The following is a 115343-nucleotide window of genomic DNA, read 5'->3' on the forward strand; positions in this document are numbered from 1 at the left end:
TCCGAGATGTGTGAATTGGTGTCGTAGAGCTGCGCGCCGTTGACGGCGTCGGTGCTGGCAGCCGAAACGTCGCCGTTGGCCACGTTATGCAGTGCGACCGGATTGGCGCCCGAGCCACCGAGCGTCACCGCATCGTGCGCCGACGAGTCGTAGATCACGGCATCGGCAAGCTTGCCGTTGATGTTGGTGATGTCACCCTGGATGGTGGTGACGTCGCCGGCGAGGTCCGAGATGTGCGAGTTCGTGTCGAAGAGCTGAGCGCCGTTGACCGCGTCGGTGCTGGCAACCGAAATGTCGCCGTTGGCCACGTTATGCAGTGCGACCGGCTTGCTGGCGTTCACGCCGCCGAGCGTCAGCGCATCGTGCGCCGACGTATCGTAGACCACCGCATCGGCGAGCTTGCCGTTGATGTTGGTAATGTCACCCTGGATGTTGGTGACGTCGCCAGCGAGGTTCGAGATGTGCGAATTCGTGTCGTAGAGCTGTGCGCCGTTGACGGCGTCGGCGCTGGCAGGCGACAGCGCGCCATTGGCCACGTTATGCAGCGCGACCGGTGCGCTGGCATTCGTGCCGCCCAGGGTGACCGAGCTCTGTGCCGGCGAGTCGTATTGCACCGCGTTGCCGATGCCAGAAGCGATGGCATAGAGCTGCGAGCCGTTGACGGCTTCCGTGCTGTCCGCCGAAATCTTGCCCGGCGCGAGTTGCACGATCTTCTGGTTGCTCATCGTGACGACGCTGTCGAACGTCGTCGGGCCATAGACCATGACGCTCGCGCCACGGATATTGAGCGTGCCGTTCGTGTAGCCGGCCACCTGCGCCGTCGACGCGCCGAACCCATAGCCGCCCTTCGTATCCGCAGCGTTGTTCAGCGAGAAGGCGAGGCCGTCGCTTGTGCCCTTGCCGTCGGTCGAGCAGTCGAGCGACTCGCTGCCGCCGCTGTAGCCCCACGCATACCCCTTTGCGCCCGAGCAAATCTCGAGACCGCCCTGGCCCAGCGTTCCCGCTGTCGCGGCAAAGGTAGCACCCGATGTGAGGCTTGTTGCGAGTCCAACAGCCCCGGTGGCGAGGACGGCGAGCCGGCGCGAAGATTTGCGGTGTGCCGTGGCGGTTTCGGGCGCAGCTACCCAAGTTTGGTCTGTTTCGCTCCAGACTGAGCGATAGGTCTTATTCATTCAGGCAACCATATTAGAGTTGATTTTTAGTCCGCGCATGCGCCTCTGACATCCTCGCGAATGTCTGGATCTCGAAAAAAAAGCCACGTTTTGGCGATGCGTGGCGCAACTCTATGGGTGGAGCATGGGTGTCAGGAATACGAATATTCTTAATTCGGGTTGGAAACTGTTATCAGCTTCGGATGACGAATTTTTTTGTGCGTAGCCCATACAGATTATTTTTACGGCTTGACGTCAGCGATAAATCAATATTCTTATTGATTGGATAGAAAAACTAATAAAATTGAGAGTATTGTGGATTTTTGTAAATTAATATGAAAATATGTCAACAATGGATTGGATTTAATTCCGCCTGTTAAGATAGCCGCGCCACCAAAACGGGGTGGTTTTCACCTACACACTGGAGAACCAGAAATGGAAAAAATCGATCGCGGCCAACTCGCCAACGCCAAACTCGCAGGCGGTTGCTGCAAGTGCAAGAATCAGCCGCAGCCGGATCCGACGCCGGTTCCGCGCTAATCGTCTGAGCTGAACGAAAGGGGGGACGCCCCCTTTCTTCTTTTCGGGCTTGGGTTCGTTCCGCTTCGTTGGGCCATGGACATGACCGCCGGCGCACTTTCGCAATCACTCAAACGTCTTTACGCACGACTCGCGAGTCGGCGGCTGGCGCTGCGCCGAAGGTTGCTCGCATGCCTGCCTTTCGTGGCGGTCGAGCGAATCGCACTCGCCAGCTGGATGATCCGGGCGGCCTATGACGGCCGGCTTCGTGCGACTGGCGTGTCGCGCTACGAGACCGGGCGCATCGACATCGGCCTCGCGCGCGCGCAGGCGTTGCGCACGATGAGCGCGAACGTGCGCGAAGCGTGGCTCGATGAACGTATTTACGCCGGGCGCGCGCTGCGCCGGGACGCGTGGCCCGATCTGCGAGCTGCCGCGCATCAACTGGCCTCGCGGATCAAGCAGATCAAGGCCAGCGAACCCGGTCGAGTCGTGGTGCTCTCGCCATTTCACTACGTATCGCAATACGCGAACATCTATGTAGTCGACGAAGTGCGCCGCGTGTTGGGTCTCGAGTCGATGGCGGTTGTGTCCGGTGTGCCGCGCGACATTTACGGCAACGACGCTGCGATGATTCCTTCGCTTCGCGTCCTCTATACCTACGATGAAAAAGGTCGCGAGAGCCGCAACAGTTTGGGCTTGAGGGTCTTACGCGCACTGCGTCGCGACGGCGTAGCGGTGGTGTTTTCCGACGTTCCGCCGTATACGCTGGCCAAATATCCGATGGAGACGGTAGGCGTGACGATCGGCGGCAGGTCGGCGCGCGTGCACAACGGCGTCTTCCGGATCGGCACGCCCGTGGATGCGCTCCTGCTGCCGTTTTATCTGAGCTTTGAGACAGGGCGCTTCGGGGTTAGGATGTTCGAGCCCATCGCGCTTGCCGATGCCGCCGCGCCGCAACGTCTCGCCGACAATATCGAGATTGCGCGCCGGGAAAATTATCCGCATTGGCTCTACGCCGGGCATCCATCGGTCTATCACTTCGCCACTAGTCGTTAGGAATCTTTAACAAATTTTAACAAATAGCCGCACGAGCAGACCAATCGGCGCGTAGCGCCGGAGAATACACGATCGGCCGGCATGACCGGCCGCGGGGACTTATAACAACGTGGAACCGATTTATCTTCCCGAGTTTCGGGATATCCGCTGGCGCTGGATTGCCTATGCGGCATCGACAATCGTCGTGTTGGGCGTTGCATTCGCCTTTACGCATGAAGTCGAACTCAAGCAGGATGTGCGCTGCGAGATCGTGTCGCCTGCGGAAATCAAGATACAAGGCGCGAGCGGGCTGATTTCGTCGATCTACGTTCGGCCACCCGAGCAGGTGAGCGCCGGTCAGCCGCTTTTTCGCGTCGAGCGCGATTTGTCGCTCGCGGGCGATGGTGTGCGCCGATCCGTATTCGATGTCCAGGTGCGCGACGAAGAGCGACGCGCCGCCGACGCGCGCTATACGCAGCGGCATATCGATCTCACGAGCCAGCTCGCCACGGCACGCACGAACGAAGCGAGCCGTCGCGCGGAGCTTGCCGAGCTGGACGTGCAGGGCGCGCAGAACAGCCTGCTCGTGAGCGAGGCGCAAAAGAAGCTCGCGCGGCTCGAATCCGTTTCGGACTATGTCGCTGCCGACCGTGTCGAGCAGGCGCGCGCGGATCTGCATCAGAGCCGTATCGCGCGCGCGGAGGCGTCCTCGCGTCGGCAGCAGACTATGGCGGCACTCGCCGACCTGCAGAACAGCCAGACCTCGCTCACCGCGCAGCTCAACGAACTCGAAGCGAGCCATGCGCGCGATCTTCAGGAAGCGGATGCCCGTTTCGAGCAGAACCGCCGCGACGCGACGATTTCCGCGCCGAAAGCCGGCACGGTGACGTTCTCGCGTCTCGTGCAGGGGAGCACGCTCCAGCCCGGCGATGTCGCCATGGTAATCGTCACGGACCCGACGCAGCCCCTGCGCGCCGAATTGCGCATTCCGTCGCGCCGTCGCGGTTTCGTGCACGAGGGGCAGACGGTGCGCCTGAAGTTCGACGCGTTTCCCTACGCGCGCTTCGGCTCGTACGAAGCGCGTATCGACTCGATTTCGCGCACGACGGTCGCTGCAGCGTCGGCGCCCACCGGGCCGGAAGCCGCTGCGGCCGCCGGCAACGGCGGCATGCCGCCAGACCAGGGCGACGAGTACGTCGCGTGGGTCACGCTGCCCGGCCACACGTTCCACTACGGCTCGCAGCGCTTTGACATTCTGCCAGGCATGCAGGCGACCGCGAGTGTCGTCGTCGAGCGGCGCACCATCGCCGAATGGGTGCTCGAGCCGCTGTTCAAGATCGTACGAGGCTGAAATGCAGGTGATCTACCAGAACGAAGTCGCCGAGTGCGGCTACGCGTGTCTTGCCATGGTGCTCACGCATTTCGGGCGCGCCACGGAGGTGCGCGAGCTATCGGCGTACCGGCCGATCTCCGCGAACGGTCTTTCGCTGATGGACCTGTACGATACGGCAACCGATTTCGGCCTCGAAGTCCAGGCGTTCCGCTTCGATGGGTCGCAGGTCGGCGAAATCAAGCGCGGCTCGATCATCCATTTCGGCGGTGCGCATTTCGTGGTGTTCGAGCGCGCGACACGTAACTACGTCACCTTGCTCGATCCAGCGGTCGGACGCCGGCGCATCGCGATGGACACCTTCCTCGCTTGCGTTTCCGGCTACCTGATCGAATGCGCGCCAACCCCGGCGCTCACGCGCATCAAGCGGCGCTCGCGAGTGCCCGCAGCGCTCGCGCGCCTGCGCGCGCTCAATCCGCAACTGCGGGGCCAGTTCGGGAAGATTCTGTTCGTTGCGCTCGGGGCGCAGTTTGCGATCCTCGCGCAGCCGTATTTCGGCTCGTTCGCGCTCGATCATGTCGTGGCCGCGGACAACCTCGAGTTGCTCAACGTGCTCGCGCTCACCTTCGGGACGATCTTCCTGGTCGGCGCGCTCAGCCAGTACGTGCAGGGCGTGCTCGTCGAGTTGCTGTACGCGCGCATCAGCGTGAATTCCACCGAGGGGCTCTTTGCGCACCTGCTGCGCGTGCCGATCGCGTACTTCGAGAAGCGCAACGTCGGTGACATCTTCACGCGCTTCAAGTCCCAGGAAGAGATCAACGTCTTCGGCTCACGTCAGGCCGTGTCGTTCTGCATCGATGTGACGGTCGGTCTGCTCGCGATGCTGTTGATGTTTGTTCAGAATGCCAAACTATCTGTCGTCGTGCTGGTGATCTTTGCGGTCTACATCATCGTTTCAGGGGCGATCTTCGCGTCGATGCGCGATGCGCACGCACGCGTTCTGCAGGAAGGGGCCCGTTGCGACGACGCGCTCTTCGAGACCGTGCGCGGCGCGTCGCTCATCAAGCTCTCGCAAGGCGAGACGCGCCGCGTGGCGCGTTATATGGAGCTCTTTCGCACCTATGCCTCGGCGCTGTTCCAGAGCAGCCGGCTTTCGGCCACGCGTGACGCGGTCCTCAAGCTGCTCATGCACGTGGAGACGCTCGCCGTCACCTGGTTCGCCGCAAAGCTGATGCTGGGCGGCGTGCTCTCCGTCGGCGCCTTCTACTCGTTCATGATCTACAAGGCGCTCTTTTCCGAGCGGATCGCCGCCACCATCAATACGGGCTTTGCGTACTACATGCTGAGCGTGCCCGTCGCACGGGTCGACGATATCGTCGCCTGCGAGCCGGAGCGCTATACGGCGCTCGCCGATATGCACAAGACCGTCGAGGTGCGTGAATTCGAGCGCATCGGCGTGCGCAACGTGACCTTCGCCTACGGCGTTTCCGACCAGCCCGTGCTCGCGGGGGCGAGCATCGATATCGCGCGCGGCGACAAAATCGTCATCACGGGGCCGTCGGGCGCGGGCAAGTCCACGCTCTTCAAATTGCTGGCCGCTTCGGAAGTGCCGCAGCAAGGCGAGATCACGCTCAACGGGATTGCATGGCCCAATCTGAGCGTCGACGAGATCCGCCGTCACGCCGTCCACATGCGGCAGGGCGACATCATCCTGCGCGGCTCGATCGCCGACAACATTTCGCTGTTCGAAGGCAATCCCGACGAAGCACGCATTCTCGCGCTGCTCGACGAGGTCGGCCTGCTCGAGGACGTGATGCGCTTGCCAATGCGCACACGCACGATCATCAGCGATTCGCTGGCGAATGTCTCCGCAGGGCAGCGGCAGCGCTTGCTGCTGGCCCGCGCGCTGTATCAGCGGCGCGAGCTGTTGCTGCTCGACGAGCCGACCTCGAATCTCGACCCCGTTGCCGTGCGGCGCATTTCGGCGTTGCTCCAGCGACTCGATCGTACGGTCGTGGTCATCACGCATGACGTTGCCATGGCCGAGGGCTTCGAGAAGCACTACCGGCTCGTCGACGGTGCGTTCGTGCGCGTCGAGCGCGAGCACGCCGGCGCCGCGATGGAGGGCATCGCATGAACGGCGCTCGTCCCCGGCGCGCCGTGCGCGCGATCGCACTTGCCTGCCTGCTGCTCGTGAGCGGGGCGCGCGCCGCGGACCTGCTTTCCGTGGTCGACGATGCGCTCGATCACGACCCGGCGCTCGCCGCCTCGCGCGCGGCTTCACGCGCCGCCGCGCAGGCCATCCCCAAAGCGCGTGCGGGACTCCTGCCTCATGTCACCGGCGGATGGGGCCGCGCCTATAACGGCATCGTGACCGAGGATTTCCCGACCCAGCACTACTGGCAGAGCGGCTGGACGATCGGGCTGACGCAGCCGCTCTTCAACTGGGCGAGCTGGACCGCGTACCGGCAGGCCGACTACGAGGTGGCGCGCGGCCGCCTGGAGGTGGCCAGCGCCACCCAGGACACCATCCTCGCGGCGGCGCAGGCGTATTTCGACGCGCTCGCCGCCGGCGACGAAGTGGCGCGGGCCACCGACTATTTGCGCGCGCTCGATGCGCATCTCGCGCTGGTCATGCGCGCGAAGGCGGCCGGAGAGGCGACGCTGATCGACGTGCAGGACGGCGAGGCGAGCCGTGCGCAGGCGCAACTGCAGTTGCTCGATGCGCAGAGCCAGGCGCGTCTTGCGCGCGCGGCGCTCGAACGCATCGCCGGCAAGAGCGTGGAGACGCTTGCGCCGCTGCCGCCCGGCGGCGCACCGAAGTTGCAGCCCCCCGACGTCGAACCGTGGGTCACCCAGGCGCAGTCGCGCGGCTATACGGTGCAGATCGGCGAGGTGGCGCTGCAGATCGCGAAATTCGAGACCGAAAAGGCGCGCGCGGGACGTTATCCGACGGTCGACTTGCAGGTTACCCACACGCCGGCCGGTGCGGCGGGCGGCTATTCGAGACCCACGACGACGACGACCGGCATGGTCTCCGTCACGATTCCCATTTTCTCGGGCGGGGAGATCACGGCGAAAGTGGCCGAGGCGACGGCGCTGGAAGACAAGGCGCGCGATGAGCTCGACGCGGCGGTGCGCGACTCGGGCGCCGGCGCGCGCGACGCGTGGCTGCGCGTGAGCTCGGGCGAGGCGCGCGTGAATGCGCTGGAGCAGGTCGTGGGGCGCGCGCAGACGGCGCTCGACGCGACCCGCATTGGCTTCGGCGTGGGGAGCCGTACGAGCCTCGATGTGCTGCGCGCGACCGATACGCTCTATGCGAGCCGGCGCGACCTGATACGCGCGCGCTACGACGCCGTGCTCGCTTTGCTCAAGCTGCTCTCGCAAACCGCTACGCTCGATCTCGACGAAGTCGGGCGCATCAATGCGCAGCTCTTTACGGAGGGCGGGGGACAAGAACGCGAGCAGGTGAGCAGGGCGGCAATGCCGGCGCTGCCAGCACAGCCGCTGCCAGCCGCAGGCGGCCAGGCTGATGCAGGCAAGGCGTCGGCGCGCCGCGACGTGAATGCCGTAGAGAAAATCGTCAGTGGTCCGCGCGCAGCCGTAACAGCGACGCCGCGCACTGACGGGCCGTTGGTGCGGGAAACCGGTCCTGTTTTGCCTGTTGTCGCGCGAGCGTCGGCGCAAAGCGAGGCTTCCGCGGAGCCGAAACGCGAGGTGACACTGCCGCCGCGTGGCGCCGTCATGGCCGCGCCAGCACCAGTACCGGCATCAGCACCGGCATCAGCACCGGCATCAGCGACTGCGCCAGTGCCACCAACATCGACTGCACCAGCACCAGCACCAGCGACATCAACAACGGCCACGCCAGCACCGCGTGCACCACGGGCGCTATCTGCATCGGACATGGCACCGGCGGCGCCAGCCCTGCGTAACGGCTACGTACCACTCGCTCCCTAAGCGTCGCACCCGTTTATTGCCTGGCCGCCCAAAGAAAAAAGCCCGAAGCGCTGAGCTTCGGGCTTTTTTCGTCCTGCCTGACTGCTTGAACCGTGACTAGACGGCGATTACTGCTTCGCGCCGCCTTCGAACCACGCGGCAATCTTTTGACGCTCGTCGTCGGTCATGTGCGTGACGTTGCCGAGCGGCATGGCCTTGAGCGTGACGGCCTGCTGATACAGCCGCTGGGCGTTCTGCGAGATTTCATCGGGCGTATCGAACATCACGCCGGCAGGTGCCGAGCCCATCATCGTCGGGTGTGCCGAGTGGCAGGTCGCGCAGCGCTGCGTCAGGATCGGCTGGATGTCCGAGATCTTGAGCGTCGGGGCGTTCGCGGCTTCGGCTTGCGGCACGACCGGGCGCGGCAGCGTCCAGACCAGTGCGACGAACATCAGCACCACGCCGCCGATCGGCAGATACCACAGCTGCTGACCACGGTGACGCATCACGAAGAACTGGCGAATCAGCGCGCCGGCCAGCATGATCACGACGAGCACGGCCCAGTTGTAGGCGTGCGAGTAGGTCATCGCGTAGTGGTTCGACAGCATCGCGAACACGACGGGCAGCGTGAAGTAGGTGTTGTGCACCGAGCGCTGCTTGCCGCGCTTGCCGTAGATCGGGTTCGGCGTTTCACCCTTGAGCATCGCTGCGACCATCTTGCGCTGACCGGGGATGATCACGAAGAACACGTTCGCCGACATGATCGTCGCCAGCATCGCGCCCATGATCAGGTACGCTGCGCGGCCCGAGAAGATGTGGCAAGCGAGGTAGGCTGCGACCACGACGTAGATGCCGACGCACACGCCGAGCAGCTTGTCGTTGGTGCCGAGCAGGCGGCACAGCGAGTCGTAGACGATCCAGCCGGCGGCGAGGAAGCCGAGCGCCGAGAAGATCGCGACCACGGGACCCATGTCGAGCACGTTCTTGTCGATCAGGTACGTGTTCGGCGCCATCAGGTACAGCACCGTGAACAGCGACGCGCCCGAGAGCCACGTCGTGTACGAGGGCCACTTCGACCAGTGCAGGTCGTCCGGCATTTCGGGCGGCGCGACGGTGTACTTCTGCATGTTGTAGAAGCCGCCGCCGTGCACGTGCCACAGCTCGCCGAACACGCCGCGACGCTTCTGGTTCGGGTCCGTAGGCGGTTTGAGGCTGTTGTCGAGCGCGACGAAGTAGAACGATTCGCCAATCCAGGCGATGGCCGCGATGACGTGGAACCAGCGCAACGCGAGGTTCAGCCAGTCGGTAATAAAGCCTTCCATGAAACTCCTCCACTCCTGATTCGTTGCGCGCGGACGGCGATGCGTCTCGCGCTGACTGGGGGGCGGCGCGCAGGACCCGGGGGAACCGGCCTCGCGCCAAACGCCATGAGAAAGTGTGGCGCCGCAAAAGCGGGGCGTCGCTCGCGCGCGCTTGCCGCCAGTCTCGTTGCTATGCTGTTATGCGTTCTTGGATCTCGCAGGGCCGCTCAGCTACCGCGATAGGTGCTGTACGCCCACGGCGAAACGAGCAGCGGCACGTGGTAGTGCGCGCCGGTGTCGGCGATGCCGAAACGCAGCACGACGCGGTCCACGAAGCGCGGTTCCGGCACTTTGGCGCCGAGCGCGGCGAAGTAGTCGCCGGCATGGAACACCAGTTCGTATTCGCCCGTGGCGAGTGCCGTGCCTTCGAGCAGCGGTTCGTCGCAGCGGCCGTCGTGGTTGGTCGTAACGGTCTTCAGCGCACGGCGTGCCTCGCCGTCGAGCGCAAAGAGTTCGACCTTGATGCCCGCGCCGGGACGGCCGTTCGCGGTGTCGAGCACGTGGGTAGTCAGCTTGCCCATTCGCAGTTTTCCTTGTCTTTTCCTGGTGTCATTGCGAGGTTTCGGCGGAAGCCCGATCCGATGAATCCGAAGATTCTTGCGGCGGATCGAGGCTCCACATCAGCTGTGGCTACATACCCGTCGGCGGATCGAAGCGAGCGCCGTGCACGCATTTTAAGAACGATTGCGGCATAAGCGCGCGAGCGATAGGAAAGATAATGCCGGCAGCATGTGCCTCGCGCTCGGAGCCTTGCTCCATGGGGCTTTCGGCCCGTTCGAAGTTCGGGTTTTCACCCATGGCAGCATCGTAAACCTGCCAAAAATCGACCTTTATATGAATCGCGTGAATTCGGGTATCTCGTCTGGGCGAATTGTCAGCGTTTTTTTGGCCGTGGAAGGTAACGCTCATGCGCGGCTCGCCGGAAGGTGGGCCGCGCGTCCCGAAGACGGCGCCAGGCGCTGGGTAACCGGGCCAGCGGCGTCTTCAGTCGGGACGCGTCGGCACCGGGTTCCCCGATGACCGGCGCGTGCGGCGAGGGCGTCTGATTCACATTCACGGTATCTCAAACGCGGCGTACGGCGTGCTAAGCAGCGCGAGGCGTGCACCGCGGCAAGACAACGGAGCGAACAGACACGATGGAACCCACCAACCGCACATCGAACGCCCAGGGCGCAGGGCAAGGTCGCGGCAAGACCCTGCTGGTGAAGAACGCCGACATGCTGGTGACGATGGACGACACGCGGCGCGAGATCCGCGGCGGCGGCATCTACGTCGAAGACAACCGCATCGTCGCGGTCGGCCCGACGGAAAGTCTGCCGGCCACGGCCGACGAGGTAATCGACGCGAGCGGCCATATCATCACGCCGGGGCTCGTCAACACGCACCATCACATGTACCAGAGCCTCACGCGCGCCGTGCCCGCCGCGCAGGACGCCGAGCTGTTCGGCTGGCTCACGAATCTCTACAAGGTCTGGGCGAACCTCACGCCCGAGATGATCGAGGTCTCGACGCTCACGGCCATGGCTGAGCTGTTGCTCTCCGGCTGCACGACCTCGAGCGACCATCTTTACATCTACCCGAACGGCAGCCGTCTCGACGACAGCATCCGCGCCGCCCAGCAGATCGGCATGCGCTTTCACGCGAGCCGCGGCAGCATGAGCGTCGGCCAGAAGGACGGCGGCCTGCCGCCCGACTCCGTGGTCGAAAACGAAGACGCGATTCTCGCCGATACCCAGCGTCTCATCGAGACGTATCACGACGAGGGCCGGTACGCGATGCTGCGCGTCGTGGTGGCGCCGTGCTCGCCGTTCTCCGTGAGCCGCGACCTCATGCGCGAGTCGGCGACGCTCGCGCGCCACTATGGCGTCTCCATGCACACGCACCTCGCGGAGAACGTCAACGACATCGCCTATAGCCGCGAAAAGTTCGGCATGACGCCGGCCGAGTACGCCGAGGATCTGGGCTGGGTGGGCCGCGACGTCTGGCACGCCCACTGCGTGCAGCTCGACGAGCACGGCATCGGCCTGTTCGGGCGCACCGGCACCGGCGTCGCGCATTGCCCGTGCTCGAACATGCGGCTGGCCTCGGGCATCGCGCCTGTCAAGAAAATGCGTCTCGCGGGCGTCCCGGTCGGCCTCGGCGTGGACGGCTCCGCCTCGAACGACGGCGCGCAGATGGTGGCCGAAGCGCGTCAGGCGATGCTGCTCGCGCGCGTGGGCTTCGGCCCCGACGCGATGACCGCGCGCGAGGCGCTCGAGATCGCCACGCTGGGCGGCGCGCAGGTGCTGGGCCGCGACGACATCGGCGCGCTCGCCCCGGGCATGGCCGCCGATTTCGTCGCTTTCGACCTGCGCCAGCCGCTCTTTGCCGGTGCGTTGCACGATCCGGTGGCGGCGCTCGTGTTCTGCGCGCCGTCGCAGGTCGCGCTCTCGGTGATCGGCGGGCGGATCGTCGTGAAGGAAGGTGTGCTGCAAACGGTCGAGCTCGGACCCGTGATCGAGCGGCATAACCGGCTCGCAGGGCAGCTCGTGCAGTCGGCGAGATAAAAGAGCGGGTAGGAATGAAGCGGGCGGCGCGCATGTGCGGGCCGCCCGTGGTGGAACTACGTTGAAAGTGCCGTGACGCAAAGGCGGGCGGTCATCTCGCCGCGGCCGCGTCACGCACCGTTCAGGGCTTGTCGATCAGCGTTTTCGTTGCTTCGGTGACGAGGCTGCGTAACCAGCGTACTTCGTCCGAGTAATGACAGCGCTCATGCCACAACTGGTAGTACTGCATCGGCGGGAAATCGAGCGGCGCGGGCACGACCGTGAGCGGCAGGAAGCGCGCGTAATGGTCGGCGAACAGGCGCGTCGTGGTGAAGACGAGATCCGACTTGATGAGCACGTAGGGCGCGAGGTTGAAGTACGGCAGCGTGACGACCACGTGGCGCTTGAGGCGCTCGCGCGCGAGGTGCACGTCAATGGCGCCGCGCTGGCCCACGGAGTAGGGCGTGGGCGCGAGGTGCGGCGCGTTCAGGTACTGGTCGAGCGTGAGCCCGCCGCGCTTGGCGAACGGGTGCGTATTGCTCATCAGGCAGACGATCTGGTCGACGAACAGGTTCGAGAGGTGCAATTGCTCGGGCGGCTCGGGCCAGTTGCCGATCACGATATCGAGCTTGCCCTCCTCGAGCGCGAGCTCGTAGTCGAACGAGGGCCCAAGCGAATGAAACTCGAGCGTGGCGTTGGGCGCGGCCTGGCGAAAACGCTCGACCACGGTGGGCACGAACAGCACGTTCAGGTAGTCCGGGCAACCGATGCGATAGCAGCGGATGGACGTGGCCGGATCGAAATTGTGTTGCTGGAAGCGAATGCGCTCGATCTCACGCAGGGCATTCTGCACGGGTTCGAGCAGGCGCAGGCCGTATTCGGTGGGCACCATGCCGGATTTGCCGCGCACGAGGAGCGGGTCGCCGGTGATGTCGCGCAGGCGCCGCAGCGCCGCGCTGATCGCAGGTTGCGATTGATTGAGCTTGACGGCGGCGCGCGTGACGCTGCGCTCCATCAAAAGGGTGTGCAAGACGCGCAAGAGGTACGTGTCGATCGCCTCGCGTTGCTGGCTCATGAACTCTCCGGATTATATGTTTAGGCTGATCGAGGGGCTTTGTGAGTATACGTTTTTTAATATGAACAGCAAAGGCAGTCAAGGGAGGCTTTCCACTAAGCCCCGCTGCCGAGCCCATTCCGCGCGGGGTACGCGGATTTTTGGCGGCTCGACGCTGGCACGGCTAACAGGGTATTGTCATTTCACACGGCGAGGCTTTACGGGGGCTCGCCGCAATATCGAGCGACATCGCACCACGTCAAAACACAGATAGCCATAACGTACTACGGCGGAACCTCCATGGGCGATTCTTCTTCACGTCTGGCCGGCAGTCCACACGCGGGGGGCGCAGACGCGCGCGTCCCACGGCTCGCGCTTGCGGGCATCACGAAGCAATATCCCGCCGTGCGCGCGAACGACAACGTCACGCTGACGGTCGCGCCCGGCGAGATTCATGCGCTGCTCGGCGAGAACGGCGCGGGCAAGAGCACGCTCATGAAGATCGTCTACGGCGCCGTGCGCCCGGACGCGGGCGAGATCCGCTGGGAAGGCGAGACGGTCGACATCCCGAACCCGGCTGCGGCGCGCAAGCTCGGCATTGGCATGGTGTTCCAGCACTTCTCGCTGTTCGAAACGCTCACCGTGGGCGAGAACATCGCGCTCTCGCTCGACGAGGCGTTCGACCTCAAGGCGCTCGGTCAGCGCATCCGCGAGGTGTCGGCGCAATACGGGCTCGACGTCGATCCGCAGCGCCACGTGCACAGCCTCACCGTGGGCGAGCGGCAGCGCGTGGAGATCGTGCGCTGCCTGCTGCAGAACCCGCGCCTGCTGATCATGGACGAGCCGACCTCGGTGCTCACGCCGCAGGCCGTGCGCAAGCTATTCGGAACCTTGCGCCGGCTTGCATCGGAAGGCTGCAGCATTCTCTACATCAGCCATAAGCTCGATGAAATCCAGGAGCTTTGCGACACGGCCACGGTGCTGCGCGGGGGCAAGGTGACCGGCAACGTGATTCCGCGTGAGGAAACGCATGCCTCGCTCGCGCGGCTGATGGTGGGGCACGAGCTGCCCGACTATACGCGCCGCGCGCATACGCCGGGTGACGTGCTGCTCGACGTGAAGCATCTGTCGATGCCCAGCGAGGACCCGTTCGGCACTTCGCTCGACGACGTCACGTTCGCCGTGCACGCGGGCGAGATCCTCGGGATTGCCGGCGTGTCCGGCAACGGCCAGGCGGAATTGCTCGCCGCGCTCTCGGGCGAGGCGCGCGACGCCTTCCAGTCCCGGGCGGGCCGCCACGGCGCGGCCGCCGATACCGTGACGATCTGCGGCAAGCCCGCCGCGCGTCTTTCCGCCGGTGCGCGGCGCAGGCTGGGCTTCGCCTTCGTGCCCGAGGAGCGGCTCGGGCGCGGCGCCGTGCCGGCGATGTCGCTCTCGGAAAACGCGCTGCTCACGGGGCATCGCCAGGGGATGGTGCGCTCGGGCTGGCTCAGGACCGGCGCGATGCGCGCGTTCGCCGAGCGCTGCATCGAGGCCTTCGACGTACGCTGCGGCGGGCCCGACGCGCTGGCCCAGAGCCTCTCGGGCGGCAATCTGCAGAAGTACATCGTCGGGCGCGAGATCCTGCAGGCGCCGAAGGTGCTGGTGGTCGCGCAGCCCACCTGGGGCGTGGACGTTGGCGCGGCGGCGTTCATCCGGCAGCAGTTGCTCGACCTCTCGGCGCGCGGCGTGGCGATCCTCGTGATTTCGGAAGAGCTCGAAGAGCTCTTCGACATCTGCGACCGCATCGCGGTGCTTGCGGGCGGGCGGCTGTCGCCCGCGCGTCTCACGGGCGAGACCAACGCCGAGGAGATCGGCCGCTGGATGGCGGGCCTGTTCGGCGATCGCGGTGGACACGCCGGGCGCCCGGACGGCGGACCGCCGCCCGCGGAGCCGGCCGCGCCTACCGCACATGCGTGACGCTACCGGTCTGCGATGCAGGCGCACTGTGCACGCGACATGAACCTCGCGAGCACGTAGCAAGCCCGTGACGCAGACCTGAGCCAAGCGCGACCCAAGGTTCTCCACCCGAGCCGAAACCACAACAACCGGACCGATTGCCGATATCGTCATCATGATCTTTCCGTACCGCCTCGAAGCCCGCACAACGCCTTCCCGCACGGTTCGCATCGCCGTGCCGCTGGTTGCCGCACTCCTCACGCTCGCGATCGGCTTTGTGATTTTCGGCCTCGTCGGGCGCGATCCCGTGCAGGCGATGCATGCGTTTTTCATCGACCCGCTTTCGAGCGTCAACGGCTGGTCCGAACTGCTGCTCAAGGCCTCGCCGCTCTGCCTGATCGCACTGGGTCTCGCCGCGGGTTACCGCGCCAACGTCTGGAACATCGGCGCGGAAGGGCAGATGGTGCTGGGCGGCATCGCGGCGAGCGGCGTGGCCATCTACTTCGATCAATCGACCGGCTGGTGGATCCTGTTCCTCATGATGCTCGCGGGCGTGCTGGGCGGCATGGCATGGGCGGCGATCCCCGCCTGGCTCAAGAGCCGCTTCAACACGAGCGAGATCCTGACGAGCCTGATGCTGACCTACGTCGCCACGCAATTGCTGATCTGGCTCGTGAGCGGTCCGTGGCGCGACCCCAACGGCATGAATTTCCCGCTTTCGGAGATGTTCAGCGGCGACGCGCTCTATCCGACCTTCGGCGGCGACTGGCGCATCCACTGGCTGCGCGGCACGCGACTGAACGCGTCGATCTTCCTCACGCTCGCGGCCATTCCGCTCGTCTGGCTCTTCATGCGCCGCAGCTTCGCGGGCTATCGCATGAGCGTGGGCGGCCTCGCGCCGCTCGCCGCGCGCTACGCGGGTTTCTCGGAGAAGAAGACGATCTGGACCTCGCTGCTGCTCTCCGGCGGCCTCGCCGGTCTTGCGGGCATGGGCGAGATCGCGGGCCCGATCGGCCAGTTGCAGGCGACCTGGTCGCCCGGGTACGGCTTCACGGCCATCATCGTCGCGTTCGTGGGACGGCTGCATCCGGTCGGGATCGTGCTCGCGAGCCTGCTGATGGCGCTGCTCTATCTGGGCGGCGAAGCGGTGCAGACCTCGCTGCAACTGCCTCAGGCGCTCTCGGGCGTGTTCCAGGGCCTGTTGCTGTTCTGCCTGCTCGGCGCGGACCTCTTCGTGAACTACCGCGTGCGCCGCCGTCATCCCGTCGCGGCTGCACATTGACTGGCTGATCCGTCGATCGCGCCATCCACAAAAAAGCAACCACGAAAAAGCATTCGAAAGAGGCTCCACCACATGGATATCCAGCAAGCCAGCTCGCTCGCCTCGAGCGCCGTCACCGCGGCCATCCCGCTGATGTTCGCGGGCGTGGGCGAACTCGTCACGGAAAAATCGGGCGTGCTCAACCTCGGCGTGGAAGGCATGATGCTGATGGGCGCCGTGACCGGCTACGCGCTTACGACGATCACCGGCAACCCCTGGCTCGGGCTGCTGGCCGGCATGGGCGCGGGCATCGTCATGGCGCTGCTGTTCGGCTTCCTCACGCTCACGATGCAGGCCAACCAGGTCGCTACGGGCCTGTCGCTCACGATCTTCGGCGTCGGTCTTTCGGCGTATGTGGGCAAGCCCTACACCTCGGCAGCCACCTCGGCGACGATCGACGCCTGGCCGATTCCGGGTCTCTCGCATCTGCCCGTGGTCGGGCCGGCGTTTTTCAGCCTCACCCCCGTCGATTACCTCGCATTCCTGATGTTCGCGGTGGTCGGCTGGTTCCTCTATCGCACGCGTGCGGGGCTCGTGCTGCGCTCGGTGGGCGAGTCGCCGCAGGTCGCGCATTCGGTGGGTTTTCCGGTGATTGGCGTACGGTATTGCGCGACGGCGTTCGGCGGCGCGATGGCGGGGCTCGCGGGCAGCTATTACTCGGTCGTCCAGCTGCATCTGTGGCAGGAGCAGATCACGGCGGGGCGCGGCTGGATCGCGCTCGCGCTCGTCGTGTTCGCGACCTGGCGGCCGGGGCGCCTCCTGATTGGCGCGCTGCTGTTCGGCGCGGTCACGGGCGCGCAGTTCTATGCACAGGCCGTCGGCGTGCCGGTGCCCACGCAGTTCCTCGCGATGCTCCCCTATGTGGCGACGATCGTCGTGCTCGTGCTCATTTCCCGTAACCCGAACACGATCCGCCTGAACGCGCCGGCCTCGCTCGGCAAGCCGTTTTATGGGGCCGCCTAGGTGGGGCCGCCCAGGTGGGGCCACGCAGGTCGGTCTGCCCAGGCAAGGCTAACTCGCGGCCGCCTGGGTTGCCCAGGCGCCCCGCAGAAGATTCGAAAGCTCGCAGTATCCCTATCCACGACAGGAGATCCACGATGAGAAAAACCATCCTGACCGCTTTCGCCGTTGCCGCAACCTGCGGTGCGGCGGCGCTCGCGCCGCAGGCTCAGGCCGCCGACGTGCCGGGCGTTGCGTTCGTCTATCTCGGCAATCCGGGCGACGCCGGCTGGACCTACGCGCACGATCAGGGCTCGAAAATGGTCGAGCAGAAGTTCGGCAACAAGATCAAGATCACGCGCGTGGAGAACGTGCCCGAATCCGCCGACTCGGAGCGCGTGTTCCGCGATCTCGCGAGCAAGGGCAACAAGATCATCTTTGGCTCGAGCTTCGGTTATCAGGACTTCGAACTGAAGGTCGCGAAGGATTTCCCCGATACCGTGTTCCTGCACGCGACCGGCTACAAGAAGGCCGCGAACTTCGGCACCTATGACGTGCGCATGTATCAGGGCGCGTATCTCGCGGGCGTCGCGGCGGGCTATGCCACCAAGACCAATACGCTCGGCTTCGTCGCCTCGGTGCCGATTCCCGAAGTGGTGCGCAACATCAACGCCTACACGCTCGGCGCGCGCTCGGTGAATCCGAAGGTGCATACCAAGGTCATCTGGATCAATAGCTGGTTCGATCCGGGCAAGGAGAAGCAGGCGGCCGAGACGCTGATCGGCCAGGGCGCCGATGTGCTGCTGCAAAACACCGACTCGAGCGCGACGCTCGCCACCGCCGAAGAGAAGCACGTGCACGCGTTCGGCTGGGATTCGAACATGAAGAAGTTCGGCCCGAACGCGCACCTGGGCTCGGTGGAGGCGAACTGGGGCGTCTACTACGTTGCCGCGATCCAGCAGGTGCTGGACGGCAAGTGGAAGAACGATCCGGTCTGGTGGGGCATCCCGCAGAAGGCCGTCGATCTCGGCGACGTGAACACGGCCGAGCTGTCGGCCGACGCGCAGAAGGCCGTCGCCGCGAAGCGCGAGGCAATCGCAAGCGGCAAGTGGGACGTCTTCACGGGCCCGATCAAGGATCAGACGGGTGCAGTCAAGATTCCGGCCGGCAAGACGCTGACCGATCCGGAATTGCAGCGCCTGAACTGGTACGTCGAGGGCGTGGACGGCTCGCTGCCGAAGTAAGCGCGCGGCGCGGGGGCGCGCTTGCGGCGTGAGGCGTGCCGCAAGCGTTCCAGGGCGATTTCAATCGTAGCGCCCGGGCCGTGCTTGTCGACGGCGCTTTGCAGCACCATGCGGCTGCGCGTAGCCTTCACGGCTCGCGCAGCCGTTCGCTTTTTGGGGCATGAATCCGGACCGCGCGGCCCGTACTTCATTCGTCGATGCGCAGCCCCACCTTGATCGTCACCTGCCAGCGTGTGATCTGGTCGTTCTCGATCATCCCGCGCGTTTCGGTGACTTCGAACCAGTGCAGATGGCGCAGCGTTTTCGAGGCGCGCGCGATGGCGCAGCGTATCGCGTCATCGCTCGAGACGGTGGAGGAGCCGGTGAGTTCGATCTGCTTGTAGACGTGGTCGTTCATGACAATGTCTCCTTTTTGCGGGCTTCGGGCGGCGCGTTCGGCTCACGCGTCAATCGAGTATAGGCAACGGTCCGGCGAGTGCCAGGCCGCCGATGCGCACGCCGGGCCGGTATCATGGCGCCTCGCCATTGCGCCGCATCGGGCGTGCCGGCCATGAACGGACGGCGCGGTGCGAACTTTTAAGTGCAATGAGCCGGAACGTAGCGAGACACGAAGCAGGAGACGAAGAAGATGCAGAAGCAGGAACTGGGATTTTGCGGACCGGGCTTGATGGGCGCGCCGATGATCCGCCACCTGTTGCGCGCGGGTAACGCGGTGCGCGTGTGGAACCGTACGCCCGAGAAGGCCGAGGCGCTGGTTCCCGACGGTGCGCAGGTTGCCGCCACACCGGCGGAGCTGGCCCAGCATGCGGACGTGGTGCTGCTGTGCGTCGCGGACGGCGCCGCGGTCGAGCAGGTGGTGTTCGGCGAACACGGCTTGCTGGCCGGCGCAGAGGGCGAGGGCGGGCGAAGCGTGCGCGTGCGCTGTATCGTCGATCACTCGAGCATTCCGCCCGAGCTGACGCGCGAGCTGGCCGCGCGCGCAGCGGCGCTTGGCGTGGGCTGGGTGGATGCGCCGGTCTCGGGCGGCGTGGCGGGCGCTCAGGCGGGCTCGCTCGCGGTCATGGCGGGTGGGGCGGCGCAAGACGTTGACGCCGTTGCGCCGATCCTTGCCGCCTATGCGGCGCGGGTGACGCACATGGGCGGCCCCGGCGCGGGCCAGACCACGAAGCTGTGCAACCAGGCGATCGTCACGGCGACGGTTGCGGCGATCGCCGAGGCGGTGGGCCTCGCGCGCCGCAGCGGCATCGACGCCGCCAAGCTGCCCGAGGCGCTCGCGGGCGGCTGGGCCGACTCCACGCTGCTGCGCACGTTCGTGCCGCGCATGACCCAGGAGGGCCTCGCGCCGATCGGCGCGCTGAAAACGTTCCAGAAGGACGTGGACACGGTCGCGGACGCCGCGCGCCAGACTGGCACGCCGATGCCGGTCGCGGGCGCCGTGCAGCAAATCCTGCGCCTTGGCGCGGCGATGGGGCTGGCCGAGGCGGACCTCTCGGGCTTCGTCGACGTCCTGCAGATCCCGCGGCGCGGCTGAGGGTCCCGGCCCGGGGAGCCAGGCGGCAGGCGGCTCCGCTGGTTTCCAGGCTCCCCGGCCCCCCACAGGGCCCCCAGGCCTGGATCAGGGAGCCTGCGCATCGCACGAATCTGCCACGAATTTCCGGTAATTTTCCCGGGCGCGCTCGCGAGGCCAGAGCGCTGGCAGCCGCGCGCGAACTGGCATAACCTGCTAAAATTACAGGTTTTTCGTCGATCTACTTTCCGGGACGCGCTGTGCTCTCTACCGCCAACATCACCATGCAATTCGGGCCGAAGCCCTTGTTCGAGAACATCTCGGTCAAATTCGGCGAAGGCAACCGCTATGGCCTGATCGGCGCGAACGGTTGCGGCAAGTCCACGTTCATGAAGATCCTCGGTGGCGACCTCGAGCAGAGCTCGGGCACCGTGATCCTCGAGCCGAACGTGCGTCTGGGCAAGCTGCGCCAGGACCAGTTCGCGTACGAAGACGTGCGCGTGCTCGACGTCGTCATGATGGGCCACACGGAAATGTGGGCCGCGATGACCGAGCGCGACGCGATCTACGCGAACCCCGAGGCGACCGACGACGACTACATGCACGCCGCCGAACTCGAAGCGAAGTTCGCCGAGTACGACGGCTACACGGCCGAAGCGCGCGCGGGCGAGCTGCTGCTCGGCATCGGTATCGGCACGGAGTTCCACAACGGCCCGATGAGCGGCGTGGCGCCGGGCTGGAAGCTGCGCGTGCTGCTCGCGCAGGCGCTGTTCTCGAAGCCGGACGTGTTGCTGCTCGACGAACCGACCAACAACCTCGACATCAACTCGATCCGCTGGCTGGAAGATGTTCTGAACGAGTACAACTCGACGATGATCATCATCTCCCACGATCGACACTTCCTGAACCAGGTCTGCACGCACATGGCGGACATGGACTACGGCACGCTGAAGGTCTGGCCGGGCAACTACGACGACTACATGCTCGCTTCCGCGCAGGCGCGCGAGCGTCAGCAGGCCGCGAACCAGAAGGCGAAGGAGCGCGTGGCCGACCTGCAGGACTTCGTGCGCCGCTTCTCGGCCAACAAGTCCAAGGCGCGTCAGGCTACCAGCCGCCTGAAGATGATCGACAAGATCAAGATCGAGGAATTCAAGCCGTCTTCGCGTCAGAACCCGTTTATCCGCTTCGAATTCGAGAAGAAGCTGCACAACATCGTCGTGGTCGCGGAAGAGATCACGAAGACGTACGAACGTCGCATCTTCAACAAGTTCAGCATCAGCGTGCAGCCGGGCGAGCGCATCGCGATCATCGGCGAGAACGGCGCGGGCAAGACCACGCTGCTGCGCTCGCTGCTCGGCAATCTGGCCGTCGATAACGGCTCGGTGAAGTGGGCCGAGAACGCGAACATCGGCTACATGCCGCAGGACACGTACGAAGAGTTTCCGGCCGATGTCACGCTGATGGACTGGATCGACCAGTACCGTCAGGAAGGCGACGACGAGCAATCCGTGCGCGGCACGCTGGGCCGTCTGCTTTTCAACGCCGACGACATCCGGAAGTCGGTCAAGGTGCTCTCGGGCGGGGAGAAGGGCCGCATGATCTGGGGCAAGCTGATGCTCGGCCGCCACAACGTGCTGCTCATGGACGAGCCCACCAACCACATGGACATGGAATCGATCGAGTCGCTGCAGATCGCGCTCGAAAAGTTCGAAGGCACGCTGATCTTCGTCTCGCACGACCGCGAGTTCGTGAACGGTCTCGCCAACCGCATCATCGAAGTGAAGACCGACGGCAAGATCAACGACTACAGCGGCAACTACGAGGACTTCCTCGCGAGCCAGGGGCTGCATTGAGGCTTGGGTGTCAGGCTGAGCAATGACTGAAAACGGGCGGCGCGAATGCGTCGCCCGTTTTGCTTTTGCGGTCTGCACGCGCGCGCTCCGTTATTGGCTACCGGTTCGTCGCGCGTAACGAATGGGCTGTCACTGGAGCGGCGTGAGTTCTCGAACGACATCGTCCAGCATCCTCGTGGGACGCGCTTGCCCTCGAGCCGCAGGGTGCCGGGCACGCCAGAGCTGCTCGCGTACGGGCGCTGGCAGGTGATCTTCCAAAGCGCGTTCGGCTTTTCTCCCTAACGCGACGAAGTGCACGGGTTGGGAGAACAGGCTGATGAAGTCGGCCAGGATGTGCTTCGTCGCCAGCAATTCCTGACTCGAGGGACTTCTGTTGCTCTGGGTGTTCCCCGCGATAAACGGGTGGAACGGGAGCGCATTCCACAGCGCGAAGTCCATCGGCGCGAACCCGTTGTCAAGCATCGTTCGCCAGACGATCGAGGCCGTTCGTTCATAGACACCGTCCTTGCGGTCGGTGTCTCTGGCAAGCGTACCGGGGTTGCTGGTGCGCATGGCCAGGCCGGGACGCAAGTCGCATAAGGGATTGAGATTCAAGCGCGTGGCGCGCTCATTGAGCACGGGGTCTTTGCCCAGCAGAATCCGCTCGGAAGTCATGGCGATGCCCGTAAAGCGACCGCCGCGGTAGCTCAGCGCCTCCGCGATCAGTATGATCTTGGCGCTTGCCCGGCGGCATTCGAGATACACGGCCAGTTGTTGCTGGCGAATCGCTGGCGCGTCCACTGCCGGCGCGTCGCGCTCATCCGCTTCGGACCAGGGGTTGAATACATTGGCCATACGAGGCCACTGTGCGAGGCGCTGAACGAAGTCTTGAGCGGCGGTCATGGAAGCGACGTCCGGCGAGGCGTTTTCACGACTCTATCAGCTCGTCAATTTACGTATCGCATGGCGCCCGGCATTCGATGCGCGCCACGCGCGCGCAACACCTTACGTAACCGTCAAGCACGCTAGAATAGAAAGTTGCCGCCGCGCAGACTGGAGATTGCGCGGCAAATGCGAACGAACACGGAGACACCATGAACCACTACGAGCAGCTCTACATCAACGGCCAATGGGTCGCCCCGCACGGCAAGGGCACGATCGACGTGATCGATTCGGGCACCGAAGCCGTCATGGGCCGCATCCCCGAAGGCAACGAAGCCGATGCCGAAGCGGCCATCGCCGCCGCGCGCGCCGCTTTCGACACATGGGCGGCAACGAGTCCGCAGCAACGCGGCGCGTATCTCCAGAAAATCGCCGATAACCTCAAGGCCCGCACCGACGAGCTCGCCCAGTTGATCGCGGGCGAAGTGGGCATGCCGCTCAAGCTCGCTCGCGCGATCCAGGTGGGCGGTCCCGTCTACAACTGGGGCGCCTATGCGAAGCTCGCGAACGAGTTCCAATACGAGGAACGCGTGGGTAACTCGCTGGTCGTGCGCGAGCCGGTGGGCGTGGTCGCGGCCATCACGCCGTGGAACTATCCGCTCAATCAGATCACGCTCAAGGTGGCCGCCGCGCTCGCCGCGGGCTGCACCGTCGTGCTCAAGCCGTCCGAGGTGGCGCCGCTCAACGCGTTCGTGCTCGCCGAGGCCATTCACGAGGCGGGCCTGCCCGCGGGCGTCTTCAATCTCGTGACCGGCTACGGGCCGGTGGTCGGCGAATTGCTCGCGCGTCATCGCGACGTCGACATGGTCTCGTTCACGGGCTCGACGCGCGCGGGCAAGCGCGTCTCGGAGGTGGCCTCGGCCACCGTCAAGCGCGTGGCGCTCGAGTTGGGCGGCAAGTCGGCCTCGGTCGTGCTCGACGACGCGGATTTCGCGGCGGCCGTGAAGGGCACTGTGGGCGCCTGCTTCCTGAACTCCGGGCAGACCTGCTCGGCGCACACCCGCATGATCGTGCCGGAAGCGCGCTACGAAGAAGCGCGCGCACTCGCGAAGGAGGCCGTGGAAGCCTACACGGTCGGCGATCCGCGCGACGAGAAGGCGAAGCTCGGGCCGCTCGCCTCGAAGGTGCAGCAAGAGCGCGTGCAGCAGTACATCGAGCGCGGTATTGCCGATGGCGCCGAACTGGTGACGGGTGGCACGGGCTTGCCAGCGGGCGTGACGAAGGGCTTCTTCGTGAAGCCGACCGTGTTCGGTCGCGTGCCGCGCGACGCCGCCATTGCGCAGGAAGAGATCTTCGGACCGGTGCTGACGATCCTCACGGCCAAAGACGAGGACGACGCCGTGGCGATCGCCAACGACTCGCTCTACGGCTTGGGCGGCGCCGTCTGGGCCGGCAGCGACGAGCGCGCGGCACGCGTGGCGCGCCGCATCCGCACGGGCCAGATCGACATTAACGGCGGCACCTGGAACATGGCCGCGCCGTTCGGCGGCTTCAAGCAGTCGGGCCATGGCCGCGAGAACGGCGTATACGGTCTCGAAGAGTACCTGGAGTACAAGTCGATGCAGTTCAAGGCGCCGAAACCTTGATCTGACGCCGATTCGCGCCTTGCAAATGTTTCGGTGCGACGTTTTGATATGTGTCATTAATGCGGAGATCTTTGCGGTTCTCCGCATTTTTTATTGATATTTATCAATATCATTCGTGGGCGGCGCGCGACCATTGACGCTTTGTCATCGACAACGCAAAGCGGGTCTCCATGTTTCCTACACATTCTTTCGCGCCGCTCGACATCCGCGGCCGCCAACTGCTGCCCATCGTGCAAGGCGGCATGGGCGTCGGCATTTCGGCGCACCGGCTCGCGGGCAGCGTCGCGCGCGAAGGCGCGCTTGGCACCATCGCGAGCATCGACCTGCGTCATCATCACCCCGACCTCATCGCGCTGTGCCGCGCCGACCCGCGGCATGAGACGCTCGCGCGCGCGAATCTCGTCGCGCTCGGCCGCGAGATCGAGGCCGCGCGCAAGCTCGCGCAGGGCAACGGCATGATTGCCGTGAACGTCATGAAGGCGGTCAATGCCCATGCCGACTACGTGCGCGCGGCCTGCGAGCATGGCGCCGATGCGATCGTCATGGGCGCGGGCCTGCCGCTCGATCTGCCCGATCTCACCCAGGGCGTGGACATCGCGCTCGTGCCGATCCTTTCCGATGCGCGCGGCGTTTCGCTCGTGCTCAAGAAGTGGATGAAGAAAGGGCGTCTGCCCGACGCCGTCGTGCTCGAGCATCCCGCGCACGCGGGCGGGCATCTCGGCGTGACCGATATCGCCGACATGGGCAACGAGCGCTTCGCATTCGATCGCATCTTCGAGGAGCTCGACGGCGTTTATGCGTCGCTCGGCATCACGCGCCGCGAGGTGCCGCTCATCGTGGCGGGCGGCATCAACAGCCACGAGGCCGTGCGCAAGTGGCTCGACGCGGGCGCCAACGGCGTGCAGGTGGGCACGCCGTTCGCCGTGACGGAGGAGGGCGATGCGCATCCGAACTTCAAGCGCGTGCTCGTCGACGCCAAACCGGAGGATATCGTCGAGTTCGTGAGCGTGACCGGGCTGCCCGCGCGTGCGGTGAAGACGCCTTGGCTCGACCGTTATCTGCGCAACGAATCGCGCATCCGCAACAAGATCGGCCTCGTCAAGAACGCGTGCCCGACCGGGCTCGAATGTCTGTCGATCTGCGGTCTGCGCGACGGCATCGAAAAATTCGGCCATTTCTGCATCGATACCCGTCTTGCGGCGGCGTTGCGCGGCGACGTGGCGAATGGCCTGTTCTTCCGTGGCCGCGAAGCGTTGCCATTTGGCAACGCCATCCGCAGCGTAAGGGACCTTCTGGAGCTGCTTTTGACCGGAGTTTCGCGGCCTGCTGTCGCACATCGGGCGGCATTTGCGCTGACCTGACGGACATCAAATTCGCGATGGAGCCCCCCGTTGAAAATTCCTACGGACTTGCGAATCAGCGCAGGGATAACGGGGATAACCATCATGAAGAGGCAATTCAAAACCATCGCGGCGGCCGCCGCACTCGCGTTCGGTGCGGCTTTCGCCGCATCGGCCGCTCACGCTGCCAGCACACCCGACACGGGCATTTACGCGGGCGACTGGCTCGTGCGCCTGCGTGCGATCGCCATCACGCCGCAGGTGGGCTCGAACGGCACCCTCAATGCGATCAAGGCGGACGTCAACAACGCGATCGTTCCCGAGCTCGACTTCACCTACATGGTGACGAACAACATCGGCGCCGAGCTCATTCTCGGCACCTCGCGCAACCAGATCACGTCGAGTCTCGGCGCGCTGGGCGGCGTTGGCGTGCTGCCGCCCACGCTGCTGCTGCAGTATCACTTCAACAACGCGGGTGTGTTCCGGCCGTACGTCGGCGCCGGCATCAACTACACGCTGTTCTACAACAACGGTCTGCACGTCGGCGATCAGTCCGTGTCGATCGACAACCATAGCTTCGGCCCGGCGCTGCAGTTCGGCGTCGATTATCAGGTCGCGAAGAACGTTTTCGTGAACGCGGACATCAAGAAGATCTGGATGCGCACGGGCGCGTCGCTCAATGGCTCGTCGCTCGGCACGCTCTATATCGATCCGCTCGTGGTGGGCGTGGGTGTCGGCATGAAGTTCTGATGGCCGGCGCGCGAGGTGAGCCCTGCGCAACGTCGACACGAAAGCAACGCCGGCTCGTCCGGCGTTTTTTTTTCACCTGGTTCGACTGGCCTGCCACGGCCGGCCAGGCGCGGCCGGCTAGGCGCGGTTCTTCTGAAAGCGCATGGCGGTGCCCTCGCGCTCGATGCGCATCCAGACGGCGCGCTTTTCCTCGTCGGTCAGGAAGACCCAGTTCGAGACTTCCGTCGCGGTGCGGCCGCAGCCTTTGCAGATTTCGTCGAAGAGTGTCGAGCACACGCCGATGCACGGGCTGTCGGGGAGGTCGTGGAGATTGGAGGCCATCGATATGTCTTGGGGCGGGATGGCCGGCGCGCAAGCATGCGCACCGGCCGTGCGGAAAACCCCGCTATGTTAACCGATTCGCCGGCGCCGTCTTCTTTGTCCGGTTGGCTGAGGGGGCAACGGCAGGGCCGAATGCGTAGTGCATGCCTTACGAATTCATTCAGCCGGACGGGCGCACGGCCGGGCGGGCAACGGCGTTGCACGACAGTTGTGCAGGCCGTTTTTTTGGTGGACAGGACCGGATAAACGGCTAAAATTGCGCGCGATTTACCGTCCCCTATAGCCATCTACGGTGACCGTCCTCACTGCGCGGCAGATCCTGTTCCGTTTGCGCGACACGCCGGCGCGCTTTTTTTGTCGCATGGCATGTTTGATGGTAGGTTCGGTAAGTGCAGGGGAGCCGCGCCGGACGCGGCAGACAGGCAAGGTGGACGGCCAGCGCGAGGGGGCTCGCGGCCAGGCCGGATCCAGGCTAAAGGCAGGCTAACAAGCGGAGAACGGGATGAAAAAACGGGTTTTGGCGAAGCTGGCTGTGCTCGCGCTGTGCGCGGCGCCGTGGCTGACGTCGGTGGCGAAGGATACGCAACTGAATGTGTACAACTGGTCCGACTACATCGCCAAGGACACGATTCCGAACTTCACGAAGCAGACCGGCATCCAGGTCAAGTACGACAACTACGACAGCGACGACACGCTCCAGGCCAAGCTGCTCGCGGGCAATTCGGGCTACGACATCGTCGTGCCGACCAGCAACTACGCGGGCAAGCAGATCGCCGCCGGCATCTTCGCGCCGCTCGACAAGTCGAAGATCCCCAACCTCAAGTATCTCGATCCGCAATTGATGGCGCTGGTTGCCGGCGCGGATCCGGGCAACAAGTTCGCCGTGCCCTGGGCCTACGGCACGACCGGTCTCGCCTATAACGTCACGAAGGCGCAGCAGATCCTCGGCAAGAATGTGCCGCTCGACAACTGGGACATCCTCTTCAAGCCCGAGTACATCTCGAAGCTGAAGGCCTGCGGCGTGTCCGTGCTCGACGCGCCGGACCAGATGTTTGCAGCCGCGCTGCACTACATCGGCAAGGACCCGCTCTCGACGAACCCGGACGACTATCGCGCGGCGCTCGCGATGATGAAGAAGATCCGTCCGTACATCACGCAGTTCAACTCGTCGGGCTACATCAACGACCTCGTCGGCGGCGACATCTGCTTCGCCTACGGCTGGTCGGGCGACGTCGTGATCGCCAAGCATCGCGCCATCGACGCGAAGAAGCCGTACAAGATCGAGTACTACATTCCGAAGGGCGGCGCGCCGATCTGGTTTGACGTGATGACCATCCCGAAGGATGCGCAGCACAAGGAAGCCGCGACCGAGTGGATCAACTACATCGAGACGCCGCAGGTTCACGCGGCCATCACGAATGCGGTCTACTACCCGAGTGCGAACATGGAAGCGCGCAAGTACGTGGACAAGGACATCGCCAACGACCCGGCCGTGTACCCGCCGCCGGCAGTCCTGAAGACGCTGTTCCTGCTCAAGCCGCTGCCGCCTGAGATCCAGCGCCTGCAGACGCGTCTGTGGACCGAATTCAAGTCGGGCCGCTGACGCGCCGGCGCGTGAGTTCCCGGCCGCCTTCAGCGCGCGCTTGGCGCCCGGTTAGCGCACAGTGACCGTTTTACCCGAGCCCTCGGCACGATGCCGGGGGCTTTGTTCGTCAACCCCGTCCAGCATCAAGGCAGAACCAGGCAGGGCAGAGAGAATCATGAGTGACCAGACGAGCGTGCCGGTAGCCTCCGGCGCGCTGCCTTCGGGCTTCACCGCGGCAGATTCGGCCGCGGACAACTTCGTGCAGGTCGTCGACGTCGTCAAGAAGTTCGGCGAAACGACGGCCGTCAAGGGCGTCAACCTGTCCGTCAAGAAGGGCGAACTGTTCGCGCTGCTCGGCAGCTCGGGCTGCGGCAAATCCACCTTGCTGCGCATGCTCGCGGGTCTGGAGACGATCACCTCGGGCAAGATCCTGATCGACGGCGAAGATCTCGCGGTGCTGCCGCCGTACCGCCGCCCGGTCAACATGATGTTCCAGTCGTATGCGCTCTTTCCGCATATGACGGTGGAGTCCAATGTCGGCTTCGGGCTGCGCCAGGAAGGCGTGAAGAAGGGCGAGCTCAAGGATCGCGTGGCCGCCGCGCTCGAGCTCGTGCAGATGTCGCGCTTCGCGAAGCGCAAGCCGCATCAGCTCTCGGGCGGCCAGCAGCAACGCGTGGCGCTCGCGCGCTCGCTCGTGAAGCGCCCCAAATTGCTGCTGCTCGACGAGCCAATGTCGGCGCTCGACAAGCAGATTCGCCAGCGCACGCAGATCGAGCTCGTCAATATTCTCGAGAAGGTGGGCGTCACCTGCATCATGGTCACGCACGACCAGGAAGAGGCGATGACGATGGCCAACCGCCTCGCCGTCATGAGCGAAGGCCAAATCGTGCAGCTCGGCGCGCCCAACGAAGTCTATGAATTTCCGAATAGCCGCTTCTCGGCGGAGTTCATCGGCTCGACGAACCTGTTCGAGGGCAACGTGGTGGAAGACGAGCCCGATCACGTGTTCATCGAATCGCCGGACCTGCCCGTGCGCCTCTACGTGAGCCACGGCATTACCGGCCCGCTCGGCATGCCCGTGACGATCTCGGTGCGCCCCGAGCGCATCGCGCTCACGCGCAAGCCGCCCGAGGGAACCTTCAACTGGGGCAAGGGCGTCGTCAAGAACATCGCGTACATGGGCGGCTACTCGCTCTATCACGTCAAGCTCGATTCGGGCAAGACGGTGATCGCGAACATGTCGAGCCTCGCGCTCTCCGAGATCGATTCGCCCACCTGGGAAGACGAGGTCTACGTGCGCTGGAGCGCATCGGCTGGCGTGGTGCTGACCTCATGACCACGCTGACCTTCAAGCGCATCCTGAACTGGCCGGCGCAGCGCTTCAACCTGACCGGCCGCACGGCCGTGGTGGCCGGCCCGTTCTTCTGGCTGCTGCTGTTCTTCCTCGTGCCGTTCATCCTGGTCGTGAAGATCAGCTTCGCCGACCAGCAGCTCGGGATTCCGCCGTACACGGAGCTCACGACGTACACGGACGGCGTCTGGCACATCGCGCTCGATCTCTCGCACTACGCGTTCCTGTTCCAGGACAGCCTGTATTTCGCGACCTACGTGAATTCGGTGGTGGTGGCGGCCATTTCGACGCTGCTGTGTCTCTTGATCGGCTATCCGATGGCGTACTACATTGCGCGATCGAACCCGGCCACGCGCAACATCCTCATGATGGCGGTGATGCTGCCGTTCTGGACGTCGTTCCTGATCCGCGTCTACGCGTGGATCGGCATCCTGAAGAACAACGGACTGCTGAATAACTTCCTGATGTCGACGGGCCTCATCCATACGCCGATCGAGCTCTATCACACGAACACCGCGGTCTATATCGGCATGGTGTATTCGTATCTGCCGTTTCTTGTGATGCCGCTCTACGCGCACCTCGTGAAAATGGACCTCACGCTGCTCGAAGCCGCCTACGACCTGGGCGCGAAGCCGTGGCGCGCGTTCCTGGAGATCACGCTGCCGCTCTCGAAGAACGGCATCATCGCGGGTTGCCTGCTGGTGTTCATTCCGGCGGTGGGCGAGTACGTGATCCCCGAGTTGCTCGGCGGCGCGAACACGCTGATGATCGGCCGCGTCATGTGGAACGAGTTCTTCGACAACGCCGACTGGCCGATGGCCTCCGCCGTCACCTGCGCGATGGTGCTGCTGCTGCTCGTGCCGATGGCGCTGTTCCAGCACTTCCAGGCCAAAGAGCTGGAGGGCCGCGGCAAATGAAGCCGAATCGCGTCTTGATGTTCATCGCGCTCGGCCTCGGCTTCGCGTTCCTCTATATTCCGATCCTCAGCCTGATCGTCTACTCGTTCAACGATTCGCAGCTCGTGACCGTGTGGACGCGTTTCTCGACGCGCTGGTACCAGGCGCTCGCGACCGACGACGAGCTCATCACGGCCGCGTGGCTTTCGCTGCGCGTCGCGCTGATGACGGCGTTCGCCTCGGTGATCATCGGCACCTGGGCGGGCTTCGTGCTCGCCCGCATGGGGCGCTTTCGCGGCTTCACGCTCTATACCGGCATGATCAATGCGCCGCTCGTGATTCCCGAAGTGATCCAGGGCATCTCGCTCCTGCTGCTGTTCGTGGAAATGGGCAAGCTGTTCGGCTGGCCGGCGGGGCGCGGGGTGTTCACGATCTGGATCGGCCACGTGATGCTGTGCATCTCCTATGTGGCCATCATCGTGCAGTCGCGCGTGCGCGAGCTCAATCCCTCGCTGGAGGAGGCCGCGCTCGACCTGGGGGCCACGCCGTTCAAGGTGTTCTTCCAGATCACGCTGCCGCTGATCTCGCAGGCGCTCGCGGCGGGCTGGCTGCTCTCGTTCACGCTCTCGATCGACGACCTCGTGCTCTCGGCCTTCCTCTCGGGCCCCGGCTCGACGACGCTGCCGCTCGTGGTGTTCTCGCGCGTGCGCCTTGGCCTGAATCCGGAGATGAATGCGCTCGCAACGCTCTTCATCCTCGTGGTGACGGCGGGTGTGATCGTCGGCAACTACTTCATGCAGCGCGCCGAGCGCAAGCGCATGGCGATGGCGGTCTGACGCGCTCGCAAGCGGGCGATTCCGTGGAAAGCGGCGCGTGGGCTTCGGCTCACGCGCCGTTTTGCGTTATCGGCCAGATTTCACGCAAAGCTCAGAGCCGGTATCCCATGCGCAAGCCGCCCCAATGCCGCCCGTTCACGACGATGGGCGCGGAGGCGTCCTTCATCATCGCGAACTGGCCGCCGCCCATGTCGCGCCGGTAAGTCTGCAGCAGGAACGGTTTCGTATGCGAGCCCGCCGCCACGCCGGTGCGGTCGTTGAAGATGCGCCGATTGCGGCAGTGCGCGGCGTTCCAGACCGGATCGCTGCCCTGCGGATGCGAGAACTTGCGGTTGTGCGTGGGAATGTAGCCGCGCGGATCGATCGCCACGCAGAACGCCACGCGCTCGTCGAGGGCCAGCAGCGGCTCGATGATGGCGGGCAGCACGCGGTCGGTGAACGCGGCGAAGCGCGTGACGTGCTGCTGCGGATTCGTGTCGGGCACCGGCACGTAGGTCTGGTCGAACAAGTCCGTCGTGGCGATCTCGCCGCGCGCGAGCGCCGCCTCGAACAGCTTGCCGACCTGCGCCGCCGCGCGCTGCACGGCCTCGATGAAGCGTGTGTCGTCGGTCTGAACGCCGGTGGCGGCCGAGAGCTCGATCAGCGTTTCGGAGACCGAGAGCAGCTTGCCGAGCTGGTCCTTGGCCTGCGCGAAATTGCGGCTCGAATCTTCCACGCCGTTCGCCATCTGGCTCACCTGCGTTTCCAGGCCGTCGCATTTCGCCTCGATCTCGCCCGTGAGCTGCGCGATCTGTCCGGCGTGCGCATCGAGCTGCGTGATGGCGTCGCCGGTGCTGTGCACCGCTTCGCCGATGGTGTGCGTGCCCTCGCGCACGCGATGCGCGCGCTCGGTGTTGGCGGCGCCTTCCGCGCAGAGCCGTTCGGTCTGCTGCGTGAGCTGGGCGAGGGTCTGCTCGATCTGCCCGGTCGCCTGCGCAGTCTTGGCCGAGAGGTTCTTGACCTCGGCCGCGACGACGGCAAAGCTCTTGCCCATCTCGCCCGCGCGCGCCGCTTCGATGGCGGCGTTCAGTGCCAGCAGCTGGGTCTGCCGGGCGATCAGCGATATTTCTTCGGAGACCTTCGAGACGTGCGCGAGCGCGCTCTTCAGCGCGCCAATCTGGCTCTCGATGACGGTCACGCCTTCGACGAGGCCATGGATATCGTCGAGCGACGCCTCGATGGTTTGCTGCGAGGCTTGCACGGTGGCGGCGGTGCCCGCGCTCAGTTCGCGCATGGCGCGCGCCGCGGTGGCGATTTGATGATTGCCCGCGAGGGTGTGCGCGGCCGACTCGCGCAGCGCGTGGCACACGCCGGCCTGGTGCTGGACGCGCTCGGCAACGGCGTCGACATGGCCGGACACGTCGCAGATTTCGATGCTTAGCCGGCCCGCGTGCGCGGCGATATCGCCGACGATCGAAGCCGATTTCCCGGTGCGGCGGTGGCCGCGCCAGCCCATGCGCAAAACTGTCATCAGGTGTCTCCTTATCCGGACCCCATGCATAGCTGTCCGTGTGTTTTTCTTGTGTGACGTGTCGCGCCCGGTCGTCGCGCAGCAAGCGCGCGAGCGTCGGGATTTCAACGCGTTTACGGCAGGCCGCGCGGGGACTTTAGCGCGCGAGCGGTGCAAGGGGCTATGATCGGGGAATACGGGCCGGCAGCGGGCCCCCTGTGGCATGCCGTCGGGCGTGCAGCGCGGCCCGCGGCGGGAACACGATGATCGAAGCATTAATGAAGGAGGGCGCGATCGCAGCGCTCTGGCAACAGCTGATTCAGCTCTGGGAGCTGATTGTGATGGTCTGCCGCTTCCTCTGGGCGTTGCTCAAGCTCTTGAGCGGCGCCTGAGTGGGGGGCCGCGCGGTGCGCAGCCGGGCAGCGGCGGACGGGCGCGGCGCGCTCAACGGAGCGCGTTGCATAGGGTTTGACGTGCTGCGCAGGGGCACGCGGTCCATGCGCAGGCAACGACACAAGGGCAGACGATGATCGACGATTCCACCCGGCGCTTCACTGACCGGGTCGCAGACTACGTGAAGTACCGGCCGACCTATCCGCGCGAAGTGGCAACCTTCGCGCACGTCGAATGCGGCGTCGCGCCGGGTGCCACCGTGGCCGACATTGGCGCGGGCACCGGCATCTCCAGCAAGTTGTTTCTCGATGCGGGGCACCCGGTCGTAGCTGTCGAGCCGAACGCCGCGATGCGCGAGGCCGCAGACCGTTACCTCGCGGACTATGCCGGCTATCGCAGCGTGGCCGGCACTGCGGAGGCCACGACGCTCGAAGCCGCGAGCGTCGACCTCGTGACGGCGGCGCAGGCGTTCCACTGGTTCGAGAAGGCAGGTGCGCGGCGCGAATTCGCGCGCATCCTCAAACCGCGCGGCAAGATCGTGTTGTTCTGGAACAGCCGGCTCGTGAAGGGCTCGGCGTTTCTCGAGGGCTATGAAGCCCTGTTGCGCGAATTCAGCACCGACTATGCGAGCGTGGCCGAGACTTATCCCGACGACGACGCCATGGCCGACTGGTTCGGCGACGGCTTCGAACAGAAGACCGTGTTTCCGAACGCACAGCTGCTCGACTACGACGGGCTGCGCGGGCGCCTCGCTTCGTCGTCGTACGCCCCGAAGCCCGGCGACGCGCGTCATGAGCCGATGCTCGCGGCGCTGCGCAAGCTCTTCGACGCCTCACAGCGGGACGGACGCGTGAACTTTGCCTACGAGACGCGCGTGTATGCCGGCAAGCCGGAGCATCGCTAAGGTCCGGGCGGGTGCAAGCGATTAGCGCCCGAACTCGTAGTCGCGCTCGCGCACGCGGCGCGTGCGTCGCCGAAACGCGAACGTGAAACCCGGCCACAGCGACGTGACCTTGCCGCTGCGGGTCTGGTAATAGCTGTGGCAGCCCGAGGTCCATACGGTGCGCGCGAGCTGCGCCTGCAGCTTCGTGTTGAAGGCCTGCTGCGCCTCGGGCCGCACGCTCATCGTGCGCGCGCGCCGGCGCTGCAGCGCACGGATGCAGTCGGCGATATAGCGGATGTGCGACTCGATCATGTAGATCATCGAGTTGTGCCCGAGGCCCGTGTTCGGCCCGATGATGATGAAGAAGTTCGGAAAGCCCGCCACGCTTGCGCCGAGATAGGCCTCGGGGCCGTCGCGCCGCCATGCCTCGCCGAGATCGGCGCCGTTGATGCCCGTCACGCGAAACGGCGCATCCACGTCGTTCACCTGGAAGCCGGTGCCGCAAACGATCGCATCGAACGGGCGATGCACGCCGTCCGCGGTGACGATGCCGTCGGCGACCACCTCGCGGATCGGCTCGGTCACCAGAGCCACATTCGGCTGCGCCAGCGCCGGAAAATAGTCGCTCGACAGCAGCACGCGTTTGCAGCCCAGCACGTAGTCGGGCGCGAGCTTCGCGCGCAGCGCGGAATCCTTCACCTTGTGCGCGAGATAGTTGCGCGCGAACTTCATCGGCGCATTGAGCAGGCGCCGGTCGACGATGAATCCCAACACCTGCGATTCGAGCTTCCAGTAAATCGCCGCGCGTGCGAGGCGCTGCGCGAGCGGCACATGGCGATACACCCAGCGCCGGCGCGCGCCGATGGCGCGGTCGCGGCGCGGCATGATCCACGGCGCCGTGCGCTGGAACACCGTGAGTTGCGCGACACGTGGCTGGATTTGCGGCACGAACTGGATGGCGCTTGCGCCGGTTCCGATCACGGCGACGCGCTTGCCGTCGAGCGCATAGTCGTGGTCCCAGCGCGCCGAATGAAAGAGCTTGCCCTCGAAGCGCTCGAGCCCGGCGACCGCGGGCAGAGCAGGGCGCGAGAGCGGGCCGTTCGCGGCGATCAGCAAATCGGCCTCGACCGTGTGCATGACGCCGTCGCGCTCGATCTCGATGAGCCAGACGCTGCGCGCCGCGTCGAAGCGCGCGGCGCTCACGCGCGAGCGATAGCGGATGTAGCGCTCGACATCGTACTTGTGCGCACAGTGGCGCAGGTAGTCGAGAATCTCGCGCTGCGGCGCATAGGTGCGCGTCCAGCCGGGATTCAGCTCGAACGAAAATGAATAGAGGTGCGAAGGAATATCGCAGGCGGCGCCGGGGTAGGCATTGTCGCGCCAGGTGCCGCCGAGGCCTTCGGCCGCTTCGTAGATCGTGAACGTCTCGATGCCCATGCGCCGCAGACGGATCGCCATGCCGATGCCGGCAAACCCGCTGCCGACGATGGCGATACGCGGCGTGGCGTGCGCTGCGTTAGGCATCTCTTGCTGCGAGGGGGGCGCGTGTGAGGTCATGTCTGAATGGATGCAATCGCAGCGTGACAGATGATGCGAAAGATGCAAAACGGGCTCCGCGAGGGAGCCCGTCGTTGCCTGGCTGTGGCTAGTGACTGGCCTCGGCGGACGCGCTCAGGTATTCCAGTCGTCCGAGCTGTCGTTGCTGCCCAGATCGACGCCGCCGCCCGAGCCATCGTCCCAGTCGTTCGAGCCCTGGCCAAAGTCTACGCCGCCGCCGTTGCCGCCGTCAGGTGGATTGCGCCGGCCTTCGTCGTCGATGATCACGTCGCGCTCGCGGCCACGGTTGAGCGCTTCGCCGAGCAACACGCCGGTGAGCAGCCCACCCATGCCGCCCATGCCACCGCCGCCTTGCTGCACGATGACCTGCGGCTGCTGTTGCGGCGGGTACTGCGGCGGATATTGCGGGTTATGCCCGAACGCGGCATCCGCCTCGCGCGCGTACGCCGAGCCGCTGCCGTCATACGACGGCGCGGCGGCAGCCTGCGCGTTCGGATCGGGCCGGCCCTCGGCGCGCGCCTTGAGGCTCGCGAACTGGCGCTCGAGATCCTCGATCTGGTATGGGGCCACCGGGTTCGTGCTGCCCGAGAGCGCTTCGACCACGCCGCGCAATTGCGTCTCGAAGCCTTCCACTTCCTTTTCGAGCGCTTCGTGGCCGGGCGCCGTCGAGAGCCTCAGGTCGAGCTTGAGCGAGCGCACCCCGTTGAGCAGGTCGGTGGCGCGCTTGAGCTGGTCGCGGCGGTCGTCTCCCGCCTTCGCGTCTTCCGTGGACTTCGCACGGCGCAGCGTCCAGCGCAGCACGAGCGCGACGCCCACCAGCACGACGGCGATGCCGATCCACATGCCGATGCCGGGACCGTGCTTTTGCGGCACCGTGGCAGCGGCGAGCGCTGCCGGCGCCACGGATTGCGACTGCTGTGCGAACGGGTTGTTCGTGCGGTTCGTCGTGACGGCGCCTGCGCGCGTCGCGTCGGAGCGGATCTTCGCTTCGACTTGCGCAAAGCGCTGCGGCTGCGTGAAGCGGATTTGCGGATCGAGCGACTTCGCCTGCTCGACCTGCGTGAGCGCGTCGGCGTAGCGGCCTTCGCGATTGAGCACCTGCGCATAGAGGTAATGCGCGCGGGCATTGTCCGGGTGGGCCTGCAGAACCTGGGTGAGTCCCGCGTCCGCGCGCTGCCAGTCGCCTTGCGACATCGCGGATTCGATTTGCTGGACGCTCGGCACGGCAAACGCCAGGCCGCTCACGAGCGTGAGCGCTGCGAACAGTGCGACTAGAAACTTTTTCATGTTGCCGGCCGGGCGGCTTGTCGCCCGTCTCCATGACATACGAAACGTGGATGCGGCGCGGTGCGTGCCAGAAGCCCGCTGGCCGCGCCGCATCCGTTACGCCCTGAGCACTTACTGTGCCGGCGTATTGAGCTGCTTTTTCAGGGCTTCGAGGCGGTCGTCCACCGACGGGCCCTTGTTCAGTGCGGCGAGCTTGTCGTCGAGCGCCTTGCCGCTTGAAGTATCCGCCGAATTCAGGCGGGCGTCCGAGCGCGCGTTCGACAGGTTCACCTTGTCTTCGAGCTTCTGGAAGTCCTCGGAAAGATTCTTGCCGCCGATGCCGCCGAGCGCCGTGGCCGCCACGTCCTTCGCCTGGGCGATCTGCTGCTTCGCCTGCAGGATGTTCGAGCGCGCGTTGAGGTCGTTGCGGCGTGAGCGCATGTCGTCGATCTGCTGCTTCAGTTGATCGACCGACGGTTCGAGCTTGCCGAGCTCGGCCGCGAGCGCGTCGCGTTCGGCTTCGGCCGTGGCCTGGGCGCCGAGCGCTTCGCGTGCGAGCGCTTCGTCGCCCGATTGCAGCGCGCGCTTCGCGCCGTCTTCATACTTCTTCGCCTTGTCCGCGGCCACGTCGCGCTTGCTTTGCTGCATCGCGACCTGCGCCTGGATCTCGACGAGCGAATTCTCGGCACGCCCGATGCTGTCGTCGAGTTCGCGCACGATCTGGCGCGCGTCGCGCGACGGGTCTTGCACGGAGTCGGCGGCGTCGTTCAAGAGACCCTTGACCGTGCGAGAGATGGAGTCGAAAAGCGACATGAATTCCTCCGGTGAAATAAGATCGGCCCCGCCGTTGTGCAGCGGGCCGCGATGCGCGTGTGCGGCGTTCGCGTGGCGTCGCAAAGCGTTGCGGCGGACACGATCGGCAATCTCGCGTTTAGCTTACGCCGCTTTGTGCGAGCCGCGCATGCAGCGCGCAATTCGGGGCGCTTTTGCCAATTGCAACAGGCCTACGCCGCTAAATTAACCGTTGCGCCACACATTGGGCCGATTCGCTGGCCCTGGCGCATCGCTCGCGGATATTACACCACGGGGTCTCTTAAAAGGGACTTAAAGGGCATGCGGCCGGGGCACGGCTGGCGCGGGTCCGGGCATCAGGCGAATTTGCCTGCATCGGGCGCCGGATCGTTGCGGGGCGCGTCTTCTTCCTCGTCACGTGCGGCGTGCGCGAACGGTGTGCCGCCACGCGGCTGCAGCGGTTCCGCGTCCTCGCGATGCACGTCCTCGGGGAGCACGGCGTCTTCTTGCGCTTCGGTATCCTCGGCCGCTTGGGCGGCTTCGCCGGACAGGCGGGCTACGGCTTGGGCCAATTCGTGTACGGGGCTGCGTGTGTCCGGCCCGGTGCCGCTCGCGGGCAGCGCGGCCGCGTTTTCGCCGCTTTCGGCAGGCACCGGCGAGATGGTCCCGGAGGCAAGCGGCACAGCCGCCTCACCATCCACTTGCACGTCTGCCGCCGCAGGCTGCGCAACCGCTGGTCGCAGCCCCGCCGCGCGCCCGGCCCGCAGCGGCTTTGCCGCCTTGCGCAGCACTTGCGCGAGCACGTCGGGCTCGCGTGGCGCATTGAGCCGGTCGACGATGCTCGCCGCCTTCACCTGGTCGCTCGTCGCGCTAAAGGCGAGCACGGCGCGGCGCATCAGCTCGCTGATGCTGATGCCGAGTTCATCGGCCGAGGCGGAGATCGCACGCTTTTGGGCGGGCGTGACGAAGACGACGATGCGTTCGCTGGGCTTGTTCATGGTCGGCTGGCCGTTGGATCGGCTTCGAGTGAACTCGGATCCCGCATGCGTGCGGCGGCAAATGGAGTCGTTCGTATTGGCCGGCGAGCAAGGCGAGCAGGGCGTGCAGTAACTTTTCCATCATATGACGAGACGCGCGATGCGCAACGCAAAGATGCGTGCGTAACGTTCGCCCGTGGCGCAACAATGTTTCACACGCAATCCCGAACGCCGTCCATTGCAGATCCGCGTGCCGATTTGCTTCGCAACTTTCTCCAGGGAACGCGCAGGTTGGCGCAAGGTGCCGTCACCCAGGGAGAAAAAAGAGGGTCGCAGACGCGTTCTCAAGAAACTCTTACAAAAAAAGCCCGACCGCCCGCGCACGAATTATTTAGAATGCGCTGTTACATTTCGCACGGGTGCTTCCCGCAGAGGCGCCCATGCGAAAGGGTATTGAAAGAGTAACCTTGCGACGGCGCGCCGAACATGCGCGCCGCGTGGCCGGACGGGGGCGTTGCCGGTCACGCCAGGGCGCCGCGTTCAAGAATGCGGCGCCGTCACACGCCGCATTGGCGCCATGACGCCAGGATCGAGATCTATGCGCGCGAGCCGCGCGCAGCCGGGGGCGCAGCACGCACGCGCCAATCATTCCAGTCATGCCTATCATCAAACGACCGCCTTCCTCGCCGCACTACCCGAACGACGATCGGGAACCCTCCTTCAACAATGGACGCCAGCCGCAGCGCCGCCCGGACTCGCGCGACGAGCAGCCGCGCCGCCGCTCGTTTTTCGCGTCGCTCATGCTCTGGTTCGCTGGCCTGATTGCCACGCTCTGCGTGGTGGGCGCGCTGATCGTCGGCTACGCGCTCGTCGTGATGGGGCCGCAGTTGCCCTCGCTCGATGCGCTCACCAACTATCAGCCCAAGGTGCCGCTGCGCATCTATACCGCCGATCACGTGCTGATCGGCGAGTTCGGCGAAGAGCGGCGCCAGCTCGTGCGCTTCCAGGATATCCCCGACGTGCAGAAGAAAGCGGTGCTCGCCATCGAGGACTACCGCTTCTACGAGCACGGCGGCGTGGACTTCGTCGGCATCCTGCGCGCGGGCGTCGCCGACCTGATGCACGGCGGCGCGTCGCAGGGCGCGAGCACGATCACGATGCAGGTCGCGCGCAACTTCTTTCTCTCGAGCGAGAAGACCTATACGCGCAAGATCTACGAGATGCTGCTCGCCTACAAGATCGAGCGCGCGCTGACGAAGGACCAGATCCTCGAGCTGTACATGAACCAGATCTATCTGGGGCAGCGTGCCTATGGCTTCTCGGCGGCGGCGCGCGTGTACTTCGGCAAGGACCTGAAGGACATCACGCTCGCCGAGGCGGCGATGCTCGCGGGCCTGCCGAAGGCGCCATCCGCCTATAACCCGATCGTCAATCCGAAGCGCGCGAAGATCCGTCAGGAGTACATCCTCAAGCGCATGCTGGATCTGAACTACATCACCCAGGCGCAGTACGACGAGGCAATCAAGGAGCCGCTGCATACGCGTACCGCGGGCACCGAGTACAGCGTGCACGCGGAGTACATCGCGGAAATGGTCCGCCAGATGATGTATTCGCAGTACAAGGACGAGACCTACACGCGCGGCCTCACGGTCACGACGACGATCGATTCCGCCGATCAGAACGCGGCCTACGCGGCGGTGCGCAAGGGCGTGATGGACTACGAGCGCCGCCACGGCTACCGCGGCCCCGAAGGCTTCGTGCAGTTGCCCCCCGCGGGCGACGACCGCGACCAGGCCATCGACGACGCGCTCACCGATCACCCCGACAACGGCGACATCGTCTCGGCCGTGGTCATCGACGCAAGTCCGAAATCGGTCACCGCGCAGTTGCTCGACGGCACCCAGATCACCGTCACAGGCGATGGCCTGCGTTTCGTCGCAGGCGGTCTTTCGGCGCGCGCGTCGAACGCGTTGCGCATCCGTCAGGGCTCGATCGTGCGCCTGATGACGGACGCGAAGGGTGACTGGCAGATCACGCAGTTGCCGCAGGTCGAAGGCGCGCTCGTCTCGCTCACGCCGCAGGACGGCGCGATCCGCGCGCTCATCGGCGGCTTCGACTTCAACAAGAACAAGTTCAACCACGTCACGCAGGCGTGGCGCCAGCCGGGCTCGAGCTTCAAGCCGTTCATCTATTCGGCCTCGCTCGAGAAGGGTCTCGGGCCGGCCACCATGATCAACGACGCGCCGCTGTATTTCCCCCCCAGCACGCCGGGCGGCGACGCGTGGGAGCCGAAGGACGACGATTTCCCCGAAGGCCCGATGACGATGCGCCTCGCGCTGGAGAAGTCGAAGAACCTCGTGTCGATCCGCATCCTCTCGTATATCGGCACGAAGTACGCGCAGGACTATGTCACGCAACGTTTCGGCTTCGACGCGGACAAGACGCCGCCGTATCTGCCGATGGCGCTGGGCGCGGGCCTCGTCACGCCGCTGCAGTCGGCGGGCGCGTACTCGGTGTTCGCGAACGGCGGCTATCGGATCAACCCGTACCTGATCGCCGAAGTCGACGACGCGCACGGCCAGCCGATCCTGCGCGCCCAGCCGCTCGTAGCGGGCCAGAATGCGCCGCAGACGCTCTCGCCGCGAAACGCGTACGTGATGAACAGCCTGTTGCATTCGGTGGCGACGGCCGGCACGGGCGCGGGCACGAACGTCCTGCACCGCGACGACCTGCAGGGCAAGACTGGTACGACCAACGACGCGCACGACGGCTGGTTCGCCGGCTATCAGCGCAGCCTGGTCGCCGTGGCGTGGATGGGCTACGACCAGCCGAAGAGTCTCGGCAGCCGCGAGTTCGGCGCGCAGCTCGCGTTGCCGATCTGGGTGGATTACATGAGCCGCGCGCTGCGCGGCGTCCCGCAAGAAGAGCCGCAGATGCCGGAGGGACTCACGACGATCGGCGGCGAGCTGTACTACTCCGATGCGACGCCGGGCGCCGGCTTCGTCTCGGCGATCGGCATGGAGTCGGGCAACCTGGCGGGGGCGGCCAGCGACGCGAGCGGCGCGACCGGCAGCATGGGCACGAGCGGCCTGACGCCGAGCGTCTCCTCGAGCGAGCGCAAGCAGATCATGGATCTGTTCGAAACGAACAAGCCTTGATGGACGCTCGTTGAACGATTCGGGTTGCCGGGCAGGTTAGGGCTGCTTGCGCAGACCCGCTCGTATCGAAGACTTGAACGCGGCACACCGGCAACGGTGTGCCGCGTTTTGTTTGGGCGCGCCGTTTTCCTTGTGCGTCAAGGACTTGGGTCAGTTGCCCAGGGCTTTTCCACAGGGCCTTCAACAGAAATTGGGGATAAGCCTGGCGCGGGCGCAATGCTCCGTTGTCCACAGTTTTTGTTGAAGGCCCTGTTGATAACGTCGGGAGAGCGAAGCTAACTCACTGATCCGAAAGGGCTTGCAAGTACCGAAGCACCCCGAAGCACTTTGGAGCACTTCGGATCACTTCAGAACGCATCGTCGTACTGCAAACCGATTGTTCGGCTGCGCGGCTCGCGCGAGTAGATGAGGGCCCAGTGCGCGAGCCAGGCTCCCGTGAGCGCACCGAGCGCATCGGCGAAGAGATCCTTGTACGAGAAGCCATCCGTGCGGCAGGTGCCGTCGAGCGTCTCCTTCGCGAGGCCGGGCACCGTGCCGATCAGCGTGCCGTAGATCACGGGATGATCGGTGTCGCGCATGAGCCAACCGCCGAGCGCGCCAAACGGCGCGGACACACCGAAGTGCTCCAGTTTGTCGGTGCCCACCCAACTATCCGAAGTCATGAACCGGAAGCCGCCGTGCGAGCTGGAACAGTCGATGCCCGCGTGCGCGGCGGCGCTGGCCATGAAAAACACTGCGGCACACAGGCCGCGATTCGAAACAAGTGCCATGATCAGTGTCGTCGAAGTTGTCATGCGCCATTGCATGTTCGGACTGCGCGGGCAGCCTGAACATGCAACGGTCCGTCTCCAGATGAAGTGTTCGTGATTTATGTAGTAATCCGAATCAATTGATTTGCGTTATCTCGATTTGCGACGCAGTGTAACAGCTATATCTTGAAATTAGGGCTCAGATCTTTCCGACGGATATGCGCGATCTTAGCCAGAGAAGGGGCAGCGGGATGAGGCTGGGATGGCGTGCGCGCGGCGCAGGCGTGGTTCTATTTCTCGCTCGCGCGCATCGGGTCTGAATGCGTGTTTCAGTCTCGCGCCGGTGCCGGTGCAGTCGTGGCGTTCTCGCCATTCGCAGCACGCGTTTGCGCGTTCGCAGCCGGGGCATCCGCGCCCGTCGGCGGCTGTCCCATCGCCTGAAACAACGCCGCCGTATCCGAGAGCCGTGCGCCGCGGTAGCGGACTTCATCGAGCCGCGCATTGCGCCATTGCTGCTCGCTCTGGCGAACGGCGTAGTAGGGCACCGCGCCTAGCTGGTAGCGCGCATTCGTCTCCTCGTAGACGCCTTGCGCGGTTTGCGCCGACGTGCTGGCCGAATCGAGCGCCTGCGCGTCGTGCTCGAGCGCGGCGAGCCGGTCGGCGACGTCCTGGAACGCCGCGAGCACGGTCTGCTGGTACGACGCGTTCGCCGCGTCATACGACTGCAGCGCCGCGCGGCGCTGGGCGAGGAGTGCGCCGCCGTGGAAGATCGGCTGCGTGAGCGTGGCGCCGATCGCCCATAGCGCGCCCACGCCGGAGGTCACGACGGGCCAGCTGAAGCCGGCCTGGCCGAGGCCCGCCGAGAGCGAGATGCTCGGGAACATCTGCGCCGTGGCGGCGCCCACGTCGGCGGAGGCGGCGATCAGCGCCGCGCCGGCGGCCTCGATGTCGGGCCGCGACTTGAGCAGCTCCGACGGCACGACGACGGGCACCTGCGCGGGCAAGGTGAGGCTCGCGAGGTCGAGATCGGGCGGTGCGGCGTCGGGCGTGCGGCCGAGCAGCACGGCGAGCGCGTGGCGCTGCGCCGCGAGTTGCTGGCGCAGCCCGGGCAGGTTGAGCGCAAGCGAAGCCGCGCTTTGCTGCGCATTGAGCAGGTCGGTATGCGAGACCGCGCCGAGCGCGTAGCGCTTTTGCATGTCGTCGGCCTGCGCGTTAGCAAGCGCGACGAGCCGCTCGGTCGTGTCGATCTGCGCGTGCAGCGTGGCCGCGCCGAGCGCGCTCGCGACGATGTTTGCCGCGAGCGCGCGGCGCGCCGCCTCGTACTGGAACGCCTGGATGTTCACGCGCGCGGCGAGCGCGGCGTTGTTCAGGCGCGACGCACCGAAAATGTCGAACGAGTAGCGCACCTCGACGAGGCCCGCGAACACGTCGTACTGCAGCTTGTCGATGCCGAGCTGCGGGATGCCCGGCGCGCGCTGGCGCTGCGCCGTGCCGAGCGCGTCGACGGTCGGCAGCAGCGAGCTGCCGACCTGGCCGCGCAACTGCTCGCGCGCGGCCTGCAGGCTGTGATCGGCGGAGGCGAGATTCGGGCTCTTCGCGAGGCCCTCGTCGACGAGCGCATCGAGCTCGGGCGAGCCGTACATCGTCCACCATTGCGGCACCGGCTGCGCGCCCGTCACGAACTGCTGCGCGACGCCTTGCGCGGCGACGGTCTGCGCCGGCTGCGCCTCTACGCCATAGTGCGCGGGCTCGGGCATCGCGGGCGGTGCGCCGCCCGGTCCCCATGCACAGGCGCTCACGAGCAGCGCGCAAAGCGCGGCCGCCCAGGTGCGCGGTCTCGCTGGAGTCGAGGTGTGTGGACGGCGTGTCTTCTTCATCGGCGCGGAATCGATCATGATGCGTTCTCCGCGTTCGGGCGGGGCGCGTCGGTTTCGTTGCTGCGCACGTGGAACGCGGCGGCATAGAGCGCGGGCAGGAAGAACAGCGTGAGCACGGTCGCGCTCGTGATGCCGCCCATCAGCGCGGTCGCCATCGGCCCGAAGAAGTTCGAGCGCACCAGCGGAATCAGCGCGAGCACGGCGGCAGCAGCCGTCAGCATGATCGGGCGGAAGCGCCGCACCGTTGCGCCGACCACGGCGTCGAAGCGCTTGTGCCCGGCGCGGATGTCGCTCTCGATCTGGTCCACGAGAATCACCGAATTGCGCATGATGATGCCGAACATGGCGATCACGCCGAGCATCGCGACGAAGCCGAATGGCTCGCCGAAGATGAGCAGCGCGATGGCCACGCCAATCAGGCCGAGCGGCGCGGTGAGCACGACCATCATGACGCGCGAGAGGCTTTGCAACTGGATCATGAGCAGCGTGAGCACGGCGATCACGAGCACCGGCAGCTGCGCAAAAATGGACGCCTGGCCTTTCGCGCTTTCTTCGACCGAGCCGCCCACCGCGATGCGATAGCCCGTGGGCAGCGTCGCGCTGATCGGCTCGAGCTGCTTTTGCAGCGCATGCGTGACGTCGATGCCTTGTGCGCCCCCGCGCACGTCGGCCTGCACGGTGATGGTCGGCTGCCGGTCGCGCGACCAGATCACGCCGTATTCGAGCGTGTTTTCGAGGTGCCCGATCGTGCCGAGCGGCACCGGTCCGTTTGGCGTGGGCATCGCGAGCGAGAGCATGCGGGCCGGGTCCACGCGTTCGCTCGCGGGCGAGCGCAGGTCCACGCTGATGAGCTTGTCGCGCTCGCGGTACTGCGTGACGGTGTAGCCGGAGTAGGTCATCTGCAGGAAGTTTGCGACGTCCTGCGACGAGATGTTGAGCGCGCGCGCCTTTTGCTGATCGATCTCGAAGTGCAGCGAGCGTTCGGCGGGCTCGTCCCAGTCGAAGTTGACGTTCTCGGTGCGCGGGTCGGCGCGCATGGCGGCGGCCACGCGATCGGCGATGCCGCGCACGGTCGCGATGTCGTCGCCGCTCACGCGGAACTGCACGGGATAGCCCACCGGCGGCCCGTTTTCGAGGCGCGAAAGGCGCGTGCGCACCGCCGGGAAGTCGTTGCGCAACTTCGTTTCGAGCCAGCTCGCGAGCTTCTCGCGATCCTTCACGGACTTTGTGGTGATGACGAACTGCGCGAAATTCGGCTGCTGCAATTGCTGATCGAGCGGCAGATAGAAGCGCGGCGCGCCCGTGCCGACGAAGTCGATCGAATGGTCGATCTCGGGCCGGCCCTTCAGCGCTTGTTCGAGGCGCTGCGTTTCGCGCAGCGTGGCGTCGAACGAGCCGCCCTCGGGCAGGCGCACGTCCACGAGCAGCTCGGGGCGGTCCGAGCTCGGGAAGAACTGCTGCGGAATCAGCGTGAAGCTCGCGAGCGCGACAACGAACAGCGCGACGGTGAGGCCGAGCACGACGAGATGGCGCTCGATGCACCAGCCGACCCAGCGGCGCAGGCGGTGGTAGAAGCGCGTGTCGTAGATGTCATCTTCGTGATGTTCGCCGTGTTGCGCGGCGGCATCCGGTTTGCGCTCGGGCAGCAGCCGGTAGCCGAGCAGCGGAATCAGCACGACGGCGGCGAACCACGAGGCGATCAGCGCAATCGCCGAGACCTGGAAGATCGAACGCGTGTATTCGCCGGTACTCGACTTCGCGAGCACGATGGGCAGGAAGCCCGAGACCGTGACGAGCGTGCCGGTGAGCATCGGGAACGCCGTGCTCGTGTAGGCGAACGCGGCGGCGCGCGTGCGGTTCCAGCCCTGGGCGAGCTTCACGGCCATCATTTCCACGGAGATGATGGCGTCGTCCACGAGCAGACCCAACGCGAGCACGAGCGTGCCGAGCGAGACCTTGTGCAGGCCGATGTCGAACAGATACATCACGAGCGAGGTGACAGCGAGCACGATCGGAATCGTGATCACGACCACCATGCCGGTGCGCACGCCGAGCGAGACGAGGCTCACGACGAGCACGATGCCCACGGCTTCGGCCACCGCCTCGACGAAGTCGTCGACGGAACGGGAGACCGCGTCGGGCATGCTCGACACCTCCACGAGCTTCAGGCCCGCGGGCAGCTCGCGGCGCAATTCGTCGGTGCGTTGGTCGAGCGCTTTACCGAGGCGGATCACGTCGCCGCCGGACTGCATCGTGATGCCGATACCGAGCACGGCCTTGCCCTGGAAGCGCATTTGCGTGGCCGGTGGATCGTCGTAGCCGCGCCGGATCGTGGCGATGTCGCCGAGGCGAAAGCTGCGTCCGTTCACGTTGATGAGCGTGTCCGCAAGCGCCTTGAGGTCGGTGAACTGGCCGCTCGGGCGCACGAATACGCGGTCGTCGGTGGTGGTGAGCGTGCCGGCCGCGGCCACGCTATTCTGCGCGCCGATGATCTGGCCGATCTGCGTGGGCGAAATGCCGAGGCGCGTAAGCTGCGCATTCGGAATCTCCACGTAGATGCGCTGGTTCGGATCGCCGAAATAATCGACCTTGCCGACGTCCTTCACGCGCAACAGCTCTTCGCGCAGGTTGTCGGCGTAGTCGTGCAGCTGCGCGGGCGAGAAGCCATCGCCTTCGAGCGTGTAGATGTTGGTGTAGACGTCGCCGAATTCGTCGTTGAAGAACGGGCCCTGCACGCCGGGCGGCAGGGTGGGCGCGATGTCGCCCACTTTTTTGCGCACCTGGTACCACGTTTCGCGCACCTCGTCCGCGGGGGCGGAATCCTTCATCGTGAAGAACACGAGCGATTCACCGGGGCGCGAGTAGCTGCGCAGGAAGTCGATATACGGCGTTTCCTGGAGCTTGCGGCCGATGCGGGTGGTGACTTCGTCCTCGACCTGGCGCGCGGTGGCGCCGGGCCAGAAGGTCTGGATCACCATCACGCGGAACGTGAACGGCGGATCTTCGGACTGCGAAAGGCGAGTATACGAAAGCGCGCCGAAGATCGTGGCGAGGGCGATCACGAAGGTCACCAGCGCTTGATGGCGCAGCGCCCACGCCGAAAGATTGAAGCGCCCCTCATCGTGATCGGAGCCCGGCTCATGGCCGCCGAGCTGACTCATGACGCGAAATCCTCCGGATGCAGCGGGGCGATCGGGTGCACTTTCTCGCCCGCGGTGACCGTGTGCACGCCTTGCAACACGATGCGCTCGCCGTCCTTCAGGCCCTGCGTGATCGTGATCGTGCGCGCGTCGTAGCGCGAGACGCTCACGCGGCGCAGTTGCAGCACGTTGTCCGCGCCTTGCACGATCCACAGCGCGGGTGCGTTGCCATCGTGAAAGAGCGCGGTGGCGGGGATCGTGAAGGTCCCGCTGTCCGCCTGCGCGCCATTGGCGGCATTGGCCGCGAGCGCGACGTTCGCGGTCATGCCGAGGCGCACGTCGGCGCCCGGCTGCTCGAGCGTGAGCTTCACGCGCCAGGTGCGGCTTTGCGGGTCGGCGGCCGCGGCCAGCTCGCGCACGCTTGCCGCATAGTGGCGGCCCGGCAGCGCGGGCAGGGTGACCTGCGCCGCGTCGCCGGTGTGCAGGGCGCCGATGGCGTTCTCGGGCAGGTCGCTCACGACATCGACATCGCCACTCCACGCGAGCTGGTAGACGGGCTGGCCGGACTGCACGTTCTGGCCGGTGTCGGCGTTCTCGGCGGTGATGACGCCGGCGTGATCGGCCACGAGCTGGGTGTAGCGGCGCTGATCCTGGGCGAGCGCGAGTTGCTGCTTCGCCTGGTCGCGCTGCGCCACGGCCGAAGCGTAGGCGTCCTGCGTTTGCTCGAGCTGCGCGCGGGCGATGAGGTTGGCCTGGGCCTGGGCGGTATCGCGATCGAGCTGCTGCTTCGCGAATGCAAAGCGATGCTGTGCCGCATCGTATTGCGCCTGCGCGCTCGCGGCATTCTTGTCGTAGTCGGCCGGGTCGAGGCGCGCGAGCACCTGGCCGGGCTTGACGGTGTCGCCAAGGCGCACGCTGCGCTCGACGATCTTGCCGTTCACGCGAAACGAGAGCGGGGTGGCATAGCGTGCCTGCACGGTGCCGGGCCAGATGGCTGACACACCGTGGCCATCGGGATGGACGATCATCGAGACGACGGGGCGCGGCGAGAGCGCCGCTTCCGGCTTCTTCCCGCAGGCGCCGAGGCCGGCGAGCGCGCAGAGCGCGATCAACGAGACAATCGGCCCCATGAGGCGCGCCACGCCGCGCTGCGGCACTTGCCGGACGGACGGGATGGACTGGACGGGTTCGACGAACCCACTGCACTGACTGCGCATCCTGCTCGATGCGCCGCGACCGCAACGATTCACATGGACCTCGACATGCCTGGAATGCATGCGCACAGGCGCCGTGCGCCGTGCTGGCTGATGCTTGCCGGCTCGACCGGGATGGCCGGGTTGACTTGTTATGCGCCTTTGCTGAGTCCGCCCGCGCGCGGCGCGCTTCGATGTCGCTTGCCCCGCACTGCGGCCAGTCTCAGATGATTCGATGAATTCTAATGCAATGCTGTATCTGAAAACACATTTGAATCTGAGGAAACATTCGGTGCGGGATTCACGCTACTATCGCGCTATCCCAATGCCCGCCCGTTGCCCTGATCCCATGACGCGCCAGCCCGCCAAGCGCACCCGACTCACCCGCGAGCAAAGCCGCGGCCAGACGCGCGAGCGTCTGCTCGACGCTGCGCAGGCCATGTTCATGAGGAAGGGTTTCGTCGGCGCGAGCGTGGAGGACATCGCTCTGGCGGCGGGCTATACGCGAGGGGCGTTCTATTCGAACTTCGGCGGCAAGTCGGAGCTGCTGGTGGAATTGCTGCGGCGCGATCACGAAGCGGTGCAAGCCGACCTGCGCGCGATCTTCGCGGCCAATACGTCGCGCGAAGACATGGAAGCGCGCGTGCTCACCTACTACAGCCGTATGCCGCAGGACAACAAGGCGTTCTTGCTGTGGGTCGAGGCCAAGCTGCTCGCAGCGCGCGACGCGCGCTTTCGCACGCGCTTTAACGCGTTCATGAAGGACAAGCGCGATCAACTGGCCGCCTATATCGAGGAATTTTCGGCGCGTGTGGGCACGCCGCTCACGCTCGCGCCCGAGCTCCTCGTGATCGGGCTGATCGGCTTGTGCGATGGTGTGCAGTTTCTCGCCGCAGCCGATCCGCAGCACGTCACGCCGCCGGTGGTCGAAGAAGTGCTTGGCCGCTTCTTTGCGCGCGTCGTGTTCGGGCGCGACGCCTGACCCGTGCGCACAACGGGCCTCAGATACCGAGGCCAGGGCTGTAATTGCTGCCGATCAGGCGCGTGACCGAGGCCACGTCGCGATAGTCCTGCTCGGGCAGGCCGTCGAGGATCGCCAGCACCTCGTTGCTCGCACCGGCGGCGCGCGCGGCCTCCACCAGCTCGTCCTTGTTCGCGGGCCAGCGCACTTCGCGCAGCACATCGGAGAACTGGAGATCGATCGGCTCGTCGGGGATGGGTGTGGCGGACATGCGCAAGATCCTTTGCACGGTGGGGGCGGACGAACGGGAACGCTGGATGGAGGGCTCGTCAGCCGGAACGGCGTCGCGGATCAAGCATACACAATCCTTGCCGCGCGCCGCCGCTGGGTGTGCGCGGCCCGGGTGCGCTCACGCCGGCCTGAAGCGGCCAATGGCGCACGCGAAGGGCGCAGCCAGCAACGCCGCGCTGCATATGCACGCGTGCGCACCACGGCGCGCTATCGCGCAGGCACGGACCGTGTGCGGGACTGCGCAGCGGCGTCTAGGTTTGCTGATGCAGCTCGGGTACCAGTGTCTGGTCCAGGCGGCGCGATTTCGGCAGGGCCAGATATTCCCAATGCTGGTTGCCCGTTGCGGTAGCGGCGACATCGGGCGCGGGCGGTGCCACGGGGGCGTCATCCATCGGCGAGTGCACGGACGGCGCGTAGACGGGGGCACTCGCGCGGTCAAGCTGGGCGTCCTGGGTACGCACGGGTGCGGCGAAGCACGAGGCAGACAACAGCACGGTGGTCATCAGTGTCGAGGTTTTCATCGCTCGACCTCCTTTCCTCATGCGGCCCGAGGGTCGCAGCAAGTGCCGTGCCATGACGGTCAGGCTGACCGGCGCGGTACGGCGGCCGCGGTTCGGGGCAGAGCCTCACGGCTGGCCCGGGAGCAGCGCGGCACGCCGCGGCGTGTGCGGTCTGGACGGCGCCCCGACGAGACAGGAGACGCAGTCCGCCGGTGCGTACACGCAAGCGGTGGTTCCATAATGGCAGCAAATGCGTCGATTAGTCTCGAACGCGCGTGCTTTTTTGATCTTGCTCCTTAAGTAGCGCTGGTTGCAGAAGAAATAACGCATATTTGTATTGCAATGTACCTGTAATCGATGGAGGCAAGGTTATGAGTACATTGATTGTCACAGGGCGGGGCCAGGTAACGTTTCGGAAAGACGTCTTGCAGCACCTCGGCATCAAGCCCGGCGAGAAAATCGAGCTGAATTTTACTGCCTGATGGCCGGGCCGAGTTGAGGGCAGCGCAACCGAAAGGCTCGTTCCAGGATCTTCGGGGCATTCTCAAAGGCAAGACGAACGGTGCCCGACTGAGCATCGAGGAAATCAATGATGCAATAGCGGAAGCGGGTGCAGCGGCCGGCGCGGGTAACCGATGAAAGTAGCCGCCGATGCGAATGTCCTGCTGCGCGCCATTGTTGACGATGACGAAGTACAAACAACACGCGCCATCGAGCTGCTGGAAACGGCCGATATGGTCGCGGTGAGCCTGCAAACGCTTTGCGAGCTGGTGTGGGTACTGCGCAGTCGATACGATGCCGGTCGTGCAGACGTCGCGGACGCGCTTCGCTCGCTATTGAACACACGCAATGTTGTGGTCAATCGGCCGGCCGCCGAGGCCGGCCTGGCCCTGCTCGATGCAGGTGGGGATTTTGCTGACGGCGTCATTGCCTACGACGGCACCTGGCTCGGTGCGGAAACCTTCGTTTCCTTCGACAAGAAGGCGGTGTCTCTGCTAACGAAGCAGGGGCACGCCGCACGCTTGCTTTAACTCGAGCGCCGAGCCTCAAAGCGCGTCCACGGCCACGACGGGCGGTCGCGCATATAGCCGTTCAGCCAGTTCCACTGCGCATGACGCGCCATGAACGCCTGGGCGTCGAACGGCCGCCCGCAGGGGTGTCCCCAGCGCGCCCAGAACGCGAGATCGCGCGCCATCTCGCTGTCCGCGACTTTTCCGTCATTCGCGCCCCACGGATTGAACGGCCCATGATCGGGGCCGGCAAAGCGCGCGTCGTCGAGTTCCAGATGGCCGCAGATGGTGCGCGAGCACGGGTTGTCGTCGCGTTCGAGATAGACGTCGTGATGGTCGGCGATGATGGCTTTCGCGAGCTCGACATCGATTTTGCCGTGATGCAGTTCGGCGAGCTGCATGAAGCGCAGACGGCGCGCGCCGTTGCGGCGCACGTCGGTGTAGTCGTCGCCTTCGCCCACGCATTCCTGGTTGCGGATCTTCAGGTCGGTCGCCGCGTTGAAGCCGCTCAGGAAGCCGTCCCGCGTGCTCTCGAAGCCCGCGTGCTGCAGGCCCAGTTCGTAGCGCGCAATCTCGCCGGTCTTCACGTCGCCGAGCAGCCAGCTGTTCGCGTAGCCGCCGTTGTTGTCGAGCGCGAACATCTCGCACCATTCGCCGATGCTCGACGCGTATTGCGTCGCACGCCGCGAGCGGTAGAACTCAGGGGCGCCGCCTGCGCGATAGCCGACGAAGTTCGAAATCGTCGTTTCGGTGACCATCAGGCCGGCCGCGGTGATCCAGAAGTCGGTGAGGCTCGAGATGCAGCCCGGCAGCCCTTGCATGAGGATGCGGTGCCCGGATGCGGGCACGATATCGAAGACCACGTTGAAGGCGTCGCCGGCCGCGTAGCGGTCCCACGAGTTGTGCGCCATGACGATGCGGCCGTCGCGGGTGGCGCCGCCCGTCGCGATGAAGGCGCTGCAATGATGGCCGCGCCGCCCGCGCCACAGGCGCAGGGCCTCGCGCGGCAACTGCGTTGCAGCGTGGGTCGGCCACCAGCCTTGCAGCAGATCCATGTAGCCGTTCCACGCGAGCAGCTCGGCGAACGGCAGCTTCGCGCCGTCGGCAATGCCCTGGATCTCGCTGGCGAATTCGGAGTCGAGGCGCGGCATGAATTGCGCGATCGCCGCATGGACGAAGGTGTCGAATTCCTCGCCCGTGTCCCATTTCGCGAGGTAGCGCGCCGTGTGGATGGCGCTGCGGATCTCGCTGGCGAGCAGCCTGCCGTGCTGCTCGCCGCGCTCGTACGGCTCGCCTTCGAGGTGCACGAAGATCCACCCCGCGTGGTCGCGGCGCACAGCGTCGAGAGAGGGCTCGCTCATCGTCGCTCCGGTGGCTCGGTGCCGGTTTTCATTGTAGAAAATCCGCCGCGCTTTGCCACGGTGCGGCGCGCGCTTTTCGACGAAGACGCGCGTATCAGCGCTCCGGTGTCATGCGCTGATACGCGTCGAGCAGCGACGTCTTGTAGACGACGCCCGCGAGCGTCGGATGCTGTGCGCTCTCGATCACGGGCAGGCGCTCGCCCTGGAACGACATGAAGTGCTGCAACGCCACCGCGAGCGGCATGTCGGGCGTGAGCACGTCGAACGAGGGCTTCAGGTAGTCGCAGGCGTGCTTGTTCGAGGTGTCGCGCTTTTGCAGCAGGTCGTCCGTGATGTCGGCGAGCGCGACTGCGCCGAGAAACCGGACGTTATCGTCGGTCACATAGAGATACTTCACCGGATATTCGAGGAACACGCGCGTCATCTCCTGCACGCTCGCGTCGGCGCGCACCACGGTGTCTGCGGGGCGGATCAGCTCGCGCATCTGCGTGGCGCGCAGGCGCAGCCGCTCGGCTTCCTCGCGGTTGCGGTGCAGCGTGATCTCGTACATCGACTTCTTGCCCGTCGCGCGCGCGACGAAATAGGCGACGACGCATGAGAGCATCAGCGGCAGCACCACCTGATAGCTGAGCGTCATCTCGAAGATCATCAGGATCGCCATGAGCGGCGCCTGAGTCGCGCCGGCAAGGAACGCGCCCATGCCGACCATCGCATACGCGAACGGCGCGGAGGTGCCGTGCGGCCACAGCGCGTGCATGCCCTGGCCGAACAGGCAGCCGACCACGGCGCCCATGAAGAGCGTCGGCGTGAAGACGCCGCCCACGGCGCCCGAGCCCACCGTCGCGGCGGTCGCCACGAGCTTGAGCACGAGCACGATGGCGAGGGCGGTCCAGGTCCACGGCGAATGCAGCAGCGAGTTCACGACGCTATAGCCGTTGCCCCAGACCTCGGGCACCCAGATCGAGATCACGCCGCAGACGAAGCCGCCCAGCGCGAGCTTCGCGGGCAGCGGCAGATTCAGGCGCCCGAAGCCGGCCTTCGCCACGTCGAGCAGCGAGAGAAAGCGCGGCGCGAGTGCGCCGCACAAGAGACCCAGCGCGACGAACAGCAGGACCTCGACGCCCGTGACAGGCGGAAACACCGGCATCTCGTACGGCGGCTTGTAGCCCGCGAATTCGCGCATCGTGATGTTCGCTACCACCGAGGACACGACGATGGGCCCGAAGCTCTCCATCACGATCGCGCCGAGCACGATCTCGGTCACGAAAAAGGCGCCCGCGATCGGCGCGTTATAGGCCGAGGTGATACCGGCCGCCGCGCCGCAGGCCACGAGCAGGCGCAGGCGCTGCGGATCGAAGTGGACCCAGCGGCCGATCAGCGAGGCGGCGAGTGCGGCGAGCTGCACCATCGAGCCTTCGCGGCCGATCGAGCCACCGCTCGCAATGGTGAACAGCGACGAGACGCTGCGCCAGATGCTCTTGCCGACGGGCATCACGCCGTCGCCGATCGCCACGGCCTCCACGTAGTCGGTGTGCATCGGCTTGCCGCCGTTGCCGGGCGCGCTGCTGCGCCTGGCGATCAGCAGGCAGCAGCCCGCCACGAAGCCGCCCGCGGCCGGCAGCCAGATGCGCGTGTGCCAGGGGAGGCCGCGCGCCATCGCGACGAAGCTGCCCTCGCGACCCACGAAGAGGATCTGCAGATGCGCGATGCCCTCGCGAAACAGCACGGTCGCGAATGCGCCGGCTATCCCCACGATGACCGACCAGATCAGCATCGTATGGGCATCGGAGAGGCGAAAGAGATCGCGGGCGCGGGTGCGCAGTTTCAGCAGGAATGACAGCACGGCGAGTGGGCAGTTTTTATGGTTAGGGGATGCCGAGCGCTCAGCGCGCGGCGCGGTCGAGTTCCGGATAGTGGCGGAAGATGCCGGTCTCGTTGAACGGCAGCCGCCGCTCCGAGGCGAGATACGCCGCGATGTTCGGGCGCGCGGCCACGGCGTCGTGCAGCGCGATCACATGCGGGTAGTGCTCTGCCAGATGCTTTGTCGCCTTCGGGAATGCATAGCGCAGCCCCTCGACGATCTGAAACATCGACAGGTCCACATACGTAAGCGTCTTGCCGGCCATGTGCCGCGGCCCATCGGGATTCTGCGCGAGCACGCGCTCGAAGTAGCCCATGAATTTCGGCAAGCGATGCGCGAGGAAGTCCTTCGCGCGCGCCTTCGCTTCTTCCTTCTGGTCCTCGTAATAGAGGGCGCTCGCGATCGGGTGATGCGTGTCGTGCACCTCGGTCACGAAGTCGGCGATCGTCAGTTGCAAGCCGTTCGCGACGATGCGCAACGCCTCGTCGTGCGGCGCGAGCTTCAGCTTCGGGCCGAGATAGGACAGGATGTTCGCGACATGCGGCACGATCAGGTCGCCGTCCTTCAGAAACGGCGGCGCAAAGGGCGGATACGGGCCGTCGCTGTCGAGCTCGGCCATCATCGCGCTCATGCCGTGGCCTTCCTCTTTCGCGCCGCGTGCGATGTCCACATAGGGCGCCCGCGCTTCCTCCAGCGCGAGCCGCACGAATTCGCCGCGGCCCTGCAGGCCGTCCCAGTAATACAGTTCGTATGCCATCGGTCGTCCCTCCGTCGATCCCGGGTGGGCGCGTGAACGCCGCACACCGGTCCCGTGCAAAGCCCTCGAGATTGCCACGACAGCCGCCCGCGAGACGGACGGCATGGGACGACAGTATGGCGCGCAATTGCACGTAGCGGCGTAGCGGTTGTGCTCGTGGTGCGTCGTGGATTTCCCGCGCGCCGTTGCTCGTGCGCAAAACGCAAAAAGCCCCGCCGAGGGCGGGGCAAGCGACCGGCGGGGCCGGTGCGCGGTCTCTCAAGGGGGGCGAAGCCGTGCGGCGCCGGATCATCCGAAGAGCCGCTCCACGGCCCAGGTGATCGCGAGGCCGCCGCCGATCAGCCAGAGGTAGACGATGAAGCCCGTGGTGAGGGCACGCGGACCCGCCTGGCGGATCTGCGAGACGCGCGTCTCGATGCCGAGCGCCGTCATGGCCATGGTGAGCGCGAAGGTGTCGAGCATGTTCAGCGTCTGGGTGGCCGAATCCGGCAGCACGTGCAGCGAGTTCACCACGACGAGCGCGAGAAAGCCGAGTGCGAACCAGGGCACGGCGAGCTTGCGTGCGCCCTGCTGGCCTTGGGCCGCGCCGCGCGCCGAGCGATTGAGCCAGACGCCGAGCCCGAGCAGCACCGGCACGAGCAGCATCACGCGGGTCATCTTCACGATGGTGGCGATGTGCGTGGCCTCGGGGCTCACGTTGCTCGCCGCGCCCACGACCTGGGCGACCTCGTGGATCGTGCCGCCGAAGAAGAGCCCGGCGCCCATCGTATCGAGATGCAGCCAGCCGGCGCGATAGAGCAGCGGGTAAAGGAACATCGAGAGCGTGCCGAACAGCACCACGCTGCCTACAGCCATGGCGCTCTTGTGCGGCTTCGATTGCAGCGTGGACTCGAAGGCGAGCACCGCGGCGGCGCCGCAGATCGCGCTGCCGGCCGCGGTGAGGATGGCCGTGTCGCGGTCGAGCTTCATGAGCTTCATGCCGGCCCAGGTGCCGATCGCGAGCGTGCTCACGACGATCACCACCGATTCGACGAGGCCCGGCAGGCCCACCTGGGCGATTTCCTGCAAGCTCACGCGCAGCCCGAAGAACGCCACGGCGATGCGCAGCAGCTTGCGCGCCGAGAAGTTGATGCCGGCGGCCCAGCTTTCGGGCATGCCGTCGCGCAGGGCGTTGCCGTAGAACGCCCCCGCCACGATGCCGACGATCAGCGGGCTCAAGCCGAGGCCGGCGATGGCGGGCAGGGCGGCGATGCGCGTGACGGCGGCGGCGAACAGCGCGACGAACAGCACGCCATTGAGCTGGCCGCGCGTGGCGGATGTGGCGGACGACGAAGCAAGAGAAGTCGACGGTGTGGACATGGTGATCGGCAAGCAATTTGTCTGACTGACGAATGTTCCAATCCTAAATTAGATATAAGGATATGAAAAATCGTCATTTGCGACGTAAAATATAGGTCAACACGATAGTTGGATGCGATGACCCCGGAACAACTGATAACTTTCGCGGCTGTTGCCGAGCACCTGAACATCAGCCGGGCAGCGCTCGCGCTGCATTTGTCGCAGCCCGCGGTGTCGGGGCAGTTGCGGCTGTTGCAGGAGGAGTTCGGTGAGCCGCTCTATCTGCGCGACGGGCGCGGCGTGCGTCTCACGCCCACCGGCGAGCAGCTCGCGGCCTACGCGGCGCGCCTGCGCGACACCTGGCGCGACGCGCTGACGTTTCGCGACGCACTGCGCGGGCTCGAGCGCGGCACGCTGCGCATCGGGGCGAGCACGACGCCCGCGAGCTACCGGCTGCCGTACCTGGTGGCGGCGTTTCATCGGCGCTATCCGGAGGTGAAGCTCGAAACGGCGAGCGGCAACACGACCGACGTGGTCGCCATGCTCGGCGACCTCGATATCGCGCTGATCGAAGGGCCGGTGGGCGAGCAGTTGCCCGCCGATTGCGCCGTGCACCCGTGGCATGAGGACGAGATCGTGGCGATCGCGCCGCGCGGCCACGCGCTTGCCGAGCAGGCAGCCGACGACGGCGAGGAAGCAGGGGCCGCGCGCGAACGCGCCGCTGCGGCGCCGTTGCGGCGCGAGCTGAGCGCGTTCGCGGATCTGCCGCTCGTGCTGCGCGAGGACGGCTCGGGCGTGCGCCAGGTGGTGGAGCGCGCGTTTGCGCGCGCCGGCGTGCCGATGCGTGTCGCGCTGGAAATCGCCGGCGTGGAGGGCGTCAAGGAGGCGGTGCGGGCCGGCATGGGCATCGGCTTCGTCTCGGCCATGTCGATGCGCCATGAGGACAACGCGCTCCAGCAGATCCGCATCCGCCCGGAGCCGCTGGCGCGGCGTTTTTCGATCATCGTGCCGCACGCGGGCGCGGCTTCGCGCGTCGCCCAGCGCTTTCTCGAACTGTGCCTGCTCGACGCGCCGGAAGAAGGGCCGAACGGGCGGCTCAATGGCGGCGCAGTCGGCACGAGGTTCCCGCCCTGATCCCAACGCGGGTTAGGGGATTTCCATAATGGCGCCATGCGGCGCCTCAGCGCACTATCCGCCCATTAACCGGGCGCGCAGGCGCTTTTTTTAGGCGCCGGTTTGGAACCGGTTCCAACTGCGCCGACTCATAGACGCGGCGGCGCAGAAACAGGACGGCGAAAACCTGCATGGGACCGGAGTAAGGGCTGAAGCCCCAACTCCGGTCGACAGCAACAGGAAAGAAGACGATGGCGGAAGTAGCAATAGTGGCAAGCGCATTCGGCGCCGCAGCGATCCGGCGTGACGGACATGCGGCATGGTTCGGCGCGACGAAAGCGGCGGGCGCCTGCGCGTTCGAGGTGCGGCGAGAGCTGATGGACGACGCCGATACGCAGCCCGAGGCGCTGCGCGCGCTCGGCACCGTGCTGGCACGCGAAGGCCTGTGGCCCGTGTGGTCGACGCCCGACTCGCTGTACGGCGAAGACGGCGCGCTCGACGAGGCCGCGCTGCGCGTCGCCATCGCCTGCGGCCGTGCGCTCGGCGCGCGCTTCGTGAAGCTGCAACTGGGCGGCTTCGCTGGCGACGCGCAGGTCGAGCGCCTCGCGGCGGTGCTCGACGAAGAGGGCGTGGCGGACGCACAAGCCCATGAGACGCCGCGCGTGGTCGTCGAAAACGGCCAGCTCGAGCAGGGCGGCAAGCTTGCGCAGTTCATCGGCCTGTTTCGCGCGCTGCGCGCCGCCGGGCAGGACAAGCTGATCGGCATGACCTTCGATATCGGCAACTGGCACTGGACCGGCGAAGCGCCGCTGATGGCCGCCGCCGCGCTCGCGCCGTATGTCGAGTACATCCATTGCAAGGCCGTGGATGGCGTGGGTGCGCGCCGCTTTGCCTGCGCGCCCGCGGCCGACGATGCGCTGTGCCGCGCCGCGCTCGCGCGCCTGCCGGCCGGCGTGCCGCGCGGGATTGAATTTCCGTTCGACGAGGCGTGCGTGACCGAGGACGCCGCGCGCTACGTGGCGTGGCTCGGCAACGCCTGACGCGCTCGAGGTACGCAACGGCCGCGCTCGCCGTGACAGCGCGCTAACGGCTCGAGCGCACAGTGGGCCCGTCTCGCGTAGACGCCGGCGCTCGCACCACCCGAATACGATTTTTCAGGAATGCACTCCATGACGCACTCACTCGATGTCATCACCTACGGCGAAGCGATGGCGATGTTCGTGGCCATCGACACCGGCCCGCTCTCCGAGGTCGCGCACTTCACGAAGCGCGCGGCCGGCGCCGAGCTCAACGTGGCGACCGGCCTCGCACGCCTCGGCTTCAAGGTGGGCTGGATGAGCCGTGTGGGCGCCGATTCGTTCGGCCAGTTCGTGCGCGGCGTGCTCGCGCAAGAAGGCATCGACGCGCACGGCGTGCAAACCGATGCGCGCTATCCCACGGGCTTCCAGCTCAAGTCGAAGAACGACGACGGCAGCGACCCCACCGTCGAATATTTCCGGCGCGGCTCGGCGGCGAGCCACCTGTCGGCCGACGACTTCAAGCGTGACTATGTGCTGGGCGCACGCCACCTGCACCTGAGCGGCGTGGCGCCAGCGATCTCGGCCACTTCGCGCGAGCTCGCTTTCATGCTCGCCCGCGCGATGCGCGAGGCCGGGCGCACGATCACCTTCGATCCGAATCTGCGCCCGACGCTGTGGGGCTCCGAAGCCGAGATGGTGCACACGCTCAACGAGCTCGCAGGTTTTGCCGACTGGGTCCTGCCCGGCGTGAACGAGGGCCGCATTCTCACGGGCTCCGATGACCCCGCCACGATCGCGCGCTTCTATCTCGAGCGCGGCGCGCGCGGCGTGATCGTCAAGCTCGGCGCACAGGGCGCGTATTTTGCGACGCAAGCCGGCGAGTGCGGCCATGTGAAGGCGCAGCCAGTGGAGAACTTCGTCGATACGGTGGGCGCCGGCGACGGCTTCGCCGTCGGCGTGGTGAGCGCGCTGCTCGAAGGGCGCACGCTGCACGACGCCGTGGCGCGCGGCAACCGTATCGGCGCGCTCGCCGTGCAGGTGATCGGCGATTCGGAAGGGCTGCCCACGCGCGCGCAACTCGATGCGCTCGAAGCCCAGGACGCCACACAAGCACGCGCCACCGTCTAAGCGGGGCACGAGGAGCCGCTCGCTCCGCGATTTCCTCAGCCTTGCTTGAACCGAAGCAAGGCGCCACGAGAACAGCTTTGCATCGGATCGCAGCTGGCGCTAAAACGCACACTGCAATCGACACTGGAGACACCGATGACCTCAACCTCGCTCGCACCGCGCCGCTGGTGGGCAATCATGCCGATCGTGTTCATCACGTACAGCCTGGCCTATCTCGATCGCGCCAATTACGGCTTCGCCTCGGCCGCCGGCATCAATCGCGATCTGGGCATCAGCCCCGGGCTTTCGTCGCTGATCGGTGCGCTGTTCTTCCTCGGCTATTTCTTCTTCCAGCTGCCGGGCGCGGTCTATGCCGAACGCCGCAGCGTGCGCAAGCTCGTGTTCGTGAGCCTCGTGCTGTGGGGCGGATGCGCCGCGCTTACGGGCGTCGTCACGAACATTCCCTCGCTGATGGCGATCCGCTTCGTGCTCGGCGTAGTCGAGGCGGCGGTGATGCCGGCGATGCTCATCTACATCAGCAACTGGTTCACCAAGAGCGAGCGCTCGCGCGCCAACACCTTCCTGATCCTCGGCAATCCGGTCACGGTGCTGTGGATGTCGGTGGTGTCGGGCTATCTCGTACACTCGTTCGGCTGGCGCCACATGTTTGTCGCCGAGGGTGTGCCCGCCGTGGTGTGGGCCGTGTGCTGGTGGCTGCTCGTGCGCGACAAGCCAGCCCAGGTGAGCTGGCTCTCGAACGACGAAAAGCGCGCGCTCGATGCCGCGATGCGCGCCGAGCAGGCCGCCATCAAGCCGGTGAAGAACTATGCCGAAGCGTTCCGCACGCCCGCCGTGATGCTGCTCTCGGCGCAGTACTTCTGCTGGAGCATCGGCGTGTACGGCTTCGTGCTGTGGCTGCCGTCGATCGTGAAGAACGGCTCGGCGCTCGGCATGGTCGAGACGGGCTGGCTCTCGGCGCTGCCGTATCTCGCTGCTACCATTGCGATGCTCGCCGCCTCGTGGGCCTCGGACAAGCTCAACAACCGCCGCGCGTTCGTGTGGCCGTTCCTGCTGATTGGCGCGCTCGCGTTTGCCGGATCGTATGCGCTCGGCTCGACGCACTTCTGGACCTCGTACGTGCTGCTGGTCGTGGCCGGCGCCGCGATGTACGCGCCGTACGGCCCGTTCTTCGCGATCGTGCCGGAGCTGCTGCCGAAGAACGTGGCCGGCGGGGCGATGGCGCTGATCAACAGCATGGGGGCGCTCGGCTCGTTCGTCGGCTCCTGGGTGGTCGGCTACCTGAACGGCGCGACCGGCTCGCCCGCGGCGTCCTACGCGTTCATGAGCGCGGCGCTGGTGGCCTCGGTGATCCTCACGCTCGCGGTGAAGCCGCGCCGCGACGACGCCCATGCCTACGCGACGCCTGTTCATGGCAAGTGATACGCGCGAAACCAATGTGCGGAAAATCACGTGCTGGGAACGCATCACTCGAGATTCACCGAACGTAACTGACTGAAACAGACGGACATAGCGCACTCATGAAGCAGAAAATCGTTGCCTACAAGACCTTGCCCGCGGACGTGACCGAGTACTTGCGCGAGCATCTCGATGTGACGTTCGTCGACGCGAGCGACACCGAAGCGTTCGCCGCAGCGCTCAAGGATGCCGACGGCGCGATCGGCGCGAGCGTCAAGGTCACGCCAGCGATGCTCGAAGGCTCGCGCATCAAGGCGCTCTCGACCATCTCGGTGGGCTACGACCAGTTCGACGTGCCCGATCTCACGCAGCGCGGCATCGTGCTCGCGCACACGCCCGACGTGCTGACCGAGTCCACCGCCGACACGGTCTTTTCGCTGATCCTCGCGAGCGCGCGCCGCGTGGTCGAGCTGGCCGACTGGGTCAAGGCGGGCCACTGGAAGGCGAGCATCGGTCCGGCGCAATTCGGTGTGGACGTGCAGGGCAAGACGCTCGGCATCGTCGGGCTCGGACGCATCGGCGGCGCGGTCGCGCGGCGCGCCGCGCTCGGTTTCAACATGAAGGTGCTCTACACGAACCGCAGCGCGAACGAGGTGGCCGAGCGCGAGTACGGCGCGCGCCGCGTCGAGCTCGACGCACTACTCGCCAGCGCCGATTTCGTGTGCCTGCAGGTGCCGCTCAGCGACGCCACGCGCCACATGATCGGCGCCGCGGAGCTGCAAAAGATGAAGAAGAGCGCGATCCTCATCAACGCCTCGCGTGGCGCGATCGTCGACGAAAAGGCGCTGATCGCCGCGCTCGAAGCGGGCACGATCCACGGCGCGGGCCTCGACGTGTTCGAGAAGGAGCCCGTCGATCCGTCCTCGCCGCTGTTGCGCATGCCGAACGTCGTCGCGCTGCCGCACATCGGCTCGGCCACGCACGAGACGCGTCACGCCATGGCGCGCTGTGCCGCCGAGAACCTCGTGGCGGCGCTGTCCGGCACGCTCGAGAACAACATCGTCAATCGCGAGGTGCTCGCGCGATGAGCACGGGCGGCGCCTCCAGGACCCCGCAAGCGGGCGGGAAAGGTGGAGCAGGCGGCGAGGGTGCCGCCACGGGCGCGCCGCCGCGCCGCGCGACCATCAGCGACGTCGCCCGCGAGGCGGGCACCGGCAAGACCAGCATCTCGCGCTATCTGAACGGCGAGCTTTCGGTCCTCTCGCCGGACCTGCGTGCGCGCATCGAGGCCGCCATCGAACGGCTCGACTATCGGCCCAACCAGATGGCGCGCGGCCTCAAGCGCGGGCGCAACCGGCTGCTCGGCCTGTTGCTCGCCGATCTCGCGAATCCGTATTCCGTCGAAGTCCTGCAAGGCGTGGAGGCTGCGTGCCACGCGCTCGGCTATATGCCGCTCATTTGCCACGCGGCGAACGAAATCGACATGGAGCGGCGCTATCTGCAACTGCTCACCACGTATCGCGTGGAAGGCGTGATCGTCAACGCGCTCGGCGTGCCCGAGTCGATGCTCAAGCCGATGGGCGGCGGCGGCATTCCCGCCGTGCTGGTCGACCGCACCGTGGACGGCCTCGACGCCGACATGGTCGGGCTCGACAACGCGGCCGCCGTGCGTCTCGGCGTGCAGCATCTGCTGGAACGCGGCTACAACGACCTCGTGTTCGTCGTGCAGCCTTTTGAGCATGTGAGCTCGCGGCGCGAGCGCGAAGCGGCTTTTCGCGCGTCCATCGACGGGGCGGCGAGTGCCGCGGCGCAGCGGACCACGAAGGGCGCGCGGGAGGTTCGCGCGGCCACGCACGTACTCGATCTGCATGACGATGCGAGTGTCGACGCGGCGCTCGCCGTGCTCGATGCGCATATCGCCGACGCCGCGCGCCGCGGCGCACGCTGCGCGCTCTTCGCGGCGAATGCGCCAGTCGCCCTGCGGCTCGCGCTGCATCTGAAGGCGAAGTTCGGCGCGCCATGGCAGCAGCAGGCGGCGCTGATCGCCATCGACGATCCCGAGTGGGCCGAGCTCGCCGGCATCACCACCATCCGCCAGCCGACGCGCGAGATCGGCTACCGGGCGGTGGAATTCCTTCACGAGCGCATCGAGGGCGTGGCACTGGCCGCGCGCGCAGCGGCCTTTCCGGGCGAGCTGGTCGTGCGGGCCTCGACGCTCGGCTAGCGCCGCCTGGCGTGCACTTTCCGGGTGGGCCGCTCGCAGGTGACCGGCGAGGCCCGGCGCCGCGCCGGTCCCGCCAGCGTGGGCCGGGCAGCGCCGCGCCGCCGGGGCTGCGCGAGCGCCCCGATATCTGCGATGATTCGGGCTGCGGCGCGCGTCTCGCGCGTTGGACGTCTCAAGGAACCCCATGCACGTCGATCCGGTCACGCTGGTCTGCCTGTCGCTCGCGACGCTCTTCGTTGCCGTCTTGCCCGTTTCGCTCTATCGCCGGCTGCGCGCGCCGTTCGCATTCGACTGGCGCGCCACCGTCACGGGCGTGGCCGTCTTCGCCCTGTTCGCGGCGATCATCGAGCGCGCGCTCAATGGCTACGTCCTGCATGACAATCCAGTCACGGCGCAACTGCTCGCCAGTCCGCTCACGTTCGTGCTGTACGGCGCGCTCGCGGCGGGCGTGTGCGAAGAAGTGGGGCGCTACATCGCAATGCGCCTGCTCGCGCGGCGCGCGGCGCAGTTGGCCGCCCAGCCCCATGCGCCGGCCGACAGCACCGGGCTCGCGTACGGCATCGGCCATGGCGGCGCGCAGGCGTGGCTCGTCGGCGTGCTCGTGCAGTTGCAGTGGATCGTCTTCGCGGTGCTCGCGAACCGCGGCGAGCTCGACGACCATCTGAGCAATCTCACGATGGACGCCGTGCTGCGCGTGCATCTGATGCTCGCCACGCTTTCGCCGCTGTTGGCAGGCGTGTTCGCACTCGAGCGCATTGCCGCGTTCGTGTTCCAGATCGGTCTTTCGGTGCTGATGTGGCGCGGTGTGCGGGCCGGTCGCAAGTCGATCCTGCCGATCGCGATCGTGTTGCACGCGTTGATCGACGTGCCCGCCGCCATGTTCCAGGCGCGGCTTGTGCCGCTTGTCGTCGTGGATGCGCTCTATGCGGTCGTGGCGCTCGCGGTGGCCGTCGTGCTCTTCAGAACGTGTGCGCCGGGCAAACGCGTGGCGCGTACCGCCTGACGCGGCGCGCCACGCTCTCCCTTTCCGTTGTTACGTTGCACCTGCAACGTTTTCTCAATTCCTCCTGGCCAGCAATGGAAGATTATTTGTTTGAATGCGCGAGCCGCGATATCGACGAGCTTGCGCGTGTCATCGCCGATCTGTTCCCCGAGCAGACGCGCTTTAGCGAGCGGCCCGCCGAAAACGGCGCACCGCTGCTCGTCGTGCAGTGGGTGGCGATGCGCATGGGCAGTGCCGCGCGCCGCATGACGCTCACGGTCGCCATCGCGCCGGCGGCGCTGGCGCGCTATCGCGCGCTGCCGCCGCGCATGCGTGGACGCAGCTTCGCGGTGCTGCACGCCTATGTGGAAGCCACGATTGGTTCGCTCGAGGAACAGCATGCGAAGGGCGAGGAGACCCCGCGCGATGTCACGCTCGATCTCGACGAGGAATTCGCCTGAAGTTCACCTGAAGCGCGCGACACGGCGCGCGCAGGCGCACAGTTCAATCGGCGCGCCGATACACCTTTGCAAAGCGCTCGGCCTTCACCACGCCGTAGTCGCCGGGCGCATATTGCATGACCCAGTCGCCGGCCGCGCCGGTCAGGCGGTCGCCGCCTGCCGAGCGGACGATCGAGAACGGTTCGTCGATGCGCCTGGCCAGCACCACCGTCGGCAGGTTGCGATAGGTGCCGGGCGCGCCGTGTGCGAGCGCGGCGTCGGCCGGCCGATACTTCGGGTCGAAGCGCTCGCGCGAGACGACCCAGCGCTCGCCGGTCGCGCCGGTGATGATCGCGTCGCCTGGTGCATAGCGGTTCGGGCCTTCGAGGCTCATCAGCTCGCCGCTCGCCGCGGCGAATTCGACGGTGACGGTTTCGTCCTTGACCACGCGTTGCGCGGCGGGATCGGCGGCGAGGTCGAGTTGGGTCAGTTCGATCATGGTGGCGGCAGCGGACCTGTTCCGTTGGGATGTCGCCGGTGAAGCGCGGGCCTTGCCCGCTTCACCTGGCGTCGATACGGGGAATAGCCAGAAATATAGGTCAGATAAAGCACGACGGCCGGGCATGCTTGCCCGGCCGTCGAGAGGTCCGCGAGCGTACCACGAATCGGGGTGGTCGGGCCCGGGAAAAGCGCCAGCCGGATCCCAAAACGGCGCGGCGCGCAAGCGGCCCGACTGCATGGCCCGCTCGCGCGCCGCATCAACGCTGAGTGCGCTGTCTATGCGCTGTTGTCTAAGCGCTGACTGAGTGCACCGGCCTACTGGGCAGCCGGCGCGCTTGCAGCGTCGGCACCGCTTGCCGCATCTGCGGCCGGCGCCTTCGCATGCGGCTTGCCCTTGTGCTTCGGATGGCCAGCGGCCTTGCCGCCCGCGGGCTGGCCATGGCGGAAGGTGGTGTCGGCAAGCTTCTTCTGTTCGGGCGAGAAGCTGGTGTAGAGCGGCTCGAAGGCCGTGACGAGCTTCTGCATGTCGTCGGCGTGCGTCTGGGCGATTTGTGCGTACTGCTTCATGTCGTCGAGCGCGTTACGCTGCGCTTCGCCTTCCATGCGCTGCTTGTACAGACCCGCCATGGTCTCGCCGTTGCTGCGCATGACGTCGGCAAACGCCTTCCATTGCGGTTCCTGGTCGGCCGTGATCTTCAGCGCCGAGTGCAGGTAGGTGATGCGCTCTTCCACGCGCTGCTGATGTTGCGCGGCGCGCGCTTCGACCTTCGATGCCGCTGCGGCAGCCGCGGGCGCGGCCGTCGCCGACGATGCGGCAGTCTGCGCGAAAGCGCCGCTCATCGAGAGTGTCGCGGCAAGGATGACGAAAGCTTTCTTCATTATTGCTCCTTGAATCTTCAATTCGTAGAGGTTACGTAGCGAGTAGGCGCGGAACCCATCGGTTGCAGGCGATATGTGTACCACGTTATCGCCCCAATGCGGCTGCTGCGCGACAACTGCTTACAAACGAAACGCACGGAAATAAGCTGAAAGACGCAGCATGCAGGGCGCGTATGCGTTCGCTCGCGGGGTCGTCTGCGCGCCGCCGCGCGCGATAATGACGCGATATTCAGCCATTGCCTTCACCCATTCGACATGGAGCCTGTCCCACGATGAGACCGCCGCGCCTCGACCAACTCGATGACCTCGACCGCAGCCTCGTTGCGCTGCTGCAGGAGAACGCCCGCGAGAGCGTGGCAAATCTCGCGCGCCAGCTTGGCGTTGCGCGTACCACGGTGCTCGCGCGCATCGCGCGGCTCGAGCGCTCCCAGGTCATCGCGGGCTACGGCGTGCGCCTCGGCCAGGACGTGCTCGACGCGAGCCTGCAGGCGTGGGTCGGACTCATCATCGCGCCGCGCAATGGCCCCGAAGTGCAACGGCGCCTGTCCAAAATGCCCGAAGTGCAACTGCTCTGCGCGGTGAGCGGCGAGTACGACTATGTGGCCTGGCTGCGCGCCGATTCCCCCGATCGCCTCAACGATCTGCTCGACCAGATTGGCGGCATGCAGGGCGTCGAGCGCACGACCACGTCGATCGTCCTCGCACGCAAGATCGACCGCGGCACGGTGATGGGCTGAAGAGCCCGACGCACCGGCTATGGCGCTGTCGTTGATACCATTTTTACGACTTTTCGTCGTTATGACGAAAATCGTCGTCGAAATGACGAAACTCTCCGACAAAGCGCATCATTTTGCGTCTAGGATCTGATTTCACCCCTCCTTAGACTGTGTGCACCGGGCAACAGCATGGCCCAGAACCACAGAAAACCCCTAAGGAGATACAGAATGAAAGTCGCGATTGCAGGCGCCGGCCTGATTGGCCACACCATTGCACACATGCTGCGCGAAACCGGGGACTACGAGGTCACGGCGCTCGACCGCGATACCCACGCGCTCGAAAAACTCGCGGCGCAGGGCATTCCCACCATGCGTGTCGATTCCGGCGACGCGGCCGCACTGCGCGGCGCGCTCGAAGGCTTTGACGTGCTGATCAACGCGCTGCCTTACTACCTCGCGGTGAACGTCGCGTCGGCGGCGAAGGGCGCGGGCGTTCACTACTTCGACCTGACCGAGGACGTGCGCGCGACGCACGCGATCCGCGCGCTCGCCGAAGGCGCCGATCACGCGTTCATGCCGCAATGCGGGCTGGCGCCGGGCTTCATCGGCCTGGCTGCCCATGCGCTCGCGAGCCGCTTCACCGAAATCCGCGAAGTCAAGATGCGCGTGGGCGCGCTGCCGCAATTCCCCACCAACGCGCTCAAGTACAACCTCACGTGGAGCGTGGACGGCCTCATCAACGAGTACTGCCAGCCGTGCGAGGCGATCCACGAAGGCCGCACGCAGATGGTGCAGCCGCTCGAAGGCCACGAGCACTTCTCGCTCGACGGCGTGGAGTACGAGGCGTTCAATACCTCGGGCGGTCTCGGCACGTTGTGCGAGACGCTCTCGGGACGCGTCGAATCGCTCGACTACAAGTCGGTGCGCTATCCGGGCCACCGCTCGCTCATGCAGTTCCTGCTCGAAGACCTGCGCCTCTCGGGCGACCGCGACACGCTGAAGTCGATCATGCGCCGTGCGATTCCGTCCACGGAGCAGGACGTCGTGCTGATCTTCATTACCGTGACGGGCACGCGCAATGGCCAGCTCGTGCAGGAAGTCTTCACGCGCAAGATCTTCGCGAAGACGGTCTGCGGCGTGCCGATGAGCGCCATCGAGATCACGACGGCGGGCGCCATGTGCGCGGTGCTCGATCTGTTCCGCGAGAAGAAGCTGCCGCAAAAGGGCTTCGTGCGTCAGGAGCAGGTGTCGCTCGAGCAGTTCCTCGCGAACCGCTTCGGTCAGGTGTACGAAGGCGCGCAGCTCGAGGCGCTGGCGACGGCACACGTCGCTTAAAGCACGCGGCGCACGAGACGCACGCGACGCAAAAGGCGCGCCGCGGCCGCGAGCGAAACTCGCTCAGGCCGCGGACGCCTGCACGATGCGCTGCAGCAAGGCGTCGTAATCGGCAGGCGTCGGCGCGCTCGTGTCGAACACGATGAGGTCGTCGAGTTGCGGGCCCTGCGGCTCGAAGCGCCGTTTGCGATAGCTGTTCCAGTGCGCAAGCTTGTAGGCATCGTCGGGGTGGGCGCGCGCGACGATGCGCTGGCGTGCCGTTGCCTCGTCGGTGCGCACCCAGACGGCGGCGAGCCCCACGTCCGCCGCCACGCCCAGCCACGCGCGATCGAGCAGGCGCCGCTCGCGCACCTCCCCCGAAAGCGGCCCGACCGCAATCACGCTCACGCCCAGCGCGAGATTCTCACGCGCGGTGTCGAGCATGCCCTGATATTCGGGGTCCCGCAGATGCTGGAGAAATAGCGGACTGTCGCGGTCGTGCGGATCCTGGCCGAGCGCGGCGAGCGTCGCGGCGCCGGTGCGTCCGTACAGCGTGTCCTTGTCGAGCAGGCAGAACGGCTCGCCCGTTGCGCGGGCGAGCGGGCCGATCAGGCGTTTGGCGAGCGAGGTCTTGCCGGTGCCGGCGTGGCCGCAAAAGAACACCAGCCGTGTCACGAACGGCGTTCCTGGACCTGGTCCGCCTGGGCGCCGCCGGCTTGATCGGCCTGATTGGCCAGAGCGGCTTGATCGTCAACGGGAGACGCCGCTGCGCCCTGACCATCGAGGAGCTTGCCATTGGCGTCGAGCCACAACACATTGATGATGCCGAAGCCGAGCGCCACGCCGATGCCGAGTATCCACGTGAAGTACCACATCGCCTGCATTCTCCTCGCGTGACGCAATGACCGCGGGATTGAGCCCGCTTTCGAAGCTTATACCATCGGTGCGCGGCGTGGCCCGGCTCCAGCACACGCGCGCCGGCCCGTGACGGCGTGCGGCACGCAATGTGCGGCGCCCCGCGCGAGCAGGGCGTTGCGTGCGTATATCATGGGCGCAGACGGAACGGGACGCCGCCGGCGGCGAGGATCGACGCGCGGGGCGCGCCACGAAAGCATCAAAAAACCGACGAGGGGATCGCGCCCATGCCATCGCGCGTGTTCAAAGCGAGCTTTGATTCGGCCGCGCTGGTCGCCGCTCTCGTGGCGGCCGCCGCGCTGGCGCTGCCGCTGGCTTTGGGCGGCTGCGCCGAGGAGCGCGCGCCGCCCATGCCCTTCAAGCCAGTGCCGGCCGAGCGCATCGTCAAGCCGGGCTATACGCAGCCGGGAGAGGGCCTCGTTGCCGTCGACGTGCGGCGCGAGCGCACGCGCAATCTCATCGTCAAGTTCCGCGACGCGCCGGTCTATATCGACGGCGAGCAGGTCACCGACCTCATGGACGGCGAGCACGTCACGTTCTACCTGCTGCCCGGCGTCCACCGCATCGGCGTGACGACGCAGTTCGATCCGGTCGTCGAGCTGCACTTTCTCGTCGATCCGCGCTACACGAACCGCGCGAGCGTAACCTTCGACAAGGATCATCGCATCACCCTCCATCGGGTCGCGCAGTAAGCGGGCCGCCGGCCGACCCTCGTGCAAGCCGCGTGTGGGCGCGCGCAACGCGCGCTCCAGGCCGGCAAGCGCCGCCCGCGTGCCGCCTCGCAGATCGATGCAACGCTAAACTTGGCGGATCGATCAACTTGAGGACAGGCGGCGCGCCCACTTTCCCCAGCCGCGCCGCCGGGACGAACACGACACATGCTCATCAATTGCGCCGCCTACCAGGGCGGCAAGAAACTGGCCGACATCGGCATCGAGGCCATCAGCGACTACCTCCAGAAACCCGAATGCTTCGTCTGGGTTGCGCTCAAGGACCCCGACGCGGCCGAGATGGCCGCGATGCAAGAGGAATTCGACCTGCATGCGCTCGCCATCGAAGACGTGATGAACGGCAAGCAGCGCCCCAAAATCGAGGAATACGGCGACACGCTCTTCACGGTGTTCCATACGATCGAGCTCGACGAGGAGGGCGAGATCGTCACCGGCCAGGTGAACGTGTTCGCGGGCCCGAATTTCGTGCTCTCGGTGCGCCACCGCGCGCAACAGGGCTTCCAGGAGGTGCGTACGCGCTGCGAGCGCGAACCGGAGCTGCTCAAGGAGGGCGCCGGCTTCGTGCTCTACGCGCTCATGGACAGCGTGGTCGACCGTTACGCGCCGGTGCTCGAGAAGCTCTCCGGCGAGATCGAGGACCTGGAGGACCGCATCTTCGAGAAGCACACACTCGCGCAGTCGCGCGCCATCATCGAGGATCTCTATTCGCTCAAACGCCGCCTCGTGATCCTCGAGCATCACATCACGCCGCTCGTCGACGCCGTGGGCAAGCTCGTGGGCGGGCGCATTCCGCAGATCTGCATTGGCATGCAGGCGTACTATCGCGATGTCTACGACCATCTCGTGCGCGTGTCCAACCTCGTCGATGCGCGCCGCGAAATGATCGTGACGGCGATCCAGGTGAATCTCGGCATGATCTCGCTCGCCGAAAACGAAGTGACCAAGCGGCTCGGCTCGTTCGCCGCGCTGTTCGCCGTGCCGACCATGATTGCGGGTATCTACGGGATGAACTTCGCCAATATCCCCGAGCTGCATTTCAAGTATGGCTACCAGATTTGCCTCGCCGTGATGGCGATCATCGACGTCGTGCTGATCATCCTGTTCCGCCGCGGCGGGTGGCTCTGAGCGCGATGCCGATGGCGGCTGCTGCGCCGCAGCGCGGCGCACGGCGGCCTGCGCCATTGACATTGCCGATCGTGCGCCCCGAGAATGGGGCGCCTGAAAACGTTTGCGCATAACCAGAAATACGGCCCGGCCGGGCCCGACAACCGGAGACACAAACGATGAACTCCCGCATTCGCCGGCGCGTTCTTGGCGCCGCAGCCGCACTTGCCACCGTTGCCTTCGCGGCCACCATGCCGCTTGCCGCTCACGCCCAGTCGGCGGCCGGCCACAAGCCGAAAGTCGCGCTCGTCATGAAGTCGCTCGCCAACGAGTTCTTCCTCACCATGGAGACCGGTGCGAAGGACTACCAGAAGCACAACGCGTCCGAGTTCGACCTCGTGACCAACGGCATCAAGAACGAGACCGACACGGCCGCGCAAATCCAGATCGTCGAGCAGATGATCGTCTCCAAGGTCGACGCGATCGTGCTCGCGCCCGCCGACTCCAAGGCGCTCGTGCCGGTCGTGAAGAAGGCCGTGGATGCGGGCATTATCGTCGTGAACATCGACAACCGGCTCGATCCCGACGTGCTCAAGTCCAAAGACCTGAACGTGCCGTTCGTCGGCCCCGACAACGCCAAGGGCGCGCGCCTCGTCGGCGAGTATCTGGCGAAGAAGCTCAAGGCGGGCGATCAGGTCGGCATCGTGGAAGGTGTCTCGACCACCACCAACGCGCAGCAGCGCACGGCGGGCTTCAAGGACGCGATGCAGGCCGTGGGCGCGAAGATCGACTCGGTGCAGTCGGGCGAATGGGAAATCGACAAGGGCAATGCGGTCGCCTCGGCCATGCTCAATGAGTATCCGGACATGAAGGCGCTCCTGTGCGGCAACGACAACATGGCGATCGGCGCCGTGTCGGCGGTGCGGGCGGCCGGCAAGCAAGGCAAGGTCTACGTGGTGGGCTACGACAACATCGACGCGATCAAGCCGATGCTCAAGGACGGCCGCGTGCTTGCCACCGCCGACCAGTTCGCCGCGAAGCAGGCCGTATTCGGCATCGATACGGCGCTCAAGGCGCTCAAGGGGCATAAGAAGCAGTCGGAACTCTCGGGTGTGGTCGAGACGCCGGTCGTGCTCGTGACGAAGGATTCGGTGAAATAGGGCGGCAAAATATGCATGCCGAATCGTTTGGCGTGCGTTAATCGCGCGAGCGGTTTTCGTGTCGCGGCTTCGTGTCGCGTTCTGGTGTAATAAGCGCTCAAGAAAAGCGCCGCGCCGCCGTTATTCGTACGTGATGGCCGCGCCAGCCAGCGAGCCGCCGAGGTGTGCCGCTTTATCGGCGGCCGGGCGCCGCACGAGCCTGCGCTACCGCTGCGGGTTCCGGGCGGCGCGGCTCGCGAGAACAGGATCGTGATGGAAGCAATTGCCCCCGACGCCCAGCCGCCCGCATCCGCCCAAGGCGTGGTGCTGACGGTGACGGGCGCCGGCAAGACCTACGAGCAGCCGGTGCTCGCCGACGTCAGCCTCGCGCTGCACGCGGGGGAGGTGCTTGCGCTCACGGGCGAGAACGGCGCGGGCAAGAGCACGCTCTCGAAGATCGTGGGCGGGCTCACGGCGCCCAGCACCGGCAGCATGACGCTGATGGGCGAGCCCTATGCCCCGGCGAGCCGCACCCAGGCGGAAGCGCTCGGCGTGCGCATGGTGATGCAGGAGCTCAACCTGCTGCCCACGCTAACGGTCGCCGAGAACCTGTTTCTGAACCGCTTGCCGCGCCGCTTCGGGCCGCTCGGCTGGATCGATCGCACGCGTTTGCGCGAGGACGCCCGCGCCGCGATGGCGCAAGTCGGGCTCGAGGCGATCGACCCCGACACGCCGGTGGGCGAGCTCGGCATCGGTCATCGGCAACTCGTGGAGATCGCGCGTAACCTGATCGGCGACGAGACACAAGGCGCCGCGCCGCTGCGCGTGCTGATCCTCGACGAACCCACCGCGATGCTCACGGGCCGCGAGGTCGAGCTGCTGTTCGAGCAGATCGACCGGCTCAGGGCGCGCGGCGTGGCGCTCGTCTACATCTCGCACCGGCTCGAGGAGCTCGAGCGCATCGCGCAGCGCGTGGCGGTGCTGCGCGACGGCCGGCTCGTGCGCGTGGACGCCATGGGCAATCTCACGCCCGAACGTATCGTCGCGCTGATGGTGGGCCGCGAGCTGGGTGAGCGCATCGAGCTGGGCGAGCGGCGCATTGGCGCGCCGCTCCTCAAGGTGGAGGGGATCGGTCGCGCGAACGTCGTGCGCGATGTCTCGTTCGAGGTGCGCGCGGGCGAGATCTTCGGCGTGTCGGGGCTGATCGGCGCGGGGCGCACCGAGCTCATGCGCCTCATCTACGGCGCCGACGCGAAGGATCGCGGCACGGTCGCGCTCGCGAGCACGCCGGGCGCGCCGCCCGTGCCGGTGCGCATCGACTCGCCGGTGGATGCGGTGCGCCAGGGCATCGCGCTCATCACCGAGGACCGCAAGGGCGAAGGCTTGTTGCTGCCGCAACCGGTCGCCGCCAACGTCTCGCTCGGCAATGTGGGCGCCGTGGCCCGCTATGGCGTAGTGGACGCCGCGCGCGAGAACGCGCTGGCCGGTGCGCAGATCGACGCCTTGCGCATCCGCACGTCCGGCCCCGGACAGAGCGTGGGCGAGCTGTCGGGCGGCAACCAGCAGAAGGTGGTGATCGGCCGCTGGCTCGCGCGGCGCAGCACCGGCGCCCAGGCCGCCAAAGCCGCGCAAGGCGATGTGCACGGCGTGCGCGTGCTGTTGTTCGACGAACCCACGCGCGGCATCGACGTGGGCGCGAAATTCGACATCTATGCGCTGATGGGCGCGCTCGCGCGCGAGGGCTGCGCGCTCGTCGTGGTCTCGAGCGACCTGCGCGAGCTGATGCTGATTTGCGACCGCATCGGCGTGATGTCGGCGGGGAAAATGACGGCGATCTTCGCGCGCGGGGAGTGGACCCAGGACGCCTTGCTCGGCGCCGCGTTCGCGGGCTATCGCGCCGAAGACGCGATGCTCGCCGATGCCGCCGACCTGCCCGAGCTGAAAACGGCTGCGCCCGCGCAGCGGCCCGAGGGCCGCGTTCAATCGCCGCCGCCCGATGGGCGAGGAGGAAGCGCTTCATGACGAATCGACCGTTGCGCGATCAACCAGGGCGGCCCGCAGAGCCGGCACAGCCCGCGCCGCATGGCAACGCCCCGCACGCCGCCGCGCCGACGGCCGCGAGCGCGAAGCCCGTCGGCACGCGCTTTGGCTTTTCGAACTATCTGGGCCTCGCGCTCGCGCTGGTCGCGATGATCGTGCTGTTCTCGCTGCTGAGTTCGCACTTCCTGACCTACGATACGTTCAGCACGATCGCGAACCAGATTCCCGATCTCGTCGTCATGTCGGTGGGCATGACGTTCGTCCTGATCATCGCGGGCATCGATCTCTCGGTGGGCTCGGTGCTGGCGCTCGGGGCGTCGGTGGTGAGCGTGGCCGCGCTCAAGTGGGGACTCGGCGCGCTGCCCGCCGCGCTGCTCGGGCTGCTGGCCGCGGCGGCCACGGGCACGCTCACGGGTGCGGTCACGGTGGGCTGGCGCATTCCGTCGTTCATCGTCTCGCTCGGCGTGCTGGAGGCCGCGCGCGGCCTCGCGTACCAGATGACGAATTCGCGCACCGCCTATATCGGCGATGCGTTCGACTTCCTCTCGAATCCGATCGCGTTCGGCATCTCGCCCGCGTTCCTGATCGCCGTGGCGGTCATGGTGATCGCGCAACTGGTGCTCACGCGCACGGTGTTCGGCCGCTACCTGATCGGCATCGGCACCAACGAGGAGGCGGTGCGGCTCGCGGGCGTCGATCCGCGGCCGTACAAGATCGTCGTGTTCGCGTTGATGGGCGCGCTCTCGGGGCTCGCCGCGCTGTTCCAGATCTCGCGCCTCGAGGCCGCGGATCCGAACGCGGGCGTCGGCCTCGAGCTGCAGGTGATCGCCGCCGTGGTGATCGGCGGCACGAGCCTGATGGGCGGGCGCGGCTCGGTCATCAGCACGTTTTTCGGCGTGTTGATCATTTCCGTGCTCGCGGCGGGGCTCGCGCAGATCGGCGCGAACGAGCCGACCAAGCGCATCATCACCGGCGCGGTGATCGTGGTCGCGGTGGTGCTCGACACGTATCGAAGCCACCGCAGCGGCAAGCGCGGCGGCAAGTGACGTGACAACGGACGGGGCCGCTTTGGGCGGCCACGCCTGCGGTAGCGAATGCAGTTGGTGAAGCAGCAAGTGAAGTAGCAGCACGAAGGCGTTAGAAGAAAAAAACGAGAGCGCGGCCGGGTAAGCGACCGGCGCGCTCGCCGAGGGCAATCGCCGTGCAAAGCCGCCTCGAATAACAAAAAAGAGGCGCGGCCGCGCGGCGGCAGCAGTAGAAAACGCGCAGGACGAAGCAGGAGCAACAGCAAAGATGGCGACGATCAAAGATGTGGCCGCCGTGGCGGGGGTGTCTTTCACGACGGTGTCGCATGTGGTGAACAATTCGCGGCCGGTATCGGCGGACGTGCGGGCCAAGGTCGAGCAGGCGATTCGCGACCTCAACTACGTGCCGTCGGCGGTCGCGCGCTCGCTCAAGGCGCGCTCGACGGCGACGATCGGGCTCGTGGTGCCCAACGGCACGAATCCGTACTACGCGGAGCTCGCGCGCGGCGTCGAGGACGGCTGCGCGCAGAAGGGCTACTGCGTGTTCTTCTGCAATTCCGATGACGATCCGGTCAAGCAGCGCAACTATCTGCGCGTGCTGCAGGAAAAGCGCATCGACGGGCTGATCGTGGCGTCGACGGGCGACGACGCCGTGCTCGCGGCCACGCTCGGCGAGACACGCGAGCCGATCGTCGTGGTGGACCGCAACATCGAGGGGCTGAACGCCGATCTCGTGCAGATCGACCACGAACGCGGCGCATGGCTCGCGACGCGTCATTTGCTCGAGCTCGGGCACTCGAGGATCGGTTGCATCACGGGGCCGGTCAGCACGGCGGTGGCCGCGATGCGCATGCATGGCTTCTTGCGCGCGATGGCCGAGCGCGGCATCGAGATCGCACCGGGTGCGATCGTCGAGGCCGACTTCTCGGGCACGGGCGGCTACCGCGCCGCGGCGCAACTGCTCGACACCGTGCGCCCCAGCGCGATCTTCGCCGGCAACGACATGATGGGCATCGGCGCGCTGCGGGCGGCTGCCGAACGCGGCCTGCGCGTGCCCACCGACTGCTCGATCATCGGCTTCGATGACATCGAGCTCGGCCAGTTCACGTGGCCCGCGCTCTCGACGGTCGGCCAGCCGGTGCGCGCGCTCGGCGAGATGGCGGCGCTCACGCTGATCGAGCGGATTGGCGCAGCCGGGCAGGAGCGCACTGACTCGACGGTGCTGCGGCGCGTGATGGCGCCGCAGCTCTTGCCGCGCGAATCCACCGCGCCGTGGTGCGGCACCCGCGAGCAGGCGACGCTCGCGGCGTGAAGCGCATGCACGAGCGCGTGCATAATCGGCCGACTGGATCTTGCACAGGAGGCAAACGAAGTGGCGATTGACGAAACCCCGCGCCCGGTGACGCAAACGGCGGCGCAAGCCGGCACGCAAGATCGCGCCCGGCACGGCGCCAACGCGGCGCGCGGCGGCGTTGCGGTGGTCGGCAGCCTGAACATGGATCTCGTCGTGCGAGCGCCGCGCCTGCCGCGCCCCGGCGAGACGCTCGCGGGCAGCGCCTTCGCGCAGGTGGCGGGCGGCAAGGGCGGCAACCAGGCGGTCGCGGCGGCGCGTCTTGGCGCGCGGGTGGCCATGATCGGCTGCGTGGGCGCCGACGCCAATGGCGAGTTGCTGCGCGCCGGGCTGCTGGCCGAAGGCATCGACTGCGGGGCGCTCGATACCGCGCCGCAGGCGCCGACCGGCGTGGCGCTGATCGTCGTCGACGACGCGAGCCAGAACGCCATCGTGATCGTGGCGGGCAGCAACGGCGAAGTGACGCCGGCCACGCTCGCGCACCACGAGGCGGCGCTCGCGGCGGCCGACGTCGTCGTCTGCCAGCTGGAGACGCCGCCCGACGCGGTGCATGCGGCGCTCGCCGCCGCGCGCCGGCTCGGCAAGACCACCATCCTCAATCCGGCGCCCGCCACCGGCCCGCTGCCGGCCGAGTGGCTGCCGCTCATCGATTACCTCGTTCCCAACGAACTCGAAGCCGCGACGCTCACGGGCCTGCCGCTCGACACGCCCGAGGACGCCGCGCGCGCCGCGCTGGCGCTGCATCGCGCGGGGGCGCGCAACGTGCTGGTGACGCTCGGCGCGCAGGGGGTCTGCGCGCTGCTCGGCGAGGGGGCCGCGCAGGCATCGGACGCAGCGGGCGCGCCGTCGCCGGCGCACTGGCCCGCGCCCAAGGTGGCCGCGGTCGACACGACGGCGGCCGGCGACACCTTCATCGGCGCCCTGGCCGCGCGGCTGGCCGCCGGCGAGGCGCCCGCGCCGGCGATTCAGTTCGCGCTGCGCGCGGCGTCGATCTCCGTGACGCGCGCGGGCGCGCAACCGTCGATTCCTCGGCTGGAGGACATGGGGCGCTGAACTTGGGCCTCTGGACGCGGCGCGTCTTCGCGTCAGGCAAAACGCCTGTGCGTGGTCCACGCGTTGTAATTTATTCGTCAGGAAACTCCCTGATTCTTCACACCTTATAATAATTTCAAGCCTCCCAAACGTTTGCCGTAAACCCATTCAGGGCAGCAGCCCGCAATTTGAGGCGTAGCAAGCCGCCTCACGGCAAGCACGGGAGAGTCATGAACAAGGGCATCAGCATCAAGGCGCGCATCGGCCTCACGATGGGTTTTCTGGCGGCGCTCATCGTCGCCATCAGCGGGGTGGGGCTGTTCGGCCTGACGCGCTCGAACGACGCATATCGCGAGACCTACACCGATCAGATGCCGAGCAGCCATGCCGTGAACATGGCCGAGATCTATGCGGCGCGCGAGCGGCTCGCACTCGACCGCGCTGCGTTCCAGATCGGCACGCCCGATGTGGCCGCCACGCTTGCGCGTGCGCGCATGCTGCGCGGCGTCTCGGACGATTACTGGAAGAAGTACCTGAGCTTGCCGCGCGACGAGCAGGAAGAGCGGCTCATGCAGGACGTCGCTGGGCGCCGCACGGCGTTTCAGCAGGCCGCCGACCAGTTTTCCACCGCCATCGCCGCGGGCGACCAGAGCAAGGTGATTGGCAGCGCCAACGCGCTGCAGACCGCTTACAGCGACCTCTCGCAGGCCGATCTCGCGCTCGACAAGCTGCAGGACACGCTCGCGAGAGCAGGCTTCGACGACGCGGAGGCGGCATTCGGCGAGCTGCGCATCGCGGCCATCGCAGCGCTTTTGGTCGGCATCGGCGCGGCGGTGTTTTCGTTTCTCACGCTGCGCCGCGCGATCTCGGAACCGCTTCGCGAGGCGCTCGGCGCCTTCTCCGCGATCGCTGCGGGCGATCTGCGCCGCCCTGTCGTGGTGCGCACGCACGACGAGATGGGCGAGCTGCTCGGCGGCGTCGCGCGCATGCAGCACAGCCTCGGCAACACCGTGCGCTCGGTGCGCATGGGCACCGAAGCGATCGCCACGGCCACGCGCCAGATCGCGGCCGGCAATATCGATCTCTCGTCGCGCACGGAAGAGCAGGCTTCGGCGCTGCAGGAAACCGCGTCGAGCATGGAGGAGCTGACCGGCACCGTGAAGCAGAACGCCGAAAACGCCCGCCAGGCGAGCGCGCTGGCCGCCAGCGCCTCGGACATCGCCAACAAGGGCAGCCGGGTCGTGAGCGAGGTGGTGGGCACGATGGGCGAGATCAACGAAAGCTCGGCGAAGATCGCCGACATCATCGCGATTATCGAAGGCATCGCCTTTCAGACCAACATTCTCGCGCTCAACGCGGCCGTGGAAGCGGCTCGCGCGGGCGAGGAAGGGCGCGGCTTCGCGGTCGTGGCGGGCGAGGTGCGCAGCCTCGCGCAGCGCTCGTCGGCGGCGGCCAAGGAGATCAAGGGGCTCATCGACACCTCGGTCGAGCGCGTGCACGCGGGCTCGGCGCTCGTCGACGAGGCGGGCCGCACGATGGCGGAGATCATTGGCGCGGTGCAGCGCGTGACCGACATCATGGGCGAGATCGCGGCGGCCTCGCAGGAGCAGTCGAGCGGCATCGACCAGGTGGCGCGCGCCGTCACGCAGATGGACGAAGTCACGCAGCAAAACGCGGCGCTCGTGGAAGAGGCCGCCGCGGCGGCGCAGTCGCTCGAAGACCAGGCGAGCCGGCTGCGCGCCGCGGTCGCCGTTTTCAACGTCGACGATTCCCAGGCGCCGGTGGCGGTGCGAGCCGCATTGCATGCGGGTTCGCAGGCCGTCATCGAGCCCAATATGCCGCTCGCCAGCGCGAAGCCCCTCGCGCGTCCGGCCGCACAGTCCGCCGTGCGCGCCGGGACGCCTGCGTTGCGCAGACCAGCGCTCGCCACAACCCGCCCGGCCGCGCGCGCGCCCGCTCGCGCCCCCGGAAGCACCGCACCGGTGCCGGCTTCGGCGGGCACAGCGGCCACCACCGCGGTGGCCGCTTCGGCGGCGGGATCGAACGACGACTGGGAAACCTTCTGACGCAAGGCTGCGGCGTCAGCATGCACCACGCGCGAGCCGCCATGGCCGCATTCGCGCCGCGCTGGTGCAGCAGCGTTATTTCTGGCCACAAGGCCAATGCATGCGCGGTGCGATGCCGGTTACGGTACATTGTGAAACTTGTCACGCGCACAGACGGGGTCGCACGGTACACTGCGCTGCGGTGTCGAAGCCGATGCGTACCGCAACGCGCCGCAAGCGGCGCGGCAGGTCCGGCCGTAGCGGGGCGCTCGCGCGAAGCCGGCGCGGCTGGGCGAGGCGCTTCGCAGTGCAATACGCACCCGCCCAGGCATTGCCATGGCGCGACATGACACAACATGCCGGCTGAACGCGAGAGACCTGCGCTGCCGGCGCACGAACGCAAGGAAAGGACCCAGACATGACACGTGACGATCTCGCGCAGCGCCTCGTGGCGGCGCGCCGCCGCCATCAGATGATCGAGACGCTGGCGCCCGAGTGCCTGCCGCCCGACGCGGCCACGGCCTATGCCATCCAGCAGGCCGTGCTCGCCGGGCTGGGCACGCCCACGGGCGGGTGGAAGATCGGCGCGCGCGCGCCCGGCGGCCCGGTTTCCGGCGCGCCGATCGCGGCCACGCACGTACACGCCTCGCCCACGCGCGTCGAGCGCCAGTCGTTCTTCCGGGTGCTCGTCGAGCTCGAAATCGCCTTCCGCTTCGCCGAGCCGATCGCGCCGCGCGCCGACGCCTATGCGCGCGACGAGGTCCTCGCGCTCGTCGGACAAATTCTTCCCGCCATCGAAATCGTCGACAGCCGCTTCGCCGAATGGCCTAACGTCGCGCCGCTCGCGCAGCTGGCCGACGCGCAGAACAACGGCGCGCTCGTGACCGGCCATGCGCAGCCCTATGGGGCGCTCGCGCGCGCGCTCGACTTCGTCGCCCCCGAACTCGAGCTCGCCTTCGACGGCGTCTCGCTCGTGCCGGAAATGGCGGGCAATCCGGCAGGCGACCCGCGCGAGCTGCTGGTCTGGTTCGTCAACCATTGCGCCGCGATGGGGATCACCATCGAGCCCGAGTGGACCATCACCACGGGTTCCTACGTAGGGGCGCACCGCATCGAGGGCGCGGGCCTGCTGCACGGCCATATCGATGGGCTCGGCGAGGTCGAGATCGAGTTCGTCTGAACACCGTGCCCCGGCGGCCTCCATGCCGGGACCGCACCACCTTGGGGCTTCATGAGATCGACGGCCGTCACGCATTGCGCGTGACGGCCGTTTTCGTTGGCGCGAAGGCGCACCTGAGCGTATCGTCTGCGCAACCTGTCACGCGTGCCATATTCGCAGGTGCGAATTGAAACGATGAAAGGGGACGGCGATGTTTTTTGCAACGTCCGCGCACTACCTATTCGAGCCACGGGAAAGCCACTACTGACGACAGGGACAGCGTGGCCGGGCATTGGCTTATCAGCGAATGCGCGCCAACTCACCGACATGCGTGCAGAGAACGTGTAAAACGAGAGAAAGATCGTCGATGGATCCACGCGAGCGCAGCGCATGCGTTGTTACAAAGATGGCGTTACAACTGATGCGTTGCGATCTGTACACGGCTTGCGAGGCCATGCGTTCTATGATGAAACGACTAGAGTCGTTGAACAGGTAGGGCGAAGTGGGAAACAGGCTGGGTTAGCTGCGGGGTTGCTGTTCGAGCGTCGATGTGCGGCGCAAAGGCATGCACGTGCGGCGTGAAAATTGCGTGAGAGGAGCATGATTGTACGGCGTAGTCGGCCAGGCTCCAAGGGTTCGAGTTTGAACCTTCAATCAGGCGCGATTTTTGTGTGAAAAAAAATTCGAAAAGGTTTAGGATGAATTCGAGCGATGTCGTTTCCGAATAGCGCGCCGCGCACGACATCGGTCGCAGATCTCGGCGAGGAGGTAGCATGGATATCTACAGCAGCTTCGCGACCCGCTTCGAAAAAACGCGAGAAGAAGAGTTCTCGCTCGAGGAGTATCTCGCGCTCTGCAAAGAAGATCCCAGTGCGTACGCCACGGCTGGCGAACGCATGCTGACGGCAATCGGGGAACCAGAACAGATCGACACTCGCATCGATCCGCGCCTCTCGCGCATCTTTGCGAATAAGGTGATCAAGGTTTATCCCGCGTTCCGCGAGTTCTATGGCATGGAAGACGTGATCGAGCAGGTCGTCGCGTACTTCCGCCACGCGGCGCAGGGTCTCGAAGAGAAGAAGCAGATCCTCTATTTGCTGGGCCCGGTAGGCGGCGGCAAGTCTTCCATAGCGGAACGGCTCAAGCAGCTCATGGAGCGCGTGCCACTTTACTCGATCAAGGGCTCGCCCGTGAACGAGTCGCCGCTCGGTCTGTTCGACTATGACGAGGATGGTCCCATCCTCGAAGAGCAGTACGGCATTCCTCGCCGTTATCTGAAGAGCATCCTGAGCCCGTGGGCGGTCAAGCGTCTGCACGAATTCAACGGCGACATCCGCAAGTTCCGCGTGGTGCGCCGCTATCCGTCGATCCTGCGGCAGATCGGCATTGCGAAGACGGAGCCGGGCGACGAGAACAATCAGGACATCTCCTCGCTCGTCGGCAAGGTCGACATCCGCAAGCTCGAGCAGTACGCCCAGGACGACGCGGACGCGTACAGCTATTCCGGTGGCCTGTGCCTCGCGAATCAGGGCTTGCTCGAATTCGTCGAAATGTTCAAGGCGCCGATCAAGGTGCTGCACCCGCTGCTCACGGCCACCCAGGAAGGCAACTTCAAGGGCACTGAAGGATTCGGCGCGATCCCGTTCAACGGCATCATCCTCGCGCACTCGAACGAGTCGGAGTGGAAGGCGTTCCGCAATAACCGCAACAATGAGGCACTCCTCGACCGTATTTTTGTCGTGAAAGTGCCGTACTGCCTGCGCTATTCGGAAGAGATGAAGATCTACGAGAAGCTCCTGCGCAACTCGTCCCTCGCCGATTCGGTGTGCGCACCGGGCACGCTCAAGATGATGTCGCAGTTCTCGGTGCTCACGCGCTTGCAGGAGCCGGAGAACTCGAGCCTGTTCTCGAAGATGCAGGTGTACGACGGCGAGAATCTCAAGGACACCGATCCGAAGGCCAAGTCGTATCAGGAATACCGCGACTTCGCCGGTGTGGACGAGGGCATGGCCGGGGTCTCCACGCGCTTCGCGTTCAAGATCCTCTCGCGCGTGTTCAACTTCGATTCGACTGAAGTGGCCGCCAATCCTGTGCACCTGATGTACGTGCTCGAACAGCAGATCGAACGCGAGCAGTTCCCGCCCGAGACCGAGCAGAAGTATCTGTCGTTCGTGAAGGACGTGTTGGCGTCGCGTTATGCCGAGTTCATCGGCAAGGAGATCCAGACCGCTTACCTCGAATCGTATTCCGAATACGGGCAGAACATCTTCGATCGCTATGTCACGTACGCCGACTTCTGGATCCAGGACCAGGAGTTCCGCGACCACGACACGGGTGAGAGCTTCGACCGCGCGGCGCTGAACGCGGAGCTCGAGAAGATCGAGAAGCCCGCGGGCATCAGCAACCCGAAGGACTTCCGCAACGAGATCGTGAACTTCGTGCTGCGCGCGCGTGCGGCCAATGCCGGCAAGAACCCGGCTTGGATCAGCTACGAGAAGCTGCGCGTGGTGATCGAGAAGAAAATGTTCTCGAATACGGAAGAACTTTTGCCGGTCATCTCGTTCAATGCAAAGGGATCGGCGGAAGAACAGCGCAAGCATGAAGACTTCGTCAATCGCATGGTCGCGAAGGGCTACACGCCCAAGCAGGTCCGGTTGCTCTGCGACTGGTATCTGCGGGTGCGCAAGTCGTCATGAGCGCAGAAGCAATACCTTCCTGCTGCGCCGCCGCAGGTTTCATGCGGCGGCGCAAAAGGGAAATCCGGCGGGGCGCAGGCCACGTAGCCGTGAGTCAGTGAACGTGGCATTCCAGACTGCGCACCTCGTCCATTCGAAACGTGAGCGGGAGACTGGATGTGCTTCATCAAATCATCGACCGCAGGCTGGCCGGCAAGAACAAGAGCATTGCCAATCGCGAGCGCTTTTTGCGCCGTGTGAAGAACTATATTCGTCACGCCGTCTCGGAAGCGGTGCGTGACCGCAGCATCAAGGACATCCAAAGCAACCAGAGCATCACCATCCCGCGCAAGGACATTGCCGAGCCGTCGTTCCGGCACGGCCCCGGCGGCCGGCGCGAAATGGTGCACCCCGGCAACGAGGACTACATTCGCGGCGACCGCATTCCGCGTCCGCAAGGCGGCGGGGGCGGCGGCGGCAGCCAGGCGAGCAACGAGGGCGAAGGTCAGGACGACTTCGTGTTCGAGCTCTCCCGCGAAGAGTTCATGCAGTACTTCTTCGACGACCTCGAGCTGCCGCGCCTGATCAAGACCCATCTGATGGCCGTGCCCACGTGGAAGAGCATCCGCGCGGGCTGGGCCGCCGAGGGCACGCCCAACAACATCGACGTGGTGCGCTCGCTCAGGAGCGCACTGGGCCGGCGCATCGCGCTGGGCGCGCCGCTCGTCAACGAACTGCACGACCTCGAAGAGCAGCTCGAGGCGCTGATGGCCGATCCGTCCGACCGGCGCGAAGACATCAAGCAGCTCGAGGAGCAGATCCACCATCTGCGCGGGCGCATCTGGCGCATCCCGTTCATCGACCCATTCGACCTGCGGTACGTAAATCGCGTAAAGCAGCCGCAGCCGTCGAGCCAGGCCGTGATGTTTTGTCTGATGGATGTGTCCGGGTCCATGGACGAGCAGCGCAAGGATCTCTCCAAGCGCTTCTTCATCCTGCTGTACCTGTTCCTCAAGCGCAATTACGAGAAGATCGAGGTGGTCTTCATCCGCCACCACACGCGCGCCGAGGAAGTGGACGAGGACACCTTCTTTCATTCGACGGAAAGCGGCGGCACGGTCGTGTCGAGCGCGCTGGAGCTGATGAAGAAGGTGATCGAGGACCGCTACTCGCCGAGCGACTGGAACATCTACGGGGCGCAGGCCTCGGACGGCGACAACTGGACCGACGATTCGCCGAAGTGCCGCAAGCTTCTCGCGGATGACATCCTGCCTCAGGTGCGTTATTTTGCCTATATTCAAGTGACGCCGGAGGAGCAGAACCTCTGGCTCGAATATGCGCAACTGGCGCTCAGCGAGCCGCATCTGGCCATGAAGAAGGTGGACAACGCGGCGGACATCTACCCGGTCTTCCGGGAGCTTTTCGAGAAGCAGGTGGAGACTTCATGACGACACGCCACTTGCACAATGAGGCGCGCGGCTATCAGCCGGAGCGCCGCAAGACCGGCGGCCACGGGAAAGGACAGCACGGCGATCACGAGGCCGCCGCAAAACGGGGGGGACACCCGGACGAGCCTGCGCGCCCAGACGCGCACGGGCTGCCCGACCATGACCTCCCTGAACCCCGGCTTCCGGAAACCAGGGAATTGCATATGAACGTAGCCGACAGACGGCCGTTGCCGTGCCCATCCGACTGGACCTTCGAGCTGATCGAAGAATACGACACGCATATTTCGCATGTTGCAGAGCAATACGAACTGGACGTCTATCCGATCCAGCTCGAGTTGATCAGCGCCGAGCAGATGATGGACGCCTATGCGTCGGTCGGCATGCCGGTCAATTATCGCCACTGGTCGTTCGGCAAGCACTTTCTCTCCACCGAGAAGAGCTATCGGCGGGGCCAGATGGGTCTCGCTTATGAGATCGTCATCAATTCGAATCCGTGCATTGCGTATCTGATGGAAGAGAACACGATGACGATGCAGGCGCTCGTCATCGCGCACGCGGCGTACGGGCACAACTCGTTCTTCAAGGGCAACTACCTGTTCAAGCTCTGGACGGACGCGCACGCGATCATCGACTACCTCGTCTACGCGAAGAATTACATCGCCGAATGCGAGGAGCGCTTTGGGCTCGACCGTGTGGAGGAGTTGCTCGACTCGTGCCACGCGCTCATGAATTACGGCGTGGACCGCTACAAGCGCCCGCAGAAACTCTCGCTCGAGCGCGAGGCCGCGATGCGCCGCGAGCGCGAAGCGTATTTGCAGTCGCAGGTCAACGAACTGTGGCGCACGCTGCCGAAGACGCAGCAGCCGATCGCCGAAGAATTCGACGAGCGCTTCCCGCCCGAGCCACAGGAAAACCTGCTGTATTTCGCGGAAAAGAACTCGCCGCTGCTCGAACCGTGGGAGCGCGAAGTCATTCGCATCGTGCGCAAGGTCGGTCAGTACTTCTATCCACAGCGGCAAACGCAGGTGATGAACGAGGGGTGGGCCACCTTCTGGCATTACACGCTGCTCAACACGCTGTATGCGCAGGGCAAGCTCGAAGACGGCTTCATGATGGAGTTCCTGCACTCGCACAGCAACGTGGTCTATCAGCCGCCCGTCACCAAGCACTACTACAGCGGGATCAATCCGTACGCGCTGGGCTTTTCGATGATGAGCGACATTCGCCGCATCTGCGAAAACCCCACGGAGGAAGACCGCAAGTGGTTCCCCGAGCTGGCCGGCAGCCCGTGGCTCAAGGCGCTGCACTACGCGATGCGCAACTTCAAGGACGAGAGCTTCGTGGCGCAGTATTTGTCGCCGCATCTGATCCGCGAAATGCGCCTCTTCTCGGTGCTCGACGACGACATGCGCGACGCGCTCGAAGTCTCGGCCATCCATGACGAAAGCGGCTACCAGTATGTGCGCCAGGCGCTCTCGCGGCAGTACGACATGCATCACCGCGAACCGAACATTCAGGTGTGGTCGGTGAACACGCGCGGCGACCGCAGTCTCACGCTGCGCCACTTCATGAGCGACAACCGTCACCTGTCGGGCGACACCGACGAAGTGCTGCGGCACATGGCGCGGCTCTGGCAGTTCGACGTGTATCTGGAAAGCGTCGACGAGAACGGCACGGTCAGAAAGCGCTACGAATGCCGCTACGTGCCGCCGCCCGTGCGGGTCTGACGCCCACGCTTTCGCCTGTCGGCAGTGCAACGAAAGGCCAGCCTGCGTGCTGGCCTTTTTCTTGTCGTCGCGCAGCATGCCTTTCGCTTGGGTTTCAGCATTGCAAGCGGCCCTGAACGAACGCGCCATGCCGCGCTAAGATACGGCGCTGTCCCGCCACGTATAACGTATCGATCACTCAGGAGCCTATGCGGATGCAACTATCGAAAGGACGCCGTCATGGCGTTTGACCTGTTCAGCGGCGTGCGGCCGCTCAACCGCGCCGGGGCCTTGCGCGACGCGAAAGCCGGTGTGCTGCTCGCGTCGATGAACATCCCGCAGCTGCTCGGCTATGCGCGCATTGCGGGCATGCCGGCCGTCACCGGCATCTATACCGGCTTCCTGCCACTGATTGCGTTCGCACTCTTTGGCGCTTCGCGCCACCTCGTGGTGGCCGCGGATTCGGCCACGGCCACCATCTTCGCGAGCAAGCTCTCGTCCATGGCGGCGCCTTCGAGCGCCGAATACGTCGCGCTGGCCGGCATGACCGCGCTGCTCACGGCGGTCTTTCTGCTGATCGCCCGCATCTTCAAGCTCGGCTTTCTGGCCGACTTTCTCTCGCGCACGGTGCTGGTGGGTTTTCTCACCGGTGTGGGCGTGCAGGTGGGAGTGGCCATGCTCGGCGATATGCTCGGCATCCCGTACACCTCGCGGCGCACCGTCCTGCAGATCAAGCAGATCGTCGTGCAGTTCTCCGCCATTCACTGGCAGACGCTTGCCATTGCCGCATTCGTGGTCGTGGCGATTCTCGTCTTCAAGCGCTTGAGGCCGGGCTGGCCGGTGCCGCTCCTCGCGGTGGTCGGCGGCATCGCGGCGAGCGCCATGTTCGATTTCGCGGGCCACGGCATCGCGGTGACCGGGCCGGTGCAGGGCGGCCTGCCGCATATCGCGTTTCCGGCCGTCGGCTGGTTTCAGATGATCGATCTGCTGCAGGTGGCGGCGTCGTGCGTCGTCATCATCGTCGCGCAGAGCGCCGCGACGAGCCGCGCGTTCGCCGAGCGCTACGGCGAGCGCGTGGACGAGGACCAGAATCTGCTGGGCCTCGCCGCGGCGAACGCGGCGGCGGCGCTGAGCGGCGCCTTCGTCGTGAACGGCAGCCCCACACAGACCGCCATGGGCGATCAGGCCGGCGCGCGCAGCCAGTTCGCCCAGCTCGTGTTCGCGGGTGTCGTCGTGGTCGTGCTGCTGTTCTTGAGCCGCTGGCTGCAATATCTGCCGCGCTGCGTGCTCGCTGCCATCGTGTTCACGATTGCCGTCGGGCTCGTACACATCGGCCAGTTGATCGACATTCGCCGCGAGAGCCGCGGCGAGTTCCGCCTCGCCGTGGTCACGGCGATCTCCGTGGTCGTGATCGGCGTGGAGAACGGCATCCTCATTGCGATCGGGCTTTCGTTGCTGCGCCACGTGCGCCACAGCTACCGGCCGCACACGATGGTGCTCGCGCCCAATGCGGAGGGCCGCTGGATGCCCGTGCCCGCGCACGCGGGGCTCGTGACCGTGCCCGGGCTGATCGTTTACCGCTTCGGCGCAGACCTTTTCTACGCCAACGATCATCTTTTCGTCGATGAGGTGCGAGCCCTGATCGACGGTGCGCCGGCACCCGTTCACTCGCTCGTGATCGATGCAGGCGCGATCACCGATGTCGATTATTCGGCAGGCCGTTCGGCTAACGAACTATGCGAGTCGCTGCGCAAGCGCGGCATCAAAGTGATTTTCGGACGCGTCAACCCATACCTGCGCGCGGACATGAATCGGCATGGCATTACGCCCGTGGTGGGCGCGGAGAACGTCTACACGACGCTGCACGAGGCCCTTGCGGCCGTGCACCCCGATCTCGACGTGCACACGGATCAGTGACGAGGCCTGACCCGGCGCGCGGCGGGGCGCAGCCCCGCTGCGGCCGCCTCGCGCGCTGCGCCTTACGAATCGCCTGATGGCTGCCCTGCGGCAGTCCTTCGCCAGTTCGCGCGCTGCGCAGAACCGACTTCAAAGCCTCCAGAAAAACCCGGATTGCCTGCGAGAATTCGCGGCTGATATCGTGCGCCTCAAGCGCTGTGGAAGCGCTTCCACTCCACCGCCGGCGGGTTGCAGCAACACCCGGCTCGCGGTCCTTGCGCAGGAGCTTTCGTGACACACGATATAGCCGCTTCGCCATACGCCGCCCCGACTGCCACGCTCGAAGACGACGCCTTCACGCCGTCGCCCGATTCCGCGCTGTGGCGGCGCGATTTCCTTCTGGGCGCGGCCACCGCGTCGTACCAGATCGAGGGCGCCGTGGCCGAAGACGGCCGGCTGCCCTCGATCTGGGACACCTTCAGCGCCACGCCCGGCAAGGTGCTCGCAGGCGACACGGGTGCCGTGGCCTGCGATCATTACCACCGCTGGCAAGGTGACCTCGATCTACTCGACGCGCTGAATTTCGAGGCCTATCGCTTCTCGATCGCCTGGCCGCGCGTGATGGATGCGTCGGGCCGCCCCAACGCGAAGGGCATCGGTTTCTACAGGCGCCTGCTGGAGCGCCTGAAGGAGAAGGGCATCCAGACCTTTGCGACGCTCTATCACTGGGACTTGCCGCAGCATCTGGAAGACCGCGGTGGCTGGCTCAACCGCGACACCGCGTATCGTTTCGCCGACTACGCCGATCTCATGAGCCGCGAATTCTCTGGCCTCGTCGACGCGTGGATGACGCTCAACGAGCCGTGGTGCTCGGCGTATCTCGGCTACGGCAACGGCCACCATGCGCCGGGCCTCGCGAATGCGCGCTATGCGACCCAGGCGATGCATCATCTGCTGCTGGGCCACGGGCTTGCCTTGGCGGCGCTGCGCGCGAACGATCCGGACTCGGCCAAGGGCCTTGTCGCGAACGTCGGCCGCGGCACGCCGGATTCGGACTCGGCCGCCGACCGCACCGCCGCGCGCCGCTTCGAAGTCCAGCACAACGCCTGGATTCTCGACCCGCTCTTCAAGGGCGAGTATCCGGCCGAACTGTTCGAGCTGTGGCCCGGCACGGAGCCGCTCGTGCTGGACGGCGACATGCAGACGATTGCCGCGCCGCTCGACTTCCTCGGCATCAACTACTATTTCCGTACCCAGGTGAAAAGCGATGGCGCGCACGGCTTTGTCGAGGTGCCGCTCGCCGGCGTCGAGCGCACGCAGATGGGCTGGGAGGTCTATCCGGACGGCCTGCGCGATTTGCTCGTGGGTTTTCATCGGACGTATGAAAACCTGCCGCCCGTCTACATCACCGAGAACGGCATGGCCTCGGACGACCGGGTGCGTGACGGACGGGTGGACGATGCACAGCGCATCTCGTTCCTCAAGCGCCATCTGGCCGCCGTGGATGCCGCGATCAAGGCGGGCGTGGACGTGCGCGGCTATTTCGTGTGGTCGCTGCTCGACAACTTCGAGTGGGCGTTCGGCTACGAGCGGCGTTTCGGTGTCGTGCATGTGGACTACGACACGCAAAGGCGCACGCCCAAGCGCAGCGCGGAACTGATTGCGCGCTTCATCGCGGAGCGGGGCGCGCGCGGCGCCGCTTGAAGCGCATGACGCGCACGAGGCGCTGTCCATACCGGTGCGCGAGTTTGGCTTCATCGATCAGCAGACAAACCGGAGACGCAATGAAGCAACACGCACTTGTTCTGCGCGGCATCGTCGCGGCGCTGGCCCTGGCCGGCGCCGTCGTGGCTCACGCAGCGGACGCGCCGCTCAAGGCCACCGTGATCCACTGGTGGACCTCGGGCGGCGAATCGGCCGCCATCAAGCAATTCGCGCAAGCCTACGACCAGGCGGGCGGCCAGTGGGTCGACAACGCGATTGCCGGCGCGGACCAGGCGCGTGCTACGGCGATCAACCGCATCGTCGGCGGCGATCCGCCCACGGCGGCGCAATTCAACACGTCCAGGCAGTTTCACGATCTCATCGACCAGGGACTCCTGAATAATGTCGATACGGTCGCGGCCAAAGAGAACTGGAGTGGCATCCTGCCCGAATCGGTGCTCAACCAGATCAAGGTGAACGGGCACTTCTACGCGGCGCCCGTGGACATCCACATGCAGGACTGGTTCTTCTATTCGAAGCCGGTGTTTGCGAAAGCCGGCATCGCGAGCGAGCCGAAGAACTTCAACGAACTCTTCGCCGATCTCGACAAGCTCAAGGCGGCGGGCGTGATTCCGCTTGCGCTCGGCGGCCAGCCGTGGCAGGAGAAGATCACCTTCGACGCGATCTTTGCCGATATGGACCGCAATCTCTACATGAAGGTGTACCGCGACCACGACGCGGCGGCCGTCAATTCACCGGCGTTCAAGAATGTGCTGACGACGTTCAAGCGTCTGCACAACTATGTCGATCCAGGCTCGCCTGGCCGCAACTGGAACGACGCGACGGCGCTGGTGATTTCGGGCAAGGCGGGCATGCAGATCATGGGCGACTGGGCGAAGGGCGAGTTCTCCAACGCGAACCAGGTGGCGGGCAAGGACTTCGGCTGCTTCCCCGGTTTTCCGAATTCGCCGTACATGGTCGCGGGCGACGCGTTCGTGTTTCCGAAGACGGACAATCCGCAGGCCGTGAAAGCGCAGCAACTGCTTGCCACGGTCATGACCTCGCCGAAAGCGCAGGCGGCCTTCAGCGAGAAGAAAGGCTCGATACCGATCCGCCAGGACGTGGACACCTCGGGCTTCGACGTTTGCGCAAAGGAGGGCATGGCGATCATGAAGGACAAGTCGCGCCAGTTGCCGAACCCGGAGATGCTGATTACGCCCGACGTGCAGGGCGCGCTTCAGGACGTCATCACGAACTTCTGGAACAAGAACCAGTCGGTCGATGATGCACAAAAGGCGTTCGCCAACGCGATCAAGAGCTAGGCGGCCCATGTACGCGCTCAAGCTGGGTCACGCGAAGCGGCAAGCCCGTCGCCAGGCGCACGCGGGTCGTTCCAGGCGGCGGTTGTCGCTCGCCGCATGGATCGCGCTGCTCCCCATGGCGGCCACGGTCGTGTTCGCGTATCTCGGCACGATGCTGTGGACCGCGCGTGTCTCGATGACCTACTCGCGCTCGCTGCCGACGAACACGTTCGCGGGCGCGACGCAGTATGTGCGGCTCTTCGAGAACGACCGCTGGATCGGCTCGCTGCAAAACCTCGCGATCTACGGCGCCTGCTTCATCGCGGCCTGCCTTGCGATCGGCCTGCTGCTCGCGATCTTCATCGACCAGCGCGTCGCGGCCGAAGGCGCGCTGCGCACGATCTTCCTCTACCCGTATGCGATGTCGTTCGTCGCCACCGGGCTCGTCTGGCAATGGATCCTCAATCCCGAGCTGGGCGTGCAGGCCGTGCTCCGGCACATGGGCTTCGCGCACGCGCGCTTCGACTGGATCGTCTCGCAGCGCTTCGCGATCTATACGCTCGTGATCGCGACGGTGTGGCAGGCTTCGGGCCTCGTGATGGCGTTGATGCTCGCGGGACTGCGCGGAATCGACGAAGAGATCTGGATGGCCGCGCGCCTCGACGGCATTCCACGCTGGCGCGTCTATGCGAGCATCGTCGTGCCGATGCTGAAGACTTCGATGTCCACGGCGTTCGTGTTGCTCTTCGTGATGGTCGTGAAGCTCTACGACGCCGTGGTCGCGATGACGCAAGGCGGTCCCGGCACCGCGAGCGAAGTGCCCGGCAAATTCATCATGGATTACCTGTTCAATCGCGCGAATATCGGGCTCGCCTCCGCTGCCTCGATCGTGCTGCTCGCCACCGTGCTGGCCATACTCGCGCCGGTGCTCTATGCGCGCAGCCGCGTTTCGGCCATGGCGGCGCGCAGGGGAGAGCGCACATGAGCGCGCCGCTTGCCGATCCGTCCAGGGGCGGCGCGCGTGCAACGAGCGGAGTGCGCCGCAAGCCAGCGCCCAGGCGGCGGCGCCACTTCACGCCGGCGCGTCTTGGTGTGTATGGATTCCTGATTATCGCGGCGCTCTTCTTCCTGCTGCCGCTCTACGTGATGCTCGTCACGTCGGTCAAGCCAATGGACGAAATCCGCATGGGCCATCTGCTCGCGCTGCCGCGTCATCTGACGCTTGCGCCGTGGCAGGACGCCTGGTCGTTGGCGTGCACGGGCCTCGAATGCGCGGGCATACGCGTGGGTTTCTGGAATTCGGTGCGCATCGTCGTGCCGAGCACGATCATCTCGATCGCAGTGGGCGCCGTGAACGGCTATGCGCTCTCGTTCTGGCGGCCGCGCGGCGCGGGCGTGTTGTTCGCGGTGCTGCTCGCGGGCGCGTTCATTCCCGTGCAGGTGATGGTCTACCCGCTCGTGCGCGTGCTGGCCACCGTGCATCTGTTCGCTTCACTGCCTGGCATCGTGGTGATCCATACGATCTTCGGCATGCCGGTCATGACACTCCTGTTTCGCAACTACTATGCGGCGCTACCGCAGGAGCTCTTCAAGGCGGCGCGCATCGACGGCGGCGGCTTCTGGCGCATCTTCGTGCAGCTCATGCTGCCGATGTCGGCGCCCATCGTCGTGGTCGCCTTGATCATGCAGGTCACGGGTATCTGGAACGACTACATTCTCGGGCTGGTTTTCGCGGGCACGAAGAATCTGCCGATGACCGTGCAGCTCAACAACATCATCAATACCACCACGGGCGAACGGCTCTACAACGTCAACATGGCCGCGACGATCCTCACTTCGCTCGTGCCGCTCGCGATCTATTTCGTGTCGGGCCGCTGGTTCGTGCGCGGCATCGCGTCGGGCGCGGTGAAGTGAGAGGAGACTGACGATGACGCATCCGGCAAACGTAGCGGTGCGCAACCTGCGCATCGAGCTTGGCGCGAACACGGTGATCGACGACCTCGACCTCGACGTGCGCGCGGGCGAATTCGTCGTGCTGCTCGGTCCTTCGGGCTGCGGCAAATCCACGTTGCTGCACAGCATCGCGGGCCTCATCGACGTGGCCGACGGCAGCATCGAGATCGCCGGCGAGGACATGACATGGGCCGACCCGAAAGACCGCGGCGTGGCGCTCGTGTTCCAGTCGTACGCGCTCTATCCGACGATGAACGTCGAGCGCAATCTCTCGTTCGCACTGCGCATCAATGGCACGCCGCGGGCCGAGATCGAGCGTCGCGTGCAGCGCGCCGCCGAGATGCTCCAGCTCGGTCCGCTGCTCTCGCGCAAGCCGGCACAGCTCTCGGGGGGCCAGCGCCAGCGCGTGGCGATCGGCCGTGCACTGGTGCGCGAGGCCGACGTATTCCTGTTCGACGAGCCGCTCTCGAATCTCGACGCCAAGCTGCGCACGGAATTGCGCCGCGAGCTCAAGCAACTGCATCAGCAGCTGGGCGCGACGATGATCTACGTGACGCACGATCAAGTTGAGGCCATGACGCTCGCCACGCGCATGGCGGTGATGAAGGGCGGCGTGATCCAGCAGTTCGGCACGCCCGCGCAAGTCTATGCGCGTCCCGAGAACCTGTTCGTCGCGACCTTCCTCGGCACGCCGCCGATGAACCTGCTGCGCGGCGTGCTCGAAGCCGACGAAGGCAAGCTGTGGTTCCGCGGCCCGCGCCTTTCGGTCGACGTCTCGCACTATGCGTTCAAGGGTGCGCCCGATCTCGCGAAGCCGTGCGTGCTCGGCGTGCGCCCCGAGGACGTGCGGGCCGCCGCTGCGGCGCAGGCAGCGGCGGGGGGCGAGGCGCTGCAGGGTCAAGTCACCCTGGTCGAGCCGATGGGCAACCACCGAGTCCTCTGGCTCGATTATCATGGCTCGCAGATCGCTTCGATCGACCAGGACAAGAGCCCGCTCGCGAACGGGGCGCTCGTGCCGTTCGAGATCGACAGCGGGCACGTTTCGCTGTTCGACGAGGCCAGCAGCCTGCGGCTCTGAGCGGTGCTGGATGCGGATTCGTCAGATGAAAACACGCTGACGGCCAGGCGTGCCCGGGTAAAAACGCAACGACAAAAACGCAGAGGGGCAAACACGAAGTGGCAACCCTGAAAGACGTGGCAACGCTGGCTGGCGTGGGTCTTTCCACGGCGTCCCGGGCGATCTCCGGCAAGGGGCCGGTGTCGGCCGAGGCCGCCGCGCGCGTGCAGGCCGCCATCGAGCAACTCCACTTCCGGCCTTCGTCCATCGGGCGGGCGATGGCGACGCAGTCGCTCGGCATCATCGGCATTTTCGTGCCGACTTTCTTCGGCTCGTATTACGGCACCATCCTCAAGGAGACCGATACCGAATTGCGCGCGGTGGGCCGTCATGTGGTGGTGGCCACGGGCTGCGGCGAGTCCTCACCGCGCGAGCAGGCCGTCGAGGCCGTGCGCTTTCTGATTGGCCGCGATTGCGACGGCGTGGTGGTCATCAGCCACGACCTGCACGACGAAGACCTCGAGATGCTGCACGCCCTGCATCCGCGCATGGCATTCCTGAACCGCGTGTTCGACGGGTTGCCCGAAGCGTCGTTCTGCGCCGACCACTTTCACGGCGGCGAACTGGCCGCGCGCACGCTCGTCGAGCACGGCCACCGCAAGATTGCCGCGATTGGCGGACCGGCGAGCTCGTCGGACAACCTCGCGCGCCTCGACGGCTTTTTCGCCGAGCTTGCGCGTCATGGCATCGCGCGCGAAGCGGTGCCGCTCATCATGTCGGACTTTTCACCCGAGGGCGGCTATGCGGCGGCAGGCGAGTTGCTCGACTCGAAGCGGCGCTTCACGGGTCTGTTCTGCGCGAACGACACGATGGCCATGTCGGCACTCGCTCGCTTCCAGCAGGCGGGCATCGCGGTGCCGCACGATGTCTCCGTGATCGGCTACGACGACGATTATTCGGCGGCCTACATGGCGCCCGCGCTCACCTCGGTCCATATTCCGACCGCCGAGCTCACGCGCAATGCCGTGCGCTGGCTCATCAACCAGTGTTACGGCACGCACTGGGACATCGAGCGCAACTTCGAAGTGAGCGTGTCGATGCGCGCGTCGGTCGCGCGGGCGAACTCCGCGCGACTCGCCTGACGCTGAACCCGCGAACCGTCCGGTGTTGGTTCTCGCCCGCGTGCGAGCTGGCTGCTCAGCAAGGCACGACCACCGGCGGCGCGCCTGCACCGGCGTCAACCATGCGTACGGGAAATCCAAAGCAACGCTCGATCAGGTCCGCACGCATCGTGTCGCGCGGTGCGCCGTGCGCGAGAATCGTGCCGTCGACGAGAAACGCGATGCGGTCGGCGTGACGCGCCGCGAGGTTAGGATCATGCACGATCGCGAGTGCGCCCATGTGCCATTCGCGTGCGAGCCGCCGAACCGTTGCGAGCAGGTGATGCTGGTGTGCGAGATCCAGCGCGGCAGTGGGTTCGTCGAGCAGCAGATAGCGGGGCGTAACCCTGCCGCCATGGCCTGGCGCTTCGTGCCCGGAGGGCCAGAGCTGGGCGAGAACGCGTGCGAACTGCACACGGGCCAACTCGCCACCCGACAGCGTGGTGACGTTACGCTGAGAAAGCGCCGATGCTCCTGCGAGATCGAGTGCTTGCCTCGCGATATCGTAGTCGGGCGCGGACAGCACACCGGCCCGGCGCGCATACGGATAGCGGCCCAGCAGCACGATTTCTTCGGTACTGAATGGAAATGCAGGATGGAAGGCTTGCGGTAGCACCGCGCGCAGGCGTGCGAGCCGCTGTGCGCCGATTGCGTCGAGCCGTTCCCCATTGAGGGTGAGCGTCCCGGACACGCGCGTGGCCCGGGCATGTGCACGCCCCTGGAATTCGCCGGCCAGCGCTTTCACCAGAGTGCTCTTGCCGGCGCCGTTACGGCCGAGCAGGGTGCATAGCGTGCCGGGCTCGACGCGCATTGACAGGTTTCGCAGGATCGGCGTCTCGCTGTGCGACACGCTAAGTCCATCGACCATCAGCATGGCGGGTTCGACTCCTCTTCGTTCATGCGACTCGTAACAGGTACGATAGTCGGTTCATAGCCCCAGTCGGCCACGGCTTTTTCCCAGCAGGACGAGGAAAAAGGGCGCGCCAAGCAGGGCGGTCAAAATGCCGAGCGGCACTTCCGCTGGCGCGGCGAGCGTGCGTGCGGCGAGGTCGGCCAGTACGGTCAGCGTGGCGCCGAGCAGCATGGCTCCCGGCATCACGATGCGTTGATCGGGACCGCAGGCGAGCCGCACGCAATGCGGTGCGACCAGGCCGATGAACCCGATCATCCCCGTGCAGGACACCAGTGCACCGACACACATTGCCGATGCGACGAGCACCCGCTGCTTGATCGCATGCACCGGCACGCCGAGATGGAGCGCTTCGGTTTCGCCGAGTTGAAGGGCATTGAGCGCATGGCGCTGACGAGCGAGCCAGCCTGCACCGAGCACGGTCAATGGAAGCACCGTGCCGACCATGCCCCAATGCGCGCCGCCCAGGCTGCCGAGGCTCCAGAACGTGAGCGAGCGCAGTTGCGCGTCGTCGGCCACATAGGTCAGGAGTCCGATGCCAGCACCCGCGAGGGCGTTGACGGCGATGCCCGCGAGCAGCAACAGCGAAAGCGCGAGCCGCCCGCGCGATGCGGCGAGCCTGTACACGAGCGCCGAGACCGCGAGCGCTCCCACGAAGGCCGCGACGGGAAGCCAACCGGGAGCGACGGCCCCGGCAACGATGAGCGGCCCGAGTACGATCAACGCCGAAGCGCCGAGCGCCGCACCGCTCGAAACGCCAATCAGGCCCGGGTCGGCAAGCGGGTTGCGCAAGAGCGCCTGCAACGCGCTGCCTGCCGCCCCGAAGCCGATACCGACGAGAACCGCGAGCATGACGCGCGGCAGCCTGATAGTAAGGATCACAGAGCGAATTGGCTCAATTGCGGCATCGTGTGCGAATGCGGCGCCGGGCCAGAGCGCCTGGAACACCTGAAGCGGCGTGACGCGGTATGCGCCGGTGCAAACGGCGGCAAGCATCGAGACCATGAGGAGGATGCCCAGTATCGCGAGTGGGATCCATGCGGCGCGGCGCCGCCGCGCCGCGCGCTCTGTCGCGCTAGCGTGTGCGAGTCGGCTCGCGGACCGGATCGTGCTCATGCGGCAGCCAGTTTCCGGTGCAGTTCCAGGACCGCCTCCGGCAGGCGCGGACCGAAGCCGAGCAACAAGAGCGCGTCGAGCGAAACGACACGTTGCGCCCGACCGGCCGGTGTATCCGCGAAGCCCGGCGCGCCGAGAAGCGCTTTCGGCGAGCCCGTTGCGGCGAGGCCCTCGTCGGTGGTCAGCACGATGTCGGGTGCCAACGCAACGAGCGCCTCCGCTGTCAACGGGCGATAGCCATTGAATCCCTGCATGACGTTGCTGGCTGTGGCATAGGTCAGCATCGCGTCGGCGGCGGTATGCTGTCCGGCCACGAGCGCCTGGTTGCCCGTGTGGTTCAGGACAAACAGCACGCGCGGCGGTTTGCCAGCGCGCGCCGTGCGCGCGAGCGGTGACGCAGCGATCGTGTCGCAGGTTGTCTGCCAGCCGCGGTCGAAATGGGCGCGCAGGGCGGCGCCCGCGCCTTGGGCGTCGAGAGCCGTCGCGATGCCGTCGATCTTCATGCGGACCGTGTCGACGTCGTGGCCCTCGGCGAACGTCCGCACGGCTACGCCGGCATCCTTGATCTGCGAGAGCACAGCGGGGGGGCCGGCTTCGGCGGATGCCAGCACGAGGTCGGGGCGCAACGAGAGCAGCCCTTCCGCGGATAGCGCGCGTTGATAGCCGACTTTCGGCAGCCGGCGCGCCGCATCCGGAAAGGTACAGGTCGTATCGGCGCCAACGAGCCGGGCGTTGGCGTTCAGCGCGTAGACGATCTCGGCGAGCGCGCCGCCGATCACGACGACGCGTCGGGCGTCGCTACGTCGGGCGTCGCTACGTCGGGCATCGCTACGCAGCGCATTGGCGCCCTGCGGGGCGCTCGCATTGGCGAGGCTCACACCGGTCAAGCCGGCGAGGCCACTTGCGCAAAGCGTCGCCGCCCCGAGGCCTCCCACGAACGCACGCCGGGCGCGATTCACAGAAGCGGCGCTCACGCCAGCGCCTCCCCGCGGTCAAGCGCAGGCAAGCTTGCAGTCAACGCGCGCCAGCCGTCGAGTTCGACCGCGCCGGGCTTGCGTGCGCCGAACAGCATTGCAACGTTCTCGCCCTGCGCATCGAACAGCTCGAGCGACGTGACGATCCCGTCGCTCGTCGGCTTTCTCACGATCCAGGCTTGCGCGATCCGGTCTTCGCGCACGTGGAGGTTGAAGCCGGGATCGAGCACGTTGAGCCACGGACCCATCGAACGTATCGTCCGCACTGGGCCGGTATGGATCTGGATCATGCCGTGATTGCCGACGAACACCATGATCGGCAACTGCGTGGCCGCCGCACTCTCGAGTACGCGCTTGAGCGAATCGGGCGCCACCGGGTAGGCGAATTCGTGCGCGGCAAGGCGCAGCGCCTGGGTGCGGGCGAGTCCGAACTTGCGCAGCATGCCGAAGAATTGATGCGTATCTGTCATCGCCGCCCAGGCGCTGCGCCAACCCGCGACGTCGATGGCGCTGTCGGGGCGCGCAGCGGCGGGTTCGGGGGCGGCCGCGACCTCGAGGCCCGCGATCTGATCGCGCATGCGCCAGCGTTCCACCACGGCATCAAAGGCGGCGTGATTGCTGTGGTCTCGCAGGAATATCTTGTGCACGGCATGGCCCTGTGCGTCGAAGAATTGCAGGCTCTTCATCGCGCCGTGCTCGGTTGCCTCCCGCACCGCGAATCCCGACGACCAGTTCCTGTAGAAGATGCGCAGATCGATCGCATGGCCCAGTGCAAGGCCAATTGGACCGTCGTGGCTCATCTCCTCGAACGGGCCATCCTTTTCGTGTACGGCGGCCTCGTTGCGCGTGAGCGCCATCACGGCGCCGAGCGTTGGCATCTCTTCGAACAGGTCAACGAAGCGCGGTTCGAGGCGAACGACATGTTCGCCGACAAACGCGGCCAACGCTTCGCCTTCGCTGACTCCGAGTGCTTGCGCGGCTTCGCGGTTGCGAAGCTTCCTTTCGTTCTTGACGCGCAGGAAATCTTCGCGCAGCAGATGCGGCGCGACGGGCGTGGTGCGGCTGGTGGTGGTAGCGAGTGAATTCAACATGGCAATCTCCTTTCTTTGCAGGCTGAATAAAGAACCGGCGTAGCGGACAGGCGCGGGGTCCGGATATCAGAAGTCCATCTTCATGCTTACCGAGACATTGCGGCCCGGCGCCGTATACGCGTCGAGTACTGGCGACGATTGCGCGATGCCGCGTACGTCCGACCAGTTCCAGTACTTGCGGTCGAACAGATTGAACACGCCCAGATACGCGACGACGTGCTTGGTGAAGCGATAGCCTCCACGCAGGTCGACAACGAAGGAAGAGGGCGATGTGAAGCAGGGGATCGATTGACGCCGGGCATTGAGGCAGGTGCCGGATGCGATGTCGCTCTCGCTCTTCGCCAGTTGGAACAGCAGGTCGGTCTGGACGAACCAGCGCTCGCCCGGCTCGAAGCGCACGCCCAGCACCGCGGAGAAGGGATTCACTGTGTTGAGCGGCTGGCTCGGCTCCCCTTCGTTCTGCATCGTGCCCTTCGTATAGGCCATGGCCGTCTTGAGCGTCACGCCGTTGGGCATGACCCACTCGGCGCGGCCTTCGAATCCGTAGATGCGTGCCTTTGCGAAGTTCACGTACTGATAGACAAGCGGGTTCGACGCCGTTCCCGCACCGCCGATGGTGCGCTGAGTAATGAAGTCGCGGTAGTTGCCGCCGAAGGCTGCCGTGCCATAGCGGAGCGCCCCATAGCCTGTGCCGAGCTTGCCGCGCAGACCGACTTCGATCGTGTCGCTGGTTTCGGGTTTCAGGTCAGGATTGCCGATCGACGTATAGCCGTAAATCGGATTGGCGAAACTGTTATTGACCTGATCTGGCGTGGGCGTGCGAAACCCGTGTGCGTACTGGGCATACGGCGTCAGCGCAGGCGATATCTGGTAGAGCACGGCAAGCCGCGGCGAAAGCGCGTGGTCGCTCGTCGATACGGCGGTGCCCGCGTAGAGCGGATCGTCGGTGCGAGGGCTGAGACGGTACGCGTCGAAGCGCAGGCCTGGCGTTACCGTGAGCTTGCCGTAACCGATTTCGTCCTGCACGAACGCGCCCACCAGCGTGTAGTCGGTGTCGGGAAACGCCTTGTTTGGGAACGGCAGTTCGCCGACGCCAGGCACCGTGCCGTTACGCAGGTTCTTGACGCGGTCGAGGCTGCCGTCGGCGCCGTAGACGAGCTTGTGCCCGAGTGCCCCTGTCGTGAACGCACTTTCGGCAAACGCCGAGCCGCCGAAGACGTTTTCCGAGTAGGTGTTGTCCCGTGTACGGGATGGCGAGCTGCCACGCCTCTCGTTCGAAAACTGGTCCTGATAGGAGTCCTGATAGTAAAGCTGAAAATGTGCGGTCTGAAGGTAGCGATTGCTACGGTCCGAGAAGTCGTAGTCGAGGCTGTACCGGTTGCGCTCGAGCTTGTTGTTGTCAGTGAGCCCGAGCGTCGTCGGCGGATTGATGGCCGATAGCACGTTCGTGTCGATACGCTGTTGCACCGTTTCCGCGGTGAACTTGAGCGTGTCGTGCGCAGTTGGCGTCACGACGATCTTTCCTAGCAGCGACTCAGTGTAGGTATCCTGCGGATTCGCAGTCGTGCGCAGCGTGCTGGCCGAGTTGTTCGAGCCCATCGTGTCTGTCTCATGGCCTCGTCGCCCGTCGGCAATGATCATGCCTTGCACGAGATCGTTGCCGGCCGCGGCTGAAACCGTGCCGCCAAAACTGCGGTCCGCGGACGCATAGCTTGGCCGCAGCGAGAAATAAGTCTTCTTGCCGTAGATGTCGAGCAGGTCCCGCGGATCTTTGGTGATGAAATTCACCGCGCCTGTGAGGCCATCGCTACCGTAGAGCGCCGAAGCGGGGCCACGCAGAATCTCAATGCGTTTCAGCGTCTCGACATCGGCGTAGTCTCCGCGGCCGGCTTCGAGCGGGCCGAAAGAGAAGGCGCTCGGCAGGCGGATGCCGTCCTCCATCAGCAGGATGCGATTGCCTTCGAGGCCACGAATGTTGATGCTCGAGTCGTTGTCCCTGCCGCCGCCTTGCGCTGCTGACGTCGGGCGATACGGAGCGCGCGGCACGGTGACGCCTGGCTCATAGCGCAGGGCGTCCTTGACGTCGTTCGCCTGCTGCTCTTCGATATCCTCGCTCGTGATGACCGATACGCTTGCGGCCGTGCGGCTGGCCGGCGTGGCGACACGCGTGGCCGTGACAGTCACAGGGTCGAGTTGATCGTTGACACCCCGCGCGGCGAAGAGCATGGCAGCCGGTGCTGGCTGCACGGCGGCAGTAGACGCCGCAGCCGGTGCGGCCTCGGAGGAGGCCGTGGGTGAGACCATACCGGCCGCATGTCCGGCAGTAGCGTGGAGGCTGAAGGCACCAAAGAATGCTGCGCAGACGCGACGCGGTGTCAAATGAAGCGGATGCAAGAAAGGTTCTCCCAGTCACGAGTTTGGATCGAAAAGCTGGCTGGGCGAACGCGATGCCTGGCTGGCGCGCGCATTGGCATTGTCCAATGCATACGGCGCTGACAAGCTGAGAATTGTAATGAGAATCATTATCAAAAGCAATGAAAATGAAAGGAATATCGGGATACCTGTTGTCCGTTCGGCGGCGCGCGGTATATAGCGCCTGGACCCCACGCACAGTCGAGTGATGTGCCGGTTTAGTTTGATTGGAAAGCAAATCTATACAGGACCAAAAGACAGGCGGCGCCCGGCTTGGGGGCGCCAGACTGGAAAATTGTGCGAAACGCAAAGGCACACCGGCTACGGCTGCGCGGCGAGCGCAGGCGAGGGCGCTGAGGTGGGAACCGCGGTTGGCGCTGCGGTTGGCCTATAGGCGCCGGTGAGCGAGTTGAGGAAGGCAGTGAGCGCGTCGACATCCGCATCCGAAAGCGTGGCGCCGAGCTGATACTGCGCCATCTTGCGCACCGCCTCACGCAGATCCGTTACGCTGCCGTCGTGGAAATACGGTGCCGTGAGCGCCACGTTGCGCAGTCCCGGGACCTTGAACCACTGGCGATCGCGCGTGTCGTGCGTGACGTTCTCGCGCCCGTTGTCGGCGTCGGTCAGCGCATCGCCGCGCGCGGCGAAGTAATCCCCGGCTCGGCCCATGAAAGCGCATCGGCGGCATCGTGTCGTTCGTCACCACGCGCTCGAGCTTGGCGAGATCGGCCTGCGCGGGCGGCGTGCCGTCGCGCAACGCGCTCGACAGCGGGTCGAGACGGAAGTATCGCTGGCCCTTGTCGATGTCGTACTGCGAGCGCTGCCGGATGCCGGGCAGCGCGGCGTAGGGCGGCAAGACGGCCTTTGCCGAGTGGCAGTAGTAGCACGCGTTGCGATCGAGGATGTCGCGAATGCGTCCGGCGTCGGCCGACGCGGCGGGCTGTTCGGCCGCGCTTTCGGCGTAGAGCGTGTCGTGATACCAGGCGATGCCACTGAGGCCGAGATAGCCGGCCGCGACAAGCGCGGCCAAGCCGACGAGGATCTTTTTCATTGTGGGCACGAGTTGCAGGAAACCTGGGAATCCTGAGCGGATATCCGGCCCGCACATGCCCTGGAACATGGCGGCAGCAGAGGCGAGGGCACGCAGCCGGATCAGCGTGCGATGCTACCGATACCCGGCAAGCTGGCCATTGCGGCATATCAAGCCGCACGACGTTTCATACGGCGAGCGGATGGGGCCGAACAACGCAGAACAGCGATCGTGGCTCACACGGGAAACGCGTAAAATCGGCTGCGTTTCCCTCTCAGCATTCATCGTCATGCCCGCGGATCGTCCGCTCAAAAAAGAAGAAGGCGTCGCCGTCATCGACCGCGCTTGCGCCATCCTGTTCGCGTTCCGTCCCGAGGACGGCGCACTCACGCTCGCCGAACTCGCGGCCCGCACCGGCCTCTACAAGAGCACGCTGTTGCGCCTGGCCGGCGCGTTGATCCAGCATCGGCTGCTAGTGCGTCTCGACGACGGCCGCTATCAACTCGGGCCGGCCACCTTCGCGCTCGGCGCCCTCTATCAACGCAGCCTCAATCTGGGCGACATCCTGTTGCCGCTCATGCGCGAACTCATGGAAGCCAGTGGGGAGAGCGTGTCGTTCTACGTGCGCGAGAATGCGGTGCGCGTGTGCCTGCATCGCGTCGATTCGAAACACGTCGTGCGCCATCACGTGCGCGAGGGCGACGTGCTGCCGCTGGAGACGGGTTCAGGCGGGCGGGCCTTGCTCGCGTTCAGCGGCGAGCCGGGCGAGGCGTTCGAGCGTACGCGGCAGGACTTCTACTGCGTGTCGATCGGCGAGCGCGAGCGCGAAACCGCGGGGGTGTCGATGCCCGTGTTCGGCGTGCACGGCGCATTGCGCGGCGTGCTCACGCTCGCCGGGCCGAGCTCGCGCATCGATCGCGCGTTCATCGACGCGAATCTCGATGCGCTGTTCGACTGCGCCGCGCGCGCCACCGACGCGCTGGGCGGCGACTCGCGCGCGCTGCGTGCCGCACGGCGCGCACATGCCGGAAATGCAGGCGCTTGAGCGCTGCGCGCGCGGGCCGCTTGTGCGTTTGGGCGGCTGGTTTCAGGTGCCGCCGGGTTCGAGATGGCGCTCGCTGGGCCCCGTGTATGCGTATGGGATCTGCCGCGGCATCGGCCCTTTGTTGCGCTCGCCGCGCCCGCGTTGCTCCCAGGCATGCGCGAGTATGCCCACCGCGCGCGACAGACAGAACACGCCGCGCGCGAGCTCGGGCGCGAAGCCCAGTTCCGCGTAGATCACCGCGGTCACGCCGTCGATGTTCATCGGCACCGGCTTGTCCTTGCGCTTTTTCAGCAGTGCTTCGATTGCCCGCGCGATCTGCGCATAGCGTCCACCGATGATGCCCGCTGCGACGCGCGCATCCACAAGCTCGAGCAGCCGCCCGGCACGCGGATCGACGGGATGGAAGCGATGCCCGAAGCCCGGGAGATACTTTCCGTGTGTCGCGATGAACGCATCCACGCCTTCTTCGACTGCGTCCTCGAGCGCGCTGCCCGCGTCGATGCGCCGGGCAATCGCTTCATAGAGTTCGACCGCCTGTTGGCCCGCGCCGCCGTGCACATCGTCGAGCGCATTGAGCGCCGACGCCATCGCGCCATTCAGCGGCAGCCCGCAACTCGTCGCCATGCGCGAAATCGCAATCGACGGCGCCTGAGGCCCATGATCGACCGAAGCGACGAGCGCCGCTTCGAGCAGCGACGCTTCACCTTCACCGGGCAGTTCGCCGCGCAGCATCAGCCAGATCATCTGCGGGAAGCTCACGCGGCCGATGAGCTCCTGGATCGGGTAGCCGCGTACGACGATCGACCCCGGGTGAATGTCGATGATCGACGTGCGCCAGTAGTCGGCGCACAGCGCGGCGAGATCGGCAGGGTGCGCGGCGGGTGAGGAGGGCGATGAGGGCGAAGCGGGTTGGGCCGATGCGTCGTTCGTCGTGGACATGGTCAGATGACTCCTTGTGCATGCAGCGCGTCGATCTGCGCGGCGTCATAGCCGAGTTGCGCGAGCGTTTCGCGCGTGTGCGCGCCGAGCGTGGGTGCGGGCGTGGCGGGCGCGGCGTCGCCGTCCGAGAGGCGCAGGCCCGCGCGCGTCACGCGCTGCGCGGCCTCGCCCTCTGCGGCAGCGAACTCGCGCACGAAGCGCCGCTCGGCCAGATGGGGATGCGCGAGTATCTGCGGCACCGAGAGCACGCGGCCTACCGGTACGCCGCGTTCGAGCAGACGCGTCTCCCAGTTCGCGGCGCCGTCGCCCGCGAGCGCGGCCTCGATCTCGGCCTTGAGTTCGGCGCGATATTGCTTGCGCAGATGGCGCGCGGCGAAGCGTGCGTCGCGCGGCAGGTCGGGGCGGCCGATCACCTCGCACAGGCTCTCGAACTGGCGCGTCTCGTTTGCAGCGATGTTCAGCAGGCCGTCGCCGGTCCTGAACGTGCCCGAGGGCGCCGCGGTGAAATTCTCGTTGCCCATGGGTGCGGGCTCCACGCCCGCGTTCAGATAGTTCGACACGACCCAGCCCATCGTCGCGAGCGTGGCTTCGAGCATCGAAACATCGAGGCGCCGGCCGCGACCCGTCGTGCGCGCCTCGACAAGCGCCGCGCAAATGCCGAACGCCGCCGTGAGCCCGCCCACTGTGTCCGAGACCGGATAGCCCACGCGCAGCGGCGCGCTTGCGGCGTCGCCGGTCACGCTCATCACGCCCGCCATGCCCTGGATGATCTGATCGTAGGCAGGGCGTGGCGAGAGCTCGCCGGAATCGCCAAAGCCGGAAATCGCGCAATAGACGAGGCGTGGATTCATTGCGGACAACTGATCGTATCCAAGACCCAGACGATCCATCACGCCGGGGCGGAAGTTCTCGACCAGCACGTCGGCGTTTTTCACGAGATCGAAGAAGATCGCCTTGCCGCGCGCGTCCTTCAGGTTCAGCGTGATCGAGCGCTTGCCCGCGTTCACCGCCACGAACGAGGCGCCCATATTGCGCGCGGCGGCCTCCTTGTCGGCGCCGAGGCGGCGCGCCAGATCGCCGCCTTCCGGGTGCTCGATCTTGGTGACATCGGCGCCGAGAAGGGCCAGTTGATACGCACAGAATGGACCTGCGAGCACGTTCGACAAGTCGAGAACGCGCACGCCGGCTAAAGGCAACTGATTCACGGTGGCGCCTCCTGAACAAGGTAAAAGGGCATCGCAGCTGTATCGTTCTGCGTAGCAGAACGACGTTCTATAAAACGTGAGCGGATGATAGCGCGAGCCATCTAGAGCATCGGCCCAGGGATTTCACGGAGCGCGATGCGCTCGCGTCCACTGTGCTGCCACGTTGCGTACGAAAGCATGGGCGCGGCCTCGCGCAGGGCGGCGCATTCGTGTCACGACCAGCCAGCCACTGGTAAGCTCAATCGTACGAAGCATGGACCCCATCATCCCCATGCTTCGCTGACCATTGCCAGCTTGCGCAGGGAGGGCGCAGGGCAATGCGGCAGGCCGCGAATCGGCGGCCGGAACCGACGACCTTTCAGTCAGGAGACGATGTGAACAAAAAAGTCTTCCCTGGAGTCATTGCGCGAGCGTTGCCGGCAACGCTCGCGACCTCGGCTTGCGTGGCGCTCATGGGCGCTGTCGTGCTAGGAGGCTGCGCTCATCCGCAAACGCAAGGCGAGCCGGTGCCCGCGCAATCGAACGTGCCGTCGCCGCTCAACGACCTCGGCATCGGGCCGGGCGAGGGCGGGCAAGGCGGCGAGGGTGGCACACCCGATGTCGATGCGCGCGCAACGGACGCGCTCGACGCCATGGGCGAGTATCTGCGCACGCTGCGTAGCTTCGAGGTGGACGCCGATACCTCAACCGACGTCGTGCTCGACAACGGCCAGAACGCCGCGCTCCTGCGTCACGCCGTGCTCAAGGTGAAGCGGCCCGATCGCATGCGCGCCGACATCACCGGCAATGGCAATGTGCGCGGCCTCGTCTACGACGGCCATCGCTTCACGATCTTCAATGAGAAGAAGGGCTACTATGCGCGGCACGACGCGCCACCCACGCTCGACGGGCTCGTGCACGATTTGGCCGCCAACTGGCACATCGAGGCGCCGCTCGTCGACCTGTTCTATTGGGGCAACGGCAAGTCGGACGACGCCGCAATCAGCTCGGCGCAAACGCTAGGCGTGGAGAAGGTCGACACGCGCAGCTGCACACACTACGCCTACCGGCAGGCGGGCGCGGACTGGGAACTGTGGATCGAGACAGGGCGCCGACCGCTGCCGTGCAAGATGATCATCACCGATACGACCCAGCCGACGCGTCCGCGCCATGAAGTGACGTATCACTGGAAGCTCAATGCGGCCTTCCCGCCATCGACATTCGTGTTTCATCCGCGGCCCGGCGCGCGGCAAATCGAGCTCAAGCCCGCGGATCGTCCGCCTTACGAGGAGGCGGAATGATGAAGGTGAATCACGCACAGCGGGCGATCGCCGCAAGCCTTGTTGCATCGATGGTGCTGGCTTCGCCCGCGGCGCTCGCGTTCCGCGGCATGGCGCGCACCAGCATTCATCCAATGGGCGGCAATTTCGGCGGCGGGCAGCTCACGCGGCCCGGCTTCAATGGCGGCGGTGAGCAGTTTCATGGCGGACCGCCAGGACCGCACCCGGGGCCTGGACCGGGACCGGGACCGCATCCACCCGGACCGCCGCCCGGTCCTGGGCCGCATCCGCCAGGGCCACCACCGGGTCCGCCGCCTGGTCCTGGGCCGCATCCGCCGGGGCCACCACCCGGTCCGCCGCCTGGTCCTGGGCCGCATCCGCCCGGTCCGCCACCTGGGCCGCCGCCCGGTCCTGGGCCACACCCGCCCGGGCCGCCGCCTCCACCGCCTCCGCCATACTGGGGCGGCGGGTGGTATGTCGATCCGGTCGCGGCAGCCGTCACCGTTGGCGTAACCGCGGCGGTGGTCGGCTCGATGGTTGCGACCCTGCCGCCTTCGTGCAGCGCGGTGGTGGTCGGCGGCGCGACATACGAGCAATGCGGCGCGACGTGGTATCAGCCCCAGTACATCGGCACTCAGGTGCAATACGTCGTAGTGCCGGCGCCTTAGTCATGCAAGCCGGCGCGTAGGGGCAAAGCGGTTCCGTGCGTCATGTCCCGGTCATTGCCGATGACCGGGGCGTGGAATTTCCGGTGGACGCGACAGACACGAACGGCGCCTGGCGGCGTTGTCATTCGTGGATTTATCCGGATGCTCGACGCGGGTCTGCAGCTGTTTCATGAATTTCCATACGAGCACCTGACCGCCGGCCAGGTCTTTCGGGCTGCGCCCCAGGAACCGCGTCACGATACCCGCGAACACGCCCGTCTGTGAGGAACGAACGACCGCACCGATCCGAACTTTTTACATCAGGCGAACAACGATTCTTTCGAGGAGCGACGGCAGGTCGCGTCGCGCATCGACCACGAGATGAACGAAAACAGTATTGTCACGGACCTGATAAATGATCCGGTTTTTGCCGGATAAGGCTTGCCGGAAACCGCCCTCCAGGAAGCCCTCAAGCTCGGCAGGCGCATGACCGCTAGCGGGGAACTGGCGGATTTGGGTGATCGTTTCCTGCAGTTGCGCTGATGTCTGACGCCATGTTTCCCATGCTAACGTGCGGACAACATAGCTTCGGAGTTCGTCGATGCAGATCCGCGCGGTCGGAAGGATGCGGTAATTCAGCAACGGTGCCGCCATCAGCGGAACTTTTCCTGACGGTCGAGTTCGTTGAGCTCCGCGAAGAACTCGTCGCCATCGACGTGATCCCCGCGCTCGATCTGCTTCTGGCCGATAGCCAGGATTTTCAGGAGCGCGAGCGTCTGCTGCGTTGATTCGTAGGTTCGCACATCCTGGACGACGAGCTTCGCCTCGCCGTTCTGCGTGATGATGAGCGGCTCTCCCGACTCAGTCAGGTCCTTTACGATTTGCGCCGCTTCGCTTTTGAGGTAGCTGATTGGCTTTACATGATCGGCGAGGTGCATCAGGCGCTCCAGGGAAGGTTCGCACAGGACCAAATTCAAACCATTAACGGTTCGGTGGCAAGTTGGGGCTGTAGGTGCCGTGAGTGTGATTTTACATAACATAAATTATCGAAGTTTTTAATGTAGGTCCCAAGTAGTAATGTCGTACTTGGGCCAAATAGAAATGTCGTAGTCCGCGGTCATTTTCGTTCATGCTGGACAGCTCGTGACGCGCTCGCGGGAGTCCATCGTGGTCAATAGCAATAACGGGATCATCAGCATGAGCATGCGCGAGCTGGACCGATTCAAGGTCGTCGAAGCCATCGACGAATTTCGGCTCAAGCCCTGGCGTGCAGCCAAACGGCTGGCCATCAGCCGTCGCCAGGTGGAGCGACTGGTGTTGCGATATCGGGCATCCCGCGCGTCCGGACTGGCTTCCCGGCGGCGCGCCAACGCCAACCAATAATAAGCAATCCAATACAAATACGTTAGCTTCTCCACGGGACAATCCTATACTCGTCGCATCGAGGAGCGGCGCATACGCGCGGCCTCCCGCCCTGCTTTTCGCGCGCACCCATAGGACCTCACATGACCACATCGAATCAACGCACCGCCGACCACGCAATCGATCGTCAGTTTCTCGACCGCTGGTCGCCGCGAGCCTTCTCGGACGACACGCTGCCGGAAGCCACGCTGCTCACGTTTCTCGAAGCCGCGCGCTGGGCGCCGTCTTCATACAATTCCCAGCCGTGGCGTTTCGTCTACGCGCGCCGGGGTACCGCGCACTGGTCGCGCTTTGTCGGCTTTCTCAACGATTTCAATCGCGGCTGGGCGCAACACGCCGCTGCAATCGTGATCGTGTTGTCGAAAAAGACCTTCGTGCCGCCCGGCGCGAAAGATCCCGTGACTTCGGCGACTCACTCATTCGATAGCGGCGCCGCGTGGGCACAACTGGCGCTCCAGGCCAGCCTCTCCGGCTGGAAAGCGCACGGGCTCGCGGGCATCGAGCACGAGCGGATTCGCGAGCAGCTCGCCGTCCCCGACGACTACGCCGTTGAAGCCGCTCTGGCGATAGGCCGCCCCGGCGACCCTGCGCAGTTGAACGAAACGCTGCGCGCCCGGGAAGTGCCGAACGGGCGCTTGCCGCTGGCTGCGATTTCCGCCGAAGGCCAATTTGCGTTCGTCGAATGACACTGCGCACGAGCCCTGCCTGGGCCCGTTGCCAACACTTCCTGCCGGAAAACGCATAGCGCGTCGCTTCCTGATTTCGGGCGCGACGCGCTTCGCTTTCCAAAACGCGTCGCGCGGCGCTCAGCGCGCCCGCGTCAACAACTCGTAGCTCGCGTCGTCGGCCGCCGTGGATTGCCGATTCCGGCCCCACCCCACCGCACGGCGATAACTCCCCACCAGCGCGCGATTCACTGTGAGTTCCGCGCAAGCTGCAGGCTCCGATGCGACGAAGAGCGCGTCTTCAGGGCAATAGAGTTCGCACATGAAGCAGGTTTGGCAGTCCTGCTGACGCGCAATTCGTGGGGCGCCGTCTGGCACGGCATCGAAGACATTCGTCGGGCACGCACGCACACAAATATTGCAGGCCGTACAAAGCGACGTATCGACGATCTCGATCATGCGGCCGCTCCCACGCCGGCTTCCCGGTGCAGGCGCTCGACCCACACCTCATCGAGCCCGCCGCTCAACAGCCGATGACGCTGCGCGGGATCGGCGGCCGCATATTCGCGTCGCCGATGCATGCCGCGCGTTTCCTTGCGCTGCAACGCACTGCGATACATCCAGCGCGAATTCGCGAGCATCGCGGCCGCTTCGCGCGCACGCACGGCCTCGCGCGCCCCTGGCGCCGCGCGTGCACCGCTCACGTGGCGCCACAGCGCGTCGAGGCGCGTAAGCGAATCTTCGAGCAGGTCCGCTCGGCGCGTCCAGTTGCGTTGCGTGGGAAATACCTCTTGCTGCACGGCCCGAATCACGGCATCGCTATCGAAAGTCACTGGGCTCGCACCATCGCGCAACGCGACCGTGCCCGCCCGATGCAGCCGGCGAGTGGCGCCCGCCCGCCGTTGCGTACGTGCGTAATCGGCGGCACCTGCCCCGGCCCAGAATCCGGACGACATGGCCCACGCCGCGTTGTGACTGCCGCCGCCCGTGAAGCCGCCACAGATCAGCTCGCGCGTAGCCGCGTCGCCGGCCGCGTAAAGCCCCTCGACGGACGTCGCGCACGTTTCGTCGACGAGATGCAGGCCGCCCGTGCCGCGCACCGTGCCTTCGAGCCGTAACGTCACGGGGAAATGCTGTGTGAAGGGGTCGATGCCGCGCCGGTCGAAGGGCAGAAAGAAGTTGGGCTGGGCACGCCGCATCCATGCCCGAATGTCTTCGTCGGCGCGGTCGAGACAGGCGTACACGGGCTGCGTTTCGAGCGTCTTCGCGATCACGCCACGGCCGTGCGACGAGCCCGCGCCTTCGATCACGCTGCCTGCTTCGTCGTAGAACGTTGCCCACGTATAGAACAGCGATTTCGTCACCGAGCCGAAGGCGGGCCCCAATCCATACGCATTCGAAAATTCCATGCCCGAAAATTCCGCGCCCGCTTCTGCCGCCATCAACTGCCCGTCGCCGGTCAGGACGTTGCAGCCAAGCGCGTTGCTCAGGAATGCGCAACCGCCCGTGGCGATGATCACGCTGCCCGCCTTCGCGACCCACGTGTCGCCCGATTGACGATGCACGCCCGCGGCGCCCGCGACCACGCCGCACTCGTCGATCAGCAATTCCAGCACGGGACTCTGGTCCAGAATGCGCGCGCCGCTGGCTTTCACCTGCTTGCGCAGCAGACGCATATATTCGGGGCCCTGCAGGGAGATACGACGCTCAAGCCCTGTTTCGTCGACAGGAAATGGGTAGCCCCACTGTGCGAGCTGCTCGCAGTTGACCCAAGTTTGCTCGAGCACGCGATCCATCCACACCTGCTCGGCAAGCTCGCCGCCGAGCTTGAAGCGGCTCGCCTTCGCGAGCTCGCGCGCGCTGTTTTCCGGCGCGACGTGCCAGACGGCCGTCCCCGATGGCGCGGTGGCGCCCGAGGTTCCGCAAAAGCCCTTGTCGGCGAGCACGACCTTCGCGCCGCGCGCCGACGCGCCAATGGCCGACCACGCGCCCGCCGGGCCGCCGCCGATCACGAGGACGTCGGCTTCGTACCAGGCCTGCGCGAACGATGCCGTCACCGCGGCTCTTTGGTTCGTCATGGCGTGCTCCTTATCGATGACCTTGCCACGCGGTGAGACGCCGTTCGACGAACACCACGGCATGATTGAACGTCAGCCCGAGCACCGCGAGCGTGACGATACCCGCATACATCTTCGGAATTTCGAACGTATATTGCGAGTAATTCACGAGATAGCCGAGCCCCGCCTTCGCGCCCACCATTTCGGCGGCGATCAGCACCAGTATCGAGTACGCTCCCGCGATGCGAATGCCCGTGAACACCGCGGGCACCGAAGCGGGCAGCACGACCTTCACGAACAGGCGCAGCGAGCCCAGGCCCATCGAGCGCGCGCAACGCACGAGCAGCGGATCGACGTTGCGCACACCGCTTACCGTATTGAGCACGACAGGCCAGAGGCACGAATACACGACCATCGAAACCTTCGACGTCTCACCCATGCCAAGCACGAGCACGAACACGGGCAGCAACGCGAGCGGCGCCGTGTTGCGAAAAACTTCCAGCAATGGATTGAGCAGATCCGCAAGCGTGCGATACCAGCCGATAAGGAGCCCCAACGGCACGCCAATCGCCACGGCGATCGCAAATCCGCTCGCTGCGCGTGCGGCGCTTGCCAGCAAGTTCGCGCCGAGTTCGCCCGACACGGCCATCTCGAACAACGCGCGCAGCACGGCGGAGAACGGCGGCAGGAACGTGGCGTCCACCCATCCCGTGCGCGGCAACACTTCCCAGAGCGCAAGAAACGCGATCAAGGCAATGCTGCCGCGCGCCGCGCGCCAGGCCACCGCGCCCATAGACGTGGCTGAAAAGCCGCGCTTGAATTCGACAGACAACGTACTCATGGTCACTCCCCTCATGCCGCGTGCGCGACCTGCCAATGCGCGTTGCCGCGACGTTGACGAATCAACTGCCAGATTTCATGGCGCAAGCGCACGAATTCCGGCGTCGACCGAATGTCGTCCGAGAGCTCGCCGCGCGGCACGTGCACCGGTAGCGTGTGCGTGACGCGGCCGGGTCCGGCGGCCATCACCAGCACGCGCTGGCCCAGATAAATGGCTTCGTCGATCGAGTGCGTGATGAATACGACCGTCGTGCCCGTGCGCTGCCAGATGCGCAACAGTTCTTCTTGCAGACCTTCGCGGGTTTGCGCATCGAGGGCCGCAAAAGGCTCGTCCATCAGCAGTACTTCGGGTTCATAGGACAGTGCGCGCGCAATCGCCACGCGCTGCTTCATGCCGCCCGAAAGCTCGTGCGGATAGCGATCGGCGAACGCTCCCAGACCAACGAGATCGAGAAAGCGCCGCGCGCGCCCGGCACGCTCACGCCTGGCGATACCTCTCGCTTCGAGCCCGAACTCGATATTGCCGAGCGCCGTTTTCCAGGGCAAGAGCGCGTATTGCTGGAAAACGATGCCGCGATCGAGCCCGGGTCCGTCTATCTCGCGCCCGCCTATCAGGATCTTGCCGCGATCCGCCCGCGCAAGTCCCCCAATCAGGTCGAGCAGCGTCGTCTTGCCACAGCCGCTGGGCCCCACCAGCGCGACGAACTCACCGGCCGCCACCTCGAAGGAAACATCCTCGAGCACGAGAAAATGCCCCCGCCGATTCAAATGAAACCCTTTGACCACGTTGCGCACGCTGATCGATGCACTCATTGCGCTTTCCTCGCGTGATGGCGCCGCTTCACTGGCTCGCGACTTTCTGGTTGAACGGATTGAACTGATTCGAATAGATATCGCCTGGTTTAACCTGCCCGGCTTTGAGCACGCCATTGTTCACATACCAGTCGATATACGTCGTGAAATCGCTGGATGCGATCAACCCGCCCTTGCCGCCCAGGCCGGGCGATTTCCAGTAGTCGACGATGGTGGCGTCTTCATTGCGATGGCGCGCCTCGATGATCTTGTGGAGCCGGGCCACGACTTGTGCGCGTGGCGTGGTGCGAGCCCATTCGATCGCGCGTGCCGTGCCTTCGACGAATTTGCGCACCGTATCAGGGTTCTGCGCGATGAAGCGATCCGTGAACAGATAACTCGCGTACCCGAACGACCCGAAAAGCTGATAATCGGTCGTGAGCAGTCGCGCCCCGCCCTGCGCGAGTTGCTTGTCCTTCACGATATCCTCCAGAAACACGGCATCGAGCTGCTTCTGCTTGAGCAATTGAGCGAGATTCACGGGCGGTGCCGCGACGAATACCACCTTGTCGATGTCGGCCTGCGAGACGCCCGCCTTCTGCAGCCAGGCGGTCACGACGTACTGCTCATACGCACCGGGCGTGTTCACGCCAACGCGGCGCCCGATCAGGTCTCGCGGCCCCTTGATGGGGCTGTCGTCGCGCACGAACAGGCCACCATTGGTCTGCTTGTCGGCGCCGACAAACGCAATCACGGCCTTCACAGGCGCGTGCGCGGCAACGAGCTTGACGATCGAGCCGTTGAACGCGCCGCCGAAATCGACGTCGCCCGTCACGGCCGACTGAATGTCCTGCGGCCCGCTCGTCGTGTTACCCACCCACTTGAGCTTGATGGGCGCGAGATAGCCGAGGTCTTCGGCCAGCTCGGGA

General features: G+C 65.8%; 101 protein-coding genes and 1 pseudogene (1 of these 102 running past the window's edge). 58 read left to right on the forward strand and 44 right to left on the reverse strand.

The features are described from left to right. A partial coding sequence (locus BO1_RS49435; protein WP_043283637.1) for an ESPR-type extended signal peptide-containing protein occupies nt 1–1172 on the reverse strand: 1172 nt, incomplete at its 3' end. A 702-nt stretch (nt 1173–1874) separates the two neighbouring features. Between BO1_RS49435 and BO1_RS02840 the strand changes: the two genes are divergently transcribed. The 4 genes from BO1_RS02840 (at nt 1875) to BO1_RS49440 (ending at nt 7998) form a co-directional block, all read left to right on the forward strand. Continuing rightward, the gene (locus BO1_RS02840) at nt 1875–2729 is read left to right on the forward strand and encodes a hypothetical protein (RefSeq protein WP_245643691.1); all 855 of its coding nucleotides are present in this window, start codon (nt 1875–1877) and stop codon (nt 2727–2729) included. A 109-nt stretch (nt 2730–2838) separates the two neighbouring features. Further along, nucleotides 2839–4059, forward strand: a complete 1221-nt coding sequence (locus BO1_RS02845; RefSeq protein WP_028216255.1) for an HlyD family secretion protein — start codon at nt 2839–2841, stop codon at nt 4057–4059. A 1-nt stretch (nt 4060) separates the two neighbouring features. Continuing rightward, on the forward strand, nt 4061–6175 hold the full coding sequence (locus BO1_RS02850; protein ID WP_028216256.1) for a peptidase domain-containing ABC transporter: 2115 nt from the start codon (nt 4061–4063) through the stop codon (nt 6173–6175). Further along, nucleotides 6172–7998 carry a TolC family outer membrane protein gene (locus BO1_RS49440; RefSeq protein ID WP_063744659.1) on the forward strand — a complete coding sequence of 609 codons (1827 nt, stop codon included), beginning with the start codon at nt 6172–6174 and terminating at the stop codon, nt 7996–7998. The genes BO1_RS02850 and BO1_RS49440 overlap by 4 nt, the downstream gene beginning before the upstream one ends. Before the next feature lie 107 nt (nt 7999–8105). Here BO1_RS49440 and BO1_RS02860 read toward each other — a convergent pair whose 3' ends face one another. From BO1_RS02860 to BO1_RS02870, 3 genes are all read right to left on the reverse strand, one after another. Beyond that, nucleotides 8106–9299, reverse strand: a complete 1194-nt coding sequence (locus BO1_RS02860; protein ID WP_028216257.1) for a urate hydroxylase PuuD — start codon at nt 9297–9299, stop codon at nt 8106–8108. 206 nt (nt 9300–9505) lie between these two features. Continuing rightward, the gene (gene uraH / locus BO1_RS02865) at nt 9506–9859 is read right to left on the reverse strand and encodes a hydroxyisourate hydrolase (protein ID WP_028216258.1); all 354 of its coding nucleotides are present in this window, start codon (nt 9857–9859) and stop codon (nt 9506–9508) included. A gap of 109 nt (nt 9860–9968) precedes the next feature. Next, nucleotides 9969–10247, reverse strand: coding sequence for a hypothetical protein (locus tag BO1_RS02870; RefSeq protein ID WP_028216259.1), 279 nt, complete (start codon nt 10245–10247; stop codon nt 9969–9971). Nucleotides 10248–10474: 227 nt separating this feature from the next. On the opposite strand from BO1_RS02870, the gene BO1_RS02875 reads away from it, so the two are divergent. Then, the gene (locus tag BO1_RS02875) at nt 10475–11884 is read left to right on the forward strand and encodes an 8-oxoguanine deaminase (RefSeq protein ID WP_043283640.1); all 1410 of its coding nucleotides are present in this window, start codon (nt 10475–10477) and stop codon (nt 11882–11884) included. A 121-nt stretch (nt 11885–12005) separates the two neighbouring features. Here BO1_RS02875 and BO1_RS02880 read toward each other — a convergent pair whose 3' ends face one another. Next, entirely contained in the window at nt 12006–12938 is a 933-nt protein-coding gene (locus BO1_RS02880) for a LysR substrate-binding domain-containing protein (RefSeq protein ID WP_028216261.1), read from the reverse strand. A gap of 279 nt (nt 12939–13217) precedes the next feature. Between BO1_RS02880 and BO1_RS49445 the strand changes: the two genes are divergently transcribed. The 4 genes from BO1_RS49445 to BO1_RS02900 all read left to right on the forward strand — a co-directional run bounded on the left by BO1_RS49445 (nt 13218) and on the right by BO1_RS02900 (nt 18359). Further along, a complete protein-coding gene (locus BO1_RS49445; RefSeq protein WP_043283641.1) occupies nt 13218–14876 on the forward strand; it encodes an ABC transporter ATP-binding protein in 1659 nt (552 codons plus the stop codon). 154 nt (nt 14877–15030) lie between these two features. Next, on the forward strand, nt 15031–16137 hold the full coding sequence (locus tag BO1_RS02890; RefSeq protein WP_028216262.1) for an ABC transporter permease: 1107 nt from the start codon (nt 15031–15033) through the stop codon (nt 16135–16137). Between the two features lie 72 nt (nt 16138–16209). After that, a complete protein-coding gene (locus BO1_RS02895) occupies nt 16210–17139 on the forward strand; it encodes an ABC transporter permease (protein ID WP_028216263.1) in 930 nt (309 codons plus the stop codon). A 134-nt stretch (nt 17140–17273) separates the two neighbouring features. Beyond that, complete coding sequence (locus BO1_RS02900) at nt 17274–18359, forward strand: BMP family ABC transporter substrate-binding protein (protein ID WP_028216264.1); 1086 nt, start codon at nt 17274–17276, stop codon at nt 18357–18359. Nucleotides 18360–18546: 187 nt separating this feature from the next. On the opposite strand, the gene BO1_RS02905 is transcribed toward BO1_RS02900, so the two are convergent. After that, nucleotides 18547–18756, reverse strand: a complete 210-nt coding sequence (locus BO1_RS02905; RefSeq protein WP_028216265.1) for a dodecin — start codon at nt 18754–18756, stop codon at nt 18547–18549. 231 nt (nt 18757–18987) lie between these two features. On the opposite strand from BO1_RS02905, the gene BO1_RS02910 reads away from it, so the two are divergent. Both BO1_RS02910 and BO1_RS02915 read left to right on the forward strand, forming a co-directional pair. Then, nucleotides 18988–19890, forward strand: coding sequence for an NAD(P)-dependent oxidoreductase (locus BO1_RS02910; protein WP_043283643.1), 903 nt, complete (start codon nt 18988–18990; stop codon nt 19888–19890). A 236-nt stretch (nt 19891–20126) separates the two neighbouring features. Beyond that, nucleotides 20127–21719 carry an ABC-F family ATPase gene (locus BO1_RS02915; protein WP_028216267.1) on the forward strand — a complete coding sequence of 531 codons (1593 nt, stop codon included), beginning with the start codon at nt 20127–20129 and terminating at the stop codon, nt 21717–21719. Nucleotides 21720–21848: 129 nt separating this feature from the next. Here the strand turns inward: BO1_RS02915 and BO1_RS02920 are convergent, their stop codons facing one another. Continuing rightward, nucleotides 21849–22601, reverse strand: a complete 753-nt coding sequence (locus tag BO1_RS02920) for a uracil-DNA glycosylase (protein WP_245643692.1) — start codon at nt 22599–22601, stop codon at nt 21849–21851. A gap of 191 nt (nt 22602–22792) precedes the next feature. Here BO1_RS02920 and BO1_RS02925 point away from each other — a divergent pair, with 191 nt between their 5' ends. The 3 genes from BO1_RS02925 to BO1_RS02935 all read left to right on the forward strand — a co-directional run bounded on the left by BO1_RS02925 (nt 22793) and on the right by BO1_RS02935 (nt 26316). Further along, nucleotides 22793–24226, forward strand: coding sequence for an aldehyde dehydrogenase family protein (locus tag BO1_RS02925; protein WP_028216269.1), 1434 nt, complete (start codon nt 22793–22795; stop codon nt 24224–24226). A 170-nt stretch (nt 24227–24396) separates the two neighbouring features. Continuing rightward, nucleotides 24397–25587: an NAD(P)H-dependent flavin oxidoreductase gene (locus BO1_RS02930; RefSeq protein ID WP_028216270.1), complete on the forward strand. Its 1191-nt coding sequence runs from the start codon at nt 24397–24399 to the stop codon at nt 25585–25587. 84 nt (nt 25588–25671) lie between these two features. Further along, nucleotides 25672–26316, forward strand: a complete 645-nt coding sequence (locus BO1_RS02935; RefSeq protein WP_028216271.1) for an OmpW/AlkL family protein — start codon at nt 25672–25674, stop codon at nt 26314–26316. Nucleotides 26317–26433: 117 nt separating this feature from the next. On the opposite strand, the gene BO1_RS02940 is transcribed toward BO1_RS02935, so the two are convergent. Next, a complete protein-coding gene (locus BO1_RS02940) occupies nt 26434–26637 on the reverse strand; it encodes a DUF1289 domain-containing protein (RefSeq protein WP_028216272.1) in 204 nt (67 codons plus the stop codon). A 502-nt stretch (nt 26638–27139) separates the two neighbouring features. Between BO1_RS02940 and BO1_RS02945 the strand changes: the two genes are divergently transcribed. From BO1_RS02945 to BO1_RS02960, 4 genes are all read left to right on the forward strand, one after another. Beyond that, complete coding sequence (locus BO1_RS02945) at nt 27140–28240, forward strand: polyamine ABC transporter substrate-binding protein (protein WP_028216273.1); 1101 nt, start codon at nt 27140–27142, stop codon at nt 28238–28240. A gap of 154 nt (nt 28241–28394) precedes the next feature. After that, nucleotides 28395–29558 (forward strand): ABC transporter ATP-binding protein, encoded by a 1164-nt coding sequence (locus BO1_RS02950; protein ID WP_028216274.1) that lies wholly within the window; start codon nt 28395–28397, stop codon nt 29556–29558. Further along, nucleotides 29555–30490 carry an ABC transporter permease subunit gene (locus tag BO1_RS02955; protein WP_028216275.1) on the forward strand — a complete coding sequence of 312 codons (936 nt, stop codon included), beginning with the start codon at nt 29555–29557 and terminating at the stop codon, nt 30488–30490. The genes BO1_RS02950 and BO1_RS02955 overlap by 4 nt, the downstream gene beginning before the upstream one ends. After that, nucleotides 30487–31305, forward strand: a complete 819-nt coding sequence (locus tag BO1_RS02960; RefSeq protein WP_028216276.1) for an ABC transporter permease subunit — start codon at nt 30487–30489, stop codon at nt 31303–31305. Before BO1_RS02955 ends, BO1_RS02960 begins: the two co-directional genes overlap by 4 nt. Before the next feature lie 91 nt (nt 31306–31396). On the opposite strand, the gene BO1_RS02965 is transcribed toward BO1_RS02960, so the two are convergent. Further along, on the reverse strand, nt 31397–32815 hold the full coding sequence (locus tag BO1_RS02965; protein WP_245643693.1) for a methyl-accepting chemotaxis protein: 1419 nt from the start codon (nt 32813–32815) through the stop codon (nt 31397–31399). A 242-nt stretch (nt 32816–33057) separates the two neighbouring features. Between BO1_RS02965 and BO1_RS61730 the strand changes: the two genes are divergently transcribed. Beyond that, on the forward strand, nt 33058–33186 hold the full coding sequence (locus BO1_RS61730) for a hypothetical protein (protein WP_281179143.1): 129 nt from the start codon (nt 33058–33060) through the stop codon (nt 33184–33186). Between the two features lie 134 nt (nt 33187–33320). After that, nucleotides 33321–34091, forward strand: coding sequence for a class I SAM-dependent methyltransferase (locus tag BO1_RS02975; protein ID WP_028216278.1), 771 nt, complete (start codon nt 33321–33323; stop codon nt 34089–34091). 21 nt (nt 34092–34112) lie between these two features. On the opposite strand, the gene BO1_RS02980 is transcribed toward BO1_RS02975, so the two are convergent. From BO1_RS02980 to BO1_RS56855, 4 genes are all read right to left on the reverse strand, one after another. Beyond that, nucleotides 34113–35594 carry a flavin-containing monooxygenase gene (locus tag BO1_RS02980; protein WP_028216279.1) on the reverse strand — a complete coding sequence of 494 codons (1482 nt, stop codon included), beginning with the start codon at nt 35592–35594 and terminating at the stop codon, nt 34113–34115. A gap of 147 nt (nt 35595–35741) precedes the next feature. Continuing rightward, nucleotides 35742–36914, reverse strand: a complete 1173-nt coding sequence (locus tag BO1_RS02985; RefSeq protein ID WP_028216280.1) for a tetratricopeptide repeat protein — start codon at nt 36912–36914, stop codon at nt 35742–35744. Between the two features lie 111 nt (nt 36915–37025). Continuing rightward, nucleotides 37026–37706 (reverse strand): PspA/IM30 family protein, encoded by a 681-nt coding sequence (locus tag BO1_RS02990; RefSeq protein WP_028216281.1) that lies wholly within the window; start codon nt 37704–37706, stop codon nt 37026–37028. Between the two features lie 335 nt (nt 37707–38041). Further along, nucleotides 38042–38683 (reverse strand): plasmid mobilization protein, encoded by a 642-nt coding sequence (locus BO1_RS56855; protein ID WP_028216282.1) that lies wholly within the window; start codon nt 38681–38683, stop codon nt 38042–38044. Between the two features lie 635 nt (nt 38684–39318). Between BO1_RS56855 and BO1_RS03005 the strand changes: the two genes are divergently transcribed. Continuing rightward, nucleotides 39319–41820, forward strand: coding sequence for a penicillin-binding protein 1A (locus tag BO1_RS03005; RefSeq protein ID WP_028216283.1), 2502 nt, complete (start codon nt 39319–39321; stop codon nt 41818–41820). A gap of 347 nt (nt 41821–42167) precedes the next feature. Here the strand turns inward: BO1_RS03005 and BO1_RS03010 are convergent, their stop codons facing one another. The 4 genes from BO1_RS03010 to BO1_RS03025 form a co-directional block, all read right to left on the reverse strand. Continuing rightward, complete coding sequence (locus tag BO1_RS03010) at nt 42168–42590, reverse strand: hypothetical protein (RefSeq protein ID WP_028216284.1); 423 nt, start codon at nt 42588–42590, stop codon at nt 42168–42170. Nucleotides 42591–42898: 308 nt separating this feature from the next. Then, nucleotides 42899–44464: an efflux transporter outer membrane subunit gene (locus tag BO1_RS49450; protein WP_245643694.1), complete on the reverse strand. Its 1566-nt coding sequence runs from the start codon at nt 44462–44464 to the stop codon at nt 42899–42901. Continuing rightward, complete coding sequence (locus BO1_RS03020; protein WP_028216285.1) at nt 44461–47607, reverse strand: efflux RND transporter permease subunit; 3147 nt, start codon at nt 47605–47607, stop codon at nt 44461–44463. The genes BO1_RS49450 and BO1_RS03020 overlap by 4 nt, the downstream gene beginning before the upstream one ends. Next, nucleotides 47604–48716, reverse strand: a complete 1113-nt coding sequence (locus BO1_RS03025) for an efflux RND transporter periplasmic adaptor subunit (protein WP_043283693.1) — start codon at nt 48714–48716, stop codon at nt 47604–47606. The genes BO1_RS03020 and BO1_RS03025 overlap by 4 nt, the downstream gene beginning before the upstream one ends. Before the next feature lie 412 nt (nt 48717–49128). Here BO1_RS03025 and BO1_RS03030 point away from each other — a divergent pair, with 412 nt between their 5' ends. Continuing rightward, nucleotides 49129–49761: a TetR/AcrR family transcriptional regulator gene (locus BO1_RS03030; RefSeq protein WP_028216287.1), complete on the forward strand. Its 633-nt coding sequence runs from the start codon at nt 49129–49131 to the stop codon at nt 49759–49761. Nucleotides 49762–49780: 19 nt separating this feature from the next. Here BO1_RS03030 and BO1_RS03035 read toward each other — a convergent pair whose 3' ends face one another. Continuing rightward, complete coding sequence (locus BO1_RS03035) at nt 49781–50011, reverse strand: DUF2795 domain-containing protein (protein WP_028216288.1); 231 nt, start codon at nt 50009–50011, stop codon at nt 49781–49783. Nucleotides 50012–50282: 271 nt separating this feature from the next. Beyond that, nucleotides 50283–50552 carry a hypothetical protein gene (locus BO1_RS03040; protein WP_028216289.1) on the reverse strand — a complete coding sequence of 90 codons (270 nt, stop codon included), beginning with the start codon at nt 50550–50552 and terminating at the stop codon, nt 50283–50285. A gap of 350 nt (nt 50553–50902) precedes the next feature. On the opposite strand from BO1_RS03040, the gene BO1_RS60925 reads away from it, so the two are divergent. After that, a complete protein-coding gene (locus tag BO1_RS60925) occupies nt 50903–51013 on the forward strand; it encodes an AbrB/MazE/SpoVT family DNA-binding domain-containing protein (RefSeq protein WP_245643695.1) in 111 nt (36 codons plus the stop codon). A gap of 153 nt (nt 51014–51166) precedes the next feature. Further along, nucleotides 51167–51562 carry a type II toxin-antitoxin system VapC family toxin gene (locus BO1_RS03050; RefSeq protein ID WP_028216290.1) on the forward strand — a complete coding sequence of 132 codons (396 nt, stop codon included), beginning with the start codon at nt 51167–51169 and terminating at the stop codon, nt 51560–51562. On the opposite strand, the gene BO1_RS03055 is transcribed toward BO1_RS03050, so the two are convergent. The 4 genes from BO1_RS03055 to BO1_RS03070 form a co-directional block, all read right to left on the reverse strand. Continuing rightward, nucleotides 51559–52902: a C45 family autoproteolytic acyltransferase/hydolase gene (locus tag BO1_RS03055; protein ID WP_028216291.1), complete on the reverse strand. Its 1344-nt coding sequence runs from the start codon at nt 52900–52902 to the stop codon at nt 51559–51561. The genes BO1_RS03050 and BO1_RS03055 overlap by 4 nt on opposite strands. 94 nt (nt 52903–52996) lie before the next feature. Next, the gene (locus BO1_RS03060; RefSeq protein WP_028216292.1) at nt 52997–54745 is read right to left on the reverse strand and encodes a ClcB-like voltage-gated chloride channel protein; all 1749 of its coding nucleotides are present in this window, start codon (nt 54743–54745) and stop codon (nt 52997–52999) included. A gap of 40 nt (nt 54746–54785) precedes the next feature. Beyond that, a complete protein-coding gene (locus BO1_RS03065) occupies nt 54786–55520 on the reverse strand; it encodes a glutathione S-transferase (RefSeq protein ID WP_028216293.1) in 735 nt (244 codons plus the stop codon). 288 nt (nt 55521–55808) lie between these two features. Beyond that, nucleotides 55809–56879 (reverse strand): YeiH family protein, encoded by a 1071-nt coding sequence (locus BO1_RS03070; RefSeq protein WP_028216294.1) that lies wholly within the window; start codon nt 56877–56879, stop codon nt 55809–55811. A 117-nt stretch (nt 56880–56996) separates the two neighbouring features. On the opposite strand from BO1_RS03070, the gene BO1_RS49460 reads away from it, so the two are divergent. The 8 genes from BO1_RS49460 (at nt 56997) to BO1_RS03110 (ending at nt 65180) form a co-directional block, all read left to right on the forward strand. Further along, nucleotides 56997–57992: a LysR family transcriptional regulator gene (locus tag BO1_RS49460; RefSeq protein WP_043283646.1), complete on the forward strand. Its 996-nt coding sequence runs from the start codon at nt 56997–56999 to the stop codon at nt 57990–57992. A gap of 230 nt (nt 57993–58222) precedes the next feature. Then, nucleotides 58223–59011, forward strand: coding sequence for a TIM barrel protein (locus BO1_RS03080; RefSeq protein ID WP_028216295.1), 789 nt, complete (start codon nt 58223–58225; stop codon nt 59009–59011). Between the two features lie 129 nt (nt 59012–59140). Further along, on the forward strand, nt 59141–60118 hold the full coding sequence (locus BO1_RS03085; protein ID WP_043283648.1) for a sugar kinase: 978 nt from the start codon (nt 59141–59143) through the stop codon (nt 60116–60118). A gap of 135 nt (nt 60119–60253) precedes the next feature. Then, nucleotides 60254–61537, forward strand: coding sequence for an MFS transporter (locus BO1_RS03090; RefSeq protein WP_028216297.1), 1284 nt, complete (start codon nt 60254–60256; stop codon nt 61535–61537). A 98-nt stretch (nt 61538–61635) separates the two neighbouring features. Beyond that, a complete protein-coding gene (locus BO1_RS03095; protein ID WP_028216298.1) occupies nt 61636–62601 on the forward strand; it encodes an NAD(P)-dependent oxidoreductase in 966 nt (321 codons plus the stop codon). After that, nucleotides 62598–63737 (forward strand): LacI family DNA-binding transcriptional regulator, encoded by a 1140-nt coding sequence (locus BO1_RS49465; RefSeq protein WP_084687744.1) that lies wholly within the window; start codon nt 62598–62600, stop codon nt 63735–63737. Before BO1_RS03095 ends, BO1_RS49465 begins: the two co-directional genes overlap by 4 nt. A 184-nt stretch (nt 63738–63921) precedes the next feature. After that, on the forward strand, nt 63922–64740 hold the full coding sequence (locus tag BO1_RS49470; protein WP_043283649.1) for a YhfC family intramembrane metalloprotease: 819 nt from the start codon (nt 63922–63924) through the stop codon (nt 64738–64740). A 74-nt stretch (nt 64741–64814) separates the two neighbouring features. Further along, a complete protein-coding gene (locus BO1_RS03110; protein WP_028216299.1) occupies nt 64815–65180 on the forward strand; it encodes a DUF3022 domain-containing protein in 366 nt (121 codons plus the stop codon). 43 nt (nt 65181–65223) lie between these two features. On the opposite strand, the gene BO1_RS03115 is transcribed toward BO1_RS03110, so the two are convergent. Further along, the gene (locus tag BO1_RS03115) at nt 65224–65658 is read right to left on the reverse strand and encodes a PGDYG domain-containing protein (protein WP_028216300.1); all 435 of its coding nucleotides are present in this window, start codon (nt 65656–65658) and stop codon (nt 65224–65226) included. Between the two features lie 317 nt (nt 65659–65975). Then, nucleotides 65976–66539, reverse strand: a complete 564-nt coding sequence (locus BO1_RS03120) for a Spy/CpxP family protein refolding chaperone (protein WP_028216301.1) — start codon at nt 66537–66539, stop codon at nt 65976–65978. Between the two features lie 272 nt (nt 66540–66811). On the opposite strand from BO1_RS03120, the gene BO1_RS03125 reads away from it, so the two are divergent. After that, nucleotides 66812–67276 carry an Lrp/AsnC family transcriptional regulator gene (locus tag BO1_RS03125; protein WP_028216302.1) on the forward strand — a complete coding sequence of 155 codons (465 nt, stop codon included), beginning with the start codon at nt 66812–66814 and terminating at the stop codon, nt 67274–67276. A 207-nt stretch (nt 67277–67483) separates the two neighbouring features. Beyond that, nucleotides 67484–68590 (forward strand): saccharopine dehydrogenase family protein, encoded by a 1107-nt coding sequence (locus BO1_RS03130; protein WP_028216303.1) that lies wholly within the window; start codon nt 67484–67486, stop codon nt 68588–68590. A 63-nt stretch (nt 68591–68653) separates the two neighbouring features. Here the strand turns inward: BO1_RS03130 and BO1_RS03135 are convergent, their stop codons facing one another. Then, nucleotides 68654–69244, reverse strand: a complete 591-nt coding sequence (locus BO1_RS03135) for an AAA family ATPase (RefSeq protein WP_028216304.1) — start codon at nt 69242–69244, stop codon at nt 68654–68656. Next, a complete protein-coding gene (gene cydX, locus BO1_RS61950) occupies nt 69241–69444 on the reverse strand; it encodes a cytochrome bd-I oxidase subunit CydX (protein ID WP_084687755.1) in 204 nt (67 codons plus the stop codon). The genes BO1_RS03135 and cydX overlap by 4 nt, the downstream gene beginning before the upstream one ends. A gap of 267 nt (nt 69445–69711) precedes the next feature. On the opposite strand from cydX, the gene BO1_RS03145 reads away from it, so the two are divergent. From BO1_RS03145 to BO1_RS03235, 19 genes are all read left to right on the forward strand, one after another. Then, nucleotides 69712–70176 carry a hypothetical protein gene (locus BO1_RS03145; protein WP_028216305.1) on the forward strand — a complete coding sequence of 155 codons (465 nt, stop codon included), beginning with the start codon at nt 69712–69714 and terminating at the stop codon, nt 70174–70176. Between the two features lie 186 nt (nt 70177–70362). Then, the gene (corA, locus tag BO1_RS03150; protein ID WP_028216306.1) at nt 70363–71340 is read left to right on the forward strand and encodes a magnesium/cobalt transporter CorA; all 978 of its coding nucleotides are present in this window, start codon (nt 70363–70365) and stop codon (nt 71338–71340) included. Between the two features lie 158 nt (nt 71341–71498). Then, entirely contained in the window at nt 71499–72479 is a 981-nt protein-coding gene (locus tag BO1_RS03155) for a sugar ABC transporter substrate-binding protein (RefSeq protein ID WP_028216307.1), read from the forward strand. A 252-nt stretch (nt 72480–72731) separates the two neighbouring features. Then, nucleotides 72732–74480 (forward strand): sugar ABC transporter ATP-binding protein, encoded by a 1749-nt coding sequence (locus BO1_RS49480; RefSeq protein ID WP_084687745.1) that lies wholly within the window; start codon nt 72732–72734, stop codon nt 74478–74480. After that, nucleotides 74477–75544 (forward strand): ABC transporter permease, encoded by a 1068-nt coding sequence (locus BO1_RS03165; RefSeq protein WP_028216308.1) that lies wholly within the window; start codon nt 74477–74479, stop codon nt 75542–75544. Before BO1_RS49480 ends, BO1_RS03165 begins: the two co-directional genes overlap by 4 nt. Nucleotides 75545–75791: 247 nt before the next feature. After that, entirely contained in the window at nt 75792–76835 is a 1044-nt protein-coding gene (locus tag BO1_RS03170; protein ID WP_028216309.1) for a LacI family DNA-binding transcriptional regulator, read from the forward strand. Nucleotides 76836–77000: 165 nt separating this feature from the next. Continuing rightward, nucleotides 77001–77927 (forward strand): ribokinase, encoded by a 927-nt coding sequence (gene rbsK, locus BO1_RS03175; protein WP_028216310.1) that lies wholly within the window; start codon nt 77001–77003, stop codon nt 77925–77927. 209 nt (nt 77928–78136) lie between these two features. Beyond that, nucleotides 78137–79972 carry a methyl-accepting chemotaxis protein gene (locus tag BO1_RS03180; RefSeq protein ID WP_028216311.1) on the forward strand — a complete coding sequence of 612 codons (1836 nt, stop codon included), beginning with the start codon at nt 78137–78139 and terminating at the stop codon, nt 79970–79972. Between the two features lie 397 nt (nt 79973–80369). Further along, nucleotides 80370–81131 (forward strand): 2-keto-4-pentenoate hydratase, encoded by a 762-nt coding sequence (locus tag BO1_RS03185; RefSeq protein WP_028216312.1) that lies wholly within the window; start codon nt 80370–80372, stop codon nt 81129–81131. Nucleotides 81132–81883: 752 nt separating this feature from the next. Next, a complete protein-coding gene (locus tag BO1_RS03190) occupies nt 81884–83806 on the forward strand; it encodes a PrkA family serine protein kinase (protein ID WP_028216313.1) in 1923 nt (640 codons plus the stop codon). 158 nt (nt 83807–83964) lie between these two features. Further along, the gene (locus tag BO1_RS03195; protein ID WP_028216314.1) at nt 83965–85233 is read left to right on the forward strand and encodes a YeaH/YhbH family protein; all 1269 of its coding nucleotides are present in this window, start codon (nt 83965–83967) and stop codon (nt 85231–85233) included. Then, nucleotides 85230–86960: a SpoVR family protein gene (locus BO1_RS03200; protein WP_028216315.1), complete on the forward strand. Its 1731-nt coding sequence runs from the start codon at nt 85230–85232 to the stop codon at nt 86958–86960. The genes BO1_RS03195 and BO1_RS03200 overlap by 4 nt, the downstream gene beginning before the upstream one ends. 219 nt (nt 86961–87179) lie before the next feature. After that, nucleotides 87180–88856, forward strand: a complete 1677-nt coding sequence (locus BO1_RS03205) for a SulP family inorganic anion transporter (RefSeq protein ID WP_028216316.1) — start codon at nt 87180–87182, stop codon at nt 88854–88856. Nucleotides 88857–89126: 270 nt separating this feature from the next. Beyond that, nucleotides 89127–90539, forward strand: a complete 1413-nt coding sequence (locus BO1_RS03210) for a GH1 family beta-glucosidase (protein ID WP_028216317.1) — start codon at nt 89127–89129, stop codon at nt 90537–90539. A gap of 80 nt (nt 90540–90619) precedes the next feature. Continuing rightward, nucleotides 90620–91861 (forward strand): ABC transporter substrate-binding protein, encoded by a 1242-nt coding sequence (locus tag BO1_RS03215; protein WP_028216318.1) that lies wholly within the window; start codon nt 90620–90622, stop codon nt 91859–91861. A 7-nt stretch (nt 91862–91868) separates the two neighbouring features. Then, a complete protein-coding gene (locus BO1_RS03220) occupies nt 91869–92825 on the forward strand; it encodes a carbohydrate ABC transporter permease (RefSeq protein ID WP_028216319.1) in 957 nt (318 codons plus the stop codon). Continuing rightward, complete coding sequence (locus BO1_RS03225) at nt 92822–93754, forward strand: carbohydrate ABC transporter permease (protein ID WP_028216320.1); 933 nt, start codon at nt 92822–92824, stop codon at nt 93752–93754. Before BO1_RS03220 ends, BO1_RS03225 begins: the two co-directional genes overlap by 4 nt. Before the next feature lie 13 nt (nt 93755–93767). Next, nucleotides 93768–94871, forward strand: coding sequence for an ABC transporter ATP-binding protein (locus BO1_RS03230; protein ID WP_043283653.1), 1104 nt, complete (start codon nt 93768–93770; stop codon nt 94869–94871). Nucleotides 94872–94969: 98 nt separating this feature from the next. Next, nucleotides 94970–95992, forward strand: a complete 1023-nt coding sequence (locus BO1_RS03235) for a LacI family DNA-binding transcriptional regulator (protein WP_028216322.1) — start codon at nt 94970–94972, stop codon at nt 95990–95992. A gap of 55 nt (nt 95993–96047) precedes the next feature. Here the strand turns inward: BO1_RS03235 and BO1_RS03240 are convergent, their stop codons facing one another. The 7 genes and pseudogenes from BO1_RS03240 to BO1_RS60940 all read right to left on the reverse strand — a co-directional run. After that, complete coding sequence (locus tag BO1_RS03240; protein ID WP_028216323.1) at nt 96048–96884, reverse strand: heme ABC transporter ATP-binding protein; 837 nt, start codon at nt 96882–96884, stop codon at nt 96048–96050. Between the two features lie 54 nt (nt 96885–96938). Further along, complete coding sequence (locus BO1_RS03245; protein WP_028216324.1) at nt 96939–98036, reverse strand: FecCD family ABC transporter permease; 1098 nt, start codon at nt 98034–98036, stop codon at nt 96939–96941. Then, complete coding sequence (locus BO1_RS03250; protein WP_028216325.1) at nt 98033–99010, reverse strand: heme/hemin ABC transporter substrate-binding protein; 978 nt, start codon at nt 99008–99010, stop codon at nt 98033–98035. The genes BO1_RS03245 and BO1_RS03250 overlap by 4 nt, the downstream gene beginning before the upstream one ends. Further along, nucleotides 99007–100101 (reverse strand): hemin-degrading factor, encoded by a 1095-nt coding sequence (locus tag BO1_RS03255; protein WP_028216326.1) that lies wholly within the window; start codon nt 100099–100101, stop codon nt 99007–99009. The genes BO1_RS03250 and BO1_RS03255 overlap by 4 nt, the downstream gene beginning before the upstream one ends. 66 nt (nt 100102–100167) lie before the next feature. After that, nucleotides 100168–102495: a TonB-dependent hemoglobin/transferrin/lactoferrin family receptor gene (locus tag BO1_RS03260; protein WP_028216327.1), complete on the reverse strand. Its 2328-nt coding sequence runs from the start codon at nt 102493–102495 to the stop codon at nt 100168–100170. A 339-nt stretch (nt 102496–102834) separates the two neighbouring features. Further along, nucleotides 102835–103182 (reverse strand): hypothetical protein, encoded by a 348-nt coding sequence (locus tag BO1_RS60935; protein WP_028216328.1) that lies wholly within the window; start codon nt 103180–103182, stop codon nt 102835–102837. 61 nt (nt 103183–103243) lie between these two features. Continuing rightward, nucleotides 103244–103633: pseudogene (locus BO1_RS60940) on the reverse strand (heme-binding domain-containing protein); the annotation flags it as partial. A 199-nt stretch (nt 103634–103832) separates the two neighbouring features. On the opposite strand from BO1_RS60940, the gene BO1_RS03275 reads away from it, so the two are divergent. After that, nucleotides 103833–104588 carry an IclR family transcriptional regulator gene (locus BO1_RS03275; protein ID WP_028216330.1) on the forward strand — a complete coding sequence of 252 codons (756 nt, stop codon included), beginning with the start codon at nt 103833–103835 and terminating at the stop codon, nt 104586–104588. 42 nt (nt 104589–104630) lie between these two features. Here BO1_RS03275 and BO1_RS03280 read toward each other — a convergent pair whose 3' ends face one another. Together BO1_RS03280 and BO1_RS03285 are read right to left on the reverse strand one after the other, a co-directional pair. After that, nucleotides 104631–105527: a citryl-CoA lyase gene (locus BO1_RS03280; protein WP_084687747.1), complete on the reverse strand. Its 897-nt coding sequence runs from the start codon at nt 105525–105527 to the stop codon at nt 104631–104633. A 2-nt stretch (nt 105528–105529) separates the two neighbouring features. Next, nucleotides 105530–106732 carry a CaiB/BaiF CoA transferase family protein gene (locus tag BO1_RS03285; protein WP_028216332.1) on the reverse strand — a complete coding sequence of 401 codons (1203 nt, stop codon included), beginning with the start codon at nt 106730–106732 and terminating at the stop codon, nt 105530–105532. A gap of 374 nt (nt 106733–107106) precedes the next feature. Between BO1_RS03285 and BO1_RS49485 the strand changes: the two genes are divergently transcribed. Further along, entirely contained in the window at nt 107107–108012 is a 906-nt protein-coding gene (locus tag BO1_RS49485) for a DUF2092 domain-containing protein (protein ID WP_167338309.1), read from the forward strand. Here BO1_RS49485 and BO1_RS58795 read toward each other — a convergent pair. Beyond that, nucleotides 107994–108194 carry a hypothetical protein gene (locus BO1_RS58795; RefSeq protein WP_156992094.1) on the reverse strand — a complete coding sequence of 67 codons (201 nt, stop codon included), beginning with the start codon at nt 108192–108194 and terminating at the stop codon, nt 107994–107996. The genes BO1_RS49485 and BO1_RS58795 overlap by 19 nt on opposite strands. Between BO1_RS58795 and BO1_RS61955 the strand changes: the two genes are divergently transcribed. Continuing rightward, nucleotides 108126–108659 carry a DUF6515 family protein gene (locus tag BO1_RS61955; protein WP_407669896.1) on the forward strand — a complete coding sequence of 178 codons (534 nt, stop codon included), beginning with the start codon at nt 108126–108128 and terminating at the stop codon, nt 108657–108659. The two genes, BO1_RS58795 and BO1_RS61955, sit on opposite strands and share 69 nt — an antisense overlap. A 294-nt stretch (nt 108660–108953) precedes the next feature. Here the strand turns inward: BO1_RS61955 and BO1_RS57055 are convergent, their stop codons facing one another. Both BO1_RS57055 and BO1_RS03315 read right to left on the reverse strand, forming a co-directional pair. Continuing rightward, nucleotides 108954–109292, reverse strand: a complete 339-nt coding sequence (locus tag BO1_RS57055) for a type II toxin-antitoxin system RelE/ParE family toxin (protein ID WP_028216333.1) — start codon at nt 109290–109292, stop codon at nt 108954–108956. Further along, the gene (locus tag BO1_RS03315; protein ID WP_028216334.1) at nt 109292–109576 is read right to left on the reverse strand and encodes a type II toxin-antitoxin system Phd/YefM family antitoxin; all 285 of its coding nucleotides are present in this window, start codon (nt 109574–109576) and stop codon (nt 109292–109294) included. The genes BO1_RS57055 and BO1_RS03315 overlap by 1 nt, the downstream gene beginning before the upstream one ends. A 229-nt stretch (nt 109577–109805) precedes the next feature. On the opposite strand from BO1_RS03315, the gene BO1_RS49500 reads away from it, so the two are divergent. Together BO1_RS49500 and BO1_RS03325 are read left to right on the forward strand one after the other, a co-directional pair. Next, nucleotides 109806–110021: a helix-turn-helix domain-containing protein gene (locus BO1_RS49500; protein ID WP_322788516.1), complete on the forward strand. Its 216-nt coding sequence runs from the start codon at nt 109806–109808 to the stop codon at nt 110019–110021. A gap of 122 nt (nt 110022–110143) precedes the next feature. After that, nucleotides 110144–110746 carry a nitroreductase family protein gene (locus tag BO1_RS03325; protein ID WP_028216335.1) on the forward strand — a complete coding sequence of 201 codons (603 nt, stop codon included), beginning with the start codon at nt 110144–110146 and terminating at the stop codon, nt 110744–110746. Nucleotides 110747–110866: 120 nt separating this feature from the next. On the opposite strand, the gene BO1_RS03330 is transcribed toward BO1_RS03325, so the two are convergent. The 5 genes in view from BO1_RS03330 to BO1_RS03350 are tightly spaced (at most 28 nt apart) and all read right to left on the reverse strand, a layout consistent with a single transcriptional unit that may run on beyond the window. Further along, nucleotides 110867–111184 carry a 4Fe-4S dicluster domain-containing protein gene (locus BO1_RS03330; RefSeq protein WP_028216336.1) on the reverse strand — a complete coding sequence of 106 codons (318 nt, stop codon included), beginning with the start codon at nt 111182–111184 and terminating at the stop codon, nt 110867–110869. Beyond that, the gene (locus tag BO1_RS49505; RefSeq protein WP_043283659.1) at nt 111181–112803 is read right to left on the reverse strand and encodes an FAD-dependent oxidoreductase; all 1623 of its coding nucleotides are present in this window, start codon (nt 112801–112803) and stop codon (nt 111181–111183) included. The genes BO1_RS03330 and BO1_RS49505 overlap by 4 nt, the downstream gene beginning before the upstream one ends. 10 nt (nt 112804–112813) lie before the next feature. Further along, nucleotides 112814–113623 (reverse strand): ABC transporter permease, encoded by an 810-nt coding sequence (locus BO1_RS03340; RefSeq protein WP_028216337.1) that lies wholly within the window; start codon nt 113621–113623, stop codon nt 112814–112816. Nucleotides 113624–113634: 11 nt separating this feature from the next. Continuing rightward, complete coding sequence (locus BO1_RS03345; RefSeq protein ID WP_028216338.1) at nt 113635–114435, reverse strand: ABC transporter ATP-binding protein; 801 nt, start codon at nt 114433–114435, stop codon at nt 113635–113637. 28 nt (nt 114436–114463) lie between these two features. Next, nucleotides 114464–115343 carry the 3' portion of an ABC transporter substrate-binding protein gene (locus tag BO1_RS03350; protein ID WP_028216339.1) on the reverse strand. The gene runs 149 nt beyond the window's last position, so only the last 880 of its 1029 coding nucleotides appear in the window; its start codon lies beyond the right edge, outside the window; it ends in the stop codon at nt 114464–114466.

The sequence above is a fragment of the Paraburkholderia oxyphila NBRC 105797 genome, assembly GCF_000685075.1.
Taxonomy (GTDB): domain Bacteria; phylum Pseudomonadota; class Gammaproteobacteria; order Burkholderiales; family Burkholderiaceae; genus Paraburkholderia; species Paraburkholderia oxyphila.

What these genes read in the sequence shown, in the direction of transcription:
- BO1_RS02850 (WP_028216256.1), top strand. Translation starts at nt 4,061, where the DNA reads ATGCAGGTGATCTACCAGAACGAAGTCGCCGAGTGCGGCTACGCGTGT.
- BO1_RS49440 (WP_063744659.1), top strand. Translation starts at nt 6,172, where the DNA reads ATGAACGGCGCTCGTCCCCGGCGCGCCGTGCGCGCGATCGCACTTGCC.
- BO1_RS02860 (WP_028216257.1), bottom strand. Translation starts at nt 9,299, where the DNA reads ATGGAAGGCTTTATTACCGACTGGCTGAACCTCGCGTTGCGCTGGTTC.
- uraH (WP_028216258.1), bottom strand. Translation starts at nt 9,859, where the DNA reads ATGGGCAAGCTGACTACCCACGTGCTCGACACCGCGAACGGCCGTCCC.
- BO1_RS02870 (WP_028216259.1), bottom strand. Translation starts at nt 10,247, where the DNA reads ATGAGCGTTACCTTCCACGGCCAAAAAAACGCTGACAATTCGCCCAGA.
- BO1_RS02875 (WP_043283640.1), top strand. Translation starts at nt 10,475, where the DNA reads ATGGAACCCACCAACCGCACATCGAACGCCCAGGGCGCAGGGCAAGGT.
- BO1_RS02880 (WP_028216261.1), bottom strand. Translation starts at nt 12,938, where the DNA reads ATGAGCCAGCAACGCGAGGCGATCGACACGTACCTCTTGCGCGTCTTG.
- BO1_RS49445 (WP_043283641.1), top strand. Translation starts at nt 13,218, where the DNA reads ATGGGCGATTCTTCTTCACGTCTGGCCGGCAGTCCACACGCGGGGGGC.
- BO1_RS02890 (WP_028216262.1), top strand. Translation starts at nt 15,031, where the DNA reads ATGATCTTTCCGTACCGCCTCGAAGCCCGCACAACGCCTTCCCGCACG.
- BO1_RS02895 (WP_028216263.1), top strand. Translation starts at nt 16,210, where the DNA reads ATGGATATCCAGCAAGCCAGCTCGCTCGCCTCGAGCGCCGTCACCGCG.
- BO1_RS02900 (WP_028216264.1), top strand. Translation starts at nt 17,274, where the DNA reads ATGAGAAAAACCATCCTGACCGCTTTCGCCGTTGCCGCAACCTGCGGT.
- BO1_RS02905 (WP_028216265.1), bottom strand. Translation starts at nt 18,756, where the DNA reads ATGAACGACCACGTCTACAAGCAGATCGAACTCACCGGCTCCTCCACC.
- BO1_RS02910 (WP_043283643.1), top strand. Translation starts at nt 18,988, where the DNA reads ATGCAGAAGCAGGAACTGGGATTTTGCGGACCGGGCTTGATGGGCGCG.
- BO1_RS02920 (WP_245643692.1), bottom strand. Translation starts at nt 22,601, where the DNA reads ATGACCGCCGCTCAAGACTTCGTTCAGCGCCTCGCACAGTGGCCTCGT.
- BO1_RS02925 (WP_028216269.1), top strand. Translation starts at nt 22,793, where the DNA reads ATGAACCACTACGAGCAGCTCTACATCAACGGCCAATGGGTCGCCCCG.
- BO1_RS02930 (WP_028216270.1), top strand. Translation starts at nt 24,397, where the DNA reads ATGTTTCCTACACATTCTTTCGCGCCGCTCGACATCCGCGGCCGCCAA.
- BO1_RS02935 (WP_028216271.1), top strand. Translation starts at nt 25,672, where the DNA reads ATGAAGAGGCAATTCAAAACCATCGCGGCGGCCGCCGCACTCGCGTTC.
- BO1_RS02940 (WP_028216272.1), bottom strand. Translation starts at nt 26,637, where the DNA reads ATGGCCTCCAATCTCCACGACCTCCCCGACAGCCCGTGCATCGGCGTG.
- BO1_RS02945 (WP_028216273.1), top strand. Translation starts at nt 27,140, where the DNA reads ATGAAAAAACGGGTTTTGGCGAAGCTGGCTGTGCTCGCGCTGTGCGCG.
- BO1_RS02955 (WP_028216275.1), top strand. Translation starts at nt 29,555, where the DNA reads ATGACCACGCTGACCTTCAAGCGCATCCTGAACTGGCCGGCGCAGCGC.
- BO1_RS02960 (WP_028216276.1), top strand. Translation starts at nt 30,487, where the DNA reads ATGAAGCCGAATCGCGTCTTGATGTTCATCGCGCTCGGCCTCGGCTTC.
- BO1_RS02965 (WP_245643693.1), bottom strand. Translation starts at nt 32,815, where the DNA reads ATGACAGTTTTGCGCATGGGCTGGCGCGGCCACCGCCGCACCGGGAAA.
- BO1_RS61730 (WP_281179143.1), top strand. Translation starts at nt 33,058, where the DNA reads ATGATCGAAGCATTAATGAAGGAGGGCGCGATCGCAGCGCTCTGGCAA.
- BO1_RS02975 (WP_028216278.1), top strand. Translation starts at nt 33,321, where the DNA reads ATGATCGACGATTCCACCCGGCGCTTCACTGACCGGGTCGCAGACTAC.
- BO1_RS02980 (WP_028216279.1), bottom strand. Translation starts at nt 35,594, where the DNA reads ATGCCTAACGCAGCGCACGCCACGCCGCGTATCGCCATCGTCGGCAGC.
- BO1_RS02985 (WP_028216280.1), bottom strand. Translation starts at nt 36,914, where the DNA reads ATGAAAAAGTTTCTAGTCGCACTGTTCGCAGCGCTCACGCTCGTGAGC.
- BO1_RS02990 (WP_028216281.1), bottom strand. Translation starts at nt 37,706, where the DNA reads ATGTCGCTTTTCGACTCCATCTCTCGCACGGTCAAGGGTCTCTTGAAC.
- BO1_RS56855 (WP_028216282.1), bottom strand. Translation starts at nt 38,683, where the DNA reads ATGAACAAGCCCAGCGAACGCATCGTCGTCTTCGTCACGCCCGCCCAA.
- BO1_RS03005 (WP_028216283.1), top strand. Translation starts at nt 39,319, where the DNA reads ATGCCTATCATCAAACGACCGCCTTCCTCGCCGCACTACCCGAACGAC.
- BO1_RS03010 (WP_028216284.1), bottom strand. Translation starts at nt 42,590, where the DNA reads ATGGCACTTGTTTCGAATCGCGGCCTGTGTGCCGCAGTGTTTTTCATG.
- BO1_RS49450 (WP_245643694.1), bottom strand. Translation starts at nt 44,464, where the DNA reads ATGATCGATTCCGCGCCGATGAAGAAGACACGCCGTCCACACACCTCG.
- BO1_RS03020 (WP_028216285.1), bottom strand. Translation starts at nt 47,607, where the DNA reads ATGAGTCAGCTCGGCGGCCATGAGCCGGGCTCCGATCACGATGAGGGG.
- BO1_RS03025 (WP_043283693.1), bottom strand. Translation starts at nt 48,716, where the DNA reads ATGGGGCCGATTGTCTCGTTGATCGCGCTCTGCGCGCTCGCCGGCCTC.
- BO1_RS03030 (WP_028216287.1), top strand. Translation starts at nt 49,129, where the DNA reads ATGACGCGCCAGCCCGCCAAGCGCACCCGACTCACCCGCGAGCAAAGC.
- BO1_RS03035 (WP_028216288.1), bottom strand. Translation starts at nt 50,011, where the DNA reads ATGTCCGCCACACCCATCCCCGACGAGCCGATCGATCTCCAGTTCTCC.
- BO1_RS03040 (WP_028216289.1), bottom strand. Translation starts at nt 50,552, where the DNA reads ATGAAAACCTCGACACTGATGACCACCGTGCTGTTGTCTGCCTCGTGC.
- BO1_RS60925 (WP_245643695.1), top strand. Translation starts at nt 50,903, where the DNA reads ATGAGTACATTGATTGTCACAGGGCGGGGCCAGGTAACGTTTCGGAAA.
- BO1_RS03050 (WP_028216290.1), top strand. Translation starts at nt 51,167, where the DNA reads ATGAAAGTAGCCGCCGATGCGAATGTCCTGCTGCGCGCCATTGTTGAC.
- BO1_RS03055 (WP_028216291.1), bottom strand. Translation starts at nt 52,902, where the DNA reads ATGAGCGAGCCCTCTCTCGACGCTGTGCGCCGCGACCACGCGGGGTGG.
- BO1_RS03065 (WP_028216293.1), bottom strand. Translation starts at nt 55,520, where the DNA reads ATGGCATACGAACTGTATTACTGGGACGGCCTGCAGGGCCGCGGCGAA.
- BO1_RS03070 (WP_028216294.1), bottom strand. Translation starts at nt 56,879, where the DNA reads ATGTCCACACCGTCGACTTCTCTTGCTTCGTCGTCCGCCACATCCGCC.
- BO1_RS49460 (WP_043283646.1), top strand. Translation starts at nt 56,997, where the DNA reads ATGACCCCGGAACAACTGATAACTTTCGCGGCTGTTGCCGAGCACCTG.
- BO1_RS03080 (WP_028216295.1), top strand. Translation starts at nt 58,223, where the DNA reads ATGGCGGAAGTAGCAATAGTGGCAAGCGCATTCGGCGCCGCAGCGATC.
- BO1_RS03085 (WP_043283648.1), top strand. Translation starts at nt 59,141, where the DNA reads ATGACGCACTCACTCGATGTCATCACCTACGGCGAAGCGATGGCGATG.
- BO1_RS03090 (WP_028216297.1), top strand. Translation starts at nt 60,254, where the DNA reads ATGACCTCAACCTCGCTCGCACCGCGCCGCTGGTGGGCAATCATGCCG.
- BO1_RS03095 (WP_028216298.1), top strand. Translation starts at nt 61,636, where the DNA reads ATGAAGCAGAAAATCGTTGCCTACAAGACCTTGCCCGCGGACGTGACC.
- BO1_RS49465 (WP_084687744.1), top strand. Translation starts at nt 62,598, where the DNA reads ATGAGCACGGGCGGCGCCTCCAGGACCCCGCAAGCGGGCGGGAAAGGT.
- BO1_RS49470 (WP_043283649.1), top strand. Translation starts at nt 63,922, where the DNA reads ATGCACGTCGATCCGGTCACGCTGGTCTGCCTGTCGCTCGCGACGCTC.
- BO1_RS03110 (WP_028216299.1), top strand. Translation starts at nt 64,815, where the DNA reads ATGGAAGATTATTTGTTTGAATGCGCGAGCCGCGATATCGACGAGCTT.
- BO1_RS03115 (WP_028216300.1), bottom strand. Translation starts at nt 65,658, where the DNA reads ATGATCGAACTGACCCAACTCGACCTCGCCGCCGATCCCGCCGCGCAA.
- BO1_RS03120 (WP_028216301.1), bottom strand. Translation starts at nt 66,539, where the DNA reads ATGAAGAAAGCTTTCGTCATCCTTGCCGCGACACTCTCGATGAGCGGC.
- BO1_RS03125 (WP_028216302.1), top strand. Translation starts at nt 66,812, where the DNA reads ATGAGACCGCCGCGCCTCGACCAACTCGATGACCTCGACCGCAGCCTC.
- BO1_RS03130 (WP_028216303.1), top strand. Translation starts at nt 67,484, where the DNA reads ATGAAAGTCGCGATTGCAGGCGCCGGCCTGATTGGCCACACCATTGCA.
- cydX (WP_084687755.1), bottom strand. Translation starts at nt 69,444, where the DNA reads ATGTGGTACTTCACGTGGATACTCGGCATCGGCGTGGCGCTCGGCTTC.
- BO1_RS03145 (WP_028216305.1), top strand. Translation starts at nt 69,712, where the DNA reads ATGCCATCGCGCGTGTTCAAAGCGAGCTTTGATTCGGCCGCGCTGGTC.
- corA (WP_028216306.1), top strand. Translation starts at nt 70,363, where the DNA reads ATGCTCATCAATTGCGCCGCCTACCAGGGCGGCAAGAAACTGGCCGAC.
- BO1_RS03155 (WP_028216307.1), top strand. Translation starts at nt 71,499, where the DNA reads ATGAACTCCCGCATTCGCCGGCGCGTTCTTGGCGCCGCAGCCGCACTT.
- BO1_RS49480 (WP_084687745.1), top strand. Translation starts at nt 72,732, where the DNA reads ATGGAAGCAATTGCCCCCGACGCCCAGCCGCCCGCATCCGCCCAAGGC.
- BO1_RS03165 (WP_028216308.1), top strand. Translation starts at nt 74,477, where the DNA reads ATGACGAATCGACCGTTGCGCGATCAACCAGGGCGGCCCGCAGAGCCG.
- BO1_RS03170 (WP_028216309.1), top strand. Translation starts at nt 75,792, where the DNA reads ATGGCGACGATCAAAGATGTGGCCGCCGTGGCGGGGGTGTCTTTCACG.
- BO1_RS03180 (WP_028216311.1), top strand. Translation starts at nt 78,137, where the DNA reads ATGAACAAGGGCATCAGCATCAAGGCGCGCATCGGCCTCACGATGGGT.
- BO1_RS03185 (WP_028216312.1), top strand. Translation starts at nt 80,370, where the DNA reads ATGACACGTGACGATCTCGCGCAGCGCCTCGTGGCGGCGCGCCGCCGC.
- BO1_RS03190 (WP_028216313.1), top strand. Translation starts at nt 81,884, where the DNA reads ATGGATATCTACAGCAGCTTCGCGACCCGCTTCGAAAAAACGCGAGAA.
- BO1_RS03200 (WP_028216315.1), top strand. Translation starts at nt 85,230, where the DNA reads ATGACGACACGCCACTTGCACAATGAGGCGCGCGGCTATCAGCCGGAG.
- BO1_RS03205 (WP_028216316.1), top strand. Translation starts at nt 87,180, where the DNA reads ATGGCGTTTGACCTGTTCAGCGGCGTGCGGCCGCTCAACCGCGCCGGG.
- BO1_RS03215 (WP_028216318.1), top strand. Translation starts at nt 90,620, where the DNA reads ATGAAGCAACACGCACTTGTTCTGCGCGGCATCGTCGCGGCGCTGGCC.
- BO1_RS03220 (WP_028216319.1), top strand. Translation starts at nt 91,869, where the DNA reads ATGTACGCGCTCAAGCTGGGTCACGCGAAGCGGCAAGCCCGTCGCCAG.
- BO1_RS03225 (WP_028216320.1), top strand. Translation starts at nt 92,822, where the DNA reads ATGAGCGCGCCGCTTGCCGATCCGTCCAGGGGCGGCGCGCGTGCAACG.
- BO1_RS03230 (WP_043283653.1), top strand. Translation starts at nt 93,768, where the DNA reads ATGACGCATCCGGCAAACGTAGCGGTGCGCAACCTGCGCATCGAGCTT.
- BO1_RS03240 (WP_028216323.1), bottom strand. Translation starts at nt 96,884, where the DNA reads ATGCTGATGGTCGATGGACTTAGCGTGTCGCACAGCGAGACGCCGATC.
- BO1_RS03245 (WP_028216324.1), bottom strand. Translation starts at nt 98,036, where the DNA reads ATGAGCACGATCCGGTCCGCGAGCCGACTCGCACACGCTAGCGCGACA.
- BO1_RS03255 (WP_028216326.1), bottom strand. Translation starts at nt 100,101, where the DNA reads ATGTTGAATTCACTCGCTACCACCACCAGCCGCACCACGCCCGTCGCG.
- BO1_RS60935 (WP_028216328.1), bottom strand. Translation starts at nt 103,182, where the DNA reads ATGGGCCGAGCCGGGGATTACTTCGCCGCGCGCGGCGATGCGCTGACC.
- BO1_RS03275 (WP_028216330.1), top strand. Translation starts at nt 103,833, where the DNA reads ATGCCCGCGGATCGTCCGCTCAAAAAAGAAGAAGGCGTCGCCGTCATC.
- BO1_RS03280 (WP_084687747.1), bottom strand. Translation starts at nt 105,527, where the DNA reads ATGTCCACGACGAACGACGCATCGGCCCAACCCGCTTCGCCCTCATCG.
- BO1_RS61955 (WP_407669896.1), top strand. Translation starts at nt 108,126, where the DNA reads ATGGGCGGCAATTTCGGCGGCGGGCAGCTCACGCGGCCCGGCTTCAAT.
- BO1_RS58795 (WP_156992094.1), bottom strand. Translation starts at nt 108,194, where the DNA reads ATGAAACTGCTCACCGCCGCCATTGAAGCCGGGCCGCGTGAGCTGCCC.
- BO1_RS57055 (WP_028216333.1), bottom strand. Translation starts at nt 109,292, where the DNA reads ATGGCGGCACCGTTGCTGAATTACCGCATCCTTCCGACCGCGCGGATC.
- BO1_RS03315 (WP_028216334.1), bottom strand. Translation starts at nt 109,576, where the DNA reads ATGCACCTCGCCGATCATGTAAAGCCAATCAGCTACCTCAAAAGCGAA.
- BO1_RS03325 (WP_028216335.1), top strand. Translation starts at nt 110,144, where the DNA reads ATGACCACATCGAATCAACGCACCGCCGACCACGCAATCGATCGTCAG.
- BO1_RS03330 (WP_028216336.1), bottom strand. Translation starts at nt 111,184, where the DNA reads ATGATCGAGATCGTCGATACGTCGCTTTGTACGGCCTGCAATATTTGT.
- BO1_RS49505 (WP_043283659.1), bottom strand. Translation starts at nt 112,803, where the DNA reads ATGACGAACCAAAGAGCCGCGGTGACGGCATCGTTCGCGCAGGCCTGG.
- BO1_RS03340 (WP_028216337.1), bottom strand. Translation starts at nt 113,623, where the DNA reads ATGAGTACGTTGTCTGTCGAATTCAAGCGCGGCTTTTCAGCCACGTCT.
- BO1_RS03345 (WP_028216338.1), bottom strand. Translation starts at nt 114,435, where the DNA reads ATGAGTGCATCGATCAGCGTGCGCAACGTGGTCAAAGGGTTTCATTTG.